Origin of the sequence: Stutzerimonas kunmingensis, from assembly GCF_900114065.1 — a bacterium.
Taxonomy (GTDB): Bacteria; Pseudomonadota; Gammaproteobacteria; order Pseudomonadales; family Pseudomonadaceae; genus Stutzerimonas; species Stutzerimonas kunmingensis.
Genome location: NZ_FORS01000004.1, coordinates 1 through 110,725 on the forward strand (window position 1 = coordinate 1; position 110,725 = coordinate 110,725).

Consider the following 110,725-nt stretch of genomic DNA (forward strand, 5'->3'; position numbering starts at 1 on the left):
GACTGATCTAGCCCCGGTTTTACGGACACCTCAAATGTGACTATACCGTCAGATAGGAAGGTGTCCCATGACAGACAAACGCGAGTACCAACGCTACAGCCCCGAATTCAAGCGAGAGGCAGTCCGTCAGCTGACCGACTCGGATAAGTCCTGCACGCAGCTTGCGCGTGAGCTAGGTATCCGGGTCAATCAGCTCTACAAGTGGAAGCAGCAGCTTGACCAGAAGCAGGGCCACGCGTTCCCGGGCTCTGGCCGCCAGGCTGAGCCAGAAAGCGAAGTGGCTCAGCTGAAGCGCGAAATGGAGCGATTACGTGAAGAGAACGAAATCCTAAAAAAGGCGGCTGCGTACTTCGCCAAGAGCCTCGTGTGAAGTACGCCTTCATTCGTGATCATGCTGCCCAGTATCCGATCCGCAGGCTTTGCCGAGCGGTTGGCGCTTCGCCAAGCGGGTACTACGCGTGGCGCAATCGAGCAGAGTCGCGGCGTTCGAAGGCAAACCGTATTTTGCTGGGCCAGATCGAGGCGGTTCATCGTGATAGTCGCCAAACGTATGGGCCGATACGTATTCACCGAGAGCTAACTAGTCAGGGGAACAGTGCAGGCCTCAATCGCATAGCTCGTTTGAAGCGAGAGGCCGGTCTCAGGACAAAGCAGACCTTGGTTTGGCAGCAGGCCGGTCGCGGGCGAACGTTTGAACATATCGTTGAGCATCGACTGCTGAGGCGCTTCTATGCGGATCGACCAAACGAGCGTTGGGTGGCGGACATTACGTTCATTCCGACCGCTCAAGGATGGCTGTACCTATCGGTGATCATGGATCTCTACTCTCGGCTGATAGTTGGCTGGGCAATGGATAAGAAGCCCAGCCAAGAGCTAGCAACGCTGGCACTGGAAATGAGCCTGGGCAGGCGTGCCAAGCCTGTTGGCCTGCTGCTCCATACCGATCAGGGCGTGCAGTACAGAACCGCTCGTTATCAGGCTCTGCTTGCTCAAAACGATATCCAGCCGAGCATGAGCCGTAAAGGTAATTGCCACGACAACGCAGCGATGGAGAGCTTTTTCCATACGCTCAAAACCGAGCATGTGCGGCATCAGAAATACCGAACCTTCGACGAGGCTCGGCAAAGCTTGTTCGACTACATCGAAGTGTTTTACAACCGACAGCGACGGCATTCGTATTTGGCGTATATGACGCCGTTCGAGTATGAACGCCTGCACGCTGTCTCTTAGGTCGGTGTCCGTGAAATCGGGGTCAGTTCAGACTGACCCCTTTCATCTCCGTCGCTGCCCAGTTGCAACCGGCGGACATGGCGCTGCTGGCCGGCAGCGGATTTCGCTGCGTCATCAACAACCGCCCGGACAACGAGGACGAAGGCCAGCCGTCCAGCGAGGCCATGCGCACCGCCGCCGAGGCATCCGGCCTCGAGTATCACCATCTACCGGTCGTATCCGGGCAGATCACTGATGCCGACGTCGCGGCCTTCCGAGCGCTACTGGCGCGGATCAAGGGGCCAGCACTGGCGTTCTGTCGCACCGGGACACGCTCGGCCTCGCTCTGGGCACTGGCCGAGGCCCATCACCTCGACCCGCAGGTGTTGCTGCAGACAGCTCAGCAAGCCAGTTACGACCTCAGCGGCCTGCTGCCACGCATGCAGGGTTACTGGCAGTCGACAACCGATCTGCCGCTGCCGGGCGCTTCGAACTTCGCCGTCACGCCGCGCTACGACGTGCTGGTGATTGGCGGCGGCGCAGCCGGCTGCGCCGTGACAGCCAGTTTGCTCAAGCGCGACCCCGAACTGCGCGTCGCAATCATCGAACCCCGTGAACAGCACTACTATCAGCCCGGCTGGACACTGGTAGGCGCCGGCGTGTTCGACCGCGCCGCCACGGAGCGCGCGATGAGTCGCTGCATTCCGTCCAAGGCGCAATGGATCCGCGCGGCTGCCGAAGCCTTCGAGCCGGAGCACCAGCAAGTGGTGCTCGAAGACGGCAGCCGCATCGGCTATCGGGCGCTGGTGGTCTGCCCGGGCCTGAGCCTCGACTGGGACGCCATCGAAGGCGCCCGCGACAGCCTCGGCAAGTTCGGCGTGACCTCGAATTACGCCTTCGAACTGGCGCCCTACACCTGGCAACTGGTGCAGAACCTGCGCGGCGGCAAGGCGCTATTCACCCAGCCACCCATGCCGATCAAGTGCGCCGGCGCACCGCAGAAGGCGATGTACCTGTCCTGCGATCACTGGCGCCAGCAAGGCGTGCTGAAGGATATCGAGGTCGACTTCTGTTCGGCTGGCGCGGTCCTGTTCGGCGTCGCAGACTTCGTGCCCGCGCTGATGCAGTACGTCGAGCGCTACGGCGCGCGGCTGAACTTCAACCACAATCTGGTGGCTGTCGACGGACCGGCGCGCAAGGCCTGGTTCAAGGTGACCGACAGCGCCGGGCAAAGTACCACGGTGGAGCGTGAGTTCGATTTGCTGCACATGGTGCCACCGCAGCACGCACCGGACTTCATTCGCCACAGCGCCCTGGCCAACGCCGACGGCTGGTTCGAGGCCGAGCACGAGACGCTTCGGCATCCGCGCTTCGGCAACGTCTTCAGCCTCGGCGATGTGTGTTCCGCGCCCAACGCCAAGACCGCAGCAGCGGTGCGCAAACAGGCACCGGTGGTCGCCGAAAACGTGCTGAGTGTGCTCAAGGGCAGCGGCCCGCGGGCGATCTACGATGGTTACGGCTCCTGCCCGCTGACCGTCGAGCACGGCAAGGTGATCCTCGCCGAGTTCGGCTATGGCGGAAAGCTGCTGCCGACGTTCCCGCTCGACCCGAAAGTGCCGCGCCGCCTGGCCTGGAAGCTGAAGACCCAATGGATGCCGTCGATCTACTTCGAGATGATGCTCAAGGGCCATGAATGGCTGGCCGAGCCGAAGCATCTGGACTTCGAACCGCGCCCGGCCGAGGCACCCGACGCTTGCGACTTCACCCAGGAGAAGAAGGGATGAAGCAGCGCTTGGCCCGCTACATGCCCATATTGGAGTGGGTCAGGCGCTATGATCGCGCGGCCGCGGCCAAGGACAGCCTGGCCGCGCTGATCGTAACGCTGATGCTGATCCCACAGAGCCTCGCCTACGCCATGCTCGCCGGCCTGCCGCCAGTGACCGGCCTGTACGCCAGCATGCTGCCGCTGATCGCCTATACCCTGTTCGGCACCAGTCGCACCCTGGCAGTCGGCCCGGTGGCAGTGGTATCGCTGATGACTGCGGCCGCCTTGGGCCCGTTGTTCGCCCCGGGTAGCGCGGAATATGCAGGCGCGGCCATGCTGCTGGCGCTGCTCTCCGGCGCGGTGCTGCTGCTCATGGCCATGCTGCGCCTGGGCTTTTTAGCGAATTTCCTCAGCCATCCGGTGATTTCCGGCTTCATCAGCGCTTCGGGCATCCTCATCGCTCTCGGCCAGCTCAAGCACATCCTCGGCATCTCAACCGGAGGTGAAAGCGCCGTGGAGCTGGTTCGGGGCCTGCTTGGAGCGCTGTCGCAAATGCATCTGCCGACGTTCATCGTCGGCACGACGAGCCTGCTATTTCTCTACCTTGTGCGCAGCCGCCTCTCCACTTGGCTGCAGCGTTTGGGTATGAGTCCGCATATCGCCGGCACGCTGAGCAAGATCGGGCCGGTCGCTGCCTTGCTGCTGGCGATAGCGGCGGTCAGCGTCTTTCAGCTCGCCGATGCCGGCGTGCGGGTAGTCGGTGCGGTGCCTGGCGGCCTACCCAGCATGAGGCTGCCGACGCTGGATATGACGCTAGCACTGCAACTGCTGCCTGCGGCGGTGCTGATCAGCCTGGTCGGCTTCGTCGAGTCGGTTTCCGTGGCGCAGACCCTGGCGGCCAAGCGCCGCGAACGCATCGAGCCTAACCAGGAACTGATCGCGCTTGGCGGCGCCAATGTCGCCGCGGCCCTCAGTGGTGGCTTTCCGGTAACCGGCGGCTTCGCCCGCTCGGTGGTCAACTTCGATGCTGGCGCACAGACGCCGCTGGCTGGTGCGCTGACCGCAGTGGGCATCGGCCTCACTGTGCTGCTGTTCACGCCACTGTTCCGCAATCTGCCACACGCGGTACTGGCCGCGACGATCATTGTCGCTGTGCTCAGCCTGGTGGACCTCTCCGCCCTGCGCCGCACCTGGCGCTACTCCCGACAGGACGCCGCGGCCATGGCTGCCACCATGCTCGGTGTGCTGCTGATCGGCGTGGAGAGCGGCATCCTGCTCGGTGTCGGCCTATCGCTGTTGCTGTTTCTCTGGCGCACCAGCCAGCCGCATATTGCCGTGGTCGGCCAGCTGCCGGGTAGCGAACATTTTCGCAACATCGAGCGCTTCGCCGTAATACAGAGCCCGAGGGTGCTCTCGGTGCGCGTCGACGAGAGCCTGTATTTCCCCAATGCGCGCTTCCTCGAAGACCGCGTCGCCGAGCTGATCGGGCGCTATCCGCAGGCCGAGCACCTGGTGCTGATGTGTCCAGGCGTGAACCTGATCGACGCCAGCGCCCTGGAGAGTCTTGAGGCCATCACGGCCCGCCTGCACACCGCAGGCATCCAGCTCCATCTTTCCGAGGTCAAGGGGCCGGTCATGGACCGATTACGGAACACTGATTTCATCGCTCATTTGGGCGGTCAGGTTTTCATCAGCCAGTACGAAGCGCTGCTCGCACTGGACCCGGACACCACCCACCATGCCCGTGAACGGCAGCGTGAATGTTTTGGCAACATCAAGGAGAACGCAGGATGAAGAACGCACATGACCTCGTCGAACTGGCCCGGGCCCACATACAGGAAGTCGCAGTCGCGGATGCCGACGCCGCGATCCAGGCAGCGGACGTGCTGATCGACGTGCGCGAGGCGGATGAGTTTCGTGAGGGCCATATCGCCGGCGCCCTCAACATTCCGCGGGGGCTGCTGGAGTTCAAGCTCAGCGGCACACCGGAACTCGCCGCGCGCGACATTAACATCGTGCTCTATTGCAAGACCAGCGGTCGCGCCGCACTGTCCGCAGCAGCGCTGCAGGACATGGGCTACCTGCATGTCCAGTCGATCGCCGGCGGGTTCGACGCCTGGCTCGGCGCGAACAAGCCCGTTGTGAAGCCGAGCCTGCTCAGTTTCGAATAGCCGGATAGCAGCGCGCTGACGAAAAAGGCCGACATCGATGTCGGCCTTTTTGCTGTGGAGCTTCGCAGACTTCAGGACTTGGAATCGCACGCCTTGCAAGTCTTGATACCGAGCAGCGTATACGCTGGGCAGAAACGGAAGATGCCAGTCGCCAGCGGCAACAGACCGATCCAGCCCCAGGCGCCGATCACGCCGCCCAGGCTCAGACCGATAAGCACCAAGCCGACAACGATGCGTAGTGCCCGATCAATGGTTCCAACGTTGGCTTTCATAAAGACCTCCCGGTCAGCAAGCGCGCCGGCGTTCCAGCGCAGAGAACAACAGCATTCCGCCAAGCATGGCGAGAACGAAAAGCACGACCTGCCAGTGCCCGCCGAGCAGCATGGCAACGGCCGGGCCCGGACAGATGCCGGCAATTCCCCAGCCCACCCCGAACAGCAGGCTGCCACCGATCAGCCGACCATCCAGCTCGCGCTTGGTCGGCAGCTGCATCGGCGCATCGAGTAAAGAGCGCTCGTGTTTCCTGGCCCAGGTGAAAGGCACCAGCGCCGTAGCGATGGCACCGATCATCACCAGCGCCAACGAGGGATCCCAGGCGCCCACCAGATCGAGGAAACCGATGACCTTGGCCGGGTTAGCCATTCCGGAAAGCAGCAGCCCCAGCCCGAATAGCAGACCAGCAGCAAACGAAGTCAACTTGCGCATGCTCAGCCCCCCAACAGATGACGTAGTACATAGACCGTGGCGAAGCCGGCGACCATGAATGCCACGGTAGCCAAGATGGAGCGAGGTGACAGTCGCGAGATCCCGCAGACCCCATGCCCACTGGTGCAACCGGAGCCGTAGCGAGTACCGACGCCGACCAACATCCCGGCCACCAGCAGACCGATCCAGCCGGACTGAAACTCCATCGCTGGCAGGGTGGCAAACAGCATCCACAGGAGCGGCGCGAGCAGGATGCCGAGCAGAAACAACAGTTTTTCGCTTCGCCCCTCGTCCGCCGTTTCCAGCAGGCTGGCAAGCAGCCCGCTGATCCCGGCGATTCGGCCATTGAGCAGGACGAACAAGCTGGCCGCGGCACCGATGAGGACACCACCAGCCAACGCCGTCCAGGGTGTGAAGTTGATCCAGTCGATGGTCATTGCTTGCCCCCTTCACAGAACAGCTGATAAAGCGTCGTGATCACCGCCAATGCTTCAGCGCTGCTGATCCGGTAGTAGACCTGCTTACCTTCGCGGCGCGTTGCAACAAGCCCCTCCCGGCGCAATACGGCGAGCTGCTGCGACAGCGTCGGCTGCTGAATGCCCAGCAGCTGTTCCAGCTCGGAGACGTTGCGCTCGCCCAGCGACAACTGGCAAAGCAGCAACAGGCGGTCAGGGTTGGCCAAAGCCTTCAGCAAAGCCCCCGCGGACGCCGCATTGGCGCGCAGTTGCTCGATATCCAGATCGGCAGTCATAGGTCAGCGATCAAACACTTAAGATGATGACAATATATTTTTTTATATATTGTTTGGCAAGCCCTGACCGAAAGAAGTTGGCCGCCAGCGGCGGCGTCGCTAGCATGCCCCTACCCGTATATGAGCCGCGCCCCTAATCGGAATCTTCGCAGGCTCTCCATCCAGTCATGTCGAGGTAGCCGCATGAATGACCAGACCCTCCCCGTGGAATCCGCAGAGATGCAGGCCCAGCAGCAGGCCATGCTGAAACGTTTAGCGAGAGTCGAGGGGCAGGTGCGCGGCATCCAGGCAATGATCAAGCGAGGCGAAGATTGCGAAGCCATCGCTCAGCAGTTTTCCGCTGCTCGTAGCGCGCTGGACAAAGCCTACCGACTGATGCTGACCTGCCTGATCGAAGAGGCGCTGCACGACCAGACGCAAGATACAGGCGAGACCCTGGAACGGGTGCGCAGCATCTTCACCAAATACACCTGAGGGAACGCCACCCGCCTTGAGCCTCCTCCGGCAGCCCGCCGCGCGATGCAGTAGGCTGGCCTGAGGTAGCGGACGGCGCCAGCGCATGGCAAGCCACGCAGGCGCTGGGCATAAAGATCAGCAAGAGCTGAGATCTGAAAGGGATCGACTGAAACGAAAAAAGCGACCCTGAGGTCGCTTTTTTCTTTCTTCGATCACCTTGAAAAGGCCACCGAAGAGAATTTGGAGCGGGAAACGAGACTCGAACTCGCGACCCCGACCTTGGCAAGGTCGTGCTCTACCAACTGAGCTATTCCCGCGTTGTCTACAACAAATATGGCGTCCCCTAGGGGACTCGAACCCCTGTTACCGCCGTGAAAGGGCGGTGTCCTAGGCCACTAGACGAAGGGGACGTTGCCCGGAAACCACAAGCTTCATTCCGGCTTGCCGCGCTCTGTTTGGTGCTTCACGCTGCAAGTGGCGCGCATTCTATGGAGGCCCTCGGGAGTCGTCAAGCATAGTTTTAAAAAAAATTTGAAGGCCATATCCGGGCAGCACGCAGAGCTATCGGCCACATCATCAAGCCACTACACTCAAGCGAAAAACCAGCGGCTCGAGAGGTGCAGTCAAGTGTCTCCATTAATGATCACTGGGTTGATCCTGGTCGGTGTGTTCCTGCTGGTCGGCATCGTCTACACCATTCAGATTGTCGAAAAAGGCAATCTGGAAAAGGCCCGCAAACGGGCTGACCTCACTGACCGCTGCCGCCGCTGCGCGGACCTGTCCGAAGGACTCCCGGGACAGATGATGACACCCGCGCTCAAGCTATTGCTGACCCGCCTCGAACTTGCGCTGAGCGAACGCTTGCGGCCGGTGGACAAGGGCAATGACAAACTGAGCGCGCGAATGCAGGCGCTGCAGGCCGAGCTGGCCAAGGGCGAAGCGATCGAGGTGCGCAATGCTCCGCGGCAGATCGTGACCGAAGCACAGGCCAAGGAAAGCCGCTTCATGCTCGAGGATCTCCACGCCCAGATCGTTCGCGCCACCAAGGACGGGCTGCTCGATCAAGCCGAAGCCAAACGCTGGGTGCAGGACATCCAACGCATGCTGGCTATCCTGCACGTCGAGTTCTTTACTGGCCTGGGCAAGCTTGCGCTGCAACAGAACCAGCCGCAACGCGCACGCCTGGCGTTCGAACGAGGCATTCAGCATATTCGCCGCCAACCTGCACCGGCGCCTTACCAGAGCCAGCTCAAACAGCTGGAAGCCCTCCTCGCACATGCCGAAGCTCTGGTGTTGAAAAACGAGGTGCCCAAGACAGACGAGCCCAATGAGCTCGCCGAAGGCATGAAGGCCTTCGATGACGAAGATCTCTGGAAGAAAAACAACGTCTATTGATAGCTCATCAGCCCTGATCTGCTACGGAGAAATTCCATGACCTTGACCGTGTATGGCGTCCCCCTCTCCCCGTTTGTGCGCAAGGTGCGACTGTGCCTCAGGCAGAAGGGGCTCGAGTATCAGCTGGAGACGGTCATGCCCTTCACCCCTCCGCAGTGGTACCTGGCCATCAATCCGCTCGGGCGCATCCCGGCACTCAAGGACGGCGACTGCACACTCGCCGACTCCAGCGTGATCTGCCAGTACCTCGACGAGGCCTATCCCGATACGCCGGCCCTTTACGCTAGCAACGCGCAGGAACGCGGGCGGGTCCGCTGGCTGGAAAAGTACGCCGACTACGAGTTGGCGCCACTGACCACCTTTACCGTTTTCCGCAACCGCATCCTCAAGCCGACCGCCGGTCAAGCCTGCAATGAAGAGGCGGTGCAGGCCGCGCTGCAGCAGAAGCTGCCGCCGCACTTCGATTATATGGAGCAGCAACTCGGCCAGCAGGAGTTCTTTGTCGACAACCAACTTTCGATGGCCGACATCGCCGTCGCCTGCCAACTCATCAACATGGGTCACGGTGGTGAGCAACTCGATGCACAACGCTGGCCAGGCCTGGCCGCACATCATGCACGCATGCTGGCACTGCCATCGGTCGCGGGCATCCTGCCGGACGAGCAGCGCATGAACGCCAAGCTCAAGGAAATGGGCAAGGCCGCTACCGCCTGAGTTCCGATCACGCCCACGGTGAGGTCACGCAGCAGGCCGCCTTGACGCGTTATCTCAGCAGATACGTTCAGCCTCGCGCTTCGAGCAGACGCTTTCCCACCCACTGCCGAGCGTACTGGTAGGCGCAGCGACCGTTGCGGTTGCCGCGCCCGGTTGCCCAACGAATCGCATCCTTCTCCAGGGCTTCGCTCCACTCCCAATCGAGGCTGGCCCGCCGCGCCAACGAATCGATCCAGTGGCGTACCACACTGAGGTAGTGCTGCTGGGTAAAGGGGTAGAACGACAGCCACAAACCGAAGCGGTCGGACAACGCGATCTTGTCTTCCACCGCTTCGTTCGGGTGCAGTTCGCCGTCGACCATCTGCCAGTTCTCGTTGTCACTCTGACGTTCCGGGACCAGGTGCCGGCGATTGGACGTGGCGTACAACAGCACGTTCTCCGGCGCGCGCTCCAGCGAGCCATCCAGCACACTCTTGAGCACGCGATAGTCGCCCTCTCCCGCCTCGAACGAGAGATCGTCACAGAACAGGACGAACGCCTGTCGTAACCCGGCCAACAGTTCGACAACGCGTGGCAGGTCCGCCAGATGGTCACGCTCGATTTCGATCAGACGCAGCCCGTCCGCGGCGTATTCGGCCAGCAACGCGCGAATCAGCGACGACTTGCCGGTGCCACGGGCGCCCCACAACAGCACGTGGTTGGCCGGCAATCCATCGACGAACTGGCGCGTGTTGGCGGACAGCAAATCGCGCTGGCGATCAATGCCGATCAAATCAGCCAGACTCAGATCCAGACTGACTTCCAGCGGTGCCAGAAAGCCGCTGCGAGCATCACGCTGCCAGCGCGCCGCAAAGGTACGATCCCAATCGATGACCGGTGGCTGGGCAGGTAGCAGCGGCTCGATACGCGCCAGCAGTCCCTCGGCACGCAGCAGGAAGGCTTTCAACTCGACATCCATGATGACTCCAGAGACGAAAAGGCCCGACTGGACCCGACCCGACAACAGACAATCAGGCAATCAGGCAATCAGGCAATCAGGCAATCAGGCAGGCGAAACGCAACCTCACTCAAGCAGCAGTCAAAGCAATGTTTCGATTTCCGCGGCCATTGCCTCCGGCGTGGTGCGAGAGGAAAAACGTCTCACCGTCTTGCCCTCGTCGGCTACAAGAAACTTGGTGAAATTCCACTTGATCGCCTTGCTACCCAGCAGACCTGGCGCGCGCTTCTTCAATTCAATGAACAGCGGATGAGCATCTCCACCGTTCACTTCGACCTTGGCAAACAGCGGGAAGGAGACGCCAAAGCGACGCTCGCAGAAAGCCGCAATTTCCTGCTCACCATCCGGTTCCTGACGACCAAACTGATTACAGGGAAATCCGAGCACCACTAATCCGCGCTCGCCGTAACGCTGCCACAACGCTTCCAGCCCCTTGTATTGCGGGGTGAAACCACACTGACTGGCCGTATTGACCACCAGCAGCACCTTTGCATCGAAATCCGCGAGCCTCTTCTGCTCGCCCTCGATGGTGACGCAGGGAATGTCCAGCAAAGGGTCGTGCATGCGAGGCTCCTTGCAACCGACGATGCTCAGGCTTCGCGCGGTTTCAGGTTGAGAGAGGCGGAATTGATGCAGTAGCGCAACCCGGTCGGCTGCGGGCCATCGGGAAAAACATGACCGAGGTGTGCATCGCAGCGTGCGCACCTGACCTCGATCCGGTGCATACCGTGACTGAAATCATCCAGGCTGGCGATAGCGGTATCACTGACCGGCTGGAAATAGCTGGGCCAGCCGCAGCCGGAATCGAACTTAGCATCCGCATCGAACAGTGGCGTGTCGCAGCAGGCGCAATGGTAGATGCCAAGTGTCTTCGTGTCGTTGTACTTACCCGTGAAGGGACGCTCGGTGGCGCCCAGCCGGCAGATCTGGAACTGCTCATCGGAGAGTTCCTCGCGCCAGACGTCGAGCGGTTTTTCCAGCTTGTCCATCGATACACTCCTCAGCTCAAAAAAGGCCGATCTGTACCTTTTCCGGTGGTCGGGGCGCACGTATCATGCGTCCCTCTTCGACGCCTAGTCTGGCAGCGGGGTTTCCGACTGCCAAGGCGCCCGGGTTCATGCCAAGCGCGGCCAGCCATTTCCGGAACTGGCGCGTTTTCACTTCGGGACACTCAGGATCATGCAGGTCAGCAAATCGAACAAGCTTGCCAATGTCTGTTACGACATCCGCGGGCCCGTGCTCAAGCACGCCAAACGCCTGGAAGAGGAAGGCCATCGCATCCTCAAGCTGAACATCGGCAACCCGGCGCCGTTCGGTTTCGAAGCACCGGAGGAAATCCTCCAGGACGTGATCCGCAACCTGCCCACTGCCCAGGGCTACAGCGACTCCAAAGGCCTGTTCAGCGCCCGCAAGGCGATCATGCAGTACTACCAGCAGAAGCAGGTTGAAGGCGTCGGCATCGAAGACATCTACCTCGGCAACGGTGTGTCCGAGCTGATCGTCATGTCCATGCAGGCATTGCTGAACAATGGCGATGAAGTGCTGATCCCTGCCCCGGATTACCCGCTATGGACCGCTGCGGTGAGCCTGGCCGGCGGCAAGCCGGTGCACTACCTTTGCGACGAGCAGGCCAACTGGTGGCCGGACCTGGCCGATATCAAGGCCAAGATCACGTCTAACACCAAGGCATTGGTGCTGATCAACCCGAACAATCCCACGGGCGCGGTCTACCCCAAGGAAGTGCTCGAAGGCATGGTCGAGCTGGCGCGCCAGCACAAGCTCGTTCTGTTCTCCGACGAAATCTACGACAAGATCCTCTACGACGACGCCGTACACATCTCCACCGCCTCGCTGGCGCCGGACGTGCTCTGCCTGACCTTCAACGGGCTGTCCAAATCCTACCGGGTTGCCGGCTTCCGTTCGGGCTGGGTGGCGATTTCCGGGCCGAAGCACAAGGCGCAGAGCTACATCGAAGGCCTGGATATCCTCGCCAACATGCGCCTGTGCGCCAACGTACCGTCGCAGCATGCGATTCAGACTGCACTGGGCGGCTACCAGAGCATCAATGACCTGGTATTACCGCCGGGCCGCCTGCTCGAGCAGCGTAACCGTACCTGGGAGCTGCTCAACGACATCCCGGGCATCAGCTGCGTCAAACCCATGGGCGCGCTGTATGCGTTCCCGCGCATTGACCCTAAGATCTGCCCGATCCACAACGACGAGAAGTTCGTGCTTGACCTGCTGCTTTCCGAGAAGCTGCTGATCGTTCAAGGCACTGCATTCAACTGGCCATGGCCGGATCATTTCCGCGTGGTCACCCTGCCCCGCGTCGACGATCTGGAGCAGGCCATTGGCCGCATCGGCAACTTCCTCAAGACCTACCACCAGTAAGCGATGGACCTGCAGATCGACGATTTCTACAAGGATGCGGCGGGCGGCCTGCTGATGCTCTATCAGGCCTTCCCACGCAAGGTCTCGCTGTATGTAGAAGATCTGATCGGCCGGGAAGAGCCGGATGAGTTCGGCCTTCCCTCCAAACGCCACCAGAGCTGCCTGGGTGCCCTGCTCTGGCTCGCCGAGGAGGGCTATCTGCGTTACGAGAGCACCATTCATTTCCAGGCGCTGGACCAGGCGGTGCTTACCGAAAAAGGCTTCGTGCGCCTGTCACGAGCGGTGCCTGGACAGGTCGCCGACGACCTCAGCCTCCCTCCCAGCGTGCTGCGCATTCAGGCCAGCCTCGCCCATCAGCTTCGCGAGGCATTGAAGCGCGCGAACAGCGAGCGCATCGCTCAGCTAGCCCGATTGATGTTCGAAAGCCAGTCCGGCGCGCCACTGCATCCCAGCCTCCATGGGCAAGCGACATAGCTTGAAATAGTCGCCCGGTTGAATAGCTCAAGGGCGCACCTTATATAGCCTATCGTTCTTCAATTCCTACCCTGGAGTCTGCCGCAACATGATGCGCATTTTCTTGTTCCTGGCCACCAACCTTGCGGTACTGGTCATCGCCAGCATCACCCTGAAGCTGCTCGGGGTCGATCGCTATACCGGCCAGAACTACGGCAGCCTGCTGGTCTTCTGTGCGGTTTTCGGCTTCGCGGGCTCGCTCATTTCGCTTTTCATATCCAAATGGATGGCGAAGATGAGTACGCGTACGGAGATCATCAGCCAGCCGCGCACCCGTCACGAGCAGTGGCTGCTGCAGACAGTCGAGCAACTGTCGCGCGACGCCGGCATCAAGATGCCCGAAGTCGGCATTTTCCCGGCCTACGAGGCCAACGCCTTTGCCACCGGCTGGAACCGCAACGACGCACTGGTGGCGGTCAGCCAGGGGCTGCTCGAGCGCTTCTCGCCGGATGAGGTGAAAGCGGTGCTTGCCCACGAGATCGGCCACGTGGCCAACGGCGACATGGTGACCCTGGCGCTGATCCAGGGTGTGGTAAACACATTCGTCATGTTCTTCGCACGTATCTTCGGCAACTTCGTCGACAAGGCGATCCTGAAAAACGAGGACGGCCACGGCATCGGCTACTTCGTCGCGACGATCTTTGCCGAACTGGTACTGGGCCTGCTCGCCAGCATTATCGTCATGTGGTTCTCGCGCAAACGCGAGTACCGTGCCGACGAGGCCGGTGCCCAACTGGCCGGCACCAGCGCCATGATTGGCGCCCTGCAGCGCCTGCGTGCCGAACAGGGCATGCCGGTTCACATGCCCGACACGCTCAAGGCATTCGGCATCAACGGTTCGCTGAAGCATGGCCTCGCCGGGCTGTTCATGACCCACCCGCCACTGGAAGACCGCATCGAAGCGCTGCGCCAGCGCGGCTAATTGCACTGAACGCAACAGGGGCGACGCAAGTCGCCCTTTTCTTTTGTCTATGCAGACTCAACCCGCATACAAGGAATCGCCATGCGTCGTTTCATATTCGCCTGCTTCGCGCTGCTCGCGCTCGGCGGCTGTCAGAGTGCCTACTATTCAGCGATGGAGAAGGCCGGTATCCATAAGCGCGATATCCTGGTCGATCGTGTGGAGGAGTCGCGTGACGCGCAGCAGGAAGCCAAACAGCAGTTCAAGGATGCTTTGGAGCGCTATCGCAGCGTCGTCGAGGTCAAGGGCGGCGATCTGGAGAAGCGTTACGACGCACTCAACGAAGAGTACGAAGCCAGCGTAGCGAGTGCGCGTGACGTCCGCGCCCGCATCGAAGCGGTCGAAGACGTGGCCGACGCGCTGTTCAGGGAATGGGAAAGCGAACTCAAACAATACAGCAACGCCAGCCTGAAAGCCGCCAGCGCCAAAGAACTCAACCGCACCCGCGCCGAATACCGAACGCTGATCCAGCGGATGAAAGCGGCGGAGAAACGCATCGACCCGGTGCTCAGCGTTCTGCGCGATCAGGTGCTGTTTCTCAAGCACAACCTCAATGCTCGCGCGATAAGCGCCTTGCACGGGGAATACCGCACGCTGCAGGGCAACGTCGACCAGCTGATGGCTGACATGCAGCGCGCCATCGACGAGGCCGACACGTTCATCCGCCGCTTACAGGCCGACGGCTGATCGCTGCAGCATTACAAGCGGCGGGTCAGACCCGCCGTTGCAGCCAATGGAAGTGCTCCTCGAGCCGCGTCAGACCGCGCTCGCGCATCCGCGGATTACGCTCCAGCACTTCCTTGGCTTCCAGCAGTTCCACGCTCCACTCAGCGGCGTACAGGTCGCGCACCTCGCTCGTACCCACCGCGAAGGGCGGGCCTTCCATCTCTGCCTGGTCATAATCCAGCGTAACCAGAAGCTGCTGACAGCCGGCCGGGAGGATGCTCGACATCAGTGCCGCGTACCGCTGACGCATCGCGTGCGGCAATGCGATCAAGGCGGCGCGATCATAGACCGCCTGGCACCCGAGGACATCGGCCGCACTGAGCGCGAAAAAGTCGCCGCAACGGATCTCCAGGGTATCGGAGCGATAGACCTTGAACGGCCCACACTGGGAAATTTCAGCTTCGAGCTGCTGCTCGGAAAAAAATGCTTCTACAGCCTTCTCACTCAGCTCCACCCCCACGACATTGAACCCTTGCCCAGCCAGCCAGGCCAGATCCAGACTCTTGCCGCACAACGGCACCAGCACCGTCGCACCATCAGGCAACGCCAGTCGCGGCCAGTGGCGACGCATGCCGGGATGAACATCGTCAAGGTGGAAACCAATCTCGTTGCGAGCCCAGCGCTCCTGCCAGAAGTCTTTGTGCACCTGGAAATCTCCATAATGAGGATGGCAGCAGCTTATCAGAGCGAGGTTGAGGGGAGCGCGCTCAGCCCGCGTAGAGCGATGCCTCGACATCCATCCCGGCGTCGCGCATCTGCGCCAGCTTGTAACGCAGGGTGCGCGCACTGATGCCCAGGCGATCAGCCGTCTCCTTGCGCCGTCCACGTTCGGCACGCAGGGTATCGATGATCAACTGGAACTCGCGGCGGCGCAGATCATCCCCCAGTCCCGAACAGGCCCCCGCCTCCCCTGCAGCGCCCTCGCACGGTTGTGCCGCGCTGCTGGCGACAGGCAAGCTGGTGACACCGCCCACACCCGCCAGGCACAGATCCTGCGGCTGGATCACGCCGCTCTGCTGAAGAATCAACGCTCGCTGTATCGCGTTGTCCAGTTCGCGCACGTTGCCCGGCCACGCGTGCGCCACCAGGCAGCGCTGCGCCTCGGCCGAAAGCCGCGCAGGCGCCTGGCGCATCTTCCTGGCGTGGCTGACCAACAGGCGTTCGGCCAGCGGCAGAATATCGGCCGGGCGCTGCCTCAGCGGCGACCACGCCAGTGGGAAGACCGAAAGACGGTAATAGAGGTCCTCACGGAAGCGACCCGCCGCTACCTCGCCAGCGAGATCACGGTTGGTGGTGGCGAGCACACGAATATCCAGAGCGATAGGCTTCCGCCCACCGACCCGCTCGACCTCTCGCTCCTGCAGCACACGTAGCAGTTTCGCCTGCAACCCCAACGGCATCTCGGATATCTCGTCGAGCAGTAAAGTACCGCCGTCGGCCTGCTCGAACTTGCCAGGCTGACTGGCAATCGCGCCGGTGAAAGCGCCCTTCTCATGCCCGAACAGGGTTGCTTCGAGCATGTTGTCCGGAATGGCAGCGCAATTGATGGCGATAAATGGCTTGCCGTGCCTCGGTGACTGCTGGTGGATATAGCGCGCCAGCACCTCTTTGCCAGTGCCTGACTCACCGGAGATCAGTACAGTGGAGTCACTTTGCGCCACCCGCCGGGCAAGAGCCAGCAGCTGCTGGCTGGACGGCTCGAGCGCCACCGGCCCTTCTGCCTCGGTAGCAGCGATGCCGTTCACATGACGCCCCAAGAGCTCAAGCAATGTGCCTGGCTCGAACGGCTTGACCAGATAATCGACAGCGCCCTGGCGCATCGCATCCACCGCCCTCGTTACCGCGCCAAAGGCGGTCATCAGCAGCACGGGCACCTGCGGGTAGCGTTGCCTAACCAGCGCGAGCAGTTCGTGGCCATCCATGCCGGGCATGTTCACGTCACTGATGACCAGGCCGAATGACTCTTCCTGCAGCGCACACAAGGCCGCTTCGGCGCAATCGACGGCACGGTACTCGTAGCCCCCAAGCTGCAGCGTGATGCCCAGGGCTTCGCGCAGGGCGTGATCGTCTTCGACGAGAAGTATCGTGGCGGCCATACAGGTCACTCCGGTTTGTGAGTGGCGGGAATCAGCGGCAGGCTCATCAGCGCACAGGTTCCGCGGCCTGGCCGCGAGCGCAACTGCAGGTCACCTTGATGGGCTCGGGCAACGGCCTTGGCCACTGCCAGACCCAGGCCGGTTCCCGTGGTTCGGGTGGTGAAAAACGGCTCGCCCAGCCGGCCCAGTGTTTCGGCGTCGATGCCTTTACCGCAGTCGCTTATGCACACCCGCACCGTTTCGTCGCGGCGATACAGGTGGACCTTCAGACGCGGCGCCCCGAAGCTGGCCTGTAACCCATTTTCGATGAGATTGAGCAATGCTCCGACCAACGTATCGCGATTGCACAACACCTCCACCCCCTGCACGTCACACTGCCAGCGCACGCTGGCGCCCTGCAGACGTGGCTCGCCGGCCGAACGCAGCGCCGACAACAGCGCAGCCGGACTCAGTCGGTCGTTCAGCGGCAGATCACCGCGGGCGAAGATCAGCATGTCACGGACCTGATGCTCCAGTTCGTGCAGACGAGCCTTGAGGCTACCGGCGAAGCGCTGCTGTTGCTGTTCGCTCAGGCCACCCTGTTCGAGGTGACTGGCATATAGCAACGCGGTGGACAGCGGAGTGCGAATCTGGTGGGCAAGCGAAGCCACCATGCGCCCTAGCGACGACAGCCGTTCATGGCGCGCCAGCTGATCCTGGAGTCGGCGGGTCTCGGTAAGGTCGGTGAGCAGCACCAGCTGACCAGGTTCCCCGGCAAGCGAGCGCGTAGCGATCGATAGGCGGCGACCATTGCGTAGCGATATCTCGTGCCCGTCGTCCCGCCGCGGCGCAAAACAGCGGCCAATCACCTCGCGCCAGGGGTGCCCCACGAGTGGCTCGCCCAACAGCTCAAGAGCAACCGGGTTCGCATCGCGCACCACACCCTGCCCATCGATCACGATGACGCCACCTGGCAGCAGGTCGAGAACGCTCTGCAATCGCTGCGCGAGACGCTCTTTCTCCTCCAGCTCCTGTCGTCGGAGCTCGCCGGCCTCGGCAAGTTGCCCCTTGAGCTCGGCGACACGTACCTGCAACAGCTCCTCGGATTCACCAAGCTGTCCGGATACCTGACGAAAGAGCTCCAGTGATCGAGTCAGCGCCAGCACGTCTGGGGCATCGAATGAACTTTCGGATGGCTTGGTGACGGAATTCACGGGTCGCTTGCGCCTGTCAAAAGAAAGTCGGTTGACGGGGACCAGCAATCTTCGTGCCCGGCACTCAGCACGTCCCGGCGGCCGCCATCGGCACTACCATGCCAAATGAAAAAGGCCACCTGATCCAGGTGGCCTTTTTGAACGACTTTTTAGAATCGCCTAGCAGCGTGCTAGTCGCCCATATCGTCGTCGCGACGATTCATGCCGTACTTGCGCATTTTCTCGACCAGCGTGGTTCGGCGAATCCGCAACCGCTCGGCTGCCCGAGCCACCACGCCACCAGCATCTTCGAGAGCCTGATGAATAAGTCCCTGCTCAAGATTGCCGAGGTATTCCTTGAGATCCAGACCCTCGATCGGCAGCATCGCCTGAGCTTCGGGTACTACCATTGGCGCACTTATTGCCGCGCGCTCCTCCATCTCATCATGCAGGCTGGTCGCGTACTGCTCGTCATCGTCGTCGACGTGGCGAAACTTCTTCGGCAGCTCCATTACCCCGATAACGCCATAGGGATGCATGATCGCCATGCGCTCTACCAGGTTTGCCAGCTCGCGGACATTACCCGGCCAGTCGTGCCGGCATAGCGACATGATTGCAGCCGAGTTGAAACGTATAGAGCCGCGCTTTTCATGCTCCATGCGCGAGATCAGCTCGTTCATCAGCAACGGGATATCCTCGACACGCTCCCGTAGCGGCGCCATCTCGATGGGGAAGACATTCAGACGATAGTAGAGGTCCTCGCGGAAGGTCCCCTCCTCGATCATTTTCTCAAGGTCCTTATGCGTCGCCGCGATGATGCGCACATCGGCATTCTGCGTACGGTTGCTGCCAACACGCTCGAAGGTGCGCTCCTGCAGAACCCGCAGCAGTTTGACCTGCATCGGCAACGGCATGTCGCCTATCTCATCGAGAAACAGTGTGCCGCCCTCGGCAAGCTCGAAACGACCCGCGCGAGCAGTAATCGCACCGGTAAAGGCGCCCTTCTCGTGACCAAACAGTTCGCTTTCCAGCAACTCCGCCGGAATCGCTCCGCAATTGACAGGTACAAAAGGCCCCTGACGCCGCTTCGAGTGATAGTGCAGATTTCGCGCAACCACTTCCTTGCCGGTGCCGGACTCACCAAGAATCAGCACACTGGCTTCGGTGTCGGCGACCTGTTCCATCATCTGCCGGACGTGCTGCACCGCTCGGCTGGTGCCGACCAGGCTGCGGAAAAGATTGGGCTCGCGCTGGCGACCACGGGACTTTGCCTGGTCGTACATCTCGCGATAGACCTGCGCACGGTGCAGGGAGTCGAGCAGCTTGTTATAGCTGGGTGGCATTTCCAGGCTGGTCAGCACTCGGCGTCGCAGATCGTCCGGCCAGTCCGCCGGAGCGGGCTCACCGATCAGCATCAGCGGGACATTTTCATCCCATTTGCCCATCTGCTTGATCAGTTCGACAGCGCCGCCCTTGGAGGACACGTCGCCCAGCATGACACCGTTGACAACACGGCTGGACTCGAGGCCGGCGACCGCCTCCTGCCATTCACTGCTTGAACAAGCCAGATGATCCTCGCTGAGAAAGTTCAGGATGACGGCCAGGTCGCGCCGGCGGTCGTGATCATCGTCTATCAACAAAATCTTGGTTTCACGCCACATCTTGTTTATAGGGCTCTAAAGAAGCTGAAAGAAAGCCTGCGCTCGCATCCATGGAAGAACGGCGATCACACTGATGGCAGATGGAACGTAGATTAATGAAAAAATGAACTGAGTCAAATTTATGGCGTGAATTAGCGACCAAAGAACGAGCCAAAAATCAGTACCTTGAGAGACGCCTCAAGATCGATTTGAAGACTTCGGTGCACGATGACCGCGAAGATAGGTATTTACCAGGCAATAAGCGCCAATTAGCCGCTCGCCAACAAAAGGGTAGCGGCATAATGCCACATACTTTGTAATGATAAATATTGAGGAAGAATTCAGCCCCAGTGATCCTGAGAAGAATTTGAAGCTGTCGGGCCTGAGGCCACGCTTAGGCGAATAGCTGGTAAACCTTGCTACCCTGTTGAGACTGATTCAGCTGACGCAGCTCGCTTGCGACCCGTGCCTGTTCAATCTGGCAGGTCATTACCAGCTCACCATACAGATCAAGAAGCTCCTGCAACCGCTGACGAACCACGCCGCTGTCGCGCTCATGTGCCTGCATCGCCTCGTCGACGGCATTACGGCACTCGCGATCCAGCATACTGATTGCGGCCCAGTCCTGCTGCGTCAGCGCATCGCGTAGAGCGGAACCAGTTTCTTCGAGGCGCTTGACGGAAGCATTCATTATCGACTCCGGGGCATGAGCCCGATGGACGGCATAGGCCGAGCCGGCTGGGAACGTTGCAGTGCAACGGTGCTGAACCTTTATCGGCAATAGGCAAGCCGCCTTTAGGCTGAAGCGCAAAAAGTTAGCGCCTGCTGCCGAGGAGTAACATCAATAGCGGTCACGAAGACCCGGCGGAACACTGGGCGGCGCGACCGGCTCCCACGGGCCATCGGGGCGCCCAGCACAGTACCAGTCGCCATCCCACCGGTAATACAGGCGCTCCCGGTAAAAGAGATCACGCCCCTCCACGACATAGACCCCAAGACGATTGTCCCAGTGCGCAGCCACGTGCGGTGGTGGCGCATAACGCGGATGGCTCTTCTGGGTAGTTGGAGCCCTGGGTGCCGGTGGCGCCTTGATAGGAGGGGGTGAGATAACCGGCCCACTGGGCTCGGGCGCACGCGGCACCGGACTTGGAGCAGGCCCCTGAGGCGCGGAACCGTAGGGATTACCTGCGCAAGCGCCGAGCGCCAATGTCAATCCGAGCAGTACGACCCGCGGGCCGAACCGCGCAAGCCTAAGCGGGTGTGCTGACGAATTCGTGTGCATCTCTACCTCATGGGTGTTCAGGGAGCCTCGGCGCGGTCGATCACCAGATCAATGGCGTTATCGCTCGCAGTATCAAGCGCTTCGCTTTGACCCATCCACTCACCTTTTGTTGCGTCGCCGGAACGGGAGACCCGCGCCATTACCGTGACCTGCTCGACGCTGGATATCTTCATCGAAGGCACCATCGCATCGGCATCGCCAAGCGTGACGGTTGCAGGCAGATCGGCAATCGTCAGGCGTTTTGCTGCCAGCGGAACGGGTGGCCCCGCTACTGCGCGAGCGAATACGAAAACCGTATCCTGCGGCGAAACCGATTCCGCCACCTTCGGGTCCAGCGCAACCTGAATCTGCAGCGTGGCCCCTGCGTTATCAGCCTTCTCGCTTGCCGCTGAGGCCTGTTCGGTGGTGGAGCTGCCCCCCTCGATCTGCTGCCGCGCCCGCTCGATGCCGCCACGGATCGCTTCGCGCGAAGGATCTTCTTCGGGAAGCGCCGCAACCAGTTGCTCCCAGAAGCGCACTGCATCCGGATAACGCGCTTCCTCGAATGCCGCGATGCCAAGCAGGCCGAGACTGGTCACTTCCTGCGGATCGCCCTGCAGCGCTTCGTCAGTAAGGGCTTGAAGCTTATCGGACCACTGACGGTCACCAGCGAAATAGAGCGCCTGCGCCAGCTGACCGAGCAGCTCGGGCTGACGGCCCGCAATTTCCACCACGCGCCCGAAAGCCTTGGCTGCGTCGGCTGGACGCTCCTGGTTCATATAAGTACGACCCAGGAAGTACCAGGCTTCGGCAGAATCCGGCTGCTCCTGTACGGCCTGCTCCAGATGAGCGGTCATTTCTTCGACTGTGCGAGGCTGCTCCGAAAACTGTCGAGCCATCTGAACTTTGTCGCTGGCGCCCCAATACATATAAAGCCCGTAGCCCATCAGGGGCACCAGAACCGCCGCAATCAGCGGAACGCTGCGACCAAGCTTGGCGATTCGCGGCTTGTCGCTATTCTCGGTGTCCTCCAACAGCTCGCGTGCAGCATCTGCTCGCCCAGCCTCCAACTGCTCGGCGGTCAAGGTTCCGGCAGAGTGCTGAGAGGTCAACTCGGCAAGGCGCTCTTCATACAAGGCAACGTTCAGCGCCGTACGATCTTCTTCGGCCTGGGCTCGACGGCCACGCAGGATGGGTAACAACAAAAAGGCCAATGCCACCAGCAGCAAGGCGCCGGCGGCTATCCAGAAATCGATCATGAGTCTTTTTTATCCAGAAGCTGGGCGAGACGTTCGCGCTCGGTCTCGGAAAGGGTTGATGCAGGTGCCTTTTCGACCCGGCGACGACGCACCAGAATCACGGTCAGCACGCCGAAGCCGAGGACCAGCAAACCAACCGGCCCATACCAGAGCAGCATGGTTTTCGCGTTTACCGGCGGCTTGTAACGAACGAAATCGCCGTAGCGATCGACGAGATAGTCGACGATCTGGTCATTGCTTTGGCCCTCTTCCAGCATGCGGAAGATTTCCTGGCGCAGGTCCATGGCGATCGGCGCGTTGGAATCGGCGATGTTCTGGTTCTGGCACTTCGGACAGCGCAGCTCTTCGGTTAGGGTGCGGTAGCGCTCACGCTCGGCTTCGTCCCTGAATTCATAGGTATCGATTGCTGCCTGGGCGGTCGTGACCAGGAACAGACCAAGCAGCGCACCGCGGATCAGTCGTTTCATTCGTCCACCAGCTCCTGATAGAGCGCTGCCAGCTGTTCTCGCCAGACCCGATCGTCGATCACGCCGACGAACTTGTGGCGGATGATGCCCTGCTTGTCGATGAGGAAGGTTTCAGGAGCGCCATAGACTCCCAGATCCAGCCCAAGACTGCCGCGTTCGTCGCGGATGTTCAGCTGATAAGGATCGTGGAACTCGTTGAGCCACTTCAACGCCGCGGCGTTGTCGTCCTTGTAGTTGACTCCATGAATCACCACACCCTGAGCTGCAAGACGGTTCAGCACTGGGTGCTCGACCTTGCAGGCGACACACCAGGTCGCCCACACGTTGACCAGCGCCGGCTTGCCCTTGAGGTCCTCGGCGGTGATGACGCGCTGCTCGTCTTCCACCGACGGCAGCGAGAACGCCGGGAGTGGCTTGCCGATCAGCGCCGAAGGCAGCTCGGAAGGATCGAGGAACAGGCCGCGATAAAGGAACACTGCAACCACCAGGAAAATCACCAGCGGCAGCAACATCAGCAATCGTTTCACATCAGGCTCCTTGTGCGGCCATGCCCAGCGCTTCGCGCACGCGGGTCTTCACCTTGACTCGATAACGACGATCACTCGCCGCCAGCACACCGCCGAGCCCCATCATCAGCGCTCCGAGCCAGATCCAGCGAACGAAGGGCTTGATGTGAACACGCACGGCCCACGCCCCATCACCCAGCGGCTCACCCAGCGCGACATAAAGGTCGCGGGTGAAGCCCGCATCGATACCCGCCTCGGTCATCGGCATCTGCTGCACGGTGTACAGGCGCTTTTCCGGGTGCAGCGTGGCGATCTGCTTGTCGCCGTCGAGCACGCGAATGGTCGCCTTGTCCGACGTGAAGTTCGGTCCTTCGTGATGCACCGCGCCTTCGAAGACGAACTCATAGCCGCCAAGCGACAGCGACTCCCCAGGAGCCAGGCGCAGATCGCGCTCCGCACTTTGGTGGCTGGTGAGTACCACGCCAATGGCACAGACCGCCAGCCCGAGGTGCGCCAGATGCATGCCCCAGTAGCTTGGCGCGAGGCTGCGCATGCCCTTGAACAAACCCTTGTGGCGCGTCTTGTCCAGCAGATCACGGACGCCAGCGATCACCACCCAGGCCGCCAGCAAGGACACCGCAAGTACCGCCCAGTTGAAGTCACCGAACAGCAACGAGCCCAGGCCACCAAGCACTACGCTAGTGATCAGCACTGGTGTGAGCATGCCGAGCAACCACTTCAGCGGAGTGTCCTTCCAGCGCACCAGGATTCCGACACCCAACGTCAGCATCAGCGCGCCAATCAGCGGAACGAACATCGCATTGAAGTACGGTGGGCCGACGGAAAGCTTGGCACCGGACAATGCGTCCAGCAGCAGCGGATAGAGCGTGCCGAGGAGAATCATCGCCGTGGCGACGACCAACAGCAGGTTATTGACTAGCAGCAGAGTCTCGCGCGACCACAGGCCGAACCCGACCTGGCTCTTGACCACAGGCGCGCGCATGGCAAACAGCGTCAGCGAGCCGCCTACCACCATCAGCAGAAAGATCAGAATGAACACGCCACGCTCGGGATCGGTAGCAAACGCATGCACCGACGTCAGCACGCCGGAACGGACCAGGAAGGTCCCAAGCAGGCTCAGCGAGAACGCCGCGATTGCCAGCAACACGGTCCAACTCTTGAACACGCCGCGCTTCTCGGTCACTGCCAACGAGTGAATCAGCGCCGTACCGACCAGCCAGGGCATGAAGGAGGCGTTTTCCACCGGATCCCAGAACCACCAGCCGCCCCAGCCGAGCTCGTAATAGGCCCACCAGGAGCCAAGGGCGATGCCCAGGCCGAGGAAGGCCCAGGCGACGAGCGTCCAAGGACGCGACCAGCGCGCCCAGGCCGCGTCAAGGCGCCCCCCCAGCAACGCGGCGATCGCAAAGGCGAACGCCACCGAGAAACCCACGTACCCCATGTAAAGCATGGGCGGGTGGACGATCAAACCGAAATCCTGCAGCAGTGGATTGAGGTCGCGTCCATCCATTGGAACCTGCGGCAGCAGCCGCTCGAAGGGGTTCGAGGTGACGATAAGAAAGAGCAGGAAACCGATGCTGATCAAACCCATGACGCCGAGCACGCGCGCCAGCATGTCTTCCGGTAGCTGGCGGGAGAAGATCGCCACGGCAAAGGTCCAGCCGGCCAGGATGAAGGCCCACAGCAGCAAGGAGCCTTCGTGAGCACCCCAGACTGCGCTGAACTTGTAGTACCAGGGCAAGGCACTGTTGGAGTTGTGGGCGACGTAGGCAACGGAGAAATCGTCGACCATGAAGGCGTAGGTCAGGCAGGCGAAGGAGAAACCGAGAAAGGCGAACTGACCCCAGGCGGCTGGTTGGGCCAGGCCCATCCACTGTCGGTCACCGCGCCAAGCACCGATCAGCGGCAGCGTGGCCTGGACCACTGCCAGGCACAGCGCCAGAATCATCGCCAGATGGCCGAGCTCGGGAATCATTTCGCGTACTCCTGCTTACCGCCCTCGTAGTGCTTCATCATGCCGCTCTTCTCCAGCGCCTGAGTTACTTCGGGCGGCATGTAGTTTTCGTCATGCTTGGCCAGCACTTCGTCGGCAACCAGAACGCCCTCGGAATTGACCCGACCCAGCGCGACGATACCCTGCCCTTCGCGGAACAGGTCCGGGAGAATTCCCTGGTAAGTGATAGTGATCGCCTGGGCGCCATCAGTGACACGGAAGGCGACGCTGAGTGAGTCGTTGGTACGCTTCACCGAACCCTCTTCGACCAGGCCGCCTGCTCGAATCCGGGTGCCCTCAGGAGCCTCCCCCGCTGCGATCTGGGTCGGCGTGTAGAACAGGTTGATGTTCTGCTGCAGAGCGGACAACGCCAGCGCCACGGCGATACCGACACCGGCGAGGATCGCCAGGACGATGAAAAGACGCTTCTTGCGCACCGGATTCACTTCGACTCCTCCCGGCGCAAACGACGCGCCTCATCTTGCAGGTAACGCCGGCGTGCCAAGGCTGGCAGCGCGACGTTGAGAATCAGGACAGCCAGGCTGATGCCATAGGACGTCCAGACGTACACGCCATGATTGCCCATGGCGATGAAATCCGCGAAGGATGAAAAGTTCACGAGTTGTTTCCTACCAGGGCCTTGACCTCATTCTTCACCCAGCTGGCGCGCGATTCGCGACGCAGCACTTCCAGGCGCATGCGCATCAGCAGCACCACGGTGAAGAAGCAGTAGAAGCCGATCACCATCACCAGGAGCGGCAGCCACATTTCCGCTGGCATCGCCGGTTTTTCGGTGACGGTGAACGTTGCCGGCTGGTGCAGCGTGTTCCACCACTCCACCGAATACTTGATGATCGGGATGTTCACCACTCCGACGATGGCCAGCACAGCGCACGCCTTGGCCGCGCTGTCACGATTGCTGATCGCCTGTCCGAGCGCAATGATGCCGAAGTACAGAAACAGCAGGATGAGCATCGAGGTCAGCCGCGCGTCCCATACCCACCAGGCACCCCAGGTTGGCTTGCCCCAGACCGCGCCGGTCAACAGGGCGATGAAGGTCATCCAGGCACCGATGGGGGCAGCCTGCTGCAGAGCCACATCGGCCAGCTTCATCTTCCAGACGAGCCCGACCACCCCCGCCACGGCGAGCATCACGTAGATCGACTGAGCGAGAAACGCAGCCGGCACGTGGATATAGATGATCCGGAAGCTGTTGCCCTGCTGGTAATCCTCAGGCGCGAACGCCAGACCCCAGACCATACCGACGCTGACCAGCAGCACGGCTGCCCAGGCAAGCCAGGGCAGCCAGCGGCCGCTGATCTCGTAGAACCATTTGGGTGAGCCCAGCTTGTGAAACCATGTCCAGTTCATCGGATGACTCGTCGTCCAGCGGGACCTTGCAAATGCAGGCCCCGAGATTCGTTACATCGACCGGGTGTGAGCGCCGGCCATCTGGGTGTGTCGCTATTCGCCAACGCTGATCTTCAGCCCGGCAGCTATCGCAAAGGGTGTAAGGGTAACGGCCAACGCAGTCAGACTGGCCAGCCAAAGCAGGTGACCGACTGCCGGTAGACCTTGCAACGACGCTTGCAGGGCGCCGCTGCCGAGAATCAGTACCGGGATGTAGAGCGGCAGGATGAGCAACGCCAGCAGCAAGCCACCCCGCTTCAATCCTACCGTCAACGCCGCGCCCACCGCACCGAGCAGACTCAGAATCGGCGTCCCCAGCAACAGTGAAACCAGCAGCACCGGAATGGTCCCAAGCGGCAGACCCAACATCAAGCCCAACAGCGGCGCCAGCAGCACCAGCGCCAACCCGGAAAAAGCCCAGTGCGCCAGTACCTTGGCGAGAACCAGGAGCGCGAGCGGGTGCGGCGAAACGACCCACTGCTCGAGCGAGCCATCTTCGAAATCACTGCGAAAAAGACCATCCAGTGACAGCAGAACGGCCAGTAATGCTGCCACCCAGACCAAGCCGGGAGAGATGGTTTGCAGAAGCTGAGTCTCCGGCCCTACCGCAAGCGGGAACAACGCGATAACGATGGCGAAGAACACCAGCGGGTTGGCCAGCTCAGCCGGGCGACGGAACAGCAGACGCGTCTCGCGCGCCAGCAGAAGAGTGAATACGCTGCTCATGCGGCTCGCTGTCCCAGATCGAGCTCACAGTAGCCGGTAGGCTTTTCCGTCAGGCTGTGGTGAGTGGTCAGTACGACCAGTCCGCCCTGCTCGCAATGCGCTGCGAGATGCCTCTCAAGCTGCGCCACGCCATGTTTGTCGAGCGCGGTAAATGGCTCATCGAGAATCCACAGCGGCGGTGGCGAGAGATACAGACGCGCCAACCCCACGCGGCGCTGCTGGCCAGCAGAAAGGGTATGACAGGGCACGTCTTCGAACCCGCGCAGTCCCACTTCGGCAAGTGCATGCCATATCGCCTCGCGGCTGGCCGGCTGGTGCAACGCACAGAGCCAAGTGAGATTCTCCTCAGCTGTCAGCAAGCCCTTGATGCCAGCAGCATGGCCGATCCACAACAGGTTGCGTGCCAGTTCACCACGCTGAGCGCTGAGCGACCGGCCCTTGAGCAGCACCTCGCCTGCGGTTGGTTGCATCAGGCCGCATAGCAGGCGCAGCAGACTGGTTTTGCCGCTGCCATTGGGCCCGGAAATCTGCAGCATTTCCCCACTCTCGAGACGCAGATCCAACTTGTCGAAAAGCAGCCGCCAATCCCGTTCGCAAGCGAGGGCTACGGCTTCGAGAAAGGGAGTTGACACGGCTGGCGACACCTCAAGATGAAAAAGGCCTGGCCGCTATACTCAGGAAGCAGGGCCAGGCGGGCGGAATTATACATGGCAACCTTTGGTGCCGAGGGCCGCGAACGCGAAAGGTTGTAAGAGCATTTGAGGAAAGATGACCGAGATCAAGAGTACCACTGCCCTGCCCCCAAGCAGCGCGCCGCGCCAGGCGGCAGCGGCGAATGACCTCGCTTTGAAACTGCTGCAACCGATGCAAGGCCTTCTGGCGGCTGGCGAAAACGCCGAAGCGGAGGTAGTCAGCATCAGGGAAGCGGCGCAGGCATTTCGGCTGGTGCTGCGGCTGACCATGGGCAGCGGGCGCCAGGCGACCGTCGAGGTCAGCAGCAACAAGGCACCGCCACCCGGCACCGCATACGTCATCACCGCCCTGTCCGACACCCGGTTGCTGGCCGCTCCACAGATCGCCGGGCGCCAGCCCGCCTCGATGATCGACCTTCAGCAACTGCCGGTCGGCAGCGTCATCCAGGGCCGTGTCGTGGCGACCAGTCAACAGCAGTCGGAGGACGGGCAGAAGATCTTCAAGGCGGTCATCAGCCTGCTCAACAGCCCCGTCGCTGGACAGAAGCTGAATATCGAATCAGCCAACCCGCTGGCACTCGGCAGCCTGCTGACAGCGCAGGTCAAAGGCGACCAATCCCTCGCATTCCTTCCGCTGAGCGGGCGCCTCGATCAGCTGCATCTCGGCGAGCAACTGGGCGCCCAACACAACCGCCAGGCCTCGCTGGAAGGCCTGTTCAAGGCTCTACAGGGTGGTACCGGGGCTCTCCCCGAGGGGCTGCGCGGCGCCGCCGAAAAACTGCTGGGGCTGATACCCGAAATGCAGCAACTGGGCGATGCCAAGGCACTCGCCGCAGCGCTGGCCAGGAGCGGCGTGTTCCTTGAAGCGCGCTTGCTGGCCGGGCAAACCGAAGGACTGCAGGGCGACCTCAAGGCTGGACTGCTGCGCCTACTGGCGCAAATGCCCAATCTTCCAGGTAGCACGCCGCTGGTCTGCGCCCAGGCCAGTGCCGCCATGGGCCAGGCGTTGCCTGCATTTGCGCGGCAAGCACTGGGCTCCCTGGCGCAAAGCAATGTCCGTCAGCTCGCGCTGGGGTTCCCGCTACCAACCCGACTGCCGCCTAGCCTGGAAGAAGAAGCCGACCTCGAAATGCTGCTCAAGCTCGCAGCCGCCGCGGTATCCAGGCTGCAGACCCATCAACTGTCCAGTCTCGCGCAGACACAAATCGGCCCGGACGGCGCCCTCCTCACCACCTGGCAGCTGGAGCTGCCAATGCGCGACCAGCGCGATATCGTGCCGCTGCAAATCAAGCTGCAGCGCGAAGAAGAGCCGAGAAAGCAGGAGAAGGAGCGTGGCGAGCCGCTCTGGAAGATCGAACTCGCATTCGATGTCGCACCACTCGGGCCACTGCAAGTTCAAGCACAGTTGACGCGCGGCACCCTCACCAGCCAGCTGTGGGCCGAGCGCAGTGCCACGGCCCAGTTGGTGGCGACCGAACTTACCCATCTGCGTGAGCGCCTACAGGCAGCCGGGCTGAGTGTCGGAGAATTGAGCTGCAGGCAAGGCACGCCACCGCAGGGTCCGAGCACCAATCTGGAGCAACGCTTCGTGGACGAGAAGGCATGACCGACAAGCAGCCACGCCAGGCAATCGCGCTCAGCTATGACGGTGTCAACGCGCCGAGCCTGAGCGCCAAGGGTGATGACGAACTGGCCGAGACGATCCTCGCCATCGCTCGGGAACATGAGGTGCCGATCTACGAGAACGCCGATCTGGTGAGATTGCTGGCGAAGCTTGAGCTGGGCGACGAGATCCCGGAAGCGTTATACCGCACCATCGCGGAGATCATCGCCTTTGCCTGGTACCTCAAGGGCAAATGCCCGCCAGGGTTCCACGAACGGAGCTCAGGCGAACCAGCGCCGCCCCTGCCGCAACTCAGTGGGCCTGCGCGTTGAGTACGACGGCTGCACGATCTTCACCAGTGACCTGAGGGAGATCATGCAGCTGCCAGGCGAAATAGCCGGCACGGAAATAGAACACCCGCTGGTAGCCCCAGGCCACGGCCATTCTTGCGGCTTCCGCGCTGCGCGGGCAGATTTCGCTGTCGCAGTAAATCACCAGCGGAAGCTCACGCGGCCACTCCGGCCAGGCCAGGCTGACGAAATCACTGGCCAGATCGAAGTGCACGGCGCCTTCCACGTGGCCCCATAACCATTCGCGGTCGGCACGCACATCGATGAAGACGGCGCCCAGTTCATGAAGGCGCTTGGCTTGAAAGACGTTTACGGTCATTGCGCCGTCCACATCGTCTGGCGCCTCGACGGCCTGAGCGCCAAGCGAAACCATGAACAGCAACAGAATGAGAGTAAGCCGCATCATTGCCCTCCTCGCCCCAAGCATGGGACCTGGACAAGCTCAGCAATGCCAAGCTGATACGGATTGGAATGTGCAGGGTGTGGGAGGTTCCGGCACAAGGCCTGGAAGGGACGACCAGTCGACGGAAAAACCGCAATCAGGGTTTCTTGCGAGCCTGATGCAGTTTGCTCATCAGCTCCGCTTCGGATTGCGACAGGCCACAGGACTGCGTCAGGTCGTCGACGCTTGCGCCCATGCCGACCAGTTTGGCCGCCTGGGAGAAGGAGAAGTTGTTGGGGTCGCGCTGTTCCAGCTGGGTGAGCTTGTCCGGCAACGGCGCCAGCGTGCGACTCAGCTCACGCAACTCATCACCCATGCGCAAGCTGCCTTCCAGATAGGCATCCAGGCGGCTGCTCAGCTCCTTGATGCGCTTATCCCTGTTCGCATCGCGTTGCTGCTGTTGTTCGGCCAGAAACCGCTGCCGCCTGAGCAGCCACAGGCAGAAGCCCAGCAGCCCAAGACAGCAGAAGGCCAGCGCAACCAACGATGCGACCAGCGACGCGATCAGCATGTATCAGATGCTCTCAAGCTCGGCCCATTCTTCTTCGCTCATCATCTTGTCGAGTTCGACCAGAATCAGCAGCTCGCCGTTCTTGTTGCAGACGCCCTGAATGAATTTGGCCGACTCATCATTACCGACGTTGGGCGCAGTTTCGATCTCGGATTGGCGAAGATAGACCACCTCGGCAACGCTATCGACCATGATCCCGATGACCTGACGATCCGCCTCGATGATCACGATTCGAGTATTGTCCGATACCGACGCGGTTTCCAGGCCGAAACGCTGACGCGTGTCGATCACCGTCACCACATTGCCGCGCAGGTTGATGATGCCGAGCACATAGCTCGGAGCACCCGGTACCGGCGCGATCTCGGTATAACGCAACACCTCCTGGACCTGCATCACGTTGATACCGTACGTCTCGTTGTCCAGACGGAAGGTCACCCATTGCAGTACAGGATCTTCGGAACCTTGCGCAGACGTCATCTTCATAGCCCCACCTTCTTCAGTTACCGCAATGGCGGTCGATTCTATCGCCGGGCCGCGCAACAGGCGCGACCGTCAATTGTTTGCTTTCAATGCGTCCGCGGCTTCGTCGCGCCCTGCATCTGTTTCACAGCGCCACTGGCGATCAGCTCGGCCAGCGCAGTCACGTCGACCAGCGCGCACATATGCTCGATTACCGTACCGGCCAGCCATGGACGCTGACTGCGCTGCGTACGCCACTTGACCTCACTGGGGTCGAGGCGAATCGAGCGACTGACCTGATGGACCGCCAGCCCCCATTCGTAGCCCTGAACCGAGATCACGTACTGCAACCCCTCGCGGAAGTCGTCACGATACCGATCAGGCATCACCCAGCGCGCGGTGTCCAGCACCTTCAGATTGCCTGACTGGCTCGGCAGTATGCCAAGAAACCAGTCGGGCTGACCGAACAGCGGCGTCAGTTCCTGCCCGGCCAGCGGATAGATGGAGCCCAGACACACCAGCGGCACCGCCAGGGTCAACCCTGCCACATCGAACAGCAGGCACTCGAAAGGCTCCTCCCCCCAACCCGGATGGGCGTCAGGCACGGCTTCGACTGGCTCGCTGGGCAGCTGCGGCGCAACCTCGAGCTCCACGACCGGCTCAATAGTCGGCACCGGCGGCATCGTTAGAGGCGCTTCCACCACGGGCGGCGGCGCCGGCTGGACTATTTCAAGACGCGGCGGTTGGCTCTGCCGCGTATCACGCAGTTGCTCCTCGAGCACGGCCGCCTGGAATTCGTCCTGACTGACCGAGTCGGCCAGTTCAATGGCAGCGTCCTGCAACAGCCCATCGAGATAGGACTGCAGCGCCTGCTGGGATCGGGTTTCGGTTAGGACGGTGCGGCTCATGGAACGAACTCGTTATGAGAATCTGAACAGGCTATCGGCCACTGGCGCGACAAACTTGAGCTGGCAGGCGCCGAGCGGCATGGCACTTCACGCCACCTGCGGAGACACTTGCGACGCCAGCAGATGCTTGAGCAAGGCCCGATAGGCAAGAACCGCACGACTGGTCGGATCGAACTGCGAAGGCGTCAGGCCGGCGCGGCTGGCATCGCGCAGCCGCGTATCGACCGGGATGAACGCTGGCCAGAGATGATCGGCATAACCGGCTCGCAGTACCTTGAGCGTATTCATCGAGGCCTGGGTGCGGCGGTCGAACAAGGTCGGCACGATGGTGTAAGGCAGCGCTTGCTTGCGCGAACGGTTGATCATCGACAGCGTGCTGACCATTCGCTCGAGACCCTTCATCGCCAGAAACTCCGTCTGCACCGGAATCACCAGCTGCTGACTGGCAGCCAGCGCGTTGACCATCAGCACACCGAGCAGCGGCGGGCTGTCGATGATGGCGTAATCGAAGTCCTGCCAAAGCTGCGACAGGCTCTTGGCAATGACCAGCCCGAGGCCGTTCTGCCCGGGCGACTGGCGCTCGAGTGTCGCCAGCACGGTACTGGAAGGCATCAGCGAGATACGCTCGTGACTGGTGGCCAGCAGCAGCTGCCACGGCAGGCCATCCGGCACGGTACCCTGGTGCTGGAAGAGATCGAAGACGCTATGGTCCAGGTTATCGGGATCATGCCCGAAATAGCTGGTCATCGACCCATGCGGATCCAGATCCAGCACGACGACGCGCTTGCCGGAATCGGCCAGCAAGCCCGCCAGTGCGATCGACGTAGTGGTCTTGCCCACCCCACCCTTTTGATTGGCTACAGCCCAGACTCTCATTGATCTTCCACCCGGCGAAGCTGACCGGAACGGCATTGCCTGAAACGGCAAAGCGACGGTGTTTTGACGACTGCGCCCTGAAGCGCTTACATGGACACAGCCGGTGCAGATTGTGTGCCAGCCCGACGCAATGCATCGTCAGGCCGTACATTGCTGCTGCCCATTCCGGTGACACTCCGGCGCACATCGAGATTACGCGACACCACCAGAATCACCCGCCGGTTGCGCGCCCGGCCTTCGACCGTCGCGTTGTCCGCCACGGGCTGAAATTCGCCATAGCCCACCGCTGCCATCCGCGAAGGGTCCACCCCCTGCGCTGCAAGCATCCTCACAACGCTGCCAGCGCGGGCTGCGGACAGCTCCCAGTTGGTAGGGAACTGGCTGGTGCTGATTGGCAGATTGTCGGTAAACCCTTCGACATGGATCGGGTTGTCGAAAGGGGCCAGAATTCCGGCGACCTTGTCGATCAGCAGAAATGCCTGGTCGTTGGGAAGCGCATCGCCGCTGGGGAACAGCAGGCTGGAGTTGAGTTCGATCTCGATCCACAGCTCATTGCCACGGATCGTCAGTTGCTCGTTGGCGATCAGCTCGCCGAACGTCTCGCGCATGCTCTGCGCAATTCGCTCCAGCGGATCGAGGGTCGGCTTCCCCGCCGACGAAGCCGGGCCCGACAGATCCTCGACCTGGGACACATCCGCCTCGGTGGTCCGAGGTCGCTCCTCACCGATGGGGATGGGCTTGACCGAACGATCGACCTGATTGAACACGCCGACCAGCGAATCGGAGAGGATCTTGTACTTGCCCTCGTTGATCGAGGAGATCGAGTACATCACCACGAAGAAGGCAAATAACAGCGTGATGAAGTCGGCGTAGGACACCAGCCATCGCTCGTGATTCTCGTGCTCTTCCGGTGGTCTGCGTCTGGCCATGGCGGTCAGTCCATGAAGCCTTGCAGCTTCATCTCGATGGAACGCGGATTTTCGCCCTCGGCGATGGACAGCACGCCCTCCAGCAGCATCTCGCGATAGGCGGTCTGCCGCTGGACGACGCTCTTCAGCTTGTTGCCGACCGGCAGCACCAGCAGGTTGGCGAAAGCGACGCCATAGATGGTCGCCACGAACGCAACGGCGATGCCGCTGCCCAGCTGGCTGGGATCGGCCAGATTGCCCATCACGTGGATCAACCCCATTACCGCGCCGATGATGCCGATGGTCGGCGAGTAGCCACCCATGCTCTCGTAGACCTTGGCCGCGCGCAGGTCACGCCCCTCCTGGGTATACAGATCGACCTCGAGGATGCTGCGGATCACTTCCGGCTCGGCGCCATCGACCAGCAGCTGCAGGCCTTTGCGTGCGTAAGGATCGGGCTCCGTCTCGGCGACCGGCTCGAGGCCGAGCAACCCCTCCTTGCGCGCAGTATTGCTCCAGGTAGTGACCATGAGGATGCCGCGCGCGAGATCGATGCGCGGCGGAAAGAATATCCAGCGACCGATACTCATCGCCCGCATGAACACGGCGATGGGCGTCTGCAGCAGGACGGCACCCAGGGTACCGCCAAGCACGATCAACGCGGCCGGCCCATTGAGCAGCGCCGAGATATGGCCGCCCTCGAGAAAATTGCCCCCAACGATGGCGACGAACGCCAACAGCAGCCCGATCAGGCTGAGCACGTCCATTAGAGGCGGGCCTCCATCAGATGCACGCCTCGGCCAGATTGCGACCGATGTCGTCGAGCCCGTAGACCGCATCACTCAGGTTGGCTTTGACCACCGCCATCGGCATGCCATAGATCACGCAGCTGGCTTCATCCTGCGCCCACACCTGGCTGCCGCTCTGCTTGAGCAACCGTGCGCCTTCGCGACCATCGGCCCCCATGCCGGTCAGCACCACCGCCAGCACCTTGTCGTGAAACGACTTGGCGGCCGAACCGAGGGTAACGTCGACGCAAGGCTTGTAGTTGAGGCGATCATCGCCCGGCAGGATGCGTACCGCACCGCGGCCGTCGATCATCATCTGCTTGCCACCCGGTGCCAGCAAAGCAAGCCCCGGACGCAGCACGTCGCCGTCCTCGGCTTCCTTGACACGAATGCGGCAAAGCTTGTCCAGACGATCGGCGAAGGCTTTGGTGAACGCGGCCGGCATGTGCTGGATGAGCACGATCGGCGCGGGGAAATTCGCCGGGAGCTGAGTGAGCACACGCTGCAGCGCCACCGGACCGCCAGTAGACGTACCGATGGCCACCAGCTTGTACGCCTTGCGCTTGGGCGCCGGCGAACGAGCTGCCGGCGCCGCGGGCGCTGGCGTTGCAGCGCCGATCCGGGGCGCTGCAGTAGCCAATGTCGAGGCAGTGCCACGCGCGGATACCGGCGGCGTACTTACGCTCGAGGTACAGAACGTGCTGTAGCGCCGGTTGCTGCGCGAGACGGTATGTACCTTCTCGCACAGCAGCTGCTTGACCTTATCCGGGTTACGCGAAATGTCTTCGAAGTTCTTCGGCAGATAGTCGACGGCGCCGGCATCCAGTGCATCGAGGGTGACCCGAGCGCCTTCGTGCGTCAGCGAGGAAAACATCAACACCGGTGTGGGGCAGCGCTGCATGATCTGCCGCACCGCCGTGATGCCGTCCATCATCGGCATCTCGTAGTCCATGGTGATGACATCCGGCTTCAACGCCAGCACCTGGTCGATCGCCTCGCGTCCGTTGGTGGCGGTGCCGACGACCTGGATATTCGAATCAGAGGAAAGGATTTCCGAGACGCGCCGACGAAAGAAGCCGGAATCGTCGACGACCAGGACCTTGACTGCCATACATCACTCCTAGCGGCAGCGCTCCCATCCGAGGTAAGCGCTGCCTGACTGAATCAAATCCTGCGTGCGTAGCGCTTGAGCATGCTGGGAACATCGAGAATCAGCGCGATGCGGCCATCGCCGGTGATCGTCGCGCCGGACATGCCAGGCGTACCCTGCAGCATCTTGCCAAGCGGCTTGATGACCACTTCTTCCTGTCCCACGAGCTGATCGACGACGAAGCCGATGCTCTGATTGCCGACGCTGAGAATTACTACATGGCCTTCACGCTGCTCTTCCTGAGCCGCATCGTTGACCAGCCAGCGCTTGAGGTAGAACAGCGGCAGCGCCTTGTCGCGGACGATCACCACTTCCTGGCCATCGACGACGTTGGTCCGCGACAGGTCGAGGTGGAAGATCTCGTTGACGTTGACCAGTGGGAAGGCGAAGGCCTGGTTGCCGAGCATGACCATCAGGGTCGGCATGATCGCCAGGGTCAGCGGCACCTTGATCACCACCCGCGAGCCCTGGCCCTTGGTGGAGAACACGTTCACTGTGCCATTGAGCTGGGAAATCTTGGTCTTGACCACGTCCATGCCGACACCGCGGCCGGACACGTCGGAAATCTCGGTCTTGGTCGAGAACCCCGGCGCGAAGATCAGGTTGTAACACTCCAGATCGCTCAGGCGTTCGGCGGCATCCTTCTCCAGCATGCCTTTCTCGACGGCCTTGGCGCGCAGGACGTTGGCATCCATCCCCTTGCCGTCATCACTGATGATCAACAGGATATGGTCGCCTTCCTGCTCGGCGGAAAGCACTACCCGCCCGGTACGCGGCTTGCCGGCGGCTTCGCGCTCCTCGGGCATCTCGATACCGTGGTCGACCGCGTTGCGCACCAGGTGCACCAGCGGATCGGCCAGGGCTTCGACCAGGTTCTTGTCGAGATCGGTTTCTTCACCGACGAGCTCAAGGTTGATCTCTTTCTTCAGGCTGCGAGCCAGGTCGCGGACCAGGCGCGGGAAGCGACCGAAGACCTTCTTGATCGGCTGCATGCGGGTCTTCATCACCGCACTCTGCAGATCGGCCGTCACCACGTCGAGGTTGGAGACGGCCTTGGCCATCGCCTCGTCGCCGCTGTTGGAGCCCAGGCGTACCAGTCGGTTACGCACCAGCACCAGCTCCCCGACCATGTTCATGATCTCGTCCAGGCGTGCGGTATCGACGCGCACAGTGGTCTCGGCCTCGGCCGGGGGCTTTTCCGCCGGAGCAGCAGCGGCCGGCTTGCTCACCGCAGCTGCCGGAGCGGCCTTGGCCGGAGCAGCAGCAGGGGCAGGCTTGGGCGCCGGTTTGATCGGCACAGCCGCAGCAGGTTCAGCCGGGGTCTCGACGACCGCAGGCTCGAACTTGCCCTTGCCATGCAGTTGATCGAGCAGTGCTTCGAACTCGTCGTCGGTGATCTCGTCAGCTGCACCAGCTGTACCACCTCCCTTTGCCGGTTCGGCGCTTGCTGGTGCAGCGGGTTCAGGCGGGGCCGCTTCGAACTTGCCCTTGCCATGCAGCTGGTCCAGCAAGGCTTCAAATTCGTCATCGGTGATTTCGTCACTGGTCGGCGCAGCAACGAACTCGCTCTCGGCAGGCATCGAGGCACCCGCAGCGGCAGAGAATTGTCCCTTGCCATGCAGCTGGTCGAGCAGCGACTCGAATTCGTCGTCGGTAATCTCGTCGGTGGCAGGGCCAGTCGCTACTTCGGCCGCAGTCGGCTCGCTGGTGGACGGCTGAATGGCATCGAGCATCTGTTCGAATTCGCTATCGGCGCCCTCGGACCGGGATTCGGCCACGACCTGCGGTTCGACTGCCGGCGCTGGCTCATCAGCCGAGGCTGGCTCCGCCAGACGTGCCAGCGCCGCAAGCAACTCACGCGAGGCTGGCGTCGGCTCGACGCGCTCGCGGACCTGACTGAACATCGCGTTCACGGCGTCGAGCGCCTGCAGAACGACATCCATCAGTTCGGAATCGACTCGACGCTCACCCTTGCGCAGGATGTCGAAGACGTTTTCGGCGATGTGGCAGCACTCCACCAGCTCATGCAGCTGGAGGAAACCGGCACCGCCCTTGACCGTATGGAACCCGCGAAAAATCGCATTGAGCAACGCCATGTCATCGGGGCTGCTTTCCAGCTCCACGAGTTGCTCGGACAATAGTTCGAGAATCTCGCCGGCCTCTACCAGGAAGTCCTGGAGGATTTCTTCATCGGCGTCGAAGCTCATATTCACTTCCCCTAAAAGCCCAGGCTTGAAAGCAGATCATCGACATCGTCCTGGCCGGAAACGACGTCTTCACGCATATCGGCATGCATCTGCGGACCTTCACCCTTGGAAGGCTCTTTTTCTTGTTTTTTCTTTTCCTGCTCGGCGCGCATCGCTTCGCGGTCATGCTGGATGCCCGCCACGCGATCGACCTGCCCCGCCATCAGGACCAGGTTAAGCAGGTTGCTTTCGAGTTCAGTGATGAGACGCGTCACTCGCTTGATCACCTGGCCCGTCAGGTCCTGGAAGTCCTGCGCGAGCATGATTTCGCTGAGGTTCTGCGACAGCTGGCCGCCATCGTTCATGCTGCGCTGCAGGTACTGGTCGATGCGCTTGACCAGATCGCGGAACTGATCGGCATTCATCTCACGACGCATGAAACGCTGCCAGTCGGCTGTCAGACTCTGCGCCTCATAGCTCACGTAGTTCACCAGCGGCGCTGATTCTTCGACCAGGTCCATGGTGCGGTTGGCAGCCTTCTCGGTCATCTCCACCACGTAGGACAGGCGATCGGTCGCGTCCGTGATCGGCGACGGATCGCCGCCAGTGGCGCAGGTGTCCATCTCGAGCTTGACGATGGCGTTGTGCAGCTCGCGTGTGAGCTTGCCAACCTCCAGATAGAGCCCGTGGTTGCGCACCTGATTCAGCTCATTGAACATCTGCGTCGCTTCATCGAAGCGGCCCTGCTGCAGACTTTCGATCAACTTGGGTGCATGCGCCTTCAGAGTTGCTTCGAACTCTGCCAGGCTTTGGTCTGCTTGCGTCATAGTGCCCTCGCGGCGTTGCTGCTTCAGCCGTTGACGCGCTCGAAGATCTTCTCGATCTTCTCCTTGAGCACCTGGGCAGTGAAAGGCTTGACCACATAGCCGTTAACCCCGGCCTGGGCGGCTTCGATGATCTGATCGCGTTTCGCTTCGGCCGTCACCATCAGCACCGGCAGGTGCTTGAGGCGCTCATCGGCACGCACGGTGCGCAGCAGATCGATTCCGCTCATTCCCGGCATGTTCCAGTCGGTCACCAGGAAGTCGAAGCTGCCGCTCTTGAGCATCGGCAGCGCGGTAGTACCGTCATCCGCTTCGGCGGTGTTGGTGAACCCCAGATCACGCAGGAGGTTCTTGATGATTCGTCTCATCGTCGAGAAGTCATCGACGATGAGGATTTTCATGTTCTTGTCCAAGTCGACCTCCGTAAGTCCCAAAATGCCTCAGCAAACCGAGCACGTCATACCGCAAACAATCGTCAATTGGCGCGCCATTCGCCGAGGCGCGCGCGCAAGCGCGCAGCGCACTGGCTATGCAACTGGCTCACACGCGACTCGCTGACCCCCAGCACCTGACCGATTTCCTTCAAATTCAATTCTTCGTCGTAATACAGCGACAGCACCAGCTTTTCACGCTCGGGCAGGTTGGCGATGGCGTCGGCCAGCGCCTGCTGAAAACGTTCATCCTCGAGATCACGGAACGGCTCCGGGTGGAGACTGGCAGCGTCTTCCTCGAGCTCGCCATGATCGCCTTCCTGCAGCAGATCGTCGAAGCTGAACAGGCGACTGCCCAGCGTATCGCCAAGAATGCCGTAATACTCGTCGAGACTTAGCTTAAGTTCGGCCGCAACCTCGTGATCTTTAGCGTCGCGCCCGGTTTTCGCTTCGATCGCCCGGATCGCCTCGCTGACCATCCGCGAATTGCGATGTACCGAACGCGGCGCCCAGTCACCCTTGCGGACTTCGTCCAGCATGGTGCCGCGAATGCGGATACCGGCGTAGGTTTCAAAGCTGGCACCCTTGCCGGCGTCGTATTTCTTAGCTGCTTCCAGCAGTCCGATCATTCCAGCCTGAATCAGATCGTCCACTTGCACGCTTGCAGGCAGACGCGCCAACAAGTGGTAAGCGATTCGCTTGACCAACGGGGCGTACTGATCGATCAGGCGGTACTGCGCATCCTTTGCCTGAGCCTTGCTGTAATACATAGCGGATCCGGCACCTGTCATTCGTGGCTGGGTGAAGCGGGGCTGATGAGGCGCTCTACGAAGAACTCGAGATGACCCCGCGGCGTCGCCGGCAGCGGCCAGGTATCAACCTTCTGCGCGATCGCCTTGAAGGCTAGTGCACATTTCGAGCGCGGGTACGCTTCATAGACTGCGCGCTGCTTCTGCACGGCCTTGCGAACCGCTTCGTCGTAAGGAACTGCACCGACATACTGCAGCGCCACGTCGAGAAAGCGCTCGGTAACCTTGGTCAGCTTGGCGAACAAATTGCGGCCTTCCTGCGGTGCGTGAGCCATGTTGGCCAACACGCGGAAGCGGCTGATGCCGTAATCGCGGTTCAGCAGCTTGATAAGTGCATAGGCGTCGGTGATGGACGTGGGCTCGTCGGTGACCACCAGCAGCACTTCCTGAGCTGCGCGCACGAAGCTCACTACGGAATCGCCGATGCCAGCCGCGGTGTCGATGATCAGCACGTCGAGCTCGTCGCCAAGCTCGCTGAACGCCTGGATCAAACCGGCGTGCTGCAGGGACGACAGCTGCACCATGCTCTGCGTGCCGGATGCGGCCGGCACTACGCGGATGCCGCCCGGCCCCTGGATCAGTACGTCGCGCAGATCACATTCGCCGGCGATGACGTCAGCCAGGGTGCGCTTGGTGGTAAGCCCCAGCAGCACGTCGACGTTGGCCAGGCCAAGGTCGGCGTCAAGCAACACCACACGCCGGCCGAGGTCCGCCAGCGCCAGTGCCAGATTGACCGACACGTTGGTCTTGCCGACGCCACCCTTGCCGCCAGTCACCGCAATCACCTGTACGGGATGCATACCCATGTTCACATGCCTATATCTTGCTGGGGCCTTGCGGCCGGCGATGCGTCCGCATGGCACGCATCTGATTCATTCGAGTACCGCTGTCGCAGCATCATCCAGCCCGCCGTGACGAGCCGTTGTACAACCCGGCGAACATGTCGGCCATGGTTTCTTCGCTCGGCTCCTCGCCGGACTGCAGGCTCACCGCCCGACTGACCAGCTGATGGCTGCGCGGCAGATGCAGGTCGTCAGGAATCCGGGGACCATCGGCGAGGTAGGCTATCGGCAAATGTTGGCTGATCGTGAGACCGAGCACATCGCCAAGGCTGCCCGCCTCGTCGAGCTTCGTCAGGATACAACCGGCCAGCCCACAACGACGATAGTTGTGCCATGCGGCCTTGAGCACCTGGCTCTGGCTGGTTGCCGCCAGCACCAGGTAATTCTTCGATTTGACGCCCTTGTCCGACAGCGCTTCGAGCTGCATGCGCAGCGTCGGATCGCTTGCCGGCAAGCCGGCGGTGTCGATCAGGATGATCCGCTTACGCGCCAGCGAGGCCAGCGATTTGCTCAGCGGCTGGCTAGGATCGATCTGCACCACCGGCACGTCGAGGATCCGGCCCAGCGTCTTGAGCTGCTCCTGCGCACCGATCCGATAATTGTCCATGCTGGCCAGCGCAATGCTCTGCGCGCCGTGTTTCAGCACGTAGCGAGCAGCCAGCTTGGCCAGCGTAGTGGTCTTGCCGACGCCTGCTGGGCCGACCAGAGCAATCACACCGCCCTCTTCCAGCGGCTCGTTCTTGGTGACCTTGATTGCCTGTGCCAGATACGCCAGCACCATGCGCCAGGCCTGACGCGGCTCGTTAATGCCGGCGACCTTTTCCAGCAGGCTACGCGACAGCTCGGCCGGCAGGCCCAGGCGCTGCAGACGGCGCCAGAGGCCTGCCTGCTGCGGGCGACGGCTCTGCTCCTGGCCCCAGGCGATCGAGCCGAGCTGCACTTCGATCAGCTCGCGCAAACCGTGCAGTTCCGAGTACATCGCTTCGATGGCACGGGAGTCGGCCGCGGGGGAAGGCTCGGCGACCGTATCGGGCTGTGCCTTGCTGGCCGCGACGGCAGGCTTCTCGTCAACCAGTTGACGATCCTGCATCTTCGCGCGCGGCGCAGCGCTCAGCTCGGCATGTGCATTGGCCAGGCGCGACTGCGTCTTGCGCAATTCGGCTTCCAGCGCCGGGTTGGGCTTGTTGGCCGCCGGCGCGGACTGCATGGGGTAATCGAGCACAGCGGTCAGCTCGACGCCACCGGCCACCCGGCGATTGCCGATGATCACGGCATCGGCGCCCAGCTCGTCGCGAACCATTTTCATGGCGATGCGCATATCGGCGGCGAAGAAACGTTTGACCTGCATGGCCTGTACCCTCGGTTAATTCTGACCCACCGTCGAGACGATGGTGACCTGCTTGTTGTCCGGTATTTCCTGGTAGGCCAGAACATGAATGTTCGGTACCGCCAGACGCGCGAATCTCGACAGCATCGCCCGTACCGGGCCGGCTACCAGCAGTACCGCCGGCTTGCCGAGCATTTCTTGACGCTGTGCTGCTTCTACCAGAGACCTTTGCAACTTTTCGGCCATTCCCGGCTCCAGCAAAATGCCGTCTTCGGAGCCTTGACCAGCCTTCTGCAGGCTATTGAGCAAAATCTGTTCCAACCGAGGCTCCAGAGTGATCACAGGCAGCTCCGGCTCTAGTCCCACAACGTTTTGCACGATTGCGCGAGACAATGCGACGCGTACCGCAGCAACCATTGCGGCGGGATCTTGACTCTTGGCGGCCGCATTGGCGATGGCCTCGGCGATGGTCCGGATGTCGCGCACCGGCACCTGCTCCTGCAGCAAGGCTTGCAGCACCTTGAGCAGCGTGGACAGCGAAACCATCCCGGGCACCAGCTCCTCGGCCAGCTTGGGCGAGCTCTTGGCCAGCAGCTGCAACAGCTGCTGGACCTCCTCATGGCCAAGCAGTTCGTGGGCATGCTTGTGCAGCACCTGATTGAGGTGGGTGGCGACCACGGTACTGGCATCCACCACGGTATAACCAAGCGACTGCGCCTGATCACGCTGGCTCGCTTCGATCCAGACCGCCTCCAGCCCGAACGCCGGGTCTCTGGCGGTAATGCCATTGAGCGGACCGAACACCTGGCCCGGGTTGATCGCCAGCTCCCGATCCGGATAGACCTCAGCCTCGGCCAGACTCACCCCCATCAGCGTCAAGCGATAGGCGTTGGGCAACAGATCGAGGTTGTCACGGATGTGAACCGAGGGCATGAGAAAACCCAGGTCCTGCGAGAGCTTCTTGCGTACGCCCTTGATTCGGGCCAGCAGCTGGCCACCCTGGTTGCGATCCACCAGTGGAATCAGACGGTATCCAACTTCCAGCCCCACCATGTCCACCGGGGTTACATCGTCCCAACCCAGCTCCTTGGTTTCGGCCGCACGCTGGGCCGGGAGCAGATCCTGCTGTTTCTGTACTTCCTGCTCGGCCTTCTTCACGACCTGCTTCTGCCGATGCCAGATCCAGTAGGCACCCGCTGCAGCCGCGGCGCCAAGGCCGAGAAAGGACATGTGCGGCATGCCGGGAACCAGACCCATGGCAATCATGATTGCCGCGGAAACGGCCAGCGCCTTGGGCGAGGCGAACATCTGCCGCTGCACCTGCTGCCCCATGTCCTCGGAACTGGTAACGCGGGTAACCATGATGGCCGCCGCGGTGGACAGCAGCAGCGAAGGAATCTGCGCAACCAGGCCATCACCGATGGTCAGCAGTGCATAGACCTGGCCGGCATCGCTGAAGCTCATACCGTGCTGCGCCATGCCGATACCGACGCCGCCGATCAGGTTGATGAAGAGAATCAGCAGACCGGCGACGGCGTCACCACGGACGAACTTCGAGGCACCATCCATGGAGCCGTAGAAATCAGCTTCCGACGACACTTCACTACGACGCTTCTTGGCTTCTTCCTGGTCGATCAGGCCTGCGTTGAGGTCGGCGTCGATCGCCATCTGCTTGCCGGGCATGGCATCAAGGGTGAAGCGCGCACTCACTTCCGAGATGCGGCCGGCACCCTTGGTCACCACGACGAAGTTGATGATCATCAGGATCGCGAACACCACGATACCGACGACGTAGTTGCCGCCGATCACCACATTACCAAAGGCCTCGATCACATGGCCGGCAGCGGAGCCGCCTTCATGGCCGTTGATCAGCACCACCCGCGTCGACGCCACGTTCAACGCCAGACGCATCAGTGTGGCAACCAGCAGAATCGTCGGGAACACTGCGAAATCCAGCGGGCGCAATGCATAGACGCTGACCAGCAGCACGACGATCGACAACGCAATGTTGAAGGTGAACAGCAGATCCAGCAGGAGCGGCGGCACCGACAGCATCATCATGCCCATCATCACGAGCAGCAGCAGCGGCACGCCGAGGTTGCCGCGCCCCGCACCCGTCAGGCCATTGCGAATATTGATGAGTTGCGTGCGATCCAACGTAGCCCCCGGGGATACAGAACGAATTCTTGACGCGACAAGCGTCCTGCCCGGGTTATAGCAAGAAGGGGTCCAACTTCTGCGGCCCGTTGCAGAGCCCGCCGCACGGTCTGTCCCTAGCCAGACCTGCGAGCCGCCGCGCCAGCGAACGCCACCGACAACTGGCAGTCACACTAGCAACCGGCGACAGCCCGTCGCCGTTTGTACAAAGGAGCTTCCAGATGAAACAGTGGATCATCGCCGCGCTGGCCGGCTGCACTGCGGTCGCCGTTCAGGCTGATACATTGAACGTCAAGGTGAACGCCGTGACGGCCCAGGGCGTCGGCGAATCGGTCGGCAGCGTCAAGATCGAAAACAGCGAATATGGGCTGGTGTTCCGCCCCGAGCTATCTGGCCTGCAGCCTGGCGCCCACGGCTTTCACGTTCACGCCAAGGGCAGTTGCGAGCCGGCCGAGATCGATGGCAAGCAGACCCCGGCTGGCGCAGCGGGCGGTCACTGGGACCCGAAGAACAGCGGCAAGCATGGCGAACCCTGGGGTGACGGCCATATGGGCGACCTGCCGGCGCTGTACGTCGACAGCGAGGGCAAAGCCAGTCAGCCGGTGCTGGCGCCGCGCCTGAAGAGCCTGGGCGATATCAAAGGCTTGGCGCTGATGGTTCACCAGGGCGGAGACAATCATTCCGACCATCCGCAACCCCTCGGCGGTGGCGGTGCGCGGGTCGCCTGCGGCGTCATCGAATAACGCAGGGACACGCGGCGAGCCGGCAATCGCCGCGTGATGCGCCTCAGTCGTCGCGGCGCAGATTCGGCGGGATGGGCACATCATTCAAGGGGTCCGGCCGCCGCCCCTTGCCCGCGCGGTACTGGCGCAGCTGATAGACGTACGCCAGTACCTGCGCCACTGCCAGGTAAAGGCCGGCGGGAATCTCCTGGTCCAGTTCGGTCGAGTAGTACACCGCCCGCGCCAGCGCCGGCGACTCCAGCACCGTCACCTTGTGCTCCTGGGCGATTTCACGAATCTTCAGCGCGACGAAGTCGCCGCCCTTGGCCACCAGCCGGGGCGCACCGCCCTTGTCGCCGTCGTATTTCAGGGCGACGGCGAAGTGCGTCGGGTTGGTGATCACCACGTCTGCCTCGGGCACAGCCTGCATCATGCGCCGCTGCGCCGCCTCACGCTGCAGCTGGCGGATGCGTGACTTGACCTCCGGCTTGCCCTCGGAATCCTTGTACTCGTCCTTAACCTCCTGCTTGGTCATCATCAGCTTCTGCTTGTTGTCCCAGAGCTGAAACGGCACATCCACAGCCGCGATCAGGATCAAGCCGCAGGCCATCCAAAGGGCGCACCAGCCGACCACCTCGGCGCTGTGCATGATGGCCAGGTCCAACGGCTGCTTGGCGATGGACAGCAGATCGTCCTGATAGGCCGAAAGCACCAGCAACGCCACGCCGAGTACCACCAGAAACTTGCCCAGCGCCTTGAGCAGCTCGACCAGCGCCTTGGTGGAGAACATCCGCTTGAGCCCGGCAGCCGGATTCATCCGGCTCATCTTCGGCGCCATCGCCTTGGCCGAGAACAACCAGCCACCCAGCGCTACCGGGCCGACGATCGATGCGATCAGCAAGGCAATCAGCAGCGGCATGATCGCCTCCAGCGCAAGCATGCCGCTGCCCATCAGCAGTCGAACCATGGACCCTTCATCGAGCAGCGTTTCCCGGCTCAGCTCGAAGGTGCCCTGCATCATCGCCATCAGGCTCTGTGCCAGACCTGCGCCCGACGCCAGCAAACCGCCGATGCCGCCGAGGGTCACGGCGACCGTGCTGAGTTCGCGGGAACGGGCCAGCTGCCCTTTCTCGCGGGATTCGCGCAGGCGTTTCTCTGTGGGTTCCTCGCTTTTGTCGGCGCCGCTTTCGCTCTCAGCCATGCGCGACCTCCTGCCCTGCCGCGTTCATCAGCGCGCCCCCGCCAGCTCACGCAGCATCGCCAGCGCCTCGCTGACGAATATCTGGTACTGGGCGAAGATGTCGGCCATGCCGATCCAGACGATGATCAGACCCAGCACCAGGGTCAACGGAAAGCCAATGGAGAAGATGTTCAATTGCGGCGCGGCCCGCGTCATCAGACCGAACGCCAGGTTCACCACCAGCAGTGCGGTGATCGCAGGCAGCACCAGGAGCAACCCGGCGCCCAAGACCCAACCCAGCTTGCCCGCCACCTCCCAGTAATGATTGGTCGACAGACCACCACCTACCGGCAGCGTCACGAAGCTCTCGGCAAGAATCTCCAGCACCACCAGATGACCGTTGACCGAGAGGAACAACAGGATCACCAGCATGTTGAAGAACTGACCGAGCACCGGCACCGAGATGCCGTTGGCAGGATCGACCATCGACGCGAAACCCAGGCCCATCTGCATGGCCAGCAACTGGCCGGACACGATGAATACGTGGAAGAAAAGCTGCAGGACGAACCCCAGCATCACACCGATGACCAGCTGCTCGGCGATCAACAGCAACGAGGTCAGGCTGAGCGACTCAACCACCGGCATGGGCGGCAACGTCGGCACCAGTACCAGGGCGATGGCCAGCGACAGGTAAAGCCGCACCCTCATCGGCACCAGCTGCGTACCAATCAGCGGCATGCTCATCAGCAAGGCGGCGATGCGGAACAGCGGCAGCAGAAACTGCCCTACCCAGCCGCCGATCTGCGCATTGCTCAGCTCAAGCACGCGCTTACCCGATCAGCAACGGAATGTTCTGGACAAGGTTCTGGGTGTACTCCATCAGCTCGCGCACCAGCCATGGCCCAGCCCAGATCAGCGTCAGCAGCATCACCAGCAGGCGCGGCAGGAAGCTCAGGGTTTGCTCGTTGATCTGCGTCGCGGCCTGGAACATCGCCACCACCAGGCCGACCAGCAGGCTTGGCACCACCAGCACGCCGACGATCATCGCCGTCATCCACAGCCCTTCGCGAAACAGGTCCACCGCTACTTCTGGAGTCATATGCGTGGTTCCTAAAGCGTGCCGAAGCTACCGGCCAGCGTGCCGATGATCAGGCCCCAGCCGTCCACCAGCACGAACAGCATGATCTTGAACGGCAACGAGATGATCAGCGGCGACAGCATCATCATGCCCATCGCCATGAGCACGCTGGCCACCACCATGTCGATGATCAGGAAGGGAATGAAGATCATGAAGCCGATCTGGAACGCCGTCTTCAGCTCGGAGGTGACGAACGCTGGCACCAGGATGGTCATCGGTGCAGCTTCCGGCGATGCGATATCGGTGCGTCGTGACAGCCTGACAAAAAGCTCAAGATCGCTCTCACGGGTCTGCGCCAGCATGAAGCCCTTGAGCGGTACTTCGGCGCGGGCAATCGCTTCCTGCGCCGGGATCTGCTCGCTGAGGTAAGGCTGCAGCGCTTCCTGGTTGATCCGCTCGAACACCGGCGCCATGATGAATAGCGTGAGGAACAGGGTCAGGCCGATGAGGATCTGGTTCGACGGTGTCTGCTGCAGGCCAAGCGCCTGACGCAGGATGGAAAACACGATGATGATGCGGGTGAAGCTGGTCATTAGCATGACGAACGCCGGAATGAAGCTCAGCGCCGTCATGATCAGCAGAATCTGCAGGCTGACCGAGTATTCCTGCTGCCCTTCCGCGTCGGTGGTCAGAGTGATCGCCGGAATCGAGAGCGGGTTGTTTCCCTGGGCCAGGATGCCGGAAGGCTCCTGCGCCATGGCGAGCGGGCCGAGCAACATCAGCGCGACCACCAGCAGAATGCGCAACATCAAGGCTTGTCCTTGTGGTCCTTGCCGAGCAGCTCCATCAGACGCTGGGCGAATTCAGGGTTGGCCGGCTCGGCGTCCGGCAGATGTACCGGCTCCTGCATCACGTGCAATGGCGTGATGCGGCCGCCACTGAGGCCGATCAGAATCTGCTCGCCGCCAACCTGGACCAGCACCAGCCGCTCGCGAGGCCCCAGCGCCTGGGTGGAGATCAGCTTGATCACCTGGGTGCCGCGCGGGTTCAGCTGCTGAACCCGACGCAGCAGCCAGGCGAGCAGGAAGATCAGCCCGATCACCAGCAACAGGCCGAGCATCAGCTTGCTCAGCTGAGCGCCCATGCCCGCGCTGCTCATGCTGGTTGCCGGCTCTGCGGCGAAGGCTGGCAGCGCGACGAACACTGCCAGGAATACGAGCGCGCGCACGTCAGCGCAGCTTCTTGATGCGTTCGGTCGGGCTGATCACATCGGTCAGCCGGATGCCGAACTTCTCGTTGACCACCACCACCTCGCCGTGGGCGATGAGCGTGCCGTTGACCAATACGTCCAGCGGTTCGCCGGCTAGACGATCAAGCTCCACCACCGACCCCTGGTTGAGCTGCAGCAGGTTGCGGATGCTGATTTCGGTACTGCCGACCTCCATCGAGATGGAAACCGGGATGTCGAGGATCACGTCCAGATTGGGGCCGTCCAGTCCCAGCTGCACGCCATTGGACTTGGGTGCGCTGGCGAAGTCCTCCAGCGGTGCCCGCGGGGCGGCTGGTGCAGCCGCTTCCGGCCCCTGATTCAGTAGCGCATCAATGTCGTCCTGGCTGGCGTCGCCAGCTTCGGCCAACGCCGCAGCCCATTCATCGGCCAGCGCCTGTTCCTCGGGGGAGGTGTTGTCGTGCTCGTCTGCCATCGCTAATCCTCGATCGGCTCGAATTGAGTAAAGGGCTGGCTCAGCGTGGGCGGACCACGGGTTCCAGCACCTGCAATGCAAGGTTGCCTTTGTGGGCACCCAGCTTGACCTTGAAGGACGGCATGCCATTGGCACGCATGATCATGTCTTCCGGCATTTCCACCGGGATCACGTCGCCCGGCTGCATGTTCAGAATGTCGCGCAATTTCAGTTGCCGCCTGACGACAGTCGCGCCGAGCGGAACGTTGACGTCGAGAATGTCTTCGCGCAGCGCCTTGACCCAACGCTCATCCTGGTCACTGACGTCCGACTGGAAGCCGGCATCCAGCATCTCGCGGATCGGCTCGATCATCGAATAAGGCATGGTCACGTGCAGGTCGCCGCCGCCGCTGTCCAGTTCGATGTGGAAGGTGGAAACCACCACCACTTCGCTGGGGCTGACGATGTTGGCCAGGGCCGGATTCACTTCCGAGTTGACGTACTCGAAGTTGACGTCCAGCACCGCGTGCCAGGCTTCCTTGAGATCGGTGAAGGCCTGATCGAGCACCATGCGTACGACTCGCAACTCGGTCGGGGTGAACTCGCGCCCCTCGATCTTGGCGTGGCGACCGTCGCCGCCGAAGAAGTTGTCCACCAGCTTGAACACCAGCTTGGCGTCGAGAATGAACAGCGCGGTGCCACGCAGCGGCTTCATCTTCACCAGATTGAGGCTGGTGGGTACGTACAGCGAATGCACGTACTCGCCGAACTTCATCACCTGCACGCCACCCACCGATACATCGGCCGAGCGGCGCAGCAGGTTGAACATGCTGATGCGGGTGTAACGGGCGAAACGCTCGTTGATCATTTCCAGGGTGGGCATGCGCCCGCGAACGATGCGGTCCTGACTGGTCAGGTCATAGCTCTTGATGGATCCCGGCTCGGAATCGCTTTCGGTATCCACCAGACCGTCGTCGACCCCGTGCAGGAGCGCATCGATCTCGTCTTGCGAGAGCAGGTCTTGAACAGCCATCTGCGGCAGCCTTCTATTGCAATACGAAGTTGGTGAAAAGCACTTGCTCGACGGCAAGCTTGCCAATTTCCTTCTGCGCCAGTTCCTGCACGCTGGCAGTCGCTTGCTGACGCAGCATTTCCTTGCCCACGGGCGTTTTCAACGCCTCGAAGTCCTGACTGGAGAACAGCATGACCAGTCGGTTGCGCAACAACGGCATATGCACTTTCAGTGCATCCAGCGCAGCCTGATCACGCGACATCAATGCAATGCTGACCTGCATGTAACGCTGGCGCCCCTTGTTGCTGAAATTGACCACGAAGGCCGGCATCAGGACTTCGTAGATCGCCGGCTGCTTGCCGGAGGCAGTGGTCGCGGCCTCTTCGGCCTTGTCATCACCAAGGTCGCCGCCCTTGTTCATGAAGTAAAGCGTACCGCCGATGGAAAGCCCTACGGCCACCAACATGGCGACCACTATCACCAGGATGAGTTTCAGCTTTCCCTTGCCTGCCGGTTCCGCTTCCGGTCCGGTTGGCGGCACTGTTGGTGGAGCCTGTTTCTTAGCCATGCCAAATATCCGTCATCAACAGCGTTCGATTCTGATTTCAGGAGTTAGGAGCAACAGCTGTGCCAACGTCAATGCACGCCGGTACGGCGCAGCCTCGGGGTCCAGGCAGTGCGCTCACAAGGTATCAGGAAAAGGATGGAGATAACGCCTGGATAGGCGGCGCGAAAGCGATCGCAGCGACGGGCGGCGGAAAACCGGCGCGCACCTGAACGGCGGCGCCGGATTATCCCTCAAAGCGGATGGCTCAGGCGTAGTAGTCGACGAGTCCGCGGTCACCGGCGGTACGACTGGACGCGATTTCCGTCACGCCGAGCTCCAGCTCATCGCCTGCCAGATCGCCCTCACCCGACGCTCCACCCCGCGAGGAGCCACCATCGGCTCCGCCTTGCCAGCCACGCGCCAGCGACTGATCGGATACGTTCACGTCCATCAGGTTCATGCCCTGCTGGGTGAACATTTCCCGTAGTCGCTGCATCTGCCCTTCCAGCGCGTCGCGCACTCCCGCATGCGGGCTGAGGAAGGTCACCTGCGCCTGATCCTTGGTCAGGTCGATACGCACTTCCATACGACCGAGTTCAGCCGGATCGAGTTGAATTTCCGCCGACTTGAGATTCTGGCTGGACAGCCACATCACGCGGTCGACGACCGCCTCGCTCCAGCCGGACTGCTGCATCTGTACCGGTTGACCCGGCACCAGTTGCGGACGCTGCGATTGCTGCACCTGCTGAGCGATGGCCTGGCTCAAGGGGTTGAGGTGTCCCGCAGCCAGTTCGCTTGCGCTGGCACGACTCTCCTTTGGCGCCTCCACGCTTTCCAGCAGGTCCTTGGTCAGCAATTCCACATCGAGCTCTTCGCCCTCACCCGCGTCCTGACTCGCCAGCAACGCGCTGGCAAAGCCATCGTCAGCCGAGGCCTTCGCCTGCGCATCGGTCAGCGGGTTCTGCAATTGCTGCTGGGCCTTCTTCTGCATGGCTGCCGGGGTTTCGGTCAGCGTATGCATGCCGGCCAGTGTTGTTTGGGTCGCATCGACAGCCTCATCGCCGGCGATGCCGGCAGCGGTCGTCGGCAGCCCCGGAAGCAGGGAGACAGCATCGACCTCGGCTTCAGGCTGGGCTTCGGATTCCGCCACGAACTGCGTGCCAAGGCCAAGCAGCAGCATTGGATCGAGCTCCGCCTCCGGAATTTCCTCAGCCGGCGTTTCGGGAGGCAAGGTATTGCCGCTTTCGGCAACCGCCGACTTCTCGTCGGTGGTCGCCTCCGCCGTTTCCTGCTCGCGCTTGCCCTCGACCGGCTTGTCACGGCCGGCCTCATTGCGCACCGGACGCTCGGCTGGTTTCGTCTGACGCTCCTTGGCGTAGACGTCGGAGAAGCTGGAACTGCCGCTGTCTCGCCCTTCACGCGGCGCCTCCGGCGCTTTGGCCGCAGCTTTGGGACGTGCGTCGACGGAAGGGGATCTAAGCAACAGGTCGGGGGAAACAGCCATGAGGTCATTCCGCTACGGATGGATCGTAGCGGAAGCAGAGCAAGTTCCGGGCCAGCAGCATGTTTGCCGGAAAAACACCGGGGATACGCGCTGGCATTGCCAGAAATGATGGCCCGACGGGCCGCGGCTCAGCTCTCAGAAGCGCTTGCGCGTCAGAGATTTGGCCACTCAGCCGTAGCGCTGGCGCTCGGCGCGGAACAGGATGCCGATGATGGCGAACTCTCGCTCGATGGATTCGATGAGCGCCGGGGCCTGGGCGAGGTTCTCCTCCCGAGCGGCACTCTCGAGCTCCTGGCAGAGGTCGGCCAGCAGCGTCGCGCCCATGTTGCTGCAGCTGCCTTTGAAGCTGTGCGCAGCACGCCGCAAGGTTTCAGACTGGTCGGCGAGACAGGCCTGGCGGAGCAGCCGAACGCGCTCCTCGGAGTCGGCAAGAAAGGTATCCAGCAGCGCCGGATACTCACTCTCCATCACGTCCTGCAGCGTGGTCAGCACGGCGCTGTCGAGATGAGTGTTGGACACCGGTACACCCCTGAATGAAAGCGGACGATTATGCCTCAGCCTGCCAGATGAACTCCACGCTCAGCCCGCGTCCATCCGACTGCCAGTCGAATCGGTCGCTCAACTGGCGCACCAGATGCAAACCGCGACCGCTGAAGCGATCGCTGCCAAACTGCGCCTGCAACGCGCGCGACACATCGAAGCCCGAACCGCTGTCGCTGATGCCGATGCGCAGCCGACCACCCTGCGGGGCGGTCTTGATGTTCAGCTGCAGATGCACATGACCGTCGACCAACGCCTGCAGGCGTTGTTGGCGTAAGTCGTAGTAATGCTTGAAACCGTCGGCATCACACTTGAGGCTCGAATCGAGGCCGAGCACGCCATGCTCCAGGGCATTGGAATAGAGCTCGCCCAACACGGTGTAGATCTCACCGACACGCGAGCGCAACTGATTGACCTGCAGCAGGATCTGCAGCAACGAAGGCAATGGATTGCCGCTGCGCAGGCTGTCGGCACGCAGCTCGAGCCGAATCGACCAGTCCATCGGCCGTGAGCGGTGCGCGGTGGCCGGGGCAATCGACGGCATCGTGATCACCTCCGGGCTGACTACGACCTCGACCAGGCTCAGGTCGTCGTGCTGCTGGCCGTGGAAATCCAGCAGCGCCTGCTCGATCTCGTCGAACAGCCGTGCCGGATCGTCGCTGGCGTCCAGCACGGCGAGCAGACGCTGCTCGCCGAACAGCTCGTCATTGGCATTGCGACTCTCGACCACGCCGTCGGACAGCAGCAACAGCCGGTCGCCGGGGGCCAAGGGGTAATGCTCGAACTTGTCGTCCAGCGACGCCGGGGAGACGACACCAAGCGGCAGGTGACGGGATGCCAGGGCCGTGCGCCGGCCGGCCGCGCCGATCAGGTAACCGTCGGGCAAACCGCCGTTCCACACCCGCAGGCTGCCCTGTTTGGGATCGATATCGAGCAGCGTCGCGCAGCAGAACATTTCCACCGGGAGTATCTGTTTGAGCTTGGCATTCATCTCGCGAAGGATGTCGGCGCTCGAATAGCCTTTCGCCGCCATCCCGTAAAAGGTTTCCGCCAGCGGCATGGCCCCGATCGCGGCGGGCAGGCCGTGGCCGGTGAAATCGCCGAGCAGGACAAACATCTGCCCCGCCGGGGCCTGCGCCGCCAGCAGCAGGTCGCCGTTGAACAGCGCCTGCGGCGACTGGCGGAAGCGGATGGTGGGCGCGCTCAGGCAACCAGCATGTGCGACTTTGTCGAAGATCGCCTTGGCGGCCCGATGTTCGTCGAGCAGCTGCTGATTGCGCCTGGCGATCAGGTCGCGCTGCTCGAGCACGGTCGCCTGCAGGCGGCGCAGGCGATGCATGGCCTGGATCTTGGCTTCGAGAATGATCGGGTTGTAAGGCTTGGCGATGAAGTCGTCGCCGCCGGCCTCGAGGCAACTGACCAGCGCTTCGTGCTCGGTCAGCGAGGTGAGAAAGATGATCGGGACCAGCTCGTCCCCGGCCAGTTGCTTGATGCGCCGCGCCGCCTCGAAGCCATCCATCACCGGCATCAGCGCGTCCATCAGCACCAGCTGCGGCCGCTCCTCCTGAAACAGCTCGACCGCCTCCTGCCCATCGGCCGCCGTCAGCACTCGGTGGCCCTGCTTGGCAACGATGGTGGAAAGCAGCATCCGATCGACCGGGCTGTCCTCGGCGATCAGGATCGACAGCCGCATGGGCATGTCAGGCGATCACGAACAATTGTTCGAAATTCGATACCGACAGGATCTTGCGCACGTCGCCATTGCAGTTGAGCAGGCGGATGTCCGCCTCGTCGCCACCGGCGTGATCGCGCAACAAGAGCAGCATGCCCAGCGCCGAACTATCCATGTAAGTGGTGCCTTGCAGATTGACCACATAACGCTGCGGATTCACGTCCTGACGCTGGTAAGCATCACGGAAGGCCTGATGCGCATTGAAGTCGAAGCGTCCGCTGATGGATATGGTCAACTCCTGGCCATCCGTCGAAGGCTGCGAGGTAATGGTCATGTGGCACTCCTGATCCGGTACGTCTTGAAAGCGGCTTGCGAGCAGCCGTCGCGATAAGCGAAATGAACAGCCGTGTACCGGCTGAAAGGCGGCCATCCGGTTCTGAGACTTATCCTCGGAAGAACCAGATGGCAGCAGAAACGATCTGTTGGCGGTCGCCGCGCTGAAACGCGGTCAAGATTTATCATCCAAGCAGCGGTACGGCAAGCACGAATCCGGCCTGAGACCGTGGCTGGATCACTGCTCACGCGTTCTCCCGGAAAGCCGCTGGGCGTACTCGTCGAGCAACTTCTGCTCACGCTTGTCCGCCGCGATCCGCGCCTCCTTCTGATAGCTTTCGACCAGCTTGCTCAGGCCTTCGACACGCGCATGGCGCTGGTGCCACTGCTGGCGCAGCTTCCTCAGGTTGTCGCGGTACCAGTTGACGCTGCGCTGCTGCTGCCCGATGGCCGACTCCAGCTGCGACAGGAAGCGCTGGTAATTCATCAGCCACTGCCCTGAGACGCCCTGACTGCCCTGCTGCATCCATTGCTGCTGGTAGTCGCTGAAGTACTGCTCCAGCTCACCGAGCTTGGCCTCGGCCTGATTCAGCTGAGTCTGGCCCTGGCCCAGCAACCGTGCGGCTTCCTGCTCGGCCTTTTCGGCCATCTCGATGACCGGCGCCAGGCGCGCCGCCCGACTAGCCGCCATCGGTTAGCCGCCCTGCCGTGGATTGAACACCGCTGCGAGCTGCGCCGCGCTGCGCGTCAGGTCCTCGCTCTCATCGAGGCCCTGACGCAGGTAACTGACCATCTCGGCCTGGCGCGCGATGGCCATATCCGTTTCCGGATCGCCACCTGGCACATAGGCGCCGACACTGATCAGGTCGCGGCTCTGCTGGTAGCGCGACCAGAGCTGCTTGAAACGCTGCGACGCGCGCACATGCTCGGCGCTCACCACTTGCGGCATGACCCGGCTGATGGAGGCTTCGATGTCGATAGCCGGATAGTGGCCTTCTTCGGCCAGACGGCGCGACAGCACGATGTGGCCGTCGAGTACACCGCGAGCGGCATCGGCGATCGGGTCCTGCTGGTCGTCACCCTCGGAGAGCACGGTGTAGAACGCCGTGATCGAGCCGCCGCCCTGCTCGGCATTACCGGCGCGCTCGACCAGACTCGGCAGCTTGGCGAACACCGACGGCGGATAGCCCTTGGTCGCTGGCGGCTCGCCGATGGCCAGGGCGATCTCGCGCTGGGCCTGGGCATAGCGCGTCAGCGAGTCCATCAGCAGCAGCACGTTCTTGCCCTGATCGCGGAAGTACTCCGCAATACGCGTGCAGTACTGCGCGGCGCGTAGGCGCATCAGCGGCGCTTCGTCAGCCGGCGATGCCACCACCACGGAGCGCTTGATGCTTTCCTCGCCGAGGATGTTCTCGATGAATTCCTTGACCTCTCGCCCCCGCTCGCCGATCAGGCCGACGACGATGATGTCGGCCTCGGTGAAGCGGGTCATCATGCCCAGCAGCACCGACTTGCCGACACCGGTGCCGGCAAATAGGCCTAGGCGCTGACCGCGACCGACGGTCAGTAAGCCATTGATACTGCGGATGCCGACATCCAGCGGCTCGCTGATGGGGTGGCGCTTGAGCGGGTTGATAACGGGGCCGTCCATCGGCACCCAATCCTCCGCTCTCATGCCGCCCTTGCCGTCCAGTGCACGCCCTGCGCCATCCAGCACGCGGCCGAGCATGGACATGCCCATGGGCAGCCGTCCGGTATTGACCAGCGGCACGACCCGCGCGCCCGGCGCGATGCCGGCAAGGCTGCCGACAGGCATCAGATACAGCTTGCCGCTGGAAAAGCCCATCACCTCGGCCTCGACCTCGGTGGGGTGATAACTGTCGTCGTTGATCACCAGGCAGCGACTGCCAACGGCTGCGCGCAGCCCTTCAGCCTCCAGCGTCAGACCGACCATGCGCAGCAGGCGCCCTTCAAGCATGGGCTGGCTGGGCAGTTTGATCGCTTCGCCATAGGCTTCGAATCGCTTGGCGAAACTGGTTCGCTCAAGGCGCATCGGGCATGTCCAGATCGATGGTCAGATCGGCGGCAGGAGGACGGGTGGCATTCTCGCGCTGCTGTTCGAACAGTTGCTTGATGGCCTGGGTGAGGCGCGTCTCGATGCTCGCATCGATGCGGCTGTGCTCGGTTTCGATATGACAGCCACCAGGCAGCAGGCTGCTGTCCTCGAGAATTCGCCAGCTTTCCTCGTGCCGCTCGCGCAGCGCCTTGATCAGCTCGAAGTCCTGCGGATTGACGTGGATTCGCACATTGCTGGCGCCCATTGGCAGCAACTTCAGCGCCTCACGCAGCACCTGACGGATCTGGCTGGAATCGATCAGCAGATCACGCTGGATCACTTCGCGCGCCATGTGACTGACCAGGGTCGCCATGGCGTGCTCGAGATTGCGATCCTGATCGGCAATCGGCTCGAGCAACTGACCCATCAGCTGCTCAAGGTTTTCCAGCCGCGGCGCCAACGCGGCCTCGGCCTCCTGCCGCGCCTTGAGCTGGCCGGCATGGAAACCATCTTTCTCGCCGGTGGCGAAACCTTCGTTGTATGCCTGCTGGCGGATCGCTTCGAGTTCGTCGAGCGTCAGCGGTTTGACTTCCTCGACCGGGACGTCCTCGCTTCGCGCCAGCTCTTCGGCGGGCTCTTCCACGACCCCTGCTGCGGGCAACTCGTCTTCTTCGCCCTGCGGGTCGAAGCTGGGCAGCGACCAGCGATCGAACAGGCTGACGTCTTTCGCGCGTATGACGTCGCTGGGGTTGTCCTTGGCCATGTGTGGAATTCGTACCTGGTTAGATCATCTCTTCGCCGCCCTTGGAGCCCAGGACGATTTCACCGGCCTCGGCCATGCGGCGAGCAATGGTAAGGATTTCCTTCTGCGCATTCTCGACATCGCTGACACGCACCGGGCCCTTGGCCTCCAGGTCGTCACGCAGCAGCTCGCCGGCGCGCTTGGACATGTTCTTGAAGACCTTTTCCTTGATGCCGTCGTCGGCGCCCTTGAGCGCCATCACCAGCACGTCGGAGGATACCTCACGCAGCAGCACCTGAATGCCGCGGTCGTCGACTTCGGCGAGGTTGTCGAAAACGAACATCAGGTCTTCGATCTGGCTCGACAGGTCCTCGTCCACATCGCGGATGGCATCCATCAGCTGGCCTTCGATGGAGCTGTCCAGGTAGTTCATGATGTCCGCCGCGCGCTTTACGCCGCCCAGGCTGGCGCGGCTGGTGTTGGTGCTGCCGGAGAACTGCTTTTCCAGGATCAGGTTCAGCTCTTTCAGCGCAGCCGGCTGCACGGTGTTGAGCGAGGACACGCGCAGGACGATGTCCAGGCGCACCTTGTGGTCGAAATGCGAGAGCACCTCGCCAGCCTGGTCCGGGTCGAGATAGGCCACCACGATGGCCTGGATCTGCGGGTGCTCGTAGCGGATCACATCCGCCACCGCACGCGGCTCCATCCATTTCAGGCTGTCCAGACCGCTGGTGTTGCCGCCCAGCAGGATGCGGTCGATCAGGCCGCCGGCCTTGTCCTCGCCGAGCGCCTGGGTAAGCATCTTGCGAATGTAACCGTCGGAGCCGACGCCGAGGCTGGTCTGGTCGCCGACGATCTCGACGAACTCGCTCATTACCTGTTCGATCTGTGCCTTCTGCACGTTGCGCATCTGCGCCATGGCAGTACCGACGCGCTGCACCTCTTTCGGACCGAGGTGACGCAGGACCTGCGCAGCGTCGGTTTCACCCAGCGAGAGCAACAGGATGGCGGCCTTGTCGACCTTGTTGAGCTTGGCTTGAACTCGATTGTCATTCATCGGCGTTGATCCACTCTTTCACCACCTGGGCTACCCGTCCCGGGTCATCGGCCACAAGGTTCTTGATCGCGTTCAGCTGGGCTTCATATCCCTCGCTGGGGCTCGGCAGCAGAATGTTCTGCGGGCCGCTCAGGCTGACCCGGTCACTGGCCAGGCCGGAGTCCAGTCCATCATCGTCACCCAGTTCGCCCGGACCGCTGGCAACCTGCAGTTCCTTGCCGCTGGACGGATTGGTGAGGCTCTTGAGCACCGGACGCAGCACACCGAACACCAGCACCAGGATGAACAGCACGCCGAGGACCTGCTTGACCACATCCCAGAACCACGGTTGCGAGTAGAACGGTATCTCTTCGAAGGTCTCACCGGCGCTGTCGGCGACGAACGCGGTGTTGATCACGCTGACGCTATCGCCGCGGCTGGCATCGAAGCCCACCGCGTCTTGCACCAGGCGAGTGAAGCGCGCCAGATCATCGGCGTTCCACGGTACGCGAACCATCTCGCCGGCCGCATTGAGCGTCATCTGATCGTCGACCACTACTGCCACTGAGAGCCGGCGCAGGCGACCCTGCTGCTGCTTGGTATAGCTGATCGAGCGATCGAGTTCGTAGTTGCGCGTAGCCTGCTCGCGCTTGTCGGCCGGATAAGGCGCGAGCATCGGCTGACCGGTCACGGGATCCATGACCTGCTGACCATTGGCATCGAGCAGAGGCTGACCAGGAGCCACGGCACCCGCGGCGGCTGCGGCCTGATTGGCCTGCTCGGGCGCGGTCGCCGGGCCAGGAGGCTGATTGCTCAGGGCGCCCGGCACGCCTTGCGGCGGCAGGCTGCTCTGGCGCTGCTCATTGACGCTCTGTTCGCTGCGCAACGCCGGCTGATCGGGGTTGAAGGTTTCCGAGGTGGATTCGACGGCGCTGAAATCCACGTCCGCGGAGACTTCGGCCTTATAGCGGCCGCTGCCCAGCACTGGCTGCAGAATGTTGTGCACGCGCTGGGTGTAGAGACCTTCCATGCGGCGGCTGTAGTCGAACTGCTTGCCGGCCATGCTCAGCTCGGTCAGTTCCTGCTGATCGGACAGCAGGTTGCCCTTCTGGTCCACCACGGTGATCTGCGATTTGCCCAGTTCCGGCACGCTGGTGGCGACGAGGTTGATGATCGCCATCACCTGGCTCGGTTCCAGCGCGCGGCCCGGGTAAAGCTCCACCAGTACCGAGGCACTGGGCTTGCGCTCGTCGCGAACGAACACCGAGCTCTTCGGGATCGCTAGGTGCACACGGGCGCCCTTGACGTTGTTCAGGCTGGAAATGGTGCGGCCCAGTTCGCCCTCGAGACCACGGCGATAACGGGTCGCCTCCATGAACTGGCTGGTACCCAGCCCCTGTTCCTTGTCGAGGATTTCGAAACCGATGTTGCTGTCGGCCGGCGCGATACCCGCACCGGCGAGCTTAAGACGTGCGCGAGCAAGATCATCCGCCTTGACCAGCAGGGCGCCGGAGTTCGGTTCGACGGTATAGGCGATATCCGCAGCGGCGAGGGTTTCCATCACCTGATTGGCATCCATCCCCGCCAGGCTGCCGAGCAGCGGACGATAATCGGGCTGCTGCGACCAGAGCACCACGGCAAAACCGATCGCCACGCTGGCCGCCAGCCCGACCAACAGGCCGACCTGCCGCAGCATGGACATATCCGAAAGGTTTTCCAGAAAGGACAAGCCCAGCAGGGGCTTCTTGACACCCTCGGGAGTAGCCGGCACCGGAACGTTCACCGCTTCAGCCATGATTCAATCCGCCTCACACCGGCATCTGCATGATGTCTTGATAAGCCTGAACCAGTTTGTTGCGCACCTGGGTCATGGCTTGAAAGGAAACGCTGGCCTTCTGGGAGGCGATCATCACTTCGGTCAGGTCGACACCGCCCTGCCCCATCTCGAAGGCAGATGACAGCTGGCTCGAAACCTGCTGGGTTTCGTGCACTTTATTCACCGCCTGGCCAAGCATGTCGGAGAAGCTCGGAGCGCCGACCTCCTGGGTTTTGACCTCCGGCTTGGCGCGCGCCATTGCATCGGTCTGCATGGCCCGCATTTCCAGCATCAAGCGATTGAATTGAACACCCTGACTCATCTAATCCTCCAACAGCCGCGGTTTTTTTGACGCATCGCGGCAGGCAAAGACTAGATAGCAACAAGGGTGCCAGATCGAATACCAGCGGCCAGGCGCGGCGATGACCTGCACTTACGCCCGTCGCAACTGTTACGTCCAATACGCGGGCGGCTGTACCGCGACGCTACCCGACCACGGCCAATAGGCTTTGTACGATAGGCTGCCGCAGCCGCGCGACGTCATACCTTGTACAAGTAGAAATCAGCAATGAACGAAATCAGCCGTACCGCCCTGCGCCCCCTCAGTGATAGCTCGCCTTCGACCGTCGTCGCCGGCTTCATCGCCATGCTCACCGGCTATACCAGCTCGCTGGTGCTGATGTTCCAGGCCGGCCAGGCAGCAGGCCTGAGCACGGCGCAGATCTCTTCGTGGATCTGGGCACTGTCGATCGGCATGGCGATCTGCAGCATCGGCCTGTCGCTGCGCTATCGCACGCCGGTGGTGGTTGCCTGGTCGACGCCCGGCGCGGCCCTGTTGATCACCAGTCTGCCCGGCGTGCCGTACGCCGAAGCCATCGGCGCCTTCATCTTCGCCTCGGCGCTGATTGCCCTGTGCGGCCTGACTGGAAGCTTCGATCGGCTGATGCGACGAGTACCGGCATCGCTAGCTGCCGCGCTGCTGGCGGGCGTGCTGTTCAATATCGGAAGCGAGATTTTCCGTGCCGTCGAGGTTCAGCCGGTGCTGGTGCTCGGCATGTTCTTCAGCTACCTGCTGGCCAAGCGAATGCAGCCCCGCTACGCCGTGCTCGCTGCTCTGCTGGTCGGCTGCCTGATCGCCGGTATTTCCGGCCTGCTGGACTTCCAGCGCTTCAGTCTGCAGGTCGCGGTGCCGGTGTGGACCACACCGGCGTTTTCCCTCGCGGCGATCTTCAGTATCGGCATCCCGCTGTTCGTCATCGCCATGGCTTCGCAGAACATGCCAGGCCTGGCCGTGCTGCGTGCCGAGGGATATCAGGTGCCGGCTTCGCCACTGATCTCAACCACCGGCATCGCTTCGGTACTGCTGGCGCCGTTCGGCTCCCACGGCATTCATCTGGCGGCGATCACCATGGCCATCTGCGCAGGCCCAGAAGCTCATCCCGACCCGCAAAAACGCTATACCGCAGCTGCCTGGTGCGGCGTGTTCTACGGCATTGCCGGCATCTTTGGCGCAACCCTGGCCGCGCTGTTCGCCGCCTTCCCGGCGGCATTGGTGTTGTCCGTCGCCGCGCTGGCATTGCTCGGCTCGATCGGCTCGGGGCTGACCCAGGCGATGCAGCAGCCCGACGAGCGAGAGGCAGCGCTGATCACCTTCATGGTCACGGCGTCGGGGCTGACGCTGTTCGGTATCGGCGCGGCGCTGTGGGGATTGATCGCAGGTGTAACCACCTTGCTGATTCTGCGCCGCCGTAACTGAGCGGCGCTGAAAGGGGTGCCCGGCCAGACAGCGCCGGGCGCGCCGTCAGATCGCCGTCGCCCCGCCATCTACCGCCAGCGCATGACCGGTAGTGAAGGCGGCGCTGTCGCTGCACAGGTACAGCACCGCGGCGGCAATCTCTTCGACCTTGCCGATGCGCCCGACTGGGTGCATGGCCGCAGCGAACTCCGCCTTGCGCGGGTCGGCCTCGTAGGCACGGCGGAACATGTCGGTGTCGATCACCGCCGGGCACACCGCATTCACGCGAATCTGCTTCTTGGCGTACTCGATCGCTGCCGACTTGGTCAGGCCGATCACCGCATGCTTGGATGCCGCGTAGATGCTCATCTTCGGCGCAGCACCGAGACCCGCAACGGACGCGGTGTTGACGATGGCGCCACCACCCTGCGCCAGCATGACCGGCAGCTGGTGCTTCATGCACAGCCAGACGCCCTTGACGTTGACGCCCATGATCGCGTCGAACTCCGCCTCGCTGCCTTCGGCCAGGCGTCCCTGCTCGATCTCGATGCCGGCATTGTTGAAGGCATAGTCGAGCCGCCCGTACTGCGCCAGCGTCTGCTCAATGAGCGCCTTGACCTCCGCATCGCGCGTGACGTCGCAGCGCACGGCGATCGCCTGGCCGCCAGCAGCACGAATGCTTTCTGCGCCATCGCGAATCCCCACTTCGTCGATGTCGGCCAGCACCACCTTGAGGCCCTGCTCGGCGAACGCCTGCGCGGTGGCGCGACCGATTCCTGCTGCTGCGCCGGTAACCAGGGCAACCTGCCCGGAGAATGTCATGCTCATGATTGTTCTTCCCGAAGAATTCGACTCACCTTGCGCCCGCAAAATGACCGCGCAAGGCTTCCCGGTCGAACTTATACCGCTATGCGCTCGCGCATTTAACTGCCGGCACGGTCATATCACCGAACTGGATGCCCGTTCATTCCAGCCTGCTGACGTAGCTTGCGGCGCGGCGCTGGCCGGGCTAAACCAAACCTTTCGCAAACACGAGGCTTATTCCATGACCCTGCTCAACCAGCAATTCCTGCTAGCCCAGCGGCCGATCGGTGCGCCGACCCGGGAGACCTTCGACTACGTCGAGAAGCCGGTGAGCGAGCCTGGCCCCAATCAGATTCTGGTCAAGGTCGAATACCTGTCCATCGACCCGGCCATGCGCGGCTGGATGAACGACGCCAAGTCCTACATTCCGCCGGTGGGCATCGGCGAAGTAATGCGCGCTCTCGGCGTCGGCAAGGTGATCGCCTCGCAGCATCCTGACTACAAGGAAGGCGACTATGTAAACGGCGCGCTGGGCGTGCAGGCGTACTACCTCGGCGAGCCGAAGGGTTTCTACAAGGTCGACCCGCAACAGGCTCCGCTGCCGCGTTACCTGTCCGCGCTGGGCATGACCGGCATGACCGCCTACTTCGCGCTGCTTGCGGTTGGCCAGCCCAAGGCCGGCGAGACCGTGGTGATCTCCGGCGCCGCCGGTGCGGTCGGCAGCGTTGCCGGGCAGATCGCCAAGATCAAGGGGTGTCGCGTGGTGGGTATCGCCGGCGGCGCGGACAAGTGCCGCTTCCTGACCGAGAAACTCGGTTTCGACGGCGCCATCGATTACAAGAATGAAGACTTGGCAGCGGGCTTGAAGCGTGAATGCCCGAAAGGCGTGGACGTGTTCTTCGACAACGTCGGCGGCGACATCCTGGATACGGTGCTGCAGCGCATCAGCGTCGGCGCGCGAGTGGTGATCTGCGGCGCCATCAGCCAGTACAACAACAAGGAGGCGGTGAAGGGCCCGTCCAACTACCTTTCGCTGCTGGTCAACCGCGCGCGAATGGAAGGCATGGTGGTGACTGACTATGTCACTCGCTATCCCGAGGCGATGCGCGACATGGCCGAATGGCTCGCGAGCGGCCAGCTCAAGAGCAAGGAAGACATCATCGAGGGACTGCAGACCTTCCCGGACACGCTGATGAAGCTGTTCACCGGCGGCAACTTCGGCAAGCTGGTGCTCAAGGTCAGCTGAGCAACTGCCCGCTGCGAAAAAGGCTGAGCCGTGAGGCCCAGCCTTTTTTCGTCATGCCAGCTCGGCCACCACGGCTGCCAGCGCTTGCGCTGGATCGGCTGCCTGCGCGATCGGCCGGCCGATCACCAGATAATCGGAGCCTGCAGCCATGGCCTGGGCCGGAGTCAGGATGCGGCGCTGATCGTCCTGCGCACTGCCGGCCGGACGAATACCCGGTGTGACCAGCTGTAGCGCCGGGAACTGCGCCTTGAGCGGAACTGCCTCCTGCGCTGAACAGACCAGTCCATCCAGCCCAGCCTGCGCAGCCAGCCCGGCCAGCCGCAGCACCTGCTCCTGCGGTGCGATATCCAGACCGATGCCAGCGAGATCGTCCTGCTCCATGCTGGTCAGCACGGTGACACCAATCAGCAGCGGCGTGGGTCCGGCCATACCAGAAAGCGTGTCACGGCAGGCCGCCATCATCCGCAGACCGCCGGAGCAGTGCACGTTGACCATCCACACGCCCAGCTCGGCAGCGGCCTTCACCGCCATCGCGGTGGTGTTGGGAATATCGTGAAACTTGAGGTCGAGAAACACCTCGAAGCCCATTCCCTGCAATGCCTCGACCACCGCCGGACCGCAACGCGTGAACAGCTCCTTGCCGACCTTGACCCGGCAAAGCCGCGGATCGAGCTGGCGCGCCAATGCCAAAGCAGCATCACGGGAGGGAAAATCGAGCGCTACGATAATCGGAGTCTGGCAGGTCATGACACGTCCTCGGAAAAGTCGGCGCGCATTGTCGCAGAAAACACCGCGCGCGACGAAAGCCTCCCTGAGGGGTCAGAATAGCTATCGCAACGCCGATAGTGACCACCCTGACGCAGCCACGTAGAGTGCGGCTCGTCACTGTCGCCCAACCGCCCGGAGGAAAAACATGCCCTGGTATTTCTGGCTTATTCTGCTCGTCGCGCTGGGCTCGATCGTCGGTAGCCTGCTGATGCTGCGCTCGACGGCAAAGAAGATTCCCCTGACCGAAGAACAGAAAAAACGCATCGCTCAACGCAATGCCGAGGCGGACGCGCAGGACTCCCGCGACCGCTAAAAGTCGATAGAACGCAGTCGCTCGAGCCAGTGGTCCGCGCAATTTACGATGATTTTGCCGAGCGGTAGTGGCACCATGCCGCCATTGCCGCGATCCAATGCAGTGCTGGCAGGAATCCCCTCATGCAAACTCTCCTTCCCGACGATGGCCCGGTAAAACCGAAGGCCGCCTCGATTTTCGCTCGCCGCATTCTTCCTGGCATGGTCGCCGTACTGGTCATCGCCCTCATTGTGGCCGCTGCCGCACTCATCCACATTGCCCGGAGAATCGATCAGGATGCACTGCAGCAAAGCCACTTCCTCGTAGGCAAGGCGCTGCAGGCACAGCACGACTGGATGAACCGCTCCATCGTCGACTATGCGTTCTGGGGCGACGCCTACATGCATCTCAACAGGCAGGTCGACCTCGACTGGGCTTATACCCAGGCCAATCTCGGCCCATCCTTGTACAAGGACTTCGACTACGAGGTCGTGCTGGTCATCTCTCCGGCAGGCGATACGGCCTATTCCGTAGTTCGCGGCGAACTCCAGACAATCGACGGTTTCGAGTTTCTCCACGGTTTACCGCAACTGCTGGCGCGGGCCCGGGAAGCTGTCGAGGAGGAATCGGGCGTCTCCGCCCTGCTCTGGGCTGACGGTCAGCCGGCGCTGGTCGCCGCAGCCGCGCTGACCACCGGTGGTACGGATATCGACGAGGACGAAGGGCCGGCGTCGATTCTGTTGTTCGTCGACCTGCTGGACGCCGAGCGGCTGGCGGAGATCGGTGAGCAGTATGCGATCGAGCATCTGCGCCTGGCTCCAGACTCAACGCCAACCGATGATCCGCGCATCGAGCGGCCTCTGGAGAATGGCTCGACCATCCAGCTCACCTGGACGCCGGCGCAGCCGGGGCGCCTGCTGCTGTGGGTTACCCTGCCAATCCTCGCGGCCGTGGCCCTGGGGCTGGGGCTGCTCGCCTGGTTGCTCATTCGCCATGCCTTGCGCAGCCTGCACTTGCTCGACATCAGCTATGCAAGGCTGGCCGCCAGTCGCAGCGCGCTGGCGGAAAGCGAGGAGCGGTTTCGCGATGTCGCCGAGGCCGCTTCCGATTGGATCTGGGAAACCGACGCGCAAGCTCGGCTGACCTTCCTTTCCAATCGCTTTCGCCAGATCACCGGACACGAATCCAGCCAGTGGCTGGGCCGCCCGTTGCTCGAACTGCTGATCAGCGACAGTGCCGTGCTGCAGAACTGGCTCCAGGCACCACAGGTCGCGCCACTGCGCAGCAGCTATCGTGCCGCCGATGGCTGCGAGCGTTTCTGCCGGCTGGCTGCCCGCGCCATCCATCAGGACGACAAGCTGGTCGGCTATCGCGGCACCGCCAGCGACATCACCGAGGAAACCAAGGCGCAGGCTCGCGTTCAGTATCTCTCTCAGCACGATGCCCTGACCGGCCTGCCCAACCGCAGCCGGCTGTGCGACTACCTGGATCAGAATCTGGCGACGCTTCGTAGCGGCTCGGCACTGACACTGCTCTACATCGACCTGGACCGCTTCAAACCGGTGAATGACACCCTCGGTCACGCCGCTGGCGACGAAGTACTGATCGGCGTGGCATCCCGCCTGCGCCAACACACCCGCGACGGCGACCTCGTGGCGCGGCTGGGCGGTGACGAGTTCGTCGTCGCGCTCCACCGGATGAGCGAAGACACCGATATCGACCGTCTCTGCAACCGCATCATCGAGGCCCTCAGCGCGCCCTTTGTCTACGAAGACCAGCAGATCAATATCGGCGCCAGCATCGGCGTCGCCCTGGCGCCCGACGATGCCAACCAGGCCAACGAACTGCTGCGTTGCGCCGACATTGCGCTCTACCAGGCAAAGGAAGCAGGCCGGGGAACCTGGCGTGCCTATGGCCGGGAGATGGATCAGCGGCTGCACGAGCGGCTCCAGCGGGAAGAGGAACTGCGCGTCGCGCTTGCCGAGCAGCAGCTGGAGGTGTACTACCAGCCGCGCTACCTGAGCCAGGGCATGCAAATCATCGGCGCCGAGGCACTGGTGCGCTGGAATCACCCCGAGCGCGGGCTGCTACAGCCGGAGCAGTTCATTCCACTGGCCGAAGAAACCGGGCTGATCATTCCGCTCGGGCGCTGGGTGCTGCATCAGGCCTGCAGCCAGGCGACCCGCTGGCCAGGCGATACGGTCGTCTCGGTCAACCTCTCGCCATTGCAGCTGCATGATGATCGGCTGCTCGATGAGATAGCCCATGCGCTCGGCGAGAACGGCCTGCCAGGGGAGCGGCTGGAACTGGAGGTTACCGAGAGTGCACTGCTACGGGAAACGCAGGGCACGCTGGACCAGCTCAAGCGGGTCAAGGCGCTCGGCGTGCACCTGGCCGTGGATGACTTCGGCACGGGCTACTCGTCGCTGACCAGCCTGCGCCACTACCCCTTCGATGTGATAAAGATCGACAACAGCTTCGTAGCCGGTATCGGGCAGTCGATGGAAGATCATTCGATCGTACGCGCCTTGATCGAACTGGGCCGCGGCCTGCAGATGCGCGTGACGGCCGAGGGCGTGGAAACCGAGGAACAGCTGCGGCTGCTGAAAGACGACGGCTGCACCGAGGTGCAAGGCTTCCACATGAGCCACCCGATGCCGGCCGATGAACTGCAGCGGCTGCTATCGCAGCTGCCAGCCAGGGACTAAAGCGCAGGGCCGGGGAACGCATGCACCTCAGCGCTTGAATTCGAGGCGAATCTCCGCGCCCTCGATGAGTTCCTCGTCTTCTGCCTCGCCGGAAATCAGCCGGCCGCCGATCTGCATCGATCGCGACGGCCCGCCACCCTCGAAAAGCGGCGGTAACAGCCGCATCGATTCATCACCCGGCCCTGGCGCCAGCTCCTCGAGCAGTTCCTCGGGCAAGCGCAGATCGAGTTCCGGCTCGGGCAGTTCGACCTTCGCTGACGGCGGCGTGGAGCGCTTGGCCGTCGATGGCTGCGGCGCCGGGGCAGGTGCCTCTACCTCGGGAACGGGTTCGGGCAGGCTGATCTCCACTTCCGGCGGCTCGGCATCGGACGTTTCTTCGATTGGCGCCAGCTCAATATCGAGATCAGGCGGCACCTCTTCCTGCTCGACGATACTCTCCGGTTCCGAGGGCTGCTCGACCGGCGCGGGCGCACGCGATGAGGTCGATTCGTCGTCCCCGCATCCCCCCAGCAAGGCCAACGACAGCAATAACAACAGCGGCCTTCGCATCCGATCGCTCCTTACAGCGGCAGGTTTGGGGCGCTACTGGGCATCCCGGCACAGTTCCGAAGCCAGCTGCCCGAGTGTCCGCAGCGCCCGCTCGGTCTCGTTATTCCAGGGCAGCCCACAGTTGAGACGAATGCAGTGGTTGAATTGTTCAGTGTTGCTGAAGATGAGTCCCGGCGCGATGCTGATCCCCCGCTCCAGCGCCCTGACGTGCAGGTCCTGGGTATTGACCCGCACCGGCAGGCTGACCCAGAGGATGAAGTTGCCCTTGGGGCGCGTCATCTGTGTGCCTTCCGGGAAGTAGCGCTGTACCGCCAGCTGAAACGCGCTGAGATTCTTGCGGTACTCCTGGCGGATGGCACGCAGGTGTCGATCGTATCCCCCGTTCTCCAGATAAGCCGCCACACCCATCTGAGTGACACTGCACGCCGAATGGGTGCTGAAGGTCTGCAGGCGTTCGATCTCGGCCTGATGGCGCCCGGCGATGACCCAACCGATCCGCACCCCTGGCGAAAGCGTCTTGGAAAAGCTGGAACAGTAGATGACACGGCCGTCCCGATCATTGGACTTGAGCGCCTTGTACTGGCCCTGATCGAACATCAGCTCGCCATAGATATCGTCCTCGACGATCTGGATGTCGAAACGCGCCGCCAGGCTCAGCAGCTGCTTCTGGCGGTGGTCAGGTATGCTCACGCCCAGCGGATTGCTCAGGCGCGCGGTCAGCACCAGGGCCTTGATCGGCCACTGCCCTGCCGCAAGCTGCAGCGCCTCAAGGCTCATTCCGGTATCCGGGTCGCTGGGGATCTCGATGACCTTCAGTCCGAGCAGATCGGCCAGTTGCAGCAATCCGTAATAGGTCGGCGACTCGGCGGCGATGAGATCGCCCGGCTTGGTCAGGACCCGCAGTGACATCTGCAGCGCGTCGACGCAGCCGTGGGTGATGACGATCTCGCTCGAATCCACCACCACACCGGCATCGCGCATGCGAATCGCCACCTGGCGGCGCAGAGGCTCGTAGCCCGGGCTGAACATGTAGCTGAATGCCCGAGGGCTGTGAAACCGCGTGACCTTGGCCAACTGCTGGTGCAACGCCCGCACCGGCAGATAATCCACATGCGGCACGGCCGCGCCCAGCGGAATCAGCCCCTCACGGCGCGACTCGCTGAGCACCTGATTGATGATGCTGCTGCGGGTGACCAGTTTCGGCCGCTCGACCTGGGCAATATCCGGCGTCGGCGCAGTGAGTACGGGCGTCTGGTGGACGTAGAAGCCGGACTGCGGGCGCGCACGGATCATGCCCTGATCTTCGAGATTGGCGTACGCCTGCAACACCGTGGCGTGGCTGACACTCAGCTGTCGGCTCATCTTGCGTACCGACGGCACGCGCTCACCGGGGCGATATACGCCGCGCCGAATATCTTCGGCAAGCTGCTGGGCAATGCGCTGATAGAGCAACAGATTGGTCATCTCGCCGGTCTCCTGCCAACTGAACCGTAACAGTAGCGCACTGCTGGAGACCCAGACCAATACAGTTAGGTCACGTCTAGGCGAAACAGTCTGCTCAGATGGCCGCGCGACTAACGGTCGGGACCGAGATTGCCTTCCGCGTCGGAGAACAGGATCTCAACGCGACGGTTCTGCGCGCGACCGCGGGCCGAGGCGTTCTCGGCCAACGGAAAGCGCTCACCATAGCCGCGCACCTCTACCCGCTCGGCAGCGACGCCAAGATTGATCAGCAGATCCGCCACCGTTTGCGCCCGCGCCTGCGACAGCGCGAGATTCTCCTGGGCATCGCCGCGGCTGTCGCTATACCCCTCGATGCGAATCTTGCGCTGCGGATTGAGCTGGAGGAAATGCACCAGCTTGAGCAGGGTGCGATTGGCCGTGTGGCTGAGCTCGGCACTGCCGGCACGAAACAGCACGTCGCCCAGCGTCATGACCATGCCGCGATCGGTTTCGCTGGCAGCCAGGCTCATCATCTGGTCTTCCAGCCAGCGACCCTGTTGCTCGGCGGTCATCAACCTGGCGTCCTGCAGCATGCGCCGCAACCGGTCGCGCTCCATCTCCAGGCGCGCGACCTGTTCCTGATGCTGCAGAAGCTCACCCTGCCTCGCGGCGATTTCGCTGTAACGCTGACTCAGGTAGGCGTAATGCCGGGCGTCGGCGGCGCCCCCCCAGTACTGGTTGAAACGCTCGGCGCGTTGCTGCGTCTCGAGCGCACGCTGAACATCCTTCGGCGCGCTGCGCTGGACCATACTGTCTGCCTGAATGCGTTGCAGCGCCGCAGATGCGCGGTTCAATTCGAGCTCGGTCTGCGGCGTCGAGCAACCAGCCAGTATCAGCCCAGCCAGGGCTATCGCAAATCCACTTCTCACCTGGCCTCCCCCAGCAACTGCCGTAGCCGCTGAATGCGACGATTCAGATCGTCGATCTGCGCCTCGCGCTTGTCCTTCAGAACCCTGCTCTCCGCCAGACGAGCATCCAGCTCCGCTTGCTCGCCCAGCAGCCGGGCTTTGCGATTATCACCTGCCTCGAGTGCCTCCTGGGCCTTGCTCAACTTGCTTTCGGCCAGCACCAGCTCCTCGTACGCATCAGTTGCGCCTACGGAGCGTGCCTGCGCCAAGGCCTGCGAGCTCAGGCGCAGTTGTTCTGTCGGGGCGGGATCACTGGCACAGCCAGTCAGGAAAACCAGGACCAGAAATGGGCTGGCGAAAAGTCTTTTCAACACGGCGAGTCCTACTTTTTCGAAGCCTTTGCCCGCTCTGACTGCTGGTTCTTCCAGACGGTCAGGTTGTGCGCCACCAGTTGCTCAGGCACACCGGCGGCGCGCAATTCTGTCATCTTCCGCGCCAGTTGTCCGCGCAGCCAGGGATCATTGCAGGCGGAGTCGTGCGAAATGGCCAGGTGCATATCCCGGCCTACCACTGGAGGTTCGAGACGCTGCACCTTGTCCAGCAGCCCCAATGCATCAGCCGCCGCGACTGCACTGTACCGCTCATGCAGCAAGTAGTCGCCATTGCCCGCCACGATCCGCTTCAGCCCCTGAGCGAGGTCGGCGACCGGCTGCAATTGCAGGTGTTTTTTCGCGAAGGCGTCGAACTCGCTACCGAAGCGGCTGGTGCCAGCGATCAAGCCGGTGTGGCCTCCCAGATCTTCACGGCTGGCATAGAAGAAGCCGGGCTCATTGCGTACCCAGGCGACGGTCTGCAATTGCAGGATGGCCGGGTGGACGAAATCCAGTTCTTCGAGTCGCTGCACCGTCAGTGTCGCATCGGCCAGTACGTCGACCCGGCCACTGCGCACCTCTTCGAGCGCTTTGGTTCGGTCACCGGTGTAAAGCAGGTCCAGTTTCAGATCGAGCGAGTCGGCGATCTGCCCGAGCAGGTCCGCATTGGCCCCGATCAGACGCTTCGGGTTCTGCGGATCGCGCCAGAGAAAGGGAGGGTTGTCCGCTGCGCCAGTCGCCACCAGACGGTCGCACTTCCCCGCTGCCGCTGCCGTGAATGGCGTTGCCAACACCAGCGCGACCATGGCCAATTTCAACGGAAAAGCGAAACGCATGAAGATCCCCTTATTGCGCGAGTTAACTGATGCTGATCGAAGTTCGCCGATGGTACACCGGCGAACCCGCCCATCGCCCATGAAAAAACCCGCTACATGAGCGGGTTTCTTCAACAGCAATCAGCTTCAGACGAGCTTTTCCAGCTCCGGCACGATCTCGAACAGATCGCCCACCAGGCCGTAGTCGGCAACCTGGAAGATCGGCGCTTCCTCGTCCTTGTTGATCGCGACGATCACCTTGGAGTCCTTCATACCCGCCAGGTGCTGGATGGCGCCGGAGATACCCACCGCGATGTACAGCTGCGGTGCGACGATCTTGCCGGTCTGACCAACCTGCATGTCGTTCGGCACGAAACCGGCATCGACCGCGGCACGGGAGGCGCCAACAGCCGCGCCGAGCTTGTCGGCCAGCGAATACAGGTGCTTGAAGTTCTCGCCATTCTGCATGCCGCGACCGCCGGAAACGACGATCTTGGCAGCGGTCAGCTCGGGACGATCCGACTTGGCCAGCTCTTCACCAACGAAAGCCGACTTGCCGGCATCGCCAGTCCCGGAAATCCGCTCGACCGCAGCCGAGCCGCCGGTGGCATTCACGGCATCGAAGCCGGTGGCACGTACGGTGATGACCTTGATGGCAGCGCTGGACTGCACGGTAGCGATGGCGTTACCGGCATAGATCGGGCGCTTGAAGGTATCGGCGCTTTCAACCGCGATGATCTCGGAGATCTGATCGACATCCAGTTGAGCGGCAACGCGTGGCAGGAAGTTCTTGCCGTTGGTGGTGGCAGCGGCCAGTACATGGCTGTAGTTCTTGGCCAGACCAGCGATCAGCGGCGCGACGTTCTCCGGCAGCTGGTTGGCGTAAGCCGCGTCGTCAGCGACCAGTACCTTGGCTACGCCTTCGATCTGCGCGGCTGCTTCGCCGATGGCACCGCAGCCGCTGCCGGCAACCAGTACGTGGATGTCGCCACCGATGGCTTTGGCGGCGGCGACGGTGTTCAGGGTAGCGGCCGCGAGGACGGCATTATTGTGTTCAGCGATAACCAGGATAGTCATTTAGATTACCTTCGCCTCGTTCTTCAGTTTCTCGACCAGTTCAGCCACGGACTTGACCTTGATACCGGCGCTGCGAGCAGCCGGCGCTTCGACTTTCAGGGTCTTCACGGTAGACGTGGTGGTGACGCCCAGTGCATCCGGGGTCAGCGTCTCCAGCGGCTTCTTCTTGGCCTTCATGATGTTCGGCAGCGACGCGTAGCGCGGCTCGTTCAGACGCAGGTCGGTGGTGACGATCGCCGGCAGGCTGAGCGCGACGGTCTGCAGGCCGCCGTCGATTTCGCGGGTCACGTTGACCTTGTCGCCAGCCACTTCTACCTTGGAGGCGAAGGTGCCCTGGGCATAGCCGGTCAGCGCACCGAGCATCTGCCCGGTCTGGTTGTTGTCGCTGTCGATCGCCTGCTTGCCGAGAATGACCAGCTGCGGCTGCTCCTTGTCGACCACGGCCTTGAGCAGCTTGGCGACAGCCAGGGAGTTCAGTTCGTCGTTGGACTCGACCAGCACGGCGCGGTCGGCGCCCAGCGCCAGCGCGGTGCGCAGCTGCTCCTGGGCAGCGGTCGGGCCGATGGAGACGACAACGATTTCGCTCGCCACGCCCTTCTCTTTCAGGCGTACGGCTTCTTCCACGGCAATTTCGCAGAAGGGGTTCATCGACATCTTGACGTTGGCGAGGTCAACGCCCGAATTGTCCGCCTTGACGCGAACCTTGACGTTGTAATCGACCACTCGTTTGACAGCTACAAGAACCTTCATGGATTCCTCGTTACTCTCCGGTGAATAGAATTCCGCCGAGGCGAACCGAGCCTTGCTCGTGGCTTGGGTTTTGATAGCCGCTGCCCTGTTCGGCGAGTGCAAACCGTCCGTATCTTGACCGCAGGCCGCGGACGGGGTCAACAACGCATATGACCCGTCATAACGACGCGGTTCGGGCGATTCTAACAGGCTTCCAGAAAATTCAAACAAACGTTTGTATTGGACCGATTCGAGCGTCTATATATAATGCGCCGGCCCGGCTCGGTCAGGGACCGATCACAGCCCTCCACCACTTATATAACAACCAAGCCCTGAGTAGGAGAAAGCCCAATGGAACGCGAATACATGGAATTCGACGTTGTCATCGTCGGCGCCGGCCCTGCAGGCCTATCCGCAGCCTGCCGCCTGAAGCAGAAAGCCGCCGACGCTGGTCAGGAAATCAGTGTATGCGTCGTTGAGAAAGGCTCCGAAGTAGGCGCCCATATTCTATCCGGCGCAGTCTTCGAGCCGCGCGCACTGAATGAGCTGTTCCCTGAGTGGAAAGAGCTCGGCGCCCCGCTCAACACGCCGGTCAAGCGTGACGACATCTACCTGCTCAAGACCGCCGAAGCCGCCAGCAAGCTGCCCAATGCACTGGTCCCCAAGACCATGCACAACGAAGGCAACTACATCATTTCCCTCGGCAACCTGTGCCGCTGGCTGGCCCAGCAGGCCGAGAACCTGGGTGTCGAGATCTACCCGGGCTTCGCCGCTCAGGAAGCGCTGATCGACGAGAACGGCATCGTGCGCGGTATCGTCACCGGTGACCTTGGCGTCGACCGCGAAGGCAATCCGAAGGAAGGCATGTACACGCCAGGCATGGAGCTGCGCGCCAAGTACACGCTGTTCGCCGAAGGCTGCCGCGGTCATATCGGCAAGCAGCTGATCAACCGTTTCCAGCTCAACGCCAACGTCGACCCGCAGCACTACGCCATCGGCATCAAGGAACTGTGGGACATCGACCCGGCCAAGCATGAGCAGGGACTGGTCGTGCACACCGCAGGCTGGCCGCTGAACGACGAAAACACCGGTGGTTCCTTCCTTTATCACCTGGAAAACAACCAGGTGGTCGTCGGCCTGATCGTCGACCTGTCGTACAGCAACCCGTATCTGTCGCCGTTCGACGAATTCCAGCGCTACAAGCACCATCCGGTGATCAAGCAGTATCTGGAAGGCGGCAAGCGCGTTTCCTATGGCGCACGTGCGATCGCCAAGGGCGGCATCAACTGCCTGCCGAAGATGGTATTCAACGGTGGTGCACTGATCGGCTGCGACGCCGGCACCCTTAACTTCGCCAAGATCAAAGGCAGCCACACGGCGATGAAGTCCGGCATGCTGGCTGCCGAAGCCGCTGCGGACGCACTGCTGGCCGGACGCGAAGGTGGCGACGAGCTGACCGCGTACGAAGAGGGCTTCAAGTCCAGCTGGCTGTACGACGAGCTATACAAGAGCCGCAACTTCGGCGCTGCCATTCACAAGTGGGGCGCAATCAAGGGCGGCGCGTTCAACTTCATCGATCAGAACATCTTCGGTGGCAAGATCCCCTTCACCCTGCACGACACCAAGCCGGACTACGCCTGCCTCAAGACGGCTGCAGAGTCGAAGAAAATCGACTACCCCAAGCCGGACGGCAAGCTGAGCTTCGACAAGCTCTCCTCGGTATTCCTCTCCAATACCAACCACGAGGAAGAGCAGCCGGTTCACTTGAAACTGACCGACCCGAGCATTCCGATCGAAAAGAACCTGCCGATGTACGACGAGCCGGCACAGCGTTACTGCCCGGCCGGCGTTTACGAGGTCGTGAGCAACGACGATGGCAGCAAGCGCTTCCAGATCAACGCGCAGAACTGCGTGCACTGCAAGACCTGCGATATCAAGGACCCGGCGCAGAACATCACCTGGGTCGCGCCCGAAGGTACCGGCGGGCCGAACTACCCCAACATGTAAGACCATCAAAAAGGCTCCCTCGGGAGCCTTTTTTGATCATGGGTAACGAAACAGCCGGCGCACTACTCAGCGGCGCCAATCGGGAAGAACGTCCCGCCACTCCACACACCGAGGTAATCCTTGCCATCTACCTTGCCGGGCACCGCCAGCTCCACAAGCTCATAAAACACATTGCGATGAATCAGTGCCTCGAGGTTGGCACGCACATGCACATATGGCGCCGGCTCCTGCGTTTGCGGGTCGGTGACAACGCGCAAAGGGTGCTCTTCACCAGCCTCGACCTCGTCCTCGACATTGGTGATAAAGCGCAGGCTTTGCGTCTCACCCTCGCCACTGACTTCCAGCCGGACCGCAACGAAAGGCGCATCTTCGACCTGGATACCGACCTTCTCTACCGGTGTCACCAAGAAGTAGTCGTCGCCGTCGCGGCGAATCACCGTGGAAAACAAACGCACCATTGCCGGCCGCCCGATCGGCGAACCCTGATAGTGCCAGGTCCCGTCGCGCGCGATGCGCATGTCCAGATCGCCACAGAACGGAGGGTTCCACAGATGCACCGGCGGCAACCCTTTCTTCTTCCCGCCAGCGGACAGCTGCGCAAGCAGATCCCCAGCCTTGCCTGTATCGGTCATTCGGTCCTCCTCGATTGAATGAGGTAATCGCCTGTTCCCGATACTGCCACATCGCTCAACGTGACAGGCCCAACAACCGACGAGCATAGTCCTGCAGTGGCGGACGCAAGAGTTGCTCCGGCTTGGCATCGTAGATGCCGAGCACGCCGCCACGATTACGAATGCGAGCGGTATCGACCAGATAGCGAGTTCCGGTTTCCACCAGCATCAACTGCACCACGCCGGAATCGACACCAAGGCGATCCAGTGCGCGCTGATCGTTCAGCTCGTCGAAACTGCCGATGCGATCATCAGCCGCGGCAAACCGCAGATACAGCAGATAATGCGCGCCCATTGCCGACGCTTCGGCCATTGCCTCCTCGAGCCCGAGCGGGCCACGTGCTCGACGAACCATTGGGAAGTACTCGACAAACCCGCTGAAGGCCTCTTCGGCCACGACGTTCGGCCGCGGGTATGCGTCTCCGGGCGGCACGAAATGTCCCTGCGCGATATAGATGAATGAGTCCGGCTGCAGGCGCCAGGAGTTGGAACGACGGGTTTCGCTGTGATCCAGAATTCCGGCATCGCGAAGGTGATAACGGGTACCCTCCGCCATGTCGCTGACCTTCATGCAGCCAGAAAGCATGAGCAATGCAAGCAAGCCAGGCACTGCCAGTAACAGAAATCGCATGGAACTCACCTCATAGGGCCGGCGACGAAAAACCGACGATTCGACAGCAAATGCAGCATCCACGCCACTTCCGAGGCGAGCCGGTTCAGCTGGAAGCTCTCGACTCCCTGCTCGAACGAGGCGGCTAGAGCCCTCGCTGCCACTCCTGACGCAACGGAGCGTTACGCGGGTCTTCGATGGCCTCACGTACCCGACGCAGCAGGCCCGGCTTATCGGCACCCAAAATGCCCTTGAGCACCAGATAATTGGACGCGTGATCGCTGCGAAAAACCGTATCGGTCAGCTGCAGATCCTCCAGCAACCACTCCAGCTCGCGAAACAGATCGGCCGGCACCAACGGCTCGAAATCCTCGAAGGTTTGCCGAAAACGCGTTTCACCCTGCGGAAAACTGACCACCAGCGTGGACAGAAACTCGGGCTGCGCTGCATTCATCAGCCGCGCCGAATTGCGTGCGTGCTGGCGACTCAGTTGGCGACCGCCAAGCCCGTTGAGAATCATCACCGAGCGTGCGATGCCCGCCGCCCCCAGCTTATCCAGCGCGCTGAGCGTCGATTCGTAGGTCTCACCCTTGTTGACCAGCGCCAGCACCTCATCGTCGCCGGACTCGGCGCCGACATAGGCCATGCCGAGCCCCGCATCCGCCAGTTCCTGCAGCTCGGCAACCGACTTCTTGCGCAGGTTGCGTGGCAGGCAATAGCTCGAGACACGTTGAACTTCGGGCAGGCACTGGCGGATCTGTTCAAGGATTCTCAACAGCCGGTGGGTCGGCAACACCAAGGCGTCACCATCGGCGAGGAATACACGCTGCACGATCAACTGCTCGCCGCAACGACGGATCTCGTCGAGAACCTCCGCCTCATCGCGAGCACGAAACTTCTTCTGCGGCGCGGTATACATCTCACAGAAGGTACAGCTGTTCCAGGAACAACCATTGGTTACCGGCAGGATCAGCGAATGCGCCTCGCTGGGCGGCCGAAATACCGGCTCGATATAGCGGATGGGAAACTCGCTCACGTTCATTGCGTCCACGCCTGTTCGATCTTCACGCTGCCGCCGATTCAGTCACGCTTGCGCTTGTTGCCCATGCGTACGCCGATATCCATAAGGAACTGGAAGAAGCCGTCCTGATCTTCCAGCACGTTGCTCCAGAACGGCGAGTGGTACAGCGCCACCGCACCATGCACCAGCGCCCAGGCGGCGCAATAGTGGAAGTACGGTGGCACGTCTTCCAGCTTGCCTTCGGCGATACGGCCTTTGATCAACTGGGTCAGATGTTCGAAGTTGGAGGCGCGGATGCTGTGCAGCTGCTCGACCATTTCCGGCACCTGATTGCCCTTGACCACTTTCTCCTCGAGGCGGTCGAACAGCCGATAGCGCTGCGGGTCGCGCATGCGGAACTCGAAGTAGGCGCGCGAAAGCGCTTCCTTGTCGCGGTCCAGGTCGGGAGAGTGGAGGATCTGGTTCAGGTCGCGCTCGTAGTCCAGCATCAGCCGCAGGTAGATTTCGGCCTTGGACTTGAAGTGCTTGTAGATCGTGCCTTTGCCGATACCGACCGCATCGGCAATCATCTCGACAGTAACGCTGTCCTCTCCCTGGTCGAGAAAAAGCTGCAACGCGGTATCGAGGATTTCCTGTTCGCGGCGACGAAATTCGCGGACCTTACGAGGTTCATTCTGCATAGGAAGGCTGCTTGAGGTGAAAAACGAGGCAGCCATTATGCCTAACCGGTCATGAAATGCACGGGACATCCAACCATGATTCAAATAAATGACGAATTCCCGCAAATAGTCGGTTTGCGATATCTGAACCATGCTGCCGTCGCTCCCTGGCCCAGGCGGGCCGCTCGGGCTGTGAGCGCCTTTGCCGAGCAGAATGCAACCTTGGGCGCGCGAGACTACCCCGAATGGCTCACGGTGGAAGGCAGCCTGCGCCAACGCCTGACGCGACTGCTCAACGCGCCGAGCAGTGCCGATGTGGCGCTGGTCAAGAACACCTCCGAAGCGCTCTCATTCGTCGCCTTCGGGCTGGACTGGAAAAGCGGTGATCAGATCGTGATCAGCGACGAGGAGTTTCCGTCCAATCGGGTGGTCTGGGAGGCATTGCGGCCGCTCGGCGTGGAAGTCATTCAGGTCAGTCTCAAGGGTGTCGATCCCGAGGCTGACCTCCTTGCAGCGTGTGGTCTTCGGGTACGCCTGATGTCGATCAGCGCCGTGCAATATGCGAGCGGCATGCGGTTGGATCTTCCGCGCCTGGGCGAAGGCTGCGAGCAACGCGGCGTGCTTCTGTGCATCGATGCAATCCAGCAATTGGGCGCCCTGCCCTTCGATGTCCAGCAGAACCGTTGCGCCTTCGCCATGGCGGATGGTCACAAGTGGATGCTCGGCCCGGAAGGACTCGGTGTTTTCTATTGTCGCAACGACCTACGCGAGCAACTGAAACTGCACGAGTACGGCTGGCACATGCTGGAGCACGCCGGCGACTACGACCGTAGCGACTGGGAGCCCGCACGCAGTGCCAGGCGGTTCGAGTGCGGCAGCCCGAACATGCTGGGGGCAATGGCACTCGAAGCCAGCCTGTCGCTGCTGGAGGAAGTGGGGATGGAGCAAGTCGCCAGATCGCTGGACGAGCGAATCGAATGGCTGACTCACGGGATCAGCAAGCTGAAAGGAGTAGAAACCCTCTCGCCAGGCCAAGCGGAGAGACGCTCCGGCATCGTCACGTTCCGCCTCGACGGCTGGCCCAATGCCGCTCTGTTCGAGCGACTCAAGACTGAACAGGTGGTGTGTGCACAACGCGGCGGCGGCATCCGCTTCTCGCCACATTTCTACACGGCGGAGCACGTCATAGACGAAACGCTAGGCGTTTTGCATGACCTGGCTGCGCACTGAAGGCGATCAGCCAGCGAGACATGTATTCCAAATGCGTTTAAAAATCAGCGAAATCCGCCGGCAAACCCGCGGAGCAGCGTTAATACTTGAGTAACTGGCCGGGCAATCCCCCCACTGCCCAGCCAGATGAGGTCGCTAGGATTGCGATTTCATACTCCTAATGGTCTTGGCCCGGCTTCCCTGGAAACCGGGTTTTTTTTGCTCTCAGGTCTGGGGCTGCGCCAGCAAACGAGTCCGCAGCCGGTAGCACAGCCAGAGAAACCCGACCCAGACCGGAATCGCGAACACCGACATGCGGATGCCGGGTAGCCACAGCATGATGACCAGGATCCCGCTGACGAAGGCCAGGCACAGGTAATTGCTCAGCGGGAACCAGAACGCCTTGAAGCTCGGCTCAACGCCCTGGCGCTGCATGGCGCGACGAAATTTCAGGTGCGCAAGGCTGATCATCGCCCAGTTGATTACCAGCGCAGCCACCGCAAGGGACATCAGCAGTTCGAGCGCGCCCTGCGGAAACAGGTAGTTCACCGCCACGCAGAGCAGGGTTACCAGGGCCGACACGCCCACCGCTAGCACCGGGACACCCCGGGCATTGATCTTCATCAGGCTGCGCGGCGCATCGCCCTGCTCTGCCAGGCCGTACAGCATGCGGCTGTTGCAATACACGCCGCTGTTGTAGACCGAAAGCGCAGCCGTCAGCACGACGAAGTTCAGCAGATGCGCCGCCGTATCGCTGCCGATCAGCGAAAATATCTGCACGAAGGGGCTGCCGCTGTAGGGGTCGCCCGCGGAGCCCAGCGTCTGCAACAGCGCGTCCCAGGGATACAGCGCCAGCAGCACCGTCAGCGCGCCTATGTAGAAGATCAGAATGCGATAGACGACCTGATTGATCGCCTTGGGAATCACGGTTTTTGGCTCCGCCGCTTCTGCCGCCGTGATGCCGACCAGTTCCAGTCCACCGAAGGAGAACATGATGATCGCCAGCGCCAGCAGCATGCCGCTGAAGCCGTTGGGGAAGAAGCCACCGTGCGTCCACAGGTTGCTGATGCTTGCCTGCTCGCCCCCCTCGCCACTGACCAGCAGGAAAAGCCCGAGCAGGATCATGCCGACGATGGCGGCGACCTTGACGATGGCAAACCAGAACTCGGCCTCACCGAAAGCCTTGACGTTGCTGAGATTGATCAGATTGATCAGCACGAAGAACGCAGCGGCTGTGGCCCAGGCGGGAATATCAGGCCACCAGAACTGCACGTACTTGCCGACCGCCGTCAGCTCGGCCATGCCCACCAGGACGTACAGCACCCAGTAGTTCCAGCCGGAAAGGAACCCCGCATAACCGCCGCCATATTTGTGTGCGAAATGGCTGAACGACCCTGCGACCGGCTCCTCGACAATCATCTCCCCCAGCTGGCGCATGATCAGAAAAGCGATGAAGCCACCGATCGCATAACCCAGGATCATCGACGGGCCGGCACTTCTCAGAACTCCGGCCGAGCCCAGGAACAGTCCCGTTCCAATCGCTCCGCCCAGGGCGATCAGCTGGATATGGCGATTCTTCAGACCGCGCTGGAGCGGTCCAGTGTGCAGCGTTTCAGCGGTCATACGCCACCTTGTGGATCTTCAGGGCAAGAAAAGCGCCGCTCGTGTCGGCGAGAAAGATGGCAGCGCACCGGACGTGCTGGAACGCATCAATCCTGCGCGACGGCGACGTCAGCTGCGCACCCTGGCCAGCGGGAACAGTGTCTTGAAGTTGGCAGTGGTTTGCTCAGCCAGCGCCTCGAGCGGAACGCCACGCAACTCCGCAACAAACTCGGCGACCTCCCGCACATACTGCGGCAGGTTGGCTTTGCCACGGTGGGGAACCGGCGCCAGATACGGCGAATCGGTTTCGACCAGCAAGCGATCAGCCGGCACTCTGCGGGCCACATCGCGCAGCGCATCGGCATTGCGGAACGTGACGATCCCCGACAGCGAGATATAGAAACCGAGATCAAGCGCAGCCTTGGCCATGTCCCAGTCCTCGGTAAAGCAATGCAATACACCTGCCTGCGGCAGCGCCGCCTCACGCAGCAGATCCAGCGTATCGGCGCGGGCAGCTCGGGTGTGCACGATGACCGGTTTGCCGGTCAGCCTGGCTGCTTCAAGATGCAGCCGGAAGGACTGCTGCTGCATCTGCGCAGCTTCGGGCTCGTAGTGGTAATCCAGACCGGTTTCACCAATGGCAACCACATGCGGGTGCTGGAGCTCGCCAAGCAACCAGTCCAGCACCGGCTGGCTCGTCGGCTCGAGATCCAGAGGATGAACACCGATCGAGCAATCCACGTCGGCATAGCGCTCGGACAGCGATCTGACCGCCGCTGCGTTGTCGGCGCTAACGCCGATGCAGAGGAAATGCCCGACACCGCGCGAGCGCGCAGCGTCCAACGCGGCATCCAGTGAACCGTCATGTGCGGTCAGGTCGAGTCGGTCAAGGTGACAGTGGGAATCTACCAGCATGAAATGCACTACTTGCTATCGCGAAAAAGGGGCGATTGTAGAGCAAATGGCCGGTTGTCAGGAAAGGCCAACGAACACCCTGCCGTCTGGCGAGGGATGACGTTCAGTGACTCAGAGCGTTACATCGTGTGGGTCGGGCGGTCGGATTTGAGCGCACCGGCCAGATAGGTTTCGATCTTGTTGCGTGCGGTACTGTCGCCTTCGTTGAACTGCACGCCAATTCCCGCAGCGCGACTGCCCTGGGCACCCTTTGGGGTGATCCAGACGACCTTGCCGGCAACGGGAATCTTTTCCGGCTCGTCCATCAGGTTGAGCAGCATGAACACTTCGTCGCCAAGCTTGTAGCTCTTGTTGGTCGGGATGAACAGACCTCCATGCTTGATGAAGGGCATGAACGCGGCATAGAGCACCGACTTGTCCTTGATGGTCAGGGACAGGATGCCATTACGCGGACCAAGATTTGCTGGCAGGCTCATGCGGTGTTCCTAACGAAAATTCCAGTCGATTCTAGCCCGCGCCGGGCAGCGTTGCCCACTGCACCAGCAGCGCTTCGAGAAGCAACACACGGTTGAGGTTGGCTTTGCCTAGCACTTTTTGCCGATGTTCGAGCAGCCAGTCCTGCAGCGCCATCACTTTGTGTTGCGCTGACTTCTGCGCAAGGTACTGCAACACCTTCTGCATATCGGCTGCACCGAGCTCAGCATCATCACCGGCCATCTGATACCGCAGGATCAGATGCGTCCACTCGCAAAACCAGTCGAACAGTAGGATCAGCGGCAGCGCATTCCAGCCCTCAGCCAGCTGACTGGGTGACTGTTGCTGCTTGAGCAGCTTCTTCACGCTGTCGACAACCTGCGCGCGCAAGTCCAGTACTTTCTGCTCATGCAACTTCAAGGCGGCCAGAGGTGACCCCGCCGCCAGTGTCAGTAGCTGCTCACGCAGCTCCGCTGCCAGCTCGGGGAGCTGTCCAGCCAGCCAGTCGAGACTCTGTTGCCGTCCCGGCAGAGGGCAGGCCTGCTGCACGCAACGGCTCTTGATGGTCGGCAACAGGCGGCTCGGCTGGTGGCTGATGAGCAACAGTACCGTATCGCCGGAGGGCTCCTCGAGGCTCTTGAGCAATGCGTTGGCCGCATTGAGATTCATCGCCTCGGCGGGCTCCAGCAGTATCACCTTGCGCCCACCCAGCTGCGCAGTCTGGGTGACGAAGCCGACCAGATCACGTACCTGGTCGACCCGTATGGCCTTGTCGACCTCTTCCGGCTCGAGTATGTAATGGTCCGGGTGCGTATGTGCAGCCAACAGCTGACAAGCCTTGCATTCACCACAGGCCGTGGCGTTCACGGGCCGCTGGCAAAGCAGCAACGCCATCAATTGCTCGGCGAGCTGCCGCTTGCCGATGCCGCCCGGACCGTGCAGCAGGTAAGCGTGAGCATGCTGCGTACGACCTGCCAGCTGCCGCCAGAGCTCCGCCTGCCAGGGGAGGACGTCAGCCATCGAGGCGCCCCATCAGGTCGGGAATCAGGGCCTGTACATCCTGCTGCACGACATTCAATGGCTGCCCTGCATCGATGATTCGATAGCGCGACGGCGCAGCCTTGGCGCGCTCCAGATAGGCGCGCCGTACCGATTCGAAAAAGCGGAGGCCTTCCTGTTCGAAGCGATCCAGACGACCGCGCGCCGCAGCACGGGCCAGCCCCACCTCGACCGGCAGGTCGAAGATCAAGGTCAGATCAGGTCGCAGCTCACCCTGCACGAAGGCTTCCAGCTGGGCGATCCGCTCGATAGAGAGCCCTCGACCCCCGCCCTGATAGGCATAGGTGGCATCGGTGAAACGATCGCAGAGCACCACCGCCCCGCGCTCCAGTGCCGGGCGTATGACCTGCGCGAGATGCTGAGCACGTGCGGCGAAGACCAGCAGCAACTCGGTATCCACCGCCATCGGCTCGTCGGCCGGGGTGAGAAGCAGCTCGCGGATACGCTCGGCCAGCGGCGTCCCACCGGGCTCACGGGTCAGCACGACATCCACGCCACATGCGCGCAGGCGCTCGGCGAGATATTCACGATTGGTGCTCTTGCCGGCCCCTTCAGGGCCTTCGAGGGTCACGAAGAGTCCTTTCATTGTACGTTTCCGTTGTCCGCCGGTGCCTGCCGTGGCGGCGGGCTGGAGCGGTAGTCGGCACGGCGCTTGAGCTGATACTCGCGCACCGCACGGTTGTGCTGATTGAGCGTATCGCTGAAAACATGGCTGCCATCGCCACGGGCGACGAAGTAGAGACTGGTGCCATCCGCCGGATGCAGCGCGGCGTGGATCGCCTCGCGCCCGACCATCGCGATCGGGGTCGGCGGCAGGCCGGCATTGGTGTAGGTATTGTAGGGTGTCGGCGTGCGCAGATCGGCGCGGGTGATCCGGCCCTTGTACTTCTCACCCATGCCGTAGATAACGGTTGGGTCGGTCTGCAGCAGCATGCCCCGCGCCAGCCTGCGCACAAAGACGCCGGCAATCTCTCCACGCTCGCCGGGCACGCCGGTTTCCTTTTCGATGATCGAGGCCATGATCAGCGCCTGATAAGCGTCCTTGTACGGTAGCTCCCTGGCACGCTGCTGCCACTCCTCCTCGAGGACCTGCTCCAGCCGGGCGTAGGCACGGCGCAAGAGGTCTGCATCGGATGTGCCGCGGGTGAAACGATAGGTATCTGGGAAGAAGCGTCCTTCCGGGTGCTGGCCCGACGCACCTATGCGCGACATGATTTCGGCATCAGTCAAGCCATCCAGGGTTTGCTCCAGCTTGGGCTGATTCTGCAGGGCGCTACGCAGCTGGCGGAAGTTCCAGCCCTCGACCAGGGTCAGGCTGTATTGCACCACTTCGCCACGCTGCCAAAGCCCGATCATGTCCCGCGCCGTCATAGTGGGGGTCAGGCGATACTCGCCGGTGTGCAAGCTCTGCCCGGACAGGTTCAAACGCCAATACAAACGCAACCAGAAGGCATCCTCCAGTACGCCTTCGGCCTCCAACCGCTGAAGCACGCCACTGGGCGTATCGCCCGGACGCACGTCGAGCAGCAGGGCCTCGTCGGTAACGGCCAGAGGCTGCTCGAGCGCAGCATGCTGTTTCCAGGTGAACAGCCCGAGCGCAATCGCCGCCAACAGCAACACTGTCAGCAGCAGAACAAGAATTTTACGGATCACGAATCACTCAACAGGTCGGCGACAACGGACTGCAGTTTACGGGTCAGCGGACCGACGGGCCAGACGCACTCGGCCAAAGCTGTCACGGGCCAGATGCCGTAAAGGCTGTTGCAGAGGAATACCTCATCGGCCTGCACAAGCTCGGCATAGCTGATGTCGTCGATCACGACCGGGAGCCCGTGCTGTGCTGCGCGCGCAATGATCTCCGCACGCATGACCCCAGCGACTCCGCAACGAGTCAGCGGCGCGGTACGCAGTTTGCCGGCTTTCACGATGAACAGATTGCTGAAAACGCCCTCCACCACCCGGCCGGACATATCGCGCATCAACCCTTCCGCGTAGACCGGATCATGCCACTCGGCACGCGCCAACACCTGTTCCAGGCGATTCAGATGCTTGATGCCGGCGAGTCGCGGTTGCTCGGCAAGCCGGGTCTCGCACGGAAACAGCCTGATGCCGGTTTCAGCATGCTGTGGCGGATAAGCTGGAGAGAACGAGCCTAACAGCAGACGCTGCGGCTGACACGGCTGTGGCGTTGCATAACCACGCTGTCCGGCGCCACGCGTGACGATGAGCTTGGCGACGCCCTGCCCCAGTGCCCGGCAGAAGCGCATCAGCTCATTGCGCAGCAGATTTGCATCAATGGGAATGGCGAGGCGCTCACACCCATCTTGCAGCCGCTGCAGATGACGTTCGACCAACCGCGCCTGGCCACCTGCGACGCGAATAGTCTCGAACAGCCCATCGCCGTAGGCCAGTCCTCGATCATGAATGGGCAGCCCATCACAGGGCTCCCCGTTCAGCCAGCTCAATGTCACTCGGCGAACCGGCGGAATACCAGCGAACCGTTGGTTCCGCCAAAACCGAACGAGTTGGACACCGCCACTTCGATCGGTCGGGGCTTGGCCTCGTGCGGAACGAAATCGAGGTCGCAGCCTTCATCCGGCTCATGCAGATTGATGGTCGGCGGCGCGACCTGATCACGAATAGCCAGAACACTGAAGATCGCTTCCACCGCACCGGCAGCACCCAGCAGGTGGCCGACCATGGATTTGGTCGAACTGACCGACAGCTCATAGGCGTGATCACCAAATACGCTGCGAATAGCAGCAGCCTCGGCCTTGTCACCTGCGGGAGTCGAGGTGCCGTGTGCATTGATGTAATGCACCTGATCGACATTCAACTGGGAGTCCTTCAGCGCATTGCGGATGCAGCGCGCAGCACCGGCGCCGTCGTCGGGCGGCGAGGTCATGTGGTACGCATCGGCGCTCATGCCGAAACCGATCAGTTCGGCGTAGATGTGCGCCCCCCGGGCCTTGGCATGCTCCAGCTCCTCCAGCACCAGCGCACCGGCACCATCGGAGAGGACGAAACCGTCGCGCCCCTTGTCCCACGGCCGGCTCGCAGCCGCCGGGTCATCGTTGCGGGTGGACAGTGCGCGTGCTGCCGCAAAGCCTCCGATACCAAGCCCACTGGCAGCCATCTCGGACCCGCCGGCCACCATGACATCCGCCTCGCCATAGGCGATATTACGGGCGGCCATGCCAATGCAGTGGGTGCCCGTGGTACAGGCGGTAGCGATCGCATAGTTGGGGCCCTGCAATCCCAGATGGATCGACAGGAAACCAGACACCATGTTGATGATGGAGCCCGGCACGAAGAAGGGAGATATACGCCGCGGGCCTTGCTCGATAAGTGCCTTGCAGCTGTTTTCGATATTGGTCAGGCCGCCGATACCGGACCCCATCGCGACACCGATGCGCTCCCGATTGGCATCAGTGACCTCCAGCCCGGAATCACGCACCGCCTGGAAACTCGCGGCAAGGCCGTACTGAATGAAGAGGTCGAGCTTGCGTGCCTCTTTTGCCGGCAGATACTGCTCGACATCGAAGCTTTTGATCGACCCGCCAAAACGAGTGGAATAGGCAGAAAGATCCATGTGCTCGATCAGGCCGATACCACTGCGGCCGGCGAGAATTCCCTGCCAGCTGCTTGGCACATCGTTACCCAGTGGCGATAGCATGCCCATCCCGGTGACTACGACGCGTCTACGCGACACAGCGATTACTCCTATACCTAAACGTACTTGGCTCGGTTCCCGCCAAGACAGGAACCATCCCCGGTTGGGTGCAATGGAGCCCCCGCGACCTGGATGAATCCCTCTCAAAGAAAAGCCGCACTACCTCGTTCAAAGGCAGTGCGGCTGTTCCTGTTTCTGAAGCAGATTACAACTTACTGCGCGTGCGCGTTGATGTAATCGATGGCTTCCTGAACGGTGGTGATCTTCTCAGCTTGCTCGTCCGGGATCTCGGTCTCGAATTCCTCTTCCAGAGCCATCACCAGCTCAACGGTGTCAAGAGAGTCGGCACCCAGGTCTTCGACGAAGGAAGCGCTGTTGGTTACTTCCTCTTCTTTAACGCCAAGTTGCTCGGCAACGATTTTCTTGACGCGTTCTTCGATGGTGCTCATACCTTGTTTTCACTCCTATGGAAAAATCAGGCAGCTGGTTTGCGCGGTAGTGTATAGAAAGCGTTTTCCGCATTTCAAGCTGGAAGCAGGCAAGCATGACGCCGCCTTCAACCTTCTGTCTATAAACCAGCTGCGGTTTTATAGCTAATTTGAAGACAGCCTCTAAGACTGTCCTCCTGCGTAGGGCGTCACACTCAGCTCATGTACATGCCGCCATTCACCGGAACGGTAGCACCGGTGACGTAGGCAGCGCCGTCCGAAGCGAGAAACGCAACGACCTTTGCAATTTCTTCGGCCTGACCGAGACGTCCCAGGGGAATCTGCCCCACGAGCGCATCACGCTGGGCTTCCGGCAACTCGCGAGTCATGTCGGTATCGATGAAACCAGGCGCCACGGAATTCACCGTGATACCACGAGAACCGACCTCACGAGCCAATGCACGGCTGAAACCCTCCAGACCGGCCTTGGCTGCCGCGTAGTTTACCTGTCCGGCGTTGCCCATGGCACCAACCACCGAACCGATATTGATGATTCGACCCCAGCGAGCCTTGGTCATACCACGCAGCACGGCCTTGGAAAGGCGATACAGGCTATTCAGGTTGGTGTTGATGACGTCATGCCACTCATCATCCTTCATGCGCAGCATCAAGTTATCGCGGGTAATACCGGCATTGTTGACCAGAATTGCCGGCTGTCCGAGATGCTGCTGAATGTGCTCAAGAGTGCTGCTGACAGATTCATCGTTGCCAACATCGAGCACCAGCCCAGCGCCTTCGATACCGTTTTCCTTCAGTGTCTCGGCGATGCGCTCGGCGCCGTTTGGCGTGGTCGCAGTACCAATTACGATCGCGCCCTGGCGGCCCAACTCAAGGGCAATGGCCTGGCCAATACCGCGGCTCGCGCCGGTAACCAACGCCACCTTACCTTGCAGATTCATAGCATTCTCCTTGTTCAAGCCAATGCGGCACGAGCGGCCGCGAAGGCCTCGGGGGTATCCAGATTGTAGGTGCTGACGCCCTTGACGCAGCGTTTGTTGAGGCCCGACAGAACCTTGCCGGGGCCGCACTCGACCAGCGAGGTGACGCCACGGTCTCCCAGAGCAACCATGGACTCGACCCAGCGCACCGGACTGTAGAGCTGTGCCAGCAGATCACGCTTGAGCACTTCCAGATCCGCGACGACTGCTGCGCTGACGTTCTGCACCAACGGAATCTGCGGCGCTTGCCATTCGATCGACTCCACCGAGGAAGCGAAGCGTTCGGCAGCCGGGCGCATCAGATCGCAGTGAGAGGGGACACTCACCGGCAAAGGCATCGCACGCTTGGCACCTTTGGCCTTGCACACTTCGATCGCGCGCTCTACCGCCGCCGCACTGCCGGCAATAACCACCTGACCCGGAGCGTTGAAGTTGACCGCACTGACCACCTCACCTTGCGCGGCCTCGGCACAGGCGGCCAATACATCGGCATCTTCCAGCCCGAGAATGGCGGCCATGCCGCCCTGCCCGGCCGGCACTGCCTGCTGCATCAATTGACCGCGCAATTCAACCAGCTTGATGGCGTCAGCGAACGGCAGGCTGCCCGCCGCCACCAGAGCGGAGTACTCACCAAGGCTGTGTCCGGCAACGAATGCGGGCTGCGCGCCGCCTTCTGTCTGCCACAAACGCCAGATTGCGATGGAGGCGGCAAGAATCGCCGGCTGGGTCTTGTCGGTCTGATTCAGCTGTTCTTCCGGACCGGTCTGGGTCAACGCCCAAAGGTCGTACCCGAGCGCCGAAGATGCCTCGGCAAAAGTATCGACGACCACGCTTTGCTGGGCACCCAGCTCGGCCAGCATGCCAAGGGACTGAGACCCCTGACCGGGAAAGACGAAAGCAAGTGATGCGGACATGAAACGACTCTCTTGTGGTTCTGTTCGTCTGAAGAATACGCCAGGGACCGGCGTCGCGAATTTCAGTTGGATGGCTGGCCACCACCTGCGGTCACATCATCCACATCATCGTACGGATGAGGCGGCCGCAGAAAATGCCCCAGCCTGCTCCTCAGTTGCCCAGGGAGATCATGCTCGACATCCTGCGCCGCGCGCCGGATCGCTGCTTTGAAGCCGTCCGCGCCGGCACTACCATGACTCTTGACGACAATTCCCTGCAGCCCGAGAAAGCTCGCACCGTTGTACTGAGCCGGATTGAGATCCGCCCGCAGACGGCGCAACAACGGCAATACGACAGCACCGACAATGCGCGCGCCAAGCGAACGTTTGAAAAGCGCCTCGACTCTGGCGACCAGCATCCCAGCCAAGCCCTCGCTGGATTTGAGCAATATGTTGCCGACAAAGCCATCGCATACGACCACGTCGGCTTCACCGCGATACAGCCCATCCCCCTCGATGAAGCCCTGATAGTTGAGATCAGCGGCCTGCTGCAACAGCAGCGCGGCTTGCTTGACCTGCTGATTGCCCTTGATCTCTTCGGTACCGACATTCAGCAGCGCGACCCTAGGCTGCTGTCGCCCCAGCGATTCGGCCGCCACAACCCCCATGACAGCAAACTGGAAAAGCTGCTCGGGCGGGCAATCGACATTTGCGCCCAGGTCCAGCAGCAGGCATGGGTCAGCCTGCGTAGGGAGCGCTGTCACCATCGCCGGCCGATCGATACCTGGCAGCGTTCTCAGAACCTGGCGCGCCAATGCCATCAGCGCGCCGGTGTTACCGGCGCTTACACAAGCATTAGCCTTACCGTCGCGAACCTGCTCGAGGGCAATACGCATGGAAGAGCGTGGCTTGCCACGCAAAGCCTGAGCCGGGCGTTCAGCCATACCAATGATTTCAGGCGCATCGACGATTTTCAGGCGCGAACGATCGACCCCAGGATGCTGGGCGACAAGCTGTTCGAGAAGGGAAGATTGGCCGACAAGGACCAGATGCAGCGAGGGGCTTTCAGCCAGACAGGACAGACTGGCCGGAACAATGCAGTGGGGACCGAAGTCCCCACCCATTGCATCGATCGCGATGACCGGAGCGGACAAGGATTACTCGTCAGCGCCCTTGTCGATCACCTTGCGACCACGGTAGAAACCGTCCGGGGACACGTGGTGACGCAGGTGAACTTCACCGGTGCTCTTTTCCACGGACAGAGCGTTCGGCTCGAGAGCGTCATGGGAACGACGCATGTCACGGGCGGAACGGGATTTTTTGTTCTGCTGAACAGCCATTTGGATCAACTCCTAAACGTTTGGGTCACGCTTTAACTGCGCCAGTACGCTGAACGGGTTGGACCGCGTTACCTCGTCCTCACTCGGTGAGGGCTCATCTGGCCCAACCGGCGGCTGGCAAATTTCAGGGTCATGGAGTGGAACAATCGGCAGAGCGAGCAACAGCTCGTCTTCGACCAGCGCCAGCAGATCCAGAGGATCCTCTCCCACTTCCAGCACGTCATACCCTTTGGGCAGGTGCTGGCTGCTCGCCCCTTCATTCACAACCGCGTAATCGCACTCGCTGTGAATCGGCAGAACAACCGGCTCCAGACAACGCTGGCAAATCATTTTGACTTCAACGTCGAGCTGACTACGGATAACCGCAGTACGCTGCTCGTCGCGCCCAAAGGCAAAACTGGCGCGCACCACACCCTGATCATCCTCAAGAGGATCGGCGAGCCGCTTCAGCTGCGACAATTGCAGCTCACCGGCTAGGGTGGCCGCTCGGTCGGCGAGCTTGCGCGGATCAACGTGCGGTGGTATCGGTCCTTTCAACATAAGCGCGGCATTCTAGGGACGCGCCCGCAGCCTGTCAAAGGAATTCCGCCCAGCTTCACGACGCAACGCATACAATCTCGCACCTATATATAAAGGAGGAATCATGCGCCGCCTGCTGCTTGCATCCAGCTCACCCTATCGACAGGAATTGCTCTCCCGGCTGGGGCTGCCGTTCGAAAGCTGCGCCCCGGATATCGATGAAACCCATCTACCCGGAGAAAGCGCCGAACAACTCGTAAACCGACTCGCCGAACAGAAGGCCAGAGCGCTTGCCGAGCGGTATCCGAATCACCTGATTATCGGCTCCGATCAGGCTGCAGTATTGGACTCGAAGATTATCGGCAAACCGCACACGTTCGAGCGGGCAAAACAGCAACTGCAATCCGCCAGCGGCAACAGCGTCCGATTTCTGACCGGACTGGCGCTCCTCGACAGCGCGACAGGCAGAATTCAGGCCGACTGCATACCGTTCACCGTACACTTCAGAGAACTAGATGAAGCCCGAATCGAGCGCTATCTGAGAATCGAAAAGCCCTACGATTGCGCGGGCAGTTTCAAAGCCGAAGGACTAGGCATCAGTCTTTTCCGCGCCACCGAAGGCGAGGACGTCACCAGCCTGGTAGGCCTTCCGCTCATCCGCCTGGTGGACATGCTACTGAACGCAGGCTACGACGTTCCGTGAGCGCGAGCCGGCTGCTATCGCAACACCGGCCCCTGCACCCCAACCAGAACAGCCAAGCGTTCGGCGACGCCAGCACCAAGTTTCTTGGTAAAACGATCCAGCGGCGACTCTTTGACAGTGAAGTCCACCAGCTCGGGCTCACCAATCACCTCGCGCGCCACATGCGCCGTACTTCCCAAACCATCGATCAGCCCGAGCTCCAATGCCTGCTCCCCAGACCAGATCAGACCTGAGAACAACTCCGGATGCTGCTCCTCCTGAAGGCGATCGCCGCGACCACGCTTGACGCTGTCGATGAACTGCTGATGGGTGGTAGCCAGCACGCCTCGCCAGAACTGGGTCTCCTCAGGTTTTTCCGGCTGGAACGGATCCAGAAAAGCCTTGTGCTCACCCGCCGTATAGACACGCCGCTCGACGCCGAGCTTTTCCATGGTATCAACGAAGCCAAAGGTGGCCGCGGTTACACCGATCGACCCCACCAGACTGGACTTGTCAGCATAAATCTCGTCCGCAGCGCTAGCGATGTAGTACGCACCCGACGCCCCCAGATCGGTAATCACCGCATAAACCTTGATGGCCGGATATTCGCCGCGCAAACGCCGGATTTCGTCATATATATAGCCCGACTGCACCGGACTGCCCCCCGGGCTGTTGATTCGCAGCACCACACCCTTGGTATTGGCGTCCTCGAAGGCCGCCCGCAAGGCACCGACGACGTTATCGGCGCTGGCAGGCTCTTCATCCGCGATCATGCCGCGCACATTGATGACCGCCGTATGACTACCCTCCGCGCCCTTGCTGGAACCAAACTGCAGCGCCGGGGAAAACAGTACCAGCGCGCCGAACAGGTAAATGAAGGTCAATAACTTGAAGAAGATACCCCAGCGCCTAGCGCGCCGCTGCTCCTGAACCCCTGCAAGCAGCGTCTTCTCCAGCAGCTTCCAGCTATTACGATCACCCTTGGACTCGTCTACCGGAGCCTTCCACTCATCCGACATTTGCATTCACCTCAGAAACCGCCAAGGAGCGCAGCCAATCACCAAGCTCCGAAAAATGATTGATCGCAGTGCGCGGCTTGCACTGTTGCAGGATGTGCAGTGGTTGTGCGCCATAAGCGACAGCTACGCCATCCACACCCGCGCGATGAGCCATCTGCAGGTCAAACACCGAATCACCGACCATCAGCGCCTGCTCCGGACGAGCACCGCAGTGAGAAAGAATCTGGTGGATCATCAGTGGATCGGGCTTGCTTGCCGTCTCGTCCGAACAACGGGTGATATCGAAGAAGTCCTCCCACCCCTGCCCAGCCAAAACGCGATCAAGGCCGCGACGCCCCTTTCCAGTCGCGACAGCGAGCATATACCCGGCGTCACGGAACTCGGATAGCGCCTTGGCGACTCCCGGATAAAGAGCCGAAGGCTGGGTCTCCAGGGACAGATAATACTCGCTATAGCAGTGACGAAAATCCTCGATCAGCGCGACATCCGCCTGATCCGGATACAACACGCCAATCGCTTCCGGCAAGGCCAACCCGATGATGCCTTTGACCGAGGCATCATCGACCTGCGGCAAACCACAATTTTGCGCCGCAACATGTATCGACTCGACAATACGCCCGATCGAGTCGACCAGCGTGCCATCCCAATCAAATATCAGAACCCGGTACTCACTCACCGAGACGCTCCAGCGTTCGCGCCCACATTTCGTCGACGGGCGCCTCCAGGGATAACTCACCGCCATCAGACAGCGGAACCTTCAGCGCGTATGCATGCAGGAACAATCGCTTGCCGCCTAGTTCGCGAATCTCGCGAGTGAACTCCTCATCACCGTACTTGCTGTCGCCGGCGATGCTGTGCCCGGCATGGCGCGCGTGCACACGAATCTGGTGCGTGCGACCGGTAACTGGCTTGGCCTCCACTAGCGTTGCGAAGTCACCGAAGCGACGAAGCACGCGAAACAATGTCAGCGCTTCCTTGCCGTCCTCGGTCACCTCGACCATTCGCTCACCAGAGCGCAACGTGTTCTTCAGCAACGGCGCATTGACCTGCTTCTTCGAGGTTTCCCAGCGACCACGCACCAGAGCCATATAACGCTTGTCTACACCGTCACCGCGCAACGCCTGATGCAGATGGCGCAACATGCTGCGCTTCTTGGCGACCATCAGCAGACCGGAGGTATCGCGATCCAGTCGATGCACCAATTCAAGCTCCTTGGCATCAGGGCGCAGCTGCCGCAAAGCCTCGATCACCCCGTAGCTGAGCCCGCTACCACCATGCACAGCTATGCCGGCCGGTTTATTCAGTACGATGAGCGCCTTGTCCTCGTGCACGATGGCCTTTTCCAGCCTTTCCAACAGCCCTTGAGCAAGCGGCTCAGGCTCGTCGCGCTCGGCCAGGCGCAGCGGCGGCACGCGCACCAGATCACCGGCTTGCAACTTGTACTCAGGCTTGATGCGCCCTTTGTTCACACGCACCTCGCCCTTGCGCAAGATGCGGTAGATCAACGTCTTGGGCACGCCTTTGAGCTGGTTGCGGAGAAAGTTATCAATGCGCTGGCCGGCAAGTTCCGGCGCGACCTCGAGTATTTGCACACCGGAGGTCTGGGAGGGGGTATTGGTCATCGCGGCATCATATCAATTTTCATGGAATTGAAGCACTTAAACATTGCTGTTATAGTCGCGAACGCCGCCAAAAGCGGTCAGGTCCAGGGATGCCAGCGATACCGCCAACCCAGACCGGCAAAAAAAATGTTCTAGGACGTGAGGCCGTCCGACGGAGCTTCCCTCAAGTAGCGGAGAAGTTGCGAAACAAGCCTTGAAGACATGATGCGTGCCCCCTATGGGAATCGCGATAATCGACAACCCGCTCCCCGGATTCTGCGAGCGGCACCCGATTTTCAAAGTATGCGTGTTGGGTGGAGATGCACAGCATCGGATTGCGTAGCAAAGGCTTTCACAGACGCTTCATTCCGTCCGCTACCGATGCCTGATTCCTCCTCCCGAACCATTGCTTCTGTTCCGACAGCAAGCAGGAGACGTCGTCGCGACGCCGGCCCATTTGGCCGCACATCGCTGGACACTGGAGTGCTTTACAACCATTCCTGACTCACCTGACACCGACCGCGAGAGTCGTGTGTGCCGAACGCCGTTTCCGGATGCCACGGAAACCGACGGTACTACATGAAAAGAATGCTAATTAACGCAACTCAGCCCGAAGAGTTGCGTGTCGCACTGGTCGACGGCCAACGTCTGTTCGATCTGGACATCGAATCAGGTGCCCGCGAGCAGAAGAAAGCCAACATCTACAAGGGCAAGATCACTCGCGTCGAGCCCAGTCTCGAAGCTGCTTTCGTCGACTTCGGCGCCGAGCGCCATGGCTTCCTCCCCCTCAAGGAAATTTCTCGCGAATACTTCAGCAAGTCGCCTGAAGGCCGCGTGAACATCAAGGACGTCCTGCGCGAAGGCCAGGAAGTCATCGTTCAGGTCGAAAAAGAAGAGCGCGGCAACAAAGGCGCTGCACTGACCACCTTCATCAGTCTGGCCGGCCGTTATCTGGTCCTGATGCCGAACAATCCGCGTGCTGGTGGCATTTCGCGCCGCATCGAAGGTGAAGAACGCAATGAATTGCGTGAAGCCCTGAACGGTCTCGATATCCCCGCTGACATGGGTCTGATCGTCCGCACGGCAGGCCTGGGCCGCTCCAGCGAAGAGCTGCAGTGCGACCTCGACTATCTGTTGCAGCTCTGGACCGCAGTCAAGGATGCGTCCCAGGATCGCCCCGCGTCATTTCTGATCTATCAGGAATCCAACGTCATCATCCGCGCCATCCGCGACTACCTGCGCCAGGACATCGGCGAAGTGCTGATCGACAGTGTCGAAGCACAGGACGAGGCATTGAGCTTCATCCAGCAGGTGATGCCGCAGTACGCCAGCAAGATCAAGCTGTACGAAGATTCCGTACCGCTGTTCAACCGCTTCCAGATCGAAAGCCAGATCGAGACGGCCTTCCAGCGTGAAGTAAAACTGCCTTCCGGCGGCTCCATCGTCATCGATCCGACCGAAGCACTGGTATCCATCGACATCAACTCGGCTCGCGCCACCAAGGGTGGCGACATCGAAGAAACCGCCCTGCAGACCAACCTGGAGGCGGCCGAGGAAATCGCCCGCCAACTGCGTTTGCGCGACATCGGCGGACTAATCGTCATCGACTTCATCGACATGACCCCGGCCAAGAACCAGCGCGCAGTCGAGGAGAAGATGCGCGAAGCACTGGAAGCCGACCGTGCACGTATCCAGGTCGGCCGTATCTCGCGCTTCGGTTTGCTGGAAATGTCCCGCCAGCGTCTGCGCCCCTCTCTGGGCGAGACCAGCGGCATCGTCTGCCCACGCTGCAACGGCCAAGGCATCATTCGTGACGTCGAATCGCTGTCGCTGGCGATTCTGCGCCTGATCGAAGAAGAAGCCCTCAAGGACCGCACCGCCGAGGTTCGCGCCCGCGTGCCGTTCCAGGTAGCAGCATTCCTGCTCAACGAGAAACGCAACGCGATCACCAAGATCGAGCTGCGCACCCGTGCGCGCATCTTCATCCTGCCGGACGATCACCTGGAAACGCCGCACTTCGAAGTTCAGCGACTGCGTGACGACAGCCCAGAAATCATGGCAGGCCAAGCCAGCTACGAAATGAGCCCGACCGAGGCCGAAGAAGCTCAGCCGGTCAGCTCCACACGCACCCTGGTTCGTCAGGAAGCGGCGGTCAAGACCGCACCGCAGCGCACCGCACCGGCGGCAGCCGCCGCAGCGCCAGCCGAAACACCCGTTGCCGCGCCGGTGCAGGAACCAAGTCTGTTCAAGGGCCTGATCAAATCCCTGGTCGGACTGTTCGCAGGCGAGACGAAAGAACCGCAGGCCACAGCCGAAGTCGAGAAGAAGCCCGCCTCGCCGCGCCCGCAGCGCAATGACGAGCGCCGCAGCGGACGCCAGCAGAACCGTCGCCGCGATTCGCGCGGTGGCCGTGATGAGGAGCGCAAGCCGCGCGAAGAACGCCAGCCCCGTGAGGAGCGCCAAGCTCGCGAGGAGCGTCAGCCCCGCGAAGAGCGCCAGCCGCGCCCACCACGCGAGGAACGCAAACCCCGTGAACAGGCCGAAGTTGCCGAAAGCCAGCCGCGCCGCGAGCGAGCCCCACGCGAGGACCGCAAGCCCCGCGAGGAGCGTAAGCGCGAACTGCGAGCACCAATCGACGAAGCTCCGATCGCTGTAGCAGCAGAAGAAGAGCAGCCCGAGCGGCAACCACGCGCCCCGCGCGAAGAGCGCAAGCCGCGCGCCGAACGGCAAGCCCCGGTAGCCGCCGATGAGCTGCTGCAGCAAACCGAGGATGCGAACGAAGCCGAGGACGCCCAAGACTCCAACGAGGGCAGCGAAGGCAACGACGGCGACCGCCCACGCCGCCGCTCCCGCGGCCAGCGTCGTCGCAGCAATCGCCGTGAGCGTCAGCGTGACGCCAACGGTAACGAAATCGACGAGGTCGACGAGAGCAACGCCCCGGTGAAAACCGAGGAAATCGCCGTCGCAGCAACAGCCGCCGCCCTGGCCGCGAACACCGCCGACACCGAAGCGGCTCCACAGGCCAAGCTCGCTGATGACGCCGTGATTCAAACCAGCACCGATGGTGTAGCGACGATTGTCGAGCATGCGCCAAGCGTGGAAAGTACGGACGAGCAGCGCACTGTGGCCGAGCAGTCGATAGCTATCGAAGCTGCAGACGAGACATCGACACACGCTGCCGAAGTTGCGCCGAGCGAAGCACCACAGGTCGTCCAAGCCAACGACACCCCACAGCCTGCCCCGGAGCCGGTGGTCGAGAAAGTCGAAGTCGCACCGACCCTGGCGCCAGTGCTGACGCCTAGCGGACGCGCGCCTAATGATCCGCGCGAGGTCCGTCGCCGTCAGCGTGAAGCCGAGCGTCTGGCCAAGGAAGCGGCAGAAGCCGACGCCAAGGCCGCAGCGGAGCAACCTCTGGCCAGCCCGGAGATCGTCGCCAGCGAGCCAGTCGTCGAAGCGCAAGTTGAACAAGTTGCGGAACCGGTGCCTGCCGACGCCCAGCCTGAGCAGTTCGCCGAGCCAGTCACCACCCTCCACGAGCAGCCGCTCGCCGAGGCTGACGAGCCCGCCGAACAAGCACAGGTGTCGACCGCTGAAGTAGACGAGCAGAAGCCAGAAGCACCGACAACTGAGGAAGTGGTTCAGCCATCACCCCAGGAGTCGGAACAAGCTGCAGAAGGTGACCAGCCAGATAACCGTGAGAAGCCGCAAGGCTAAACACCGCTGGCCTAAAAAAGGGATGCTTCGGCATCCCTTTTTTTTGCATTGTCCCGTCCTGAATAAGGTTTACACCTTCGTCTTATTCATCGAGAGAACGCTCATGGCAGAAGGGGTGCGGCGCAGTCAGCAAGGCTATTCACTGCCCCATCTCTCCCCGAAAAAGCCGTCACTGCAAGCTTGAGAAGCCGGACCGGCTGCAGGTCGAAATTGAGCTCGCTTACATCCGACGCACATCGCAGGTTCTGCTTGGTTGCCGCGCTAGGCGAACCGAAGTGCGAGATCAGTACAACTCAAGCGACCGGAACCAGATATCTACACCACCGCACGGCCTGGCTTTAACGCAGCCAGAGCTGGCCGTACGAGTCGTAGTCAGAGCACATTTGGCTCGATCTCAAGGCTGACGCCGAAGCGCTCCAGCACATCGACCTGGATACGTCGCGCCAGGTCCAGCAGCTGCACCCCCGTGGCCAGGCCATGATTGACCAGCACCAACGCCTGCAGCCGATGAACCCCTGCGTCGCCGTCACGAAATCCCTTCCAGCCAGCCTTCTCGATCAGCCAGCCAGCCGCCAGTTTCACTTGACCGTCGGCTTGCGGATAACCGACCAGCTCGGGGTAACGGTCGCGCAGCGTCTGAGCAGCGGCAGCCGGCACCAGCGGATTCTTGAAGAAACTCCCAGCATTGCCCAGCTGCTGTGGATCCGGCAGCTTTTCACTGCGGATGGCACAAACAGCTCGGCTCACATCCTGCGCGGAAGGTACGGTAATCCCCTGCTCCGCCAAACGCTGGCGGATCGGCCCATACTCAAGATGCAGCGCTGCCTGGCGACGCAACGCGAAACGCACTCGCAGAATCAGAAAACGCCCTGGCTGCTGTTTGAACAGACTGTCGCGATAACCGAATGCGCAGTCGTCCTGGCTGAACTCACGGAGGATCCCAGTTTCACTATCCAGTGCAGTGAGTCCTGCAAATACGTCCTTGATCTCGACACCGTAGGCACCGATGTTCTGGATTGGTGATGCACCAACGGTACCTGGTATCAGGCTCAGATTCTCGAGGCCCGCCAAGCCTTGATCCAGCGTCCAGAGCACGAATGGGTGCCAGGGCTCGCCTGCCTCGGCCTCGACCAGAACCTGCTCGGCAGACTCATCGATGATGCGTTTGCCACGGCTGGCCATATGCAGGACAAGCGCCGGCACGTCACGAGTCAGCAGCAAGTTGCTGCCTCCACCGATCGGCAGCAGCGGAACGTCGAGCCGACGCGCCTGGGCGAGCGCGTCACGAACATCCTCATCGTTATGAGCGGCCGCGAAGTAGCGCGCACGCTGATCGACAGCGAACGTGTTGAATGCCTTGAGTGATCGGTTTGATTCGAGGGTCAGGCTCACAGTCGTCCCTTCAATTCCACGAGCAGCGCATCACAGGCCTCCTCGAGGAGATCCAGTACTTCCTCGAAGCCATCTGTCTCGCCGTAGTAAGGGTCTGGCACCACGCCACGCGCCAGGTCGTAGCGGCGTAGCAACAGATCAAGCTCCGCCCTGCTCGCTTCGGGGCGCAAGGCCTCCAGTCGAGCCAGGTTGTCGTGATCCATCGCCAGAATAAGGTCGAAACGCAGGAAGTCCTCCGGCTGCACCTGGCGCGCGCGCAGCGCTGTCAGCCGATAGCCGCGTTTGCCGGCCGCGGCGCAAGCACGCGAGTCCGGAGCCTTGCCTACATGCCAATCGCCGGTCCCAGCAGAATCGATCTCGATCCGACTGCCGAGCCCAGCCTGCTCGACGCGCTGGCGAAACACGCCTTCGGCGGTGGGCGAGCGGCAGATGTTACCCATGCAGACGAACAGGATTCTCATCTCAGCCGCCCAGCAGACGACGGACCCGCTCCAGGTCTTCCGCGGTATCCACCCCCGCAGGCGGTGCCTGTACCGCATCTGCAACGTGAATACGCTGGCCGTGCCAGAGCGCGCGCAACTGCTCCAGACACTCGGTATCCTCGAGCCAGCAAGGACCCCAGGAAACGAAATCAGCGAGGAAACCGGCGCGATAGGCGTAGATACCAATGTGCCGGCGGTACGGCACGCCAACAGGCAGTACGCTGCGATCGGCGGCAAACGCATCTCTTGCCCAGGGAAGCGGCGCCCGGCTGAAGGTCAGCGCCAGGCCATTGGTGTCCGAGAGCACCTTTACCACGTTTGGATTGAACAGCGCTTGCACATCGCTCAATGGTTCGGCGAGCGTGGCGATGGCCGCCTCGGGGTGCGCAGCCAGATTGGCGGCAACCTGATCAATGACTGCCGGGGGAATCAGCGGCTCGTCGCCCTGCACGTTGACCACGATGGCGTCACTCGGCAGACCAAGCTGCTCGCACACCTCAGCCAGCCGGTCGGTGCCGGAGTTGTGGTCGGGGCGGGTCAAAACAACCTGCGCACCGAATGCCGAGCAGGCATCGACGATGCGCGAGTCGTCGGTGGCGATGACCGCGCGCTGAGCCGTGCTCTTGCTTGCCTGCTCCCACACGTGCTGGATCATCGGCTTGCCGGCGATGTCCTGCAACGGCTTGCCAGGCAGGCGGGTCGAGGCATAGCGGGCGGGAACCACGACAGTGTAGGCAGTGCTCATTTGTCGAGGCGCTCATCCACGTCCAGCGTACGGGCCTCGCTCTCGAGCATCACCGGGATGCCATCGCGCACGGGAAACGCCAGGGCGTCGGCCTTGCAGATCAGTTCCGACTTGTCATCGGTCAGCTTCAGCGGCCCCTTGCATAGTGGGCAGGCCAGTATGTCGAGCAGTTTGGTATCCATGCGCAGTCCTTGGAAGCGTTCGACTGCGATGGCAGTGCGAGCGGCTTAAGAGTGATCGGGCAGCAATCGCGCCAACTGGCCGTCGAACCAGGTGACGAAAGCCGCAGAAGGTACGGCGTGCACCTGAAGATATGACCAACCCGGCGGTGCGAATGCCCGGCATTTCACCGCATCCTTCTCGGTCATCACCAACGGCAGGGCTGGGCTGAACTCCAGCTGCTCCTGGCTGTAGGCGGCGTGATCGGCGAAGGGGTGCGGAATCGGACGCCAGTGTAGCGTTTCGAGCGTGGTGAAGAAACGCTGCGGGTTGCCGATGCCAGCCACCGCGTGCAGCAGCTGGCCGGCGGGAAAGTGATCGAGAGGCCAGCGCTCGCCGGAGCACAGTTCGACCAGCGCGACCGGCTTGAGGCTGAACGCATAGCCGTCGGCGGTATCCGAATCGGTGCCGTTGACCAGCACAGCATCCACGCTATTCAGGCGTTCGGCCGGTTCGCGCAAGGGGCCAGCCGGCAGGCAGCGCCTGTTGCCCAGCCCGCGTGCCGCGTCGATCAGTACGAGTTCGAGGTCCCTGGCCAGCCGATAGTGCTGCAGGCCATCATCGGAAAGGATCAGGTCAAGCGATTCGGTCTCCAGCAGGCACCGTACCGCGCGTGATCGGTCGGGATCTATCATCAGCGGTACGCCGGTACGCTGCACGATCAACAGCGGCTCGTCGCCTGATTGCTCCGCCGAGTGTTCGGGTTGAACGCGCCAGGGCAGCGCCGACGGCTTGGCACCGTAGCCGCGGCTGACGACGCCGACGCGCAGCCCGCGGCTACGGCAATGCTCGATCAGCCAGAGAATCAGTGGAGTCTTGCCTGTTCCACCTACGGTGATGTTACCCACCACGATGACCGGCACTGGTGCGCGATAGGCAGCGCTTTCACCTTTGAGAAAGCGCCGTCGCTTTGCCTCGACCACGCGCCGATAGAGTAGCTCCAGCGGAGCCAGCACACATAGGGCCGGATGCCCCTGATACCAGGCGCGTTGCAGGCGATCGGCGAATGACATCAGGGAGAGGCCTGCGCCTCGACCGTGGTGATGCGCAGTTGGCCGAAGCCCAGCTTGCCGGCGGCATCCATCGCGGTGATCACCGCCTGATGCGGGGTCTTGCCATCGGCGCTGATGACCATCGGCAGCCGATTGTCGCCGCCTGATTCCTTGCTCAACGCCGCCATCAGCGAATTGAGGTCGCTCTTCAGTAGCGCTTTGCCGTTGAGCGAATAATTGCCTGCCACGTCGATCAGCACTTCCAGCTGGCGGACCTCGGCATCCTGCGGCGGTGTACCGCTGGCGGCTTCCGGAAGATCGACCTTGAGCTGCGTTTCACGGGTGAAGGTCGTGGTGACCACGAAGAACAACAGCAGAATGAAGACCACGTCGATCAGCGGTGCCAGCCCAATCTCCACGTTCTCCCGGGGTTTGCGACGGAATTTCACGCCTTGTCCTCACCGAGATCGACATCGCGGTCGCCCTGCACCACTTCCACCAGCTTGATCGCTTCCTGCTCCATGCCAACGACCAGCTCGTCGACGCGGCGTTGCAGAAAACGATGGAAGAACAGCGCTGGGATACCGACCATCAGGCCCGCCGCGGTGGTGATCAGCGCTTTGGCGATGCCGCCGGCGAGCAGGGGCGCATTGGCCATGCCCGAGTCCATGAAGGCACTGAAGATTTCGATCATGCCCAGCACCGTACCCAGCAGGCCGAGCAAGGGCGCGATGCCGGCAATGGTGCCCAGCGCGTTGAGGTAACGCTCGAGGTCGTGAACGACCCTGGCCGCGGCTTCCTCGATGCATTCCTTCATGATCTCGCGACCACGCTTGGAGTTGCTGAGGCCGGCGGCAAGAATCTCACCCAAAGGCGAATCCGCGCGCAGTTCCTTGAGCTTCTGGTTGCTGAGTTTCTTGTCCTTGATCCACTTCCACACCTGGCCAAGCAGATGCGGCGGCGTGACACGACTCGGGCGCAGCGTCCACAGGCGCTCAGCAACGATGCCGGCGGCGGCGATGGAACACAGGATGATTGGCAGCATTATCCAGCCGCCTGCTTTGACCAGCTCCCACACGAGATGAATCCCCCTCGAAAAAGTGGCGCCACTCTAGCATAGGGTCGCGGGGTCGCCGACGGCCGCCGTTCTCATTTTTCCCGCCAAAACCGACGTTCCGCACGCTGTATCTCCGCCACCGAGAAATCGCCGAGATCGATGCGGATCGCGCCGTGCAAGGCGGTGTCGTAAACGTCGATTGCGGACGCTTCGAGGCGAGCGGTCACAGTCGGATGAGGATGACCGAAAGCGTTGTGCAGGCTGCGCGAGATCAGCGCGGCGCTCGGTTCCACCGCTCGCAGGAATGGCTCCGACGATGAGCTGCGGCTGCCGTGATGAGGCAATAGCAACCACTGCGCCTTTACATCCTGTCCGCTGAGCAGCAACGCCTGCTCCGCGGCCTGATCGATATCGCCGGTAAGCAGCACCCGTTCGCCATTGGCCTCGACCAGCAGAACGCATGACGTCTGATTGCTTTCCCGGGCCGCCTGCCATTGCCAGAGACTGAAACGCACGCCGTTCCACCGCCACTCGGCACCGTTTTCACAGGGCTTGGCATTCAGATCGGTCGCATGTCGTTGCGGCTCCCCACTGACGGTCCGCGCGACCGGAAGCAGTCGACGGATCGCCTGAGCGCCACCGGAATGATCGTTATCCGCATGGCTCAGCAGCAGTATGTCCAGCCTCTTCACGCCCAGGCTTCGCAGCGACGGGAACACGACACGCTCGCCGGTATCGAAATCACCCTGTCTCGGTCCCGCATCGTAGAGCAACGCGTGCTCCCGGGTCCGCACCAGTACCGAAAGCCCCTGCCCCACATCCAGCACCGAGACCTGCGCCCGTCCTTCGGCTACTTCGGAATACGGCGGATACACCAACGGCGCCAGGAGCACCAGTCCGAGCGCACGCACCGGCACACCTGACGGCAATAACATCAACAGCACACCCAGCCCAATCATCAGCAAGGCCCAGATGGGTATACCGACCGCCAGCCAGGCGGGTTGCCAGGTAGCCATGGCGGACAGCAGCTCCAACAGCAGCGCCAGCGAGGTGCCGACCAACCAGAGTAGCGTCTCGCCGATAGCGCCCAACGGCAGAAGCAACGTACCGAGCAGCGCGAAGGGAACGGTGAGGCTTACCCAGGGTACGGCAATCAGATTGGCCAAAGGCCCGCTGGCGCTGACCGGCAGTCCCAACGTCAGTAACAGAGGCAGCAGGCCGAGGGAAGCTGCCCATTGGGCGCGCGTCAGCGTCGCCCACCACTTCCATCGGCCGAGCCGACCGGAGAACGCCAGCGCGAGCACCGCAACGGCCCCGAATGAGAGCCAAAACCCCGGCTGCAACGAGACCAGGGGATCGACCAGCAGGACACCATTCAGCGCCAGCAACAGCGGCTGCCAGACACCCAGATGACGAAAGCGCAAGCGCCAGAGCAGGACCACGGCGACCATGAGACACGCACGACGCACCGGCACATCGAACCCCGCGAGCCATCCATAGGAAAGCGCACCAGCGAGAGCCAACGCGCATGCGCATGGAAGCCAGGGCCAACGGCTGGGCCAGAAGCCCCATCGAGCTGCTAGCGCAACCAGTCCGTATAGCAAGCCAGCCAGCATGCCGATGTGCTGTCCCGATATGACCATCAGGTGCACCGTGCCGGTGTCCTGCAACACCTGCCAATCCTCACGACTCAGGCCGGAGTCATCACCGACCACCAGTGCCGCGATCGCGCCTTGTCGACCGGACGCGGAGACCTCCATCAGACGGAGCCTCAAGCGGTCGCGCCAACTATTCACGGAGTGCGGCGCGAAGAGGCGCTCTCCCGCCTTGACCGAACCGGTCGCGCCAATGCGACGCGCCAGCAACCAGGCTTCGTAGTCGAACGCATGCGGATTGACCAGGCCACGCGGACGTTTCAGTCGAGCCGCAAGCCGCCAACGCTCGCCGGCCCGCACTTGCGGGCCGCCGTACCAGGACAGACGCACCTTCGATGGCAGCCCAGCATGCCTCGACTCGATATCCTCCAACTCGAAGCGCACGACATCGCCCGTGCTGGTGGGCAATCCACTGACCGTCCCCTGGATCCAGTATGTCCGGCCATCTTGCGAAACGGGCAGGCGATCATCAATGGCACTCTGGCACTGCCAGCATGCCCAGGCGAACCCGAGGAGAAGCAACCCAGACGACGCCCAGCGCCGACGCGAAAGCAGCAAGCCCCCCAGCACGCCAAGCACGCACAAGATCCAGACAGAGGGCAACGCCGGTAAGAAACGGGGCAAGACGAGGCCTGCCGCGAGCGCCAACATCCATGTGCGCATGCTTTTTCGACTCCTGGAATCCATTCCGGGACCGCTGTGGGCGGATGGTCAATTTGTCGCGGGCGTAGACCTAATGTCACAAAACTCCTGTCAGCGCCGCATCGCGATTCGAGGCATAATCGCCGGGCTGCAGCCTGCCAGAGAACCTTCATGCCGCGTCGCTTTTTCAAACGCTACATGCCGCACCCCGATCGCATCAAGACTAACAAGTCCCTGCGTTTTCTCGGCGCGCTGATTCACGATCCCAATCTCTGGCATCTCAATAGGCACTCGGTGGCGCGAGCCATGGCTATCGGCCTGTTTTGGGCGATGATTCCGATGCCCATGCAGATGCTCGCGGCGGCCGTCTGTGCGCTTCCCGCGAGAGCCAATCTGCCCATCGCGGTAGGTTTGGTCTGGCTGACCAACCCGCTGACCATGCCTCCGGTGTTCTATTGCAATTACAAGGTCGGAACCTGGCTGCTGGATACACCGGCCTCTGACATGCCGGCAGAATTGAGCCTGGCCTGGGTAAGTCACATGCTGCAGCACAACTGGCAGCCGCTGTATCTGGGCTCGCTGGTTTCGGGCGTCGTTTTCGCCATTCTCGGCTACGTTCTAACTCAGGCCTACTGGCGCTGGTGGGTCGGGCGCAGCTGGCGCCGGCGACAGAACGGCCGGCGCTAACGGCCATCACTCGTAGCGCAGTGCCTCGGCCGGCTGGGTCTGCGCGGCTCGCCATGCCGGATAGAGCGTAGCCAAGAAGCTCAAGGTCAGCGCCGCGACCGATACCAGCACCACGTCCTCCAGACGCAGCTCCGATGGCAGGGTGCTGATGAAGTAGACGTCGGAACTAAAGATATGCTGGCCTGACACTTTTTCCAGCCAGGCCACCAGAGCACTTACGTTCAGCGCACCGAGTACGCCCAGAATCACGCCTATCACGGTGCCACTGAAGCCAATGATGCTGCCCTGAACCATGAAGATCGCCATGATCTGCCGTGGAGTCGCGCCAAGCGTGCGCAGAATCGCGATATCGGCTCGCTTGTCGGCAACGACCATGATCAGCGTCGCAATGATATTGAAGGCAGCCACCGCAACGATCAGCATCAACAACAGGCCAATCATGGTCTTTTCCATCTTCATCGCGCTGAATAGGCTGCCCTGCGTATAAGACCAGTCCTCCACGCGGTAGCCATCACCGAGCATTTCAGCCACCTGCGCTGCCACTTCCGGCGCCCGATACAGGTCGCTCAGCTTGAGCCGCACGCCCTGCACCTGCTGCGGCGCCCAACGATGGATCTGCGCAGCATCGGCGCGGTGGATCATCCCCAGGCTGCCGTCCAGGTCGGCGCCCACCTTGAAAACGCCAACCACATTCAGCCGCTGCATGCGAGGCGTGACTCCACCGGGCGAGGAGCTCACTTCCGGCACGATCAGCGTCAACTTGTCGCCCAGCTTCAGACCGAAGCGCCGGGCGGTCATCAAGCCGATGATGACGCCGAACTCACCCGGTTTCAGCGCATCCAGACTGCCCCCGACGAGGCGATCACCGACGATGGAAACATCCGCCTCAGCCTGCGGATCGATACCGCTGATCTGAATCGGCTGCATGCTGCCCTTGAATGACAGCATGCCTTCGAGCTGGGTGACGGGTGCGCTGCCGACAATCTGAGGATGCGCCGACAGGCGCGACGCAACGGCCTGCCAGTCGTCCAATGGCTGATCACCGATGACGGTGGCGTGGGACACCATCCCGAGAATGCGCGAACTCATCTCGCGCTGAAATCCGTTCATCACGGACAGGACCATGATCATCGCCAACACGCCAAGTGCCAGGCCGATCAGCGAGGTCAGGGAGATGAACGAGATGAAATGGTTGCGCCGCTTGGCACGGGTGTAGCGGCTGCCGATAAAGACACTCAGAGGCCTGAACATCATTCGACCACCAGACGTCCGTCTTCCAACCGCAGAATCTGATCCATCTGCGCGGCAAGCTGACGGTCATGGGTAACCACCAGGAAGGCGGTCTGCAACGACTTGCTGAGCTCCAGCATGAGGTCCTGGATGCCTTGCGCCGTGTGATGGTCAAGGTTTCCGGTAGGTTCGTCGAGCAGTACCAGCGCCGGCTCGTTCACCAGCGCCCGTGCAATCGCCACACGCTGGCGTTCACCGCCCGAGAGCTCCGCCGGCTTGTGCTCTAGGCGATGCCCGAGTCCGACACGCGTCAACAGCGCAGCGGCCTTCTGCCGCGCTTCCGGGATCGGCGTCCGCCCGATCAGCAACGGCATGCAGACGTTCTCCAGTGCAGTGAATTCGGCGAGCAGGTGATGGAACTGGTAAACGAAGCCCAGCGCTCGGTTACGCAATAACCCGCGATCCTTTTCGTTGAGCGCCGAAAGCTCTTCACCGGCCAGCCAGACACTGCCCTCACTGGGCGTATCCAGCCCGCCAAGCAGGTTCAACAGGGTGCTCTTGCCCGAGCCGGAACTGCCGACGATGGCAACGCGCTGCCCCGGGAACAACTCGAGTTGCAGGCCGGACAGCACTTCCACCGACTCCGGACCCTGGTCGTAGCGTTTGCCAAGATTGCGGCAGCTCAGCACCGCGTGCTTTTGCGAAGAAAGCTCGTTCATAACCTGTTCACTCATAACGTAGCGCGTCTGCCGGCTGGGTGCGCGCAGCGCGCCAGGCCGGATACAGGGTCGCGAGGAAACTCAGGACCAGCGCAGCAACACAGACCTGGATGACGTCGGCCGCCATCAGCCGTGACGGCAGATAGTCGATGAAATAGACGTCGGCGCTGAGAAACTTGTGTCCGATCAGGCGTTCCAGGGCAGCGATCCAGCTGCTGACATTGACCGCCGTGAACATGCCCAGCAGCGCCCCGACCAAGGTGCCGACGACGCCGATCACCGTACCCTGGACCATGAATATCGCCATGATCTGTTTCGGCGTCGCGCCCAGCGTGCGAAGGATGGCGATATCGCCGCGCTTGTCGGTTACTACCATCACTAGCGTCGAAATGATGTTGAACGCCGCCACCGCCACGATCAGCAGCAGCAACAGTCCGATCATGGCCTTCTCCATGCGAATCGCCTGGTACAGGTTGCCATGGGTGCGGGTCCAGTCACGGGAATAGAAATCATCGCCGAGCTGGCCGGCCAGCTCCCAGGCAATGCGCGGCGCCTGGAACAGGTCGTCGAAACGCAGACGAACCCCCTGGACCTGGTCCGGCTTCCAGCGCTGCAGCCGTGCTATGTCAGCGATGTTCGCCAGCGCAACGTAGCCATCGATCTCGCCGGCTCCGACATGAAAGATTCCGGTCACGGTAAAACGCTTCATGCGCGGGAACATCCCAGCTGGAGTCACGATGACTTCGGGCGCCACGAAGGTGATCTTGTCCCCCACGCCGACACCGAGCTTGGTCGCAGCCTTGTCACCGATGACGATGCCGAACTCGCCTGCGGCGAGATCGTCCAGCGAACCTTCACGGAAAAACTGGTCGATGATCGAAACCCGCCGTTCGGCCTCGGGGTCCACGGCGTTGATCAGGATTTTGGTCACCTGCCCCTGATGGGTCAGCAACCCCTGGCTTTGAATGAAAGGTGCCGTCGCCGCGACCTGGGAGTGCCCTTCGAGGCGCTTCCCAAGTGTCTGCCAGTCGCCGATTGGCGTCGGGCTTTCGATCGTCGCATGGGGCACCATGCCCAACACGCGGGTACGCATCTCGTGATCAAAGCCGTTCATCACGGAAAGCACGACGATCATCACCAGCACACCCAGGGCGAGCCCGATCATGGATGTCAGGGAGATGAAGGAGACGAAGAGGCTACGACGTCTGGCGCGGGTGTAACGCGCGCCGATAAAGACGGACAGCGGTCTGAACATAAGATCGACGGGTTCGCTGGCGGGGGAAAAAACAACATGCAGCTGACGTCACCGCGGGGCCTGATACACTCTGGCCATTACTGCATCCCGGGTATCGCCATGCCGACACAAGACACTGAAGAACGCCGCGAATACTACCGTATCGAGGATCGTGTGGCACTGGAAATCATCCCGGCCGACCAAGGCCAGGAGGCCGACGCAGCGCCCCTACCGCCGCTTTTCAGCCTGCTCGGCGAGCTGCATCAGCTCGATTTCGAAGCGCAGCATTTGTTGCGGCAGATTGCCGAGAGCAATCGCACACTGGCCAACTACCTGAAGGTGCAGAACAAACGAATCGAACTTCTGGGCCAGGCACTGGCGCAGGATTTGCTGAAAGATCAGGGCGCACCGCAGCCGGTGATATTGTCCGAAGGCGGTATCAGCTTCGCCAGCGAGCAGCCCAAGGCTGAAAAAGAGGGGCTCACGCTGAAGCTGATTCTGCTGCCCCAGGGGCTTGGCCTTGTGCTGGCCGCGCGGGTCATCTACTGCACGCCGATGGATGACGGGCGTTACGATATCGGCACAGAGTTCGAAGCGTTGACTGATGCACAGCGACAGTTGCTCGCACGACATATCCTGCAGAA

At 61.8% G+C, this 110,725-nt stretch carries 121 protein-coding genes and 2 tRNA genes (1 of these 123 cut by a window edge); 25 read left to right on the plus strand and 98 right to left on the minus strand.

The window, feature by feature from the left end:
- Window positions 1-67 precede the first annotated feature (67 nt).
- The 5 genes from BM275_RS10940 to BM275_RS10960 are packed head-to-tail and all read left to right on the plus strand — an operon-like array spanning window position 68 to window position 5,145.
- Window positions 68-370, plus strand: coding sequence for a transposase (locus BM275_RS10940; RefSeq protein WP_042922387.1), 303 nt, complete (start codon window positions 68-70; stop codon window positions 368-370).
- Window positions 367-1,230, plus strand: coding sequence for an IS3 family transposase (locus tag BM275_RS10945; protein ID WP_043220498.1), 864 nt, complete (start codon window positions 367-369; stop codon window positions 1,228-1,230). Before BM275_RS10940 ends, BM275_RS10945 begins: the two co-directional genes overlap by 4 nt.
- A 32-nt stretch (window positions 1,231-1,262) precedes the next feature.
- A complete protein-coding gene (locus BM275_RS10950) occupies window positions 1,263-2,993 on the plus strand; it encodes a bifunctional protein tyrosine phosphatase family protein/NAD(P)/FAD-dependent oxidoreductase (protein WP_090521191.1) in 1,731 nt (576 codons plus the stop codon).
- The gene (locus BM275_RS10955) at window positions 2,990-4,768 is read left to right on the plus strand and encodes a SulP family inorganic anion transporter (RefSeq protein WP_090521193.1); all 1,779 of its coding nucleotides are present in this window, start codon (window positions 2,990-2,992) and stop codon (window positions 4,766-4,768) included. The genes BM275_RS10950 and BM275_RS10955 overlap by 4 nt, the downstream gene beginning before the upstream one ends.
- Entirely contained in the window at window positions 4,765-5,145 is a 381-nt protein-coding gene (locus tag BM275_RS10960; RefSeq protein WP_090521195.1) for a rhodanese-like domain-containing protein, read from the plus strand. The genes BM275_RS10955 and BM275_RS10960 overlap by 4 nt, the downstream gene beginning before the upstream one ends.
- Before the next feature lie 71 nt (window positions 5,146-5,216).
- On the opposite strand, the gene BM275_RS10965 is transcribed toward BM275_RS10960, so the two are convergent.
- From BM275_RS10965 to BM275_RS10980, 4 genes are read right to left on the minus strand one after another with little or no spacing between them, the layout of a single operon-like run.
- Window positions 5,217-5,417 (minus strand): YgaP family membrane protein, encoded by a 201-nt coding sequence (locus tag BM275_RS10965; protein ID WP_045665527.1) that lies wholly within the window; start codon window positions 5,415-5,417, stop codon window positions 5,217-5,219.
- Between the two features lie 13 nt (window positions 5,418-5,430).
- Window positions 5,431-5,850: a YeeE/YedE family protein gene (locus tag BM275_RS10970; RefSeq protein WP_090521197.1), complete on the minus strand. Its 420-nt coding sequence runs from the start codon at window positions 5,848-5,850 to the stop codon at window positions 5,431-5,433.
- A 2-nt stretch (window positions 5,851-5,852) separates the two neighbouring features.
- Window positions 5,853-6,287 (minus strand): YeeE/YedE family protein, encoded by a 435-nt coding sequence (locus BM275_RS10975; RefSeq protein WP_090521198.1) that lies wholly within the window; start codon window positions 6,285-6,287, stop codon window positions 5,853-5,855.
- The gene (locus BM275_RS10980) at window positions 6,284-6,601 is read right to left on the minus strand and encodes an ArsR/SmtB family transcription factor (RefSeq protein WP_003299535.1); all 318 of its coding nucleotides are present in this window, start codon (window positions 6,599-6,601) and stop codon (window positions 6,284-6,286) included. Before BM275_RS10980 ends, BM275_RS10975 begins: the two co-directional genes overlap by 4 nt.
- Window positions 6,602-6,784: 183 nt before the next feature.
- Between BM275_RS10980 and BM275_RS10985 the strand changes: the two genes are divergently transcribed.
- Window positions 6,785-7,075: a metal-sensing transcriptional repressor gene (locus tag BM275_RS10985; protein WP_014820817.1), complete on the plus strand. Its 291-nt coding sequence runs from the start codon at window positions 6,785-6,787 to the stop codon at window positions 7,073-7,075.
- A 223-nt stretch (window positions 7,076-7,298) separates the two neighbouring features.
- Here the strand turns inward: BM275_RS10985 and BM275_RS10990 are convergent.
- Together BM275_RS10990 and BM275_RS10995 are read right to left on the minus strand one after the other, a co-directional pair.
- Window positions 7,299-7,374, minus strand: a tRNA-Gly gene (locus BM275_RS10990).
- Between the two features lie 17 nt (window positions 7,375-7,391).
- Window positions 7,392-7,467, minus strand: a tRNA-Glu gene (locus tag BM275_RS10995).
- 229 nt (window positions 7,468-7,696) lie between these two features.
- On the opposite strand from BM275_RS10995, the gene BM275_RS11000 reads away from it, so the two are divergent.
- Window positions 7,697-8,452 (plus strand): hypothetical protein, encoded by a 756-nt coding sequence (locus BM275_RS11000; protein WP_090521199.1) that lies wholly within the window; start codon window positions 7,697-7,699, stop codon window positions 8,450-8,452.
- A 36-nt stretch (window positions 8,453-8,488) separates the two neighbouring features.
- Window positions 8,489-9,166, plus strand: a complete 678-nt coding sequence (locus BM275_RS11005) for a glutathione S-transferase family protein (RefSeq protein ID WP_090521200.1) — start codon at window positions 8,489-8,491, stop codon at window positions 9,164-9,166.
- Between the two features lie 67 nt (window positions 9,167-9,233).
- On the opposite strand, the gene BM275_RS11010 is transcribed toward BM275_RS11005, so the two are convergent.
- The 3 genes from BM275_RS11010 to msrB all read right to left on the minus strand — a co-directional run bounded on the left by BM275_RS11010 (window position 9,234) and on the right by msrB (window position 11,152).
- Complete coding sequence (locus BM275_RS11010) at window positions 9,234-10,124, minus strand: ATP-binding protein (protein ID WP_090521201.1); 891 nt, start codon at window positions 10,122-10,124, stop codon at window positions 9,234-9,236.
- 120 nt (window positions 10,125-10,244) lie between these two features.
- Window positions 10,245-10,727 (minus strand): glutathione peroxidase, encoded by a 483-nt coding sequence (locus BM275_RS11015; protein ID WP_090521202.1) that lies wholly within the window; start codon window positions 10,725-10,727, stop codon window positions 10,245-10,247.
- 26 nt (window positions 10,728-10,753) lie between these two features.
- Window positions 10,754-11,152 (minus strand): peptide-methionine (R)-S-oxide reductase MsrB, encoded by a 399-nt coding sequence (gene msrB, locus BM275_RS11020; protein WP_041014430.1) that lies wholly within the window; start codon window positions 11,150-11,152, stop codon window positions 10,754-10,756.
- A 190-nt stretch (window positions 11,153-11,342) separates the two neighbouring features.
- Between msrB and BM275_RS11025 the strand changes: the two genes are divergently transcribed.
- From BM275_RS11025 to BM275_RS11040, 4 genes are all read left to right on the plus strand, one after another.
- Complete coding sequence (locus tag BM275_RS11025) at window positions 11,343-12,554, plus strand: pyridoxal phosphate-dependent aminotransferase (protein ID WP_041014431.1); 1,212 nt, start codon at window positions 11,343-11,345, stop codon at window positions 12,552-12,554.
- 3 nt (window positions 12,555-12,557) lie between these two features.
- A complete protein-coding gene (locus BM275_RS11030) occupies window positions 12,558-13,028 on the plus strand; it encodes a hypothetical protein (RefSeq protein ID WP_090521203.1) in 471 nt (156 codons plus the stop codon).
- A gap of 88 nt (window positions 13,029-13,116) precedes the next feature.
- Window positions 13,117-13,989 carry a protease HtpX gene (gene htpX / locus BM275_RS11035; protein ID WP_003299548.1) on the plus strand — a complete coding sequence of 291 codons (873 nt, stop codon included), beginning with the start codon at window positions 13,117-13,119 and terminating at the stop codon, window positions 13,987-13,989.
- Window positions 13,990-14,070: 81 nt separating this feature from the next.
- Window positions 14,071-14,715: a DUF2959 domain-containing protein gene (locus tag BM275_RS11040; RefSeq protein ID WP_041014433.1), complete on the plus strand. Its 645-nt coding sequence runs from the start codon at window positions 14,071-14,073 to the stop codon at window positions 14,713-14,715.
- A 25-nt stretch (window positions 14,716-14,740) separates the two neighbouring features.
- Here BM275_RS11040 and BM275_RS11045 read toward each other — a convergent pair whose 3' ends face one another.
- The 15 genes from BM275_RS11045 to ccmA form a co-directional block, all read right to left on the minus strand.
- Window positions 14,741-15,400, minus strand: coding sequence for a thiopurine S-methyltransferase (locus BM275_RS11045; RefSeq protein WP_090521204.1), 660 nt, complete (start codon window positions 15,398-15,400; stop codon window positions 14,741-14,743).
- Between the two features lie 61 nt (window positions 15,401-15,461).
- Window positions 15,462-16,850 carry a sigma-54-dependent transcriptional regulator gene (locus tag BM275_RS11050; protein ID WP_090521205.1) on the minus strand — a complete coding sequence of 463 codons (1,389 nt, stop codon included), beginning with the start codon at window positions 16,848-16,850 and terminating at the stop codon, window positions 15,462-15,464.
- Between the two features lie 5 nt (window positions 16,851-16,855).
- Window positions 16,856-18,043, minus strand: coding sequence for a sensor histidine kinase (locus BM275_RS11055; protein WP_090521206.1), 1,188 nt, complete (start codon window positions 18,041-18,043; stop codon window positions 16,856-16,858).
- Window positions 18,044-18,213: 170 nt separating this feature from the next.
- A complete protein-coding gene (locus BM275_RS11060) occupies window positions 18,214-19,683 on the minus strand; it encodes a sigma-54 dependent transcriptional regulator (protein ID WP_042926965.1) in 1,470 nt (489 codons plus the stop codon).
- Window positions 19,684-20,056: 373 nt separating this feature from the next.
- The gene (fliT, locus tag BM275_RS11065; RefSeq protein WP_090521207.1) at window positions 20,057-20,353 is read right to left on the minus strand and encodes a flagellar protein FliT; all 297 of its coding nucleotides are present in this window, start codon (window positions 20,351-20,353) and stop codon (window positions 20,057-20,059) included.
- 150 nt (window positions 20,354-20,503) lie between these two features.
- Window positions 20,504-20,944: a hypothetical protein gene (locus tag BM275_RS22420; RefSeq protein ID WP_041207339.1), complete on the minus strand. Its 441-nt coding sequence runs from the start codon at window positions 20,942-20,944 to the stop codon at window positions 20,504-20,506.
- 17 nt (window positions 20,945-20,961) lie between these two features.
- Window positions 20,962-22,182 (minus strand): c-type cytochrome biogenesis protein CcmI, encoded by a 1,221-nt coding sequence (gene ccmI / locus BM275_RS11075; RefSeq protein ID WP_044316420.1) that lies wholly within the window; start codon window positions 22,180-22,182, stop codon window positions 20,962-20,964.
- Window positions 22,179-22,649, minus strand: a complete 471-nt coding sequence (locus tag BM275_RS11080; protein WP_042926970.1) for a cytochrome c-type biogenesis protein — start codon at window positions 22,647-22,649, stop codon at window positions 22,179-22,181. Before BM275_RS11080 ends, ccmI begins: the two co-directional genes overlap by 4 nt.
- On the minus strand, window positions 22,646-23,176 hold the full coding sequence (locus tag BM275_RS11085) for a DsbE family thiol:disulfide interchange protein (RefSeq protein WP_014820832.1): 531 nt from the start codon (window positions 23,174-23,176) through the stop codon (window positions 22,646-22,648). The genes BM275_RS11080 and BM275_RS11085 overlap by 4 nt, the downstream gene beginning before the upstream one ends.
- A 1-nt stretch (window position 23,177) precedes the next feature.
- A complete protein-coding gene (locus BM275_RS11090) occupies window positions 23,178-25,151 on the minus strand; it encodes a heme lyase CcmF/NrfE family subunit (RefSeq protein ID WP_023446668.1) in 1,974 nt (657 codons plus the stop codon).
- Entirely contained in the window at window positions 25,148-25,615 is a 468-nt protein-coding gene (ccmE, locus tag BM275_RS11095; protein WP_041014444.1) for a cytochrome c maturation protein CcmE, read from the minus strand. The genes BM275_RS11090 and ccmE overlap by 4 nt, the downstream gene beginning before the upstream one ends.
- Window positions 25,612-25,788: a heme exporter protein CcmD gene (gene ccmD / locus BM275_RS11100; protein ID WP_014820835.1), complete on the minus strand. Its 177-nt coding sequence runs from the start codon at window positions 25,786-25,788 to the stop codon at window positions 25,612-25,614. Before ccmD ends, ccmE begins: the two co-directional genes overlap by 4 nt.
- Window positions 25,785-26,540: a heme ABC transporter permease gene (locus BM275_RS11105; protein WP_090521208.1), complete on the minus strand. Its 756-nt coding sequence runs from the start codon at window positions 26,538-26,540 to the stop codon at window positions 25,785-25,787. Before BM275_RS11105 ends, ccmD begins: the two co-directional genes overlap by 4 nt.
- A gap of 93 nt (window positions 26,541-26,633) precedes the next feature.
- Window positions 26,634-27,305, minus strand: a complete 672-nt coding sequence (ccmB, locus tag BM275_RS11110) for a heme exporter protein CcmB (protein WP_014820836.1) — start codon at window positions 27,303-27,305, stop codon at window positions 26,634-26,636.
- Window positions 27,302-27,937, minus strand: coding sequence for a cytochrome c biogenesis heme-transporting ATPase CcmA (gene ccmA, locus BM275_RS11115; RefSeq protein ID WP_014820837.1), 636 nt, complete (start codon window positions 27,935-27,937; stop codon window positions 27,302-27,304). The genes ccmB and ccmA overlap by 4 nt, the downstream gene beginning before the upstream one ends.
- A gap of 136 nt (window positions 27,938-28,073) precedes the next feature.
- Here ccmA and fliK point away from each other — a divergent pair, with 136 nt between their 5' ends.
- Window positions 28,074-29,603, plus strand: a complete 1,530-nt coding sequence (fliK, locus tag BM275_RS11120) for a flagellar hook-length control protein FliK (protein WP_090521209.1) — start codon at window positions 28,074-28,076, stop codon at window positions 29,601-29,603.
- A complete protein-coding gene (locus tag BM275_RS11125) occupies window positions 29,600-29,932 on the plus strand; it encodes an EscU/YscU/HrcU family type III secretion system export apparatus switch protein (protein WP_023446671.1) in 333 nt (110 codons plus the stop codon). Before fliK ends, BM275_RS11125 begins: the two co-directional genes overlap by 4 nt.
- On the opposite strand, the gene BM275_RS11130 is transcribed toward BM275_RS11125, so the two are convergent.
- The 15 genes from BM275_RS11130 to flhA all read right to left on the minus strand — a co-directional run bounded on the left by BM275_RS11130 (window position 29,913) and on the right by flhA (window position 44,568).
- On the minus strand, window positions 29,913-30,353 hold the full coding sequence (locus BM275_RS11130) for a rhodanese-like domain-containing protein (protein WP_090521210.1): 441 nt from the start codon (window positions 30,351-30,353) through the stop codon (window positions 29,913-29,915). The two genes, BM275_RS11125 and BM275_RS11130, sit on opposite strands and share 20 nt — an antisense overlap.
- Window positions 30,354-30,489: 136 nt before the next feature.
- Window positions 30,490-30,903, minus strand: coding sequence for a DUF2802 domain-containing protein (locus tag BM275_RS11135; RefSeq protein ID WP_041014448.1), 414 nt, complete (start codon window positions 30,901-30,903; stop codon window positions 30,490-30,492).
- Window positions 30,904-30,906: 3 nt separating this feature from the next.
- Window positions 30,907-31,386, minus strand: a complete 480-nt coding sequence (locus BM275_RS11140) for a chemotaxis protein CheW (RefSeq protein ID WP_014820842.1) — start codon at window positions 31,384-31,386, stop codon at window positions 30,907-30,909.
- Window positions 31,387-31,469: 83 nt separating this feature from the next.
- Window positions 31,470-32,270 (minus strand): CheW domain-containing protein, encoded by an 801-nt coding sequence (locus BM275_RS11145; protein ID WP_090521211.1) that lies wholly within the window; start codon window positions 32,268-32,270, stop codon window positions 31,470-31,472.
- 87 nt (window positions 32,271-32,357) lie between these two features.
- Window positions 32,358-33,146: a ParA family protein gene (locus tag BM275_RS11150; protein WP_014820844.1), complete on the minus strand. Its 789-nt coding sequence runs from the start codon at window positions 33,144-33,146 to the stop codon at window positions 32,358-32,360.
- Window positions 33,147-33,232: 86 nt separating this feature from the next.
- Window positions 33,233-34,075, minus strand: a complete 843-nt coding sequence (motD, locus tag BM275_RS11155; RefSeq protein WP_090521212.1) for a flagellar motor protein MotD — start codon at window positions 34,073-34,075, stop codon at window positions 33,233-33,235.
- Between the two features lie 5 nt (window positions 34,076-34,080).
- Complete coding sequence (locus BM275_RS11160) at window positions 34,081-34,821, minus strand: flagellar motor protein (protein ID WP_014820846.1); 741 nt, start codon at window positions 34,819-34,821, stop codon at window positions 34,081-34,083.
- Window positions 34,822-34,837: 16 nt separating this feature from the next.
- Window positions 34,838-35,953, minus strand: coding sequence for a protein-glutamate methylesterase/protein-glutamine glutaminase (locus tag BM275_RS11165; protein ID WP_090521213.1), 1,116 nt, complete (start codon window positions 35,951-35,953; stop codon window positions 34,838-34,840).
- Window positions 35,954-36,006: 53 nt separating this feature from the next.
- Entirely contained in the window at window positions 36,007-38,199 is a 2,193-nt protein-coding gene (locus BM275_RS11170; RefSeq protein WP_090521214.1) for a chemotaxis protein CheA, read from the minus strand.
- A gap of 11 nt (window positions 38,200-38,210) precedes the next feature.
- Window positions 38,211-39,005 (minus strand): protein phosphatase CheZ, encoded by a 795-nt coding sequence (locus tag BM275_RS11175; protein ID WP_014820849.1) that lies wholly within the window; start codon window positions 39,003-39,005, stop codon window positions 38,211-38,213.
- 23 nt (window positions 39,006-39,028) lie between these two features.
- Entirely contained in the window at window positions 39,029-39,403 is a 375-nt protein-coding gene (locus BM275_RS11180) for a chemotaxis response regulator CheY (RefSeq protein ID WP_011913679.1), read from the minus strand.
- A gap of 74 nt (window positions 39,404-39,477) precedes the next feature.
- On the minus strand, window positions 39,478-40,203 hold the full coding sequence (fliA, locus tag BM275_RS11185) for an RNA polymerase sigma factor FliA (RefSeq protein ID WP_014820850.1): 726 nt from the start codon (window positions 40,201-40,203) through the stop codon (window positions 39,478-39,480).
- A gap of 17 nt (window positions 40,204-40,220) precedes the next feature.
- Complete coding sequence (gene fleN / locus BM275_RS11190) at window positions 40,221-41,048, minus strand: flagellar synthesis regulator FleN (RefSeq protein WP_014820851.1); 828 nt, start codon at window positions 41,046-41,048, stop codon at window positions 40,221-40,223.
- Between the two features lie 91 nt (window positions 41,049-41,139).
- A complete protein-coding gene (gene flhF / locus BM275_RS11195) occupies window positions 41,140-42,432 on the minus strand; it encodes a flagellar biosynthesis GTPase FlhF (RefSeq protein ID WP_090521215.1) in 1,293 nt (430 codons plus the stop codon).
- A 15-nt stretch (window positions 42,433-42,447) separates the two neighbouring features.
- Window positions 42,448-44,568 (minus strand): flagellar biosynthesis protein FlhA, encoded by a 2,121-nt coding sequence (flhA, locus tag BM275_RS11200; protein WP_090521216.1) that lies wholly within the window; start codon window positions 44,566-44,568, stop codon window positions 42,448-42,450.
- A 221-nt stretch (window positions 44,569-44,789) separates the two neighbouring features.
- Here flhA and sodC point away from each other — a divergent pair, with 221 nt between their 5' ends.
- A complete protein-coding gene (gene sodC / locus BM275_RS11205) occupies window positions 44,790-45,311 on the plus strand; it encodes a superoxide dismutase family protein (protein WP_014820854.1) in 522 nt (173 codons plus the stop codon).
- Window positions 45,312-45,354: 43 nt separating this feature from the next.
- Here the strand turns inward: sodC and flhB are convergent, their stop codons facing one another.
- The 18 genes from flhB to fliE form a co-directional block, all read right to left on the minus strand.
- Complete coding sequence (gene flhB / locus BM275_RS11210; RefSeq protein ID WP_090521217.1) at window positions 45,355-46,491, minus strand: flagellar biosynthesis protein FlhB; 1,137 nt, start codon at window positions 46,489-46,491, stop codon at window positions 45,355-45,357.
- Between the two features lie 27 nt (window positions 46,492-46,518).
- On the minus strand, window positions 46,519-47,295 hold the full coding sequence (gene fliR / locus BM275_RS11215) for a flagellar biosynthetic protein FliR (RefSeq protein WP_090521218.1): 777 nt from the start codon (window positions 47,293-47,295) through the stop codon (window positions 46,519-46,521).
- 4 nt (window positions 47,296-47,299) lie between these two features.
- Complete coding sequence (gene fliQ, locus BM275_RS11220; RefSeq protein ID WP_003296594.1) at window positions 47,300-47,569, minus strand: flagellar biosynthesis protein FliQ; 270 nt, start codon at window positions 47,567-47,569, stop codon at window positions 47,300-47,302.
- Window positions 47,570-47,580: 11 nt separating this feature from the next.
- Window positions 47,581-48,357: a flagellar type III secretion system pore protein FliP gene (fliP, locus tag BM275_RS11225; protein ID WP_041014454.1), complete on the minus strand. Its 777-nt coding sequence runs from the start codon at window positions 48,355-48,357 to the stop codon at window positions 47,581-47,583.
- Complete coding sequence (gene fliO, locus BM275_RS11230) at window positions 48,357-48,776, minus strand: flagellar biosynthetic protein FliO (protein ID WP_023446686.1); 420 nt, start codon at window positions 48,774-48,776, stop codon at window positions 48,357-48,359. Before fliO ends, fliP begins: the two co-directional genes overlap by 1 nt.
- A 1-nt stretch (window position 48,777) precedes the next feature.
- Complete coding sequence (fliN, locus tag BM275_RS11235; RefSeq protein WP_003299587.1) at window positions 48,778-49,251, minus strand: flagellar motor switch protein FliN; 474 nt, start codon at window positions 49,249-49,251, stop codon at window positions 48,778-48,780.
- 40 nt (window positions 49,252-49,291) lie between these two features.
- Window positions 49,292-50,263, minus strand: a complete 972-nt coding sequence (fliM, locus tag BM275_RS11240; RefSeq protein WP_014820859.1) for a flagellar motor switch protein FliM — start codon at window positions 50,261-50,263, stop codon at window positions 49,292-49,294.
- A gap of 13 nt (window positions 50,264-50,276) precedes the next feature.
- The gene (gene fliL, locus BM275_RS11245) at window positions 50,277-50,810 is read right to left on the minus strand and encodes a flagellar basal body-associated protein FliL (protein ID WP_031298308.1); all 534 of its coding nucleotides are present in this window, start codon (window positions 50,808-50,810) and stop codon (window positions 50,277-50,279) included.
- 244 nt (window positions 50,811-51,054) lie between these two features.
- A complete protein-coding gene (locus BM275_RS11250; RefSeq protein ID WP_090521220.1) occupies window positions 51,055-52,293 on the minus strand; it encodes a flagellar hook-length control protein FliK in 1,239 nt (412 codons plus the stop codon).
- Window positions 52,294-52,461: 168 nt separating this feature from the next.
- A complete protein-coding gene (locus BM275_RS11255) occupies window positions 52,462-52,812 on the minus strand; it encodes an Hpt domain-containing protein (protein ID WP_041014458.1) in 351 nt (116 codons plus the stop codon).
- Window positions 52,813-52,840: 28 nt separating this feature from the next.
- Complete coding sequence (locus tag BM275_RS11260) at window positions 52,841-54,532, minus strand: ATP-binding SpoIIE family protein phosphatase (RefSeq protein ID WP_192871753.1); 1,692 nt, start codon at window positions 54,530-54,532, stop codon at window positions 52,841-52,843.
- Between the two features lies 1 nt (window position 54,533).
- Entirely contained in the window at window positions 54,534-54,839 is a 306-nt protein-coding gene (locus BM275_RS11265) for an STAS domain-containing protein (RefSeq protein WP_003299593.1), read from the minus strand.
- 237 nt (window positions 54,840-55,076) lie between these two features.
- Complete coding sequence (gene fliJ / locus BM275_RS11270; protein WP_041014459.1) at window positions 55,077-55,529, minus strand: flagellar export protein FliJ; 453 nt, start codon at window positions 55,527-55,529, stop codon at window positions 55,077-55,079.
- Window positions 55,530-55,532: 3 nt separating this feature from the next.
- Entirely contained in the window at window positions 55,533-56,891 is a 1,359-nt protein-coding gene (fliI, locus tag BM275_RS11275) for a flagellar protein export ATPase FliI (protein WP_014820865.1), read from the minus strand.
- Window positions 56,881-57,657, minus strand: a complete 777-nt coding sequence (fliH, locus tag BM275_RS11280; protein WP_014820866.1) for a flagellar assembly protein FliH — start codon at window positions 57,655-57,657, stop codon at window positions 56,881-56,883. The genes fliI and fliH overlap by 11 nt, the downstream gene beginning before the upstream one ends.
- Window positions 57,658-57,676: 19 nt before the next feature.
- Complete coding sequence (fliG, locus tag BM275_RS11285; RefSeq protein WP_014820867.1) at window positions 57,677-58,693, minus strand: flagellar motor switch protein FliG; 1,017 nt, start codon at window positions 58,691-58,693, stop codon at window positions 57,677-57,679.
- Window positions 58,686-60,467, minus strand: a complete 1,782-nt coding sequence (gene fliF / locus BM275_RS11290; protein WP_046621931.1) for a flagellar basal-body MS-ring/collar protein FliF — start codon at window positions 60,465-60,467, stop codon at window positions 58,686-58,688. Before fliF ends, fliG begins: the two co-directional genes overlap by 8 nt.
- A 13-nt stretch (window positions 60,468-60,480) precedes the next feature.
- Window positions 60,481-60,810, minus strand: coding sequence for a flagellar hook-basal body complex protein FliE (fliE, locus tag BM275_RS11295; protein ID WP_003299599.1), 330 nt, complete (start codon window positions 60,808-60,810; stop codon window positions 60,481-60,483).
- Between the two features lie 246 nt (window positions 60,811-61,056).
- Here fliE and BM275_RS11300 point away from each other — a divergent pair, with 246 nt between their 5' ends.
- A complete protein-coding gene (locus tag BM275_RS11300) occupies window positions 61,057-62,244 on the plus strand; it encodes a benzoate/H(+) symporter BenE family transporter (protein WP_090521223.1) in 1,188 nt (395 codons plus the stop codon).
- A gap of 45 nt (window positions 62,245-62,289) precedes the next feature.
- Here the strand turns inward: BM275_RS11300 and BM275_RS11305 are convergent, their stop codons facing one another.
- On the minus strand, window positions 62,290-63,051 hold the full coding sequence (locus BM275_RS11305; protein ID WP_090521225.1) for an SDR family oxidoreductase: 762 nt from the start codon (window positions 63,049-63,051) through the stop codon (window positions 62,290-62,292).
- Window positions 63,052-63,268: 217 nt separating this feature from the next.
- Here BM275_RS11305 and BM275_RS11310 point away from each other — a divergent pair, with 217 nt between their 5' ends.
- Window positions 63,269-64,273 (plus strand): NADP-dependent oxidoreductase, encoded by a 1,005-nt coding sequence (locus BM275_RS11310; protein ID WP_023446695.1) that lies wholly within the window; start codon window positions 63,269-63,271, stop codon window positions 64,271-64,273.
- 51 nt (window positions 64,274-64,324) lie between these two features.
- Here BM275_RS11310 and pyrF read toward each other — a convergent pair whose 3' ends face one another.
- The gene (gene pyrF / locus BM275_RS11315; RefSeq protein ID WP_041014464.1) at window positions 64,325-65,020 is read right to left on the minus strand and encodes an orotidine-5'-phosphate decarboxylase; all 696 of its coding nucleotides are present in this window, start codon (window positions 65,018-65,020) and stop codon (window positions 64,325-64,327) included.
- Window positions 65,021-65,186: 166 nt separating this feature from the next.
- Here pyrF and BM275_RS11320 point away from each other — a divergent pair, with 166 nt between their 5' ends.
- Window positions 65,187-65,354: a DUF2897 family protein gene (locus tag BM275_RS11320; protein WP_014820873.1), complete on the plus strand. Its 168-nt coding sequence runs from the start codon at window positions 65,187-65,189 to the stop codon at window positions 65,352-65,354.
- 122 nt (window positions 65,355-65,476) lie between these two features.
- Complete coding sequence (locus BM275_RS11325; RefSeq protein WP_090521227.1) at window positions 65,477-68,041, plus strand: bifunctional diguanylate cyclase/phosphodiesterase; 2,565 nt, start codon at window positions 65,477-65,479, stop codon at window positions 68,039-68,041.
- A gap of 27 nt (window positions 68,042-68,068) precedes the next feature.
- Here the strand turns inward: BM275_RS11325 and BM275_RS11330 are convergent, their stop codons facing one another.
- From BM275_RS11330 to BM275_RS11360, 7 genes are all read right to left on the minus strand, one after another.
- Window positions 68,069-68,590: a hypothetical protein gene (locus BM275_RS11330; RefSeq protein ID WP_090521229.1), complete on the minus strand. Its 522-nt coding sequence runs from the start codon at window positions 68,588-68,590 to the stop codon at window positions 68,069-68,071.
- Between the two features lie 33 nt (window positions 68,591-68,623).
- Complete coding sequence (locus BM275_RS11335; RefSeq protein WP_090521231.1) at window positions 68,624-70,054, minus strand: aminotransferase-like domain-containing protein; 1,431 nt, start codon at window positions 70,052-70,054, stop codon at window positions 68,624-68,626.
- Window positions 70,055-70,164: 110 nt separating this feature from the next.
- Entirely contained in the window at window positions 70,165-70,962 is a 798-nt protein-coding gene (locus BM275_RS11340) for an OmpA family protein (RefSeq protein WP_090521237.1), read from the minus strand.
- The gene (locus BM275_RS11345; protein WP_041207346.1) at window positions 70,959-71,315 is read right to left on the minus strand and encodes a DUF4398 domain-containing protein; all 357 of its coding nucleotides are present in this window, start codon (window positions 71,313-71,315) and stop codon (window positions 70,959-70,961) included. The genes BM275_RS11340 and BM275_RS11345 overlap by 4 nt, the downstream gene beginning before the upstream one ends.
- An 8-nt stretch (window positions 71,316-71,323) precedes the next feature.
- On the minus strand, window positions 71,324-72,148 hold the full coding sequence (locus BM275_RS11350; RefSeq protein ID WP_090521238.1) for a substrate-binding periplasmic protein: 825 nt from the start codon (window positions 72,146-72,148) through the stop codon (window positions 71,324-71,326).
- A 126-nt stretch (window positions 72,149-72,274) separates the two neighbouring features.
- Window positions 72,275-73,204, minus strand: a complete 930-nt coding sequence (locus BM275_RS11355) for an electron transfer flavoprotein subunit alpha/FixB family protein (protein ID WP_090521241.1) — start codon at window positions 73,202-73,204, stop codon at window positions 72,275-72,277.
- Window positions 73,205-73,954, minus strand: a complete 750-nt coding sequence (locus BM275_RS11360) for an electron transfer flavoprotein subunit beta/FixA family protein (protein ID WP_041014470.1) — start codon at window positions 73,952-73,954, stop codon at window positions 73,205-73,207.
- Between the two features lie 330 nt (window positions 73,955-74,284).
- Here BM275_RS11360 and BM275_RS11365 point away from each other — a divergent pair, with 330 nt between their 5' ends.
- On the plus strand, window positions 74,285-75,940 hold the full coding sequence (locus tag BM275_RS11365; RefSeq protein ID WP_090521243.1) for an electron transfer flavoprotein-ubiquinone oxidoreductase: 1,656 nt from the start codon (window positions 74,285-74,287) through the stop codon (window positions 75,938-75,940).
- A gap of 62 nt (window positions 75,941-76,002) precedes the next feature.
- Here the strand turns inward: BM275_RS11365 and BM275_RS11370 are convergent, their stop codons facing one another.
- The 4 genes from BM275_RS11370 to BM275_RS11385 all read right to left on the minus strand — a co-directional run bounded on the left by BM275_RS11370 (window position 76,003) and on the right by BM275_RS11385 (window position 78,922).
- The gene (locus tag BM275_RS11370) at window positions 76,003-76,572 is read right to left on the minus strand and encodes a DUF1285 domain-containing protein (RefSeq protein WP_041014472.1); all 570 of its coding nucleotides are present in this window, start codon (window positions 76,570-76,572) and stop codon (window positions 76,003-76,005) included.
- Between the two features lie 55 nt (window positions 76,573-76,627).
- The gene (locus BM275_RS11375; RefSeq protein WP_014820884.1) at window positions 76,628-77,242 is read right to left on the minus strand and encodes a DUF4823 domain-containing protein; all 615 of its coding nucleotides are present in this window, start codon (window positions 77,240-77,242) and stop codon (window positions 76,628-76,630) included.
- Window positions 77,243-77,366: 124 nt separating this feature from the next.
- Entirely contained in the window at window positions 77,367-78,263 is an 897-nt protein-coding gene (locus BM275_RS11380; RefSeq protein ID WP_090521246.1) for a radical SAM protein, read from the minus strand.
- 38 nt (window positions 78,264-78,301) lie between these two features.
- A complete protein-coding gene (locus BM275_RS11385) occupies window positions 78,302-78,922 on the minus strand; it encodes a TetR/AcrR family transcriptional regulator (RefSeq protein WP_003299617.1) in 621 nt (206 codons plus the stop codon).
- Between the two features lie 75 nt (window positions 78,923-78,997).
- Here BM275_RS11385 and BM275_RS11390 point away from each other — a divergent pair, with 75 nt between their 5' ends.
- Window positions 78,998-80,131 (plus strand): aminotransferase class V-fold PLP-dependent enzyme, encoded by a 1,134-nt coding sequence (locus BM275_RS11390; RefSeq protein WP_090521248.1) that lies wholly within the window; start codon window positions 78,998-79,000, stop codon window positions 80,129-80,131.
- Between the two features lie 204 nt (window positions 80,132-80,335).
- Here BM275_RS11390 and BM275_RS11395 read toward each other — a convergent pair whose 3' ends face one another.
- The 14 genes from BM275_RS11395 to BM275_RS11460 all read right to left on the minus strand — a co-directional run bounded on the left by BM275_RS11395 (window position 80,336) and on the right by BM275_RS11460 (window position 92,032).
- Entirely contained in the window at window positions 80,336-81,733 is a 1,398-nt protein-coding gene (locus BM275_RS11395) for an amino acid permease (protein WP_090521251.1), read from the minus strand.
- Between the two features lie 108 nt (window positions 81,734-81,841).
- Window positions 81,842-82,627 carry a TatD family hydrolase gene (locus BM275_RS11400; protein ID WP_090521254.1) on the minus strand — a complete coding sequence of 262 codons (786 nt, stop codon included), beginning with the start codon at window positions 82,625-82,627 and terminating at the stop codon, window positions 81,842-81,844.
- Window positions 82,628-82,746: 119 nt separating this feature from the next.
- Window positions 82,747-83,103: a PilZ domain-containing protein gene (locus tag BM275_RS11405; RefSeq protein ID WP_003283656.1), complete on the minus strand. Its 357-nt coding sequence runs from the start codon at window positions 83,101-83,103 to the stop codon at window positions 82,747-82,749.
- A 31-nt stretch (window positions 83,104-83,134) separates the two neighbouring features.
- Entirely contained in the window at window positions 83,135-84,121 is a 987-nt protein-coding gene (locus BM275_RS11410) for a DNA polymerase III subunit delta' (protein ID WP_014820889.1), read from the minus strand.
- On the minus strand, window positions 84,114-84,746 hold the full coding sequence (gene tmk / locus BM275_RS11415; RefSeq protein WP_041014478.1) for a dTMP kinase: 633 nt from the start codon (window positions 84,744-84,746) through the stop codon (window positions 84,114-84,116). Before tmk ends, BM275_RS11410 begins: the two co-directional genes overlap by 8 nt.
- Window positions 84,743-85,813 (minus strand): endolytic transglycosylase MltG, encoded by a 1,071-nt coding sequence (gene mltG, locus BM275_RS11420; protein ID WP_090521256.1) that lies wholly within the window; start codon window positions 85,811-85,813, stop codon window positions 84,743-84,745. Before mltG ends, tmk begins: the two co-directional genes overlap by 4 nt.
- Window positions 85,810-86,625: an aminodeoxychorismate lyase gene (gene pabC / locus BM275_RS11425; protein WP_090521258.1), complete on the minus strand. Its 816-nt coding sequence runs from the start codon at window positions 86,623-86,625 to the stop codon at window positions 85,810-85,812. The genes mltG and pabC overlap by 4 nt, the downstream gene beginning before the upstream one ends.
- A 2-nt stretch (window positions 86,626-86,627) precedes the next feature.
- Window positions 86,628-87,872, minus strand: coding sequence for a beta-ketoacyl-ACP synthase II (fabF, locus tag BM275_RS11430; RefSeq protein WP_031298320.1), 1,245 nt, complete (start codon window positions 87,870-87,872; stop codon window positions 86,628-86,630).
- A 173-nt stretch (window positions 87,873-88,045) separates the two neighbouring features.
- On the minus strand, window positions 88,046-88,282 hold the full coding sequence (gene acpP, locus BM275_RS11435; protein WP_003283670.1) for an acyl carrier protein: 237 nt from the start codon (window positions 88,280-88,282) through the stop codon (window positions 88,046-88,048).
- A gap of 194 nt (window positions 88,283-88,476) precedes the next feature.
- Window positions 88,477-89,220, minus strand: a complete 744-nt coding sequence (gene fabG, locus BM275_RS11440; RefSeq protein WP_023446717.1) for a 3-oxoacyl-ACP reductase FabG — start codon at window positions 89,218-89,220, stop codon at window positions 88,477-88,479.
- A gap of 14 nt (window positions 89,221-89,234) precedes the next feature.
- A complete protein-coding gene (gene fabD / locus BM275_RS11445) occupies window positions 89,235-90,173 on the minus strand; it encodes an ACP S-malonyltransferase (RefSeq protein ID WP_041014481.1) in 939 nt (312 codons plus the stop codon).
- A gap of 62 nt (window positions 90,174-90,235) precedes the next feature.
- Window positions 90,236-91,306, minus strand: coding sequence for a phosphate acyltransferase PlsX (gene plsX / locus BM275_RS11450; protein WP_090521260.1), 1,071 nt, complete (start codon window positions 91,304-91,306; stop codon window positions 90,236-90,238).
- Between the two features lie 3 nt (window positions 91,307-91,309).
- Window positions 91,310-91,492 carry a 50S ribosomal protein L32 gene (gene rpmF / locus BM275_RS11455; RefSeq protein ID WP_003293518.1) on the minus strand — a complete coding sequence of 61 codons (183 nt, stop codon included), beginning with the start codon at window positions 91,490-91,492 and terminating at the stop codon, window positions 91,310-91,312.
- Between the two features lie 12 nt (window positions 91,493-91,504).
- The gene (locus tag BM275_RS11460) at window positions 91,505-92,032 is read right to left on the minus strand and encodes a YceD family protein (protein WP_045665735.1); all 528 of its coding nucleotides are present in this window, start codon (window positions 92,030-92,032) and stop codon (window positions 91,505-91,507) included.
- 103 nt (window positions 92,033-92,135) lie between these two features.
- On the opposite strand from BM275_RS11460, the gene BM275_RS11465 reads away from it, so the two are divergent.
- Window positions 92,136-92,714 carry a Maf family protein gene (locus tag BM275_RS11465; RefSeq protein ID WP_023446721.1) on the plus strand — a complete coding sequence of 193 codons (579 nt, stop codon included), beginning with the start codon at window positions 92,136-92,138 and terminating at the stop codon, window positions 92,712-92,714.
- A 14-nt stretch (window positions 92,715-92,728) separates the two neighbouring features.
- Here BM275_RS11465 and sppA read toward each other — a convergent pair whose 3' ends face one another.
- From sppA to rluC, 3 genes are read right to left on the minus strand one after another with little or no spacing between them, the layout of a single operon-like run.
- Window positions 92,729-93,712 (minus strand): signal peptide peptidase SppA, encoded by a 984-nt coding sequence (gene sppA, locus BM275_RS11470; protein ID WP_041014482.1) that lies wholly within the window; start codon window positions 93,710-93,712, stop codon window positions 92,729-92,731.
- A complete protein-coding gene (locus BM275_RS11475) occupies window positions 93,702-94,388 on the minus strand; it encodes an HAD-IA family hydrolase (protein ID WP_023446723.1) in 687 nt (228 codons plus the stop codon). The genes sppA and BM275_RS11475 overlap by 11 nt, the downstream gene beginning before the upstream one ends.
- The gene (gene rluC / locus BM275_RS11480; protein ID WP_041014483.1) at window positions 94,381-95,334 is read right to left on the minus strand and encodes a 23S rRNA pseudouridine(955/2504/2580) synthase RluC; all 954 of its coding nucleotides are present in this window, start codon (window positions 95,332-95,334) and stop codon (window positions 94,381-94,383) included. Before rluC ends, BM275_RS11475 begins: the two co-directional genes overlap by 8 nt.
- A 558-nt stretch (window positions 95,335-95,892) precedes the next feature.
- Here rluC and rne point away from each other — a divergent pair.
- The gene (gene rne, locus BM275_RS11485) at window positions 95,893-99,027 is read left to right on the plus strand and encodes a ribonuclease E (RefSeq protein ID WP_192871754.1); all 3,135 of its coding nucleotides are present in this window, start codon (window positions 95,893-95,895) and stop codon (window positions 99,025-99,027) included.
- A gap of 372 nt (window positions 99,028-99,399) precedes the next feature.
- Here rne and murB read toward each other — a convergent pair whose 3' ends face one another.
- From murB to BM275_RS11525, 8 genes are all read right to left on the minus strand, one after another.
- On the minus strand, window positions 99,400-100,419 hold the full coding sequence (gene murB / locus BM275_RS11490) for a UDP-N-acetylmuramate dehydrogenase (protein WP_041014485.1): 1,020 nt from the start codon (window positions 100,417-100,419) through the stop codon (window positions 99,400-99,402).
- Window positions 100,416-100,880, minus strand: coding sequence for a low molecular weight protein-tyrosine-phosphatase (locus BM275_RS11495; RefSeq protein WP_023446727.1), 465 nt, complete (start codon window positions 100,878-100,880; stop codon window positions 100,416-100,418). The genes murB and BM275_RS11495 overlap by 4 nt, the downstream gene beginning before the upstream one ends.
- Before the next feature lies 1 nt (window position 100,881).
- Window positions 100,882-101,646, minus strand: coding sequence for a 3-deoxy-manno-octulosonate cytidylyltransferase (kdsB, locus tag BM275_RS11500; protein WP_041014486.1), 765 nt, complete (start codon window positions 101,644-101,646; stop codon window positions 100,882-100,884).
- On the minus strand, window positions 101,643-101,828 hold the full coding sequence (locus BM275_RS11505; protein WP_003299639.1) for a Trm112 family protein: 186 nt from the start codon (window positions 101,826-101,828) through the stop codon (window positions 101,643-101,645). Before BM275_RS11505 ends, kdsB begins: the two co-directional genes overlap by 4 nt.
- 45 nt (window positions 101,829-101,873) lie before the next feature.
- Window positions 101,874-102,878, minus strand: coding sequence for a tetraacyldisaccharide 4'-kinase (gene lpxK / locus BM275_RS11510; protein WP_041014487.1), 1,005 nt, complete (start codon window positions 102,876-102,878; stop codon window positions 101,874-101,876).
- Window positions 102,878-103,306 carry an ExbD/TolR family protein gene (locus BM275_RS11515; protein WP_014820907.1) on the minus strand — a complete coding sequence of 143 codons (429 nt, stop codon included), beginning with the start codon at window positions 103,304-103,306 and terminating at the stop codon, window positions 102,878-102,880. Before BM275_RS11515 ends, lpxK begins: the two co-directional genes overlap by 1 nt.
- Window positions 103,303-103,935: a MotA/TolQ/ExbB proton channel family protein gene (locus BM275_RS11520; protein WP_031298327.1), complete on the minus strand. Its 633-nt coding sequence runs from the start codon at window positions 103,933-103,935 to the stop codon at window positions 103,303-103,305. Before BM275_RS11520 ends, BM275_RS11515 begins: the two co-directional genes overlap by 4 nt.
- 71 nt (window positions 103,936-104,006) lie before the next feature.
- Window positions 104,007-106,232 carry a DNA internalization-related competence protein ComEC/Rec2 gene (locus BM275_RS11525; RefSeq protein ID WP_031298329.1) on the minus strand — a complete coding sequence of 742 codons (2,226 nt, stop codon included), beginning with the start codon at window positions 106,230-106,232 and terminating at the stop codon, window positions 104,007-104,009.
- Window positions 106,233-106,382: 150 nt separating this feature from the next.
- On the opposite strand from BM275_RS11525, the gene BM275_RS11530 reads away from it, so the two are divergent.
- Window positions 106,383-106,898 (plus strand): DUF2062 domain-containing protein, encoded by a 516-nt coding sequence (locus BM275_RS11530; protein WP_003299644.1) that lies wholly within the window; start codon window positions 106,383-106,385, stop codon window positions 106,896-106,898.
- A gap of 6 nt (window positions 106,899-106,904) precedes the next feature.
- Here BM275_RS11530 and BM275_RS11535 read toward each other — a convergent pair whose 3' ends face one another.
- From BM275_RS11535 to BM275_RS11545, 3 genes are read right to left on the minus strand one after another with little or no spacing between them, the layout of a single operon-like run.
- Window positions 106,905-108,149, minus strand: coding sequence for a lipoprotein-releasing ABC transporter permease subunit (locus BM275_RS11535; RefSeq protein ID WP_041014588.1), 1,245 nt, complete (start codon window positions 108,147-108,149; stop codon window positions 106,905-106,907).
- Window positions 108,149-108,847, minus strand: coding sequence for a lipoprotein-releasing ABC transporter ATP-binding protein LolD (lolD, locus tag BM275_RS11540; protein WP_041014488.1), 699 nt, complete (start codon window positions 108,845-108,847; stop codon window positions 108,149-108,151). Before lolD ends, BM275_RS11535 begins: the two co-directional genes overlap by 1 nt.
- A gap of 7 nt (window positions 108,848-108,854) precedes the next feature.
- The gene (locus BM275_RS11545) at window positions 108,855-110,102 is read right to left on the minus strand and encodes a lipoprotein-releasing ABC transporter permease subunit (protein ID WP_041014489.1); all 1,248 of its coding nucleotides are present in this window, start codon (window positions 110,100-110,102) and stop codon (window positions 108,855-108,857) included.
- Between the two features lie 36 nt (window positions 110,103-110,138).
- Here BM275_RS11545 and BM275_RS11550 point away from each other — a divergent pair, with 36 nt between their 5' ends.
- On the plus strand, window positions 110,139-110,725 hold the 5' portion of the coding sequence (locus BM275_RS11550; RefSeq protein WP_082041321.1) for a PilZ domain-containing protein. Its footprint extends 49 nt past the window's final position; the window shows 587 of its 636 coding nt (coding positions 1-587); the start codon lies at window positions 110,139-110,141; its stop codon lies off the right edge, out of view.

Excerpts from the sequence above, each read along its gene's own strand:
- BM275_RS10940 (WP_042922387.1), top strand. The coding sequence starts at position 68 with ATGACAGACAAACGCGAGTACCAACGCTACAGCCCCGAATTCAAGCGA.
- BM275_RS10955 (WP_090521193.1), top strand. The coding sequence starts at position 2,990 with ATGAAGCAGCGCTTGGCCCGCTACATGCCCATATTGGAGTGGGTCAGG.
- BM275_RS10960 (WP_090521195.1), top strand. The coding sequence starts at position 4,765 with ATGAAGAACGCACATGACCTCGTCGAACTGGCCCGGGCCCACATACAG.
- BM275_RS10965 (WP_045665527.1), bottom strand. The coding sequence starts at position 5,417 with ATGAAAGCCAACGTTGGAACCATTGATCGGGCACTACGCATCGTTGTC.
- BM275_RS10970 (WP_090521197.1), bottom strand. The coding sequence starts at position 5,850 with ATGCGCAAGTTGACTTCGTTTGCTGCTGGTCTGCTATTCGGGCTGGGG.
- BM275_RS10975 (WP_090521198.1), bottom strand. The coding sequence starts at position 6,287 with ATGACCATCGACTGGATCAACTTCACACCCTGGACGGCGTTGGCTGGT.
- BM275_RS10980 (WP_003299535.1), bottom strand. The coding sequence starts at position 6,601 with ATGACTGCCGATCTGGATATCGAGCAACTGCGCGCCAATGCGGCGTCC.
- BM275_RS10985 (WP_014820817.1), top strand. The coding sequence starts at position 6,785 with ATGAATGACCAGACCCTCCCCGTGGAATCCGCAGAGATGCAGGCCCAG.
- BM275_RS11000 (WP_090521199.1), top strand. The coding sequence starts at position 7,697 with ATGATCACTGGGTTGATCCTGGTCGGTGTGTTCCTGCTGGTCGGCATC.
- BM275_RS11005 (WP_090521200.1), top strand. The coding sequence starts at position 8,489 with ATGACCTTGACCGTGTATGGCGTCCCCCTCTCCCCGTTTGTGCGCAAG.
- BM275_RS11010 (WP_090521201.1), bottom strand. The coding sequence starts at position 10,124 with ATGGATGTCGAGTTGAAAGCCTTCCTGCTGCGTGCCGAGGGACTGCTG.
- BM275_RS11015 (WP_090521202.1), bottom strand. The coding sequence starts at position 10,727 with ATGCACGACCCTTTGCTGGACATTCCCTGCGTCACCATCGAGGGCGAG.
- msrB (WP_041014430.1), bottom strand. The coding sequence starts at position 11,152 with ATGGACAAGCTGGAAAAACCGCTCGACGTCTGGCGCGAGGAACTCTCC.
- BM275_RS11025 (WP_041014431.1), top strand. The coding sequence starts at position 11,343 with ATGCAGGTCAGCAAATCGAACAAGCTTGCCAATGTCTGTTACGACATC.
- BM275_RS11030 (WP_090521203.1), top strand. The coding sequence starts at position 12,558 with ATGGACCTGCAGATCGACGATTTCTACAAGGATGCGGCGGGCGGCCTG.
- htpX (WP_003299548.1), top strand. The coding sequence starts at position 13,117 with ATGATGCGCATTTTCTTGTTCCTGGCCACCAACCTTGCGGTACTGGTC.
- BM275_RS11040 (WP_041014433.1), top strand. The coding sequence starts at position 14,071 with ATGCGTCGTTTCATATTCGCCTGCTTCGCGCTGCTCGCGCTCGGCGGC.
- BM275_RS11050 (WP_090521205.1), bottom strand. The coding sequence starts at position 16,850 with ATGGCCGCCACGATACTTCTCGTCGAAGACGATCACGCCCTGCGCGAA.
- BM275_RS11060 (WP_042926965.1), bottom strand. The coding sequence starts at position 19,683 with ATGTGGCGTGAAACCAAGATTTTGTTGATAGACGATGATCACGACCGC.
- fliT (WP_090521207.1), bottom strand. The coding sequence starts at position 20,353 with ATGAATGCTTCCGTCAAGCGCCTCGAAGAAACTGGTTCCGCTCTACGC.
- BM275_RS22420 (WP_041207339.1), bottom strand. The coding sequence starts at position 20,944 with ATGCACACGAATTCGTCAGCACACCCGCTTAGGCTTGCGCGGTTCGGC.
- ccmI (WP_044316420.1), bottom strand. The coding sequence starts at position 22,182 with ATGATCGATTTCTGGATAGCCGCCGGCGCCTTGCTGCTGGTGGCATTG.
- BM275_RS11080 (WP_042926970.1), bottom strand. The coding sequence starts at position 22,649 with ATGAAACGACTGATCCGCGGTGCGCTGCTTGGTCTGTTCCTGGTCACG.
- BM275_RS11090 (WP_023446668.1), bottom strand. The coding sequence starts at position 25,151 with ATGATTCCCGAGCTCGGCCATCTGGCGATGATTCTGGCGCTGTGCCTG.
- BM275_RS11105 (WP_090521208.1), bottom strand. The coding sequence starts at position 26,540 with ATGAACTGGACATGGTTTCACAAGCTGGGCTCACCCAAATGGTTCTAC.
- ccmB (WP_014820836.1), bottom strand. The coding sequence starts at position 27,305 with ATGAGCAGCGTATTCACTCTTCTGCTGGCGCGCGAGACGCGTCTGCTG.
- fliK (WP_090521209.1), top strand. The coding sequence starts at position 28,074 with ATGACCGAGATCAAGAGTACCACTGCCCTGCCCCCAAGCAGCGCGCCG.
- BM275_RS11125 (WP_023446671.1), top strand. The coding sequence starts at position 29,600 with ATGACCGACAAGCAGCCACGCCAGGCAATCGCGCTCAGCTATGACGGT.
- BM275_RS11130 (WP_090521210.1), bottom strand. The coding sequence starts at position 30,353 with ATGCGGCTTACTCTCATTCTGTTGCTGTTCATGGTTTCGCTTGGCGCT.
- BM275_RS11135 (WP_041014448.1), bottom strand. The coding sequence starts at position 30,903 with ATGCTGATCGCGTCGCTGGTCGCATCGTTGGTTGCGCTGGCCTTCTGC.
- BM275_RS11140 (WP_014820842.1), bottom strand. The coding sequence starts at position 31,386 with ATGAAGATGACGTCTGCGCAAGGTTCCGAAGATCCTGTACTGCAATGG.
- BM275_RS11145 (WP_090521211.1), bottom strand. The coding sequence starts at position 32,270 with ATGAGCCGCACCGTCCTAACCGAAACCCGATCCCAGCAGGCGCTGCAG.
- BM275_RS11150 (WP_014820844.1), bottom strand. The coding sequence starts at position 33,146 with ATGAGAGTCTGGGCTGTAGCCAATCAAAAGGGTGGGGTGGGCAAGACC.
- motD (WP_090521212.1), bottom strand. The coding sequence starts at position 34,075 with ATGGCCAGACGCAGACCACCGGAAGAGCACGAGAATCACGAGCGATGG.
- BM275_RS11160 (WP_014820846.1), bottom strand. The coding sequence starts at position 34,821 with ATGGACGTGCTCAGCCTGATCGGGCTGCTGTTGGCGTTCGTCGCCATC.
- BM275_RS11165 (WP_090521213.1), bottom strand. The coding sequence starts at position 35,953 with ATGGCAGTCAAGGTCCTGGTCGTCGACGATTCCGGCTTCTTTCGTCGG.
- BM275_RS11170 (WP_090521214.1), bottom strand. The coding sequence starts at position 38,199 with ATGAGCTTCGACGCCGATGAAGAAATCCTCCAGGACTTCCTGGTAGAG.
- BM275_RS11175 (WP_014820849.1), bottom strand. The coding sequence starts at position 39,005 with ATGACGCAAGCAGACCAAAGCCTGGCAGAGTTCGAAGCAACTCTGAAG.
- BM275_RS11180 (WP_011913679.1), bottom strand. The coding sequence starts at position 39,403 with ATGAAAATCCTCATCGTCGATGACTTCTCGACGATGAGACGAATCATC.
- fliA (WP_014820850.1), bottom strand. The coding sequence starts at position 40,203 with ATGTATTACAGCAAGGCTCAGGCAAAGGATGCGCAGTACCGCCTGATC.
- fleN (WP_014820851.1), bottom strand. The coding sequence starts at position 41,048 with ATGGGTATGCATCCCGTACAGGTGATTGCGGTGACTGGCGGCAAGGGT.
- flhF (WP_090521215.1), bottom strand. The coding sequence starts at position 42,432 with ATGCAGGTCAAACGTTTCTTCGCCGCCGATATGCGCATCGCCATGAAA.
- sodC (WP_014820854.1), top strand. The coding sequence starts at position 44,790 with ATGAAACAGTGGATCATCGCCGCGCTGGCCGGCTGCACTGCGGTCGCC.
- flhB (WP_090521217.1), bottom strand. The coding sequence starts at position 46,491 with ATGGCTGAGAGCGAAAGCGGCGCCGACAAAAGCGAGGAACCCACAGAG.
- fliQ (WP_003296594.1), bottom strand. The coding sequence starts at position 47,569 with ATGACTCCAGAAGTAGCGGTGGACCTGTTTCGCGAAGGGCTGTGGATG.
- fliP (WP_041014454.1), bottom strand. The coding sequence starts at position 48,357 with ATGTTGCGCATTCTGCTGGTGGTCGCGCTGATGTTGCTCGGCCCGCTC.
- fliN (WP_003299587.1), bottom strand. The coding sequence starts at position 49,251 with ATGGCAGACGAGCACGACAACACCTCCCCCGAGGAACAGGCGCTGGCC.
- fliM (WP_014820859.1), bottom strand. The coding sequence starts at position 50,263 with ATGGCTGTTCAAGACCTGCTCTCGCAAGACGAGATCGATGCGCTCCTG.
- fliL (WP_031298308.1), bottom strand. The coding sequence starts at position 50,810 with ATGGCTAAGAAACAGGCTCCACCAACAGTGCCGCCAACCGGACCGGAA.
- BM275_RS11250 (WP_090521220.1), bottom strand. The coding sequence starts at position 52,293 with ATGGCTGTTTCCCCCGACCTGTTGCTTAGATCCCCTTCCGTCGACGCA.
- BM275_RS11260 (WP_192871753.1), bottom strand. The coding sequence starts at position 54,532 with ATGCCCATGCGGCTGTCGATCCTGATCGCCGAGGACAGCCCGGTCGAT.
- BM275_RS11265 (WP_003299593.1), bottom strand. The coding sequence starts at position 54,839 with ATGACCATTACCTCGCAGCCTTCGACGGATGGCCAGGAGTTGACCATA.
- fliJ (WP_041014459.1), bottom strand. The coding sequence starts at position 55,529 with ATGGCGGCTAGTCGGGCGGCGCGCCTGGCGCCGGTCATCGAGATGGCC.
- fliI (WP_014820865.1), bottom strand. The coding sequence starts at position 56,891 with ATGCGCCTTGAGCGAACCAGTTTCGCCAAGCGATTCGAAGCCTATGGC.
- fliH (WP_014820866.1), bottom strand. The coding sequence starts at position 57,657 with ATGGCCAAGGACAACCCCAGCGACGTCATACGCGCGAAAGACGTCAGC.
- fliG (WP_014820867.1), bottom strand. The coding sequence starts at position 58,693 with ATGAATGACAATCGAGTTCAAGCCAAGCTCAACAAGGTCGACAAGGCC.
- fliF (WP_046621931.1), bottom strand. The coding sequence starts at position 60,467 with ATGGCTGAAGCGGTGAACGTTCCGGTGCCGGCTACTCCCGAGGGTGTC.
- fliE (WP_003299599.1), bottom strand. The coding sequence starts at position 60,810 with ATGAGTCAGGGTGTTCAATTCAATCGCTTGATGCTGGAAATGCGGGCC.
- BM275_RS11300 (WP_090521223.1), top strand. The coding sequence starts at position 61,057 with ATGAACGAAATCAGCCGTACCGCCCTGCGCCCCCTCAGTGATAGCTCG.
- BM275_RS11305 (WP_090521225.1), bottom strand. The coding sequence starts at position 63,051 with ATGAGCATGACATTCTCCGGGCAGGTTGCCCTGGTTACCGGCGCAGCA.
- BM275_RS11310 (WP_023446695.1), top strand. The coding sequence starts at position 63,269 with ATGACCCTGCTCAACCAGCAATTCCTGCTAGCCCAGCGGCCGATCGGT.
- pyrF (WP_041014464.1), bottom strand. The coding sequence starts at position 65,020 with ATGACCTGCCAGACTCCGATTATCGTAGCGCTCGATTTTCCCTCCCGT.
- BM275_RS11320 (WP_014820873.1), top strand. The coding sequence starts at position 65,187 with ATGCCCTGGTATTTCTGGCTTATTCTGCTCGTCGCGCTGGGCTCGATC.
- BM275_RS11325 (WP_090521227.1), top strand. The coding sequence starts at position 65,477 with ATGCAAACTCTCCTTCCCGACGATGGCCCGGTAAAACCGAAGGCCGCC.
- BM275_RS11330 (WP_090521229.1), bottom strand. The coding sequence starts at position 68,590 with ATGCGAAGGCCGCTGTTGTTATTGCTGTCGTTGGCCTTGCTGGGGGGA.
- BM275_RS11335 (WP_090521231.1), bottom strand. The coding sequence starts at position 70,054 with ATGACCAATCTGTTGCTCTATCAGCGCATTGCCCAGCAGCTTGCCGAA.
- BM275_RS11350 (WP_090521238.1), bottom strand. The coding sequence starts at position 72,148 with ATGCGTTTCGCTTTTCCGTTGAAATTGGCCATGGTCGCGCTGGTGTTG.
- BM275_RS11355 (WP_090521241.1), bottom strand. The coding sequence starts at position 73,204 with ATGACTATCCTGGTTATCGCTGAACACAATAATGCCGTCCTCGCGGCC.
- BM275_RS11360 (WP_041014470.1), bottom strand. The coding sequence starts at position 73,954 with ATGAAGGTTCTTGTAGCTGTCAAACGAGTGGTCGATTACAACGTCAAG.
- BM275_RS11365 (WP_090521243.1), top strand. The coding sequence starts at position 74,285 with ATGGAACGCGAATACATGGAATTCGACGTTGTCATCGTCGGCGCCGGC.
- BM275_RS11370 (WP_041014472.1), bottom strand. The coding sequence starts at position 76,572 with ATGACCGATACAGGCAAGGCTGGGGATCTGCTTGCGCAGCTGTCCGCT.
- BM275_RS11375 (WP_014820884.1), bottom strand. The coding sequence starts at position 77,242 with ATGCGATTTCTGTTACTGGCAGTGCCTGGCTTGCTTGCATTGCTCATG.
- BM275_RS11380 (WP_090521246.1), bottom strand. The coding sequence starts at position 78,263 with ATGAACGTGAGCGAGTTTCCCATCCGCTATATCGAGCCGGTATTTCGG.
- BM275_RS11385 (WP_003299617.1), bottom strand. The coding sequence starts at position 78,922 with ATGCAGAATGAACCTCGTAAGGTCCGCGAATTTCGTCGCCGCGAACAG.
- BM275_RS11390 (WP_090521248.1), top strand. The coding sequence starts at position 78,998 with ATGATTCAAATAAATGACGAATTCCCGCAAATAGTCGGTTTGCGATAT.
- BM275_RS11395 (WP_090521251.1), bottom strand. The coding sequence starts at position 81,733 with ATGACCGCTGAAACGCTGCACACTGGACCGCTCCAGCGCGGTCTGAAG.
- BM275_RS11400 (WP_090521254.1), bottom strand. The coding sequence starts at position 82,627 with ATGCTGGTAGATTCCCACTGTCACCTTGACCGACTCGACCTGACCGCA.
- BM275_RS11405 (WP_003283656.1), bottom strand. The coding sequence starts at position 83,103 with ATGAGCCTGCCAGCAAATCTTGGTCCGCGTAATGGCATCCTGTCCCTG.
- BM275_RS11410 (WP_014820889.1), bottom strand. The coding sequence starts at position 84,121 with ATGGCTGACGTCCTCCCCTGGCAGGCGGAGCTCTGGCGGCAGCTGGCA.
- tmk (WP_041014478.1), bottom strand. The coding sequence starts at position 84,746 with ATGAAAGGACTCTTCGTGACCCTCGAAGGCCCTGAAGGGGCCGGCAAG.
- acpP (WP_003283670.1), bottom strand. The coding sequence starts at position 88,282 with ATGAGCACCATCGAAGAACGCGTCAAGAAAATCGTTGCCGAGCAACTT.
- fabG (WP_023446717.1), bottom strand. The coding sequence starts at position 89,220 with ATGAATCTGCAAGGTAAGGTGGCGTTGGTTACCGGCGCGAGCCGCGGT.
- fabD (WP_041014481.1), bottom strand. The coding sequence starts at position 90,173 with ATGTCCGCATCACTTGCTTTCGTCTTTCCCGGTCAGGGGTCTCAGTCC.
- rpmF (WP_003293518.1), bottom strand. The coding sequence starts at position 91,492 with ATGGCTGTTCAGCAGAACAAAAAATCCCGTTCCGCCCGTGACATGCGT.
- BM275_RS11460 (WP_045665735.1), bottom strand. The coding sequence starts at position 92,032 with ATGTTGAAAGGACCGATACCACCGCACGTTGATCCGCGCAAGCTCGCC.
- BM275_RS11465 (WP_023446721.1), top strand. The coding sequence starts at position 92,136 with ATGCGCCGCCTGCTGCTTGCATCCAGCTCACCCTATCGACAGGAATTG.
- sppA (WP_041014482.1), bottom strand. The coding sequence starts at position 93,712 with ATGTCGGATGAGTGGAAGGCTCCGGTAGACGAGTCCAAGGGTGATCGT.
- rluC (WP_041014483.1), bottom strand. The coding sequence starts at position 95,334 with ATGACCAATACCCCCTCCCAGACCTCCGGTGTGCAAATACTCGAGGTC.
- rne (WP_192871754.1), top strand. The coding sequence starts at position 95,893 with ATGAAAAGAATGCTAATTAACGCAACTCAGCCCGAAGAGTTGCGTGTC.
- BM275_RS11495 (WP_023446727.1), bottom strand. The coding sequence starts at position 100,880 with ATGAGAATCCTGTTCGTCTGCATGGGTAACATCTGCCGCTCGCCCACC.
- kdsB (WP_041014486.1), bottom strand. The coding sequence starts at position 101,646 with ATGAGCACTGCCTACACTGTCGTGGTTCCCGCCCGCTATGCCTCGACC.
- BM275_RS11505 (WP_003299639.1), bottom strand. The coding sequence starts at position 101,828 with ATGGATACCAAACTGCTCGACATACTGGCCTGCCCACTATGCAAGGGG.
- lpxK (WP_041014487.1), bottom strand. The coding sequence starts at position 102,878 with ATGTCATTCGCCGATCGCCTGCAACGCGCCTGGTATCAGGGGCATCCG.
- BM275_RS11525 (WP_031298329.1), bottom strand. The coding sequence starts at position 106,232 with ATGCGCACATGGATGTTGGCGCTCGCGGCAGGCCTCGTCTTGCCCCGT.
- BM275_RS11530 (WP_003299644.1), top strand. The coding sequence starts at position 106,383 with ATGCCGCGTCGCTTTTTCAAACGCTACATGCCGCACCCCGATCGCATC.
- BM275_RS11535 (WP_041014588.1), bottom strand. The coding sequence starts at position 108,149 with ATGTTCAGGCCTCTGAGTGTCTTTATCGGCAGCCGCTACACCCGTGCC.
- lolD (WP_041014488.1), bottom strand. The coding sequence starts at position 108,847 with ATGAACGAGCTTTCTTCGCAAAAGCACGCGGTGCTGAGCTGCCGCAAT.
- BM275_RS11545 (WP_041014489.1), bottom strand. The coding sequence starts at position 110,102 with ATGTTCAGACCGCTGTCCGTCTTTATCGGCGCGCGTTACACCCGCGCC.